The sequence below is a fragment of the Stutzerimonas sp. C6.4V genome (assembly GCF_058536345.1).
Genome location: NZ_JBZUBM010000002.1, coordinates 1248357 through 1346961, shown reverse-complemented (window position 1 = coordinate 1346961; position 98605 = coordinate 1248357). Strand labels below are relative to the sequence as shown.

The following is a 98605-nucleotide window of genomic DNA, read 5'->3' as shown; positions in this document are numbered from 1 at the left end:
GCAAAACGTGGAATTCATCGAAGATCACCAGCCCGACACCTTCAAGCGTCGGATCATCCTGCAAGCGGCGCGCAAGAATGCCTTCGGTGACCACCTCGACACGGGTGTTCGGTCCGACCCTGCTCTCCAGGCGGATGCGATAGCCAACGGTTTGACCGACCTTTTCGCCCAGCTCGCTGGCCAGGCGTTCGGCCGCCGCACGCGCCGCAAGACGCCGCGGTTCGAGCATCAGGATCGTCTGTCCGTCCAGCCACGGCTCATCTAGCAGCGCCAGCGGGACGCGGGTGGTCTTGCCGGCGCCAGGCGGCGCTTCGAGCACCGCTTCATCACGGGTTAGCAGGGCCTGGCGCAGCGCCGGCAGGGCTTCATCGATGGGCAAGGCGATCATGGGGGCTCCGTTCAGGGCCGCGATTATAACGAGACGAGGCCACAACGCAGCGGGCAGCACCCCGGGACCTTCCACCGAGGCCGAACAGACTGCGCCGCCAAGGTGTCTGATATCGGGAAAACATCACACAGCCCTTGTATAGTTGCGCCACTTTCCCCGGAGGTCCTTATGCGTACTCGTTCCCGTGTCATCGGCGGCGTGCTGGCCGTCTCCCTGTTCACCCAACTGACTGCTTGCGGCACGCTGTTCTACCCGGATCGCCGGGGCCAGATCGATGGCAGGATCGATCCCGCCATTGCCGTCGCCAATGCCGTCGGCCTGCTGTTCTACGTTATCCCCGGCCTGATCGCGTTTGGTATCGACTTTGCCACCGGCGCGATCTACCTGCCTGACAGCAATTACTCCATGGCCCCGGAAAAACTCCAGGACGCCATTGGCGCTGACGGCGAAATCGACCAGGCCAAGCTCAAGGCCATCATCGAAAGCGAAACCGGCCGCAGCCTGCCGCTGGACGATCCGCGCCTGATCAGGCACACCGGCAATGTGGAGCAGCTCGCCGCCTTCGGACTTCGCCCGGCCGCCTGATGCAGCACACCCGCGAGCGCAAAGGGGTCAGCGCCGAGCACGCACGGTTGATGCGCCGCGCCACGCGGCTTGCGTTGGCCGTGGCGCTGACGCTTGCCGCCAGCAAGGCGCTGGCCTGGTGGCTGAGTGGCTCGGTGAGCCTGCTGGCGGGGCTCACCGACTCCTTGCTGGACGGTGCCGCCTCGCTTCTTAACCTGTTGGCCGTGCACTATTCCCTGCGCCCCGCTGACGATGATCATCGCTACGGTCACGGCAAGGCCGAGGCGTTGGCAGGCCTCGGCCAGGGTGCGTTCATTTCCGTCAGCGCGATTCTTGTCTGCGTCCAGGGCGTGGATCGCATGCTCCACCCGCAACCGCTGGGCGCGCCGACGCTGGGCATCGCCGTGATGCTGCTGTCACTGGCGCTGACCGTGGCGCTGCTGATGTATCAACGTCACGTGGTGCGTGAGACCGGCTCCACGGCGATTCGCGCCGACTCGCTGCACTACCGCTCCGACCTGCTGCTCAACAGCAGCATCCTTGTCGCACTGGTGCTGGCCGGCTATGGCCTGGAGCGCCTGGACGCCGTGTTTGGCATCGCCATCGCGGTGTACATCTTCTGGAGCGCGCTGAGCATCGTGCGCGAGGCCGGTGCGGTACTGATGGATACCGAGCTGTCGCCGGAGATCAGTGAGGACATGCACAGGCTGGCTTGCGACGTACCAGGTGTGGTCGGCTGCCATGACCTTCGCACCCGGGTTTCCGGTACCCGCTGGTTCGTGCAGATGCATCTGGAGCTGCCTGGACAGCTGCCATTGATCGAAGCGCATGCCTTGTGCGATCAGGTCGAGGCGGCGATTCACGCTCAGTATCCGCGGGCCGAGGTGTTGGTGCATGCGGATCCGCTTGAGGTGGTTAGGCCGCACCCGTAAACCTCGCGTAAAGCGCGCAGTAGCGGCGCCCAGCCCAGAGCTCACACAATTAGCCCGCGCTCTGATAGCGCTGGTTTCGCCCTGCTGGGCGAGTCCCTTTTGGCAGTTGCCCGGATGGACGGCCCCCCATAAGGAACCAAAAGGTCTTGCCCCTGCATCCGGGTCTCGCTTCGCGAGACTTTCCTCATCCCATCCGCGCTACTTTCCCGCTTATTTGCACGACCCATCAAACACCACTGAATCGCCCCTTTCAGCAGGCCGAGCGCAGGTGATGTGGAAGGGGTTGAGCGGCATGGATGCCGCGAGAGCCGCGATGGGCCAGGGATGGCCCTTCGCGGCGGGCCCCTGGAATGTCACCGGAGCGAGGGAACCCCGGCGTAGCCGGGGCCGGATGCAGGGGCAAGCGTTTTTGGTTACTTTTTCCGCGTCTGGAAAAAGTGACTCGCCCAGCAGGGCGAAACCAATGCCTCAGCCAACCTGGCCAATGTGTGTAACCACGTGCCCCAAGAGCCCAACAGCTTCGCGGCCAAGGCCGCTCTCACAGCTTAATGCAGAGCGAAACTTAGCTATCAGCCGACTCGGCAATAGAGACCGGTCAGCACCTAGACCAAACAAAACACCAAAACGAAAAAGACCACGCCTGGGCATGGTCTTTTCGATTCGTTGGGCCGATGGTAACGGCTTCTTCTCTCGACACCTCGTGAGCGTCGGGGGCCCGGACCGTCGACCTTGGTAAGGCGTTTCGGAGGTCACGGCGGGGATCGCATGCCGTGTCCTTTCTGCCGGGGGCTGAAGTTGGATAAAGCTTACGCCGCCCCTGCCGACAGATGCTTGCGAAGATTGCTCATTTACAAGCCACTTGCGCAACGCAGACCTAAAAGAACATAGTTTTGCGCAACCTATCGACGCAAGCCTTCCGAAATGAGCAAACTCGACCGCTACGACTTGCGGATTCTTGGCGAACTGCAGCACGACGCACGTATCTCCAACCAGGAGCTGGCGGAGCGCATCGGCCTGTCGCCCTCGCCCTGCTCCCGACGGGTCAAGCAGCTCGAGGATGATGGCTTCATTGCCCGTCAGGTCGCACTTCTGGACCGCAAGAAACTTGGCCTGACGCTGACCGCCTACGTGCTGATCGGCATGGACAGGCACACACCGGAGCGCTTCGAGCACTTCGAAGGCGTCATCGCCAAATGTCCGGAGGTGCTGGAATGCAGCCTGGTGACCGGAATGGATGCCGACTACCAGCTCAAGGTCGTGGTGCCCGACATGGAGCATTACCAGGCCTTTCTGCTCGGCACCCTGACCCGTATCGAAGGGGTGTCGAGCGTGCGCTCCAGCTTCGTCCTGCGGCAGGTGTCGTCAAGCACGGAGCTGCCACTGGAGCATTTGCGTAGCTGAGACACAGCGCACAGCCAGAACCCTACTTTTCGCAGGGTTACTGCCTATAATCCGCGCCCTTGGTTTCCGACCCGTCAGGTGGGCGGAACTACCGAATGCGACGCCCCATCGCGGGCGTCGCTCCAGATCTTTCGTGCAAGGGATGCCCGATGAACGACACCAACCGCGTTATGCAGAGCTATGGCCGCTGCTGCGCCAGTCCCCATTTCTTCGATGACTTCTACGCCACCTTTCTCGCCAGCTCGCCAGCGATACGCGAGAAGTTCGCCCGTACCGACATGACCGCCCAGAAGCAGCTGCTGCGCGCCGGCATTCTCAATCTGGTGCTGTTCGCCCGCGGCATGCCTGATACCAAGCTCCGCGCCTTGGGCCAGAGCCATTCGCGCACCCAGCTGGACATACATCCGGAGCTCTACGACCTATGGGTCGCGGCGCTGCTGAAGACCATCGGCCAGCACGATGATGAGCTGCAGCAGGCGGACCTGCAGGCCTGGCGCGTGGTGCTGAACAAGGGCATCGACGTGATCAAGGCCGCCTACTGATTACAGGTGGGACATTTCGCCGCACCGGCGCCCGGTCGGCGTGATCCGAACGCTTCGCGGGCATGACCGTCCAACCACCGGTGGCACACGCGCCGCGTTGTGCAGGGGTATACTGCCGCGCTTTCGCGCCCGGCCTGCCGCAGGCGCCATCGTCGAAGTCAGTCAGGAGACTCGCGTGGAACCCGAAGTATTCGAAAAGTGGATGATGATCGTCCTGGTCGGCGGACTGATGGCCTTCATGGCGTTCATCATCTGGGATCTGGCGAAGAAATCCAAAGCTGGCCGCCTAGGCACAGCGATTCTGTTTCTGGGCCTCGGCCTGTGCCTGTTTGCCTTTCTCGCCAAGCCGATCATTGGCTACATCATCGAAGTGACACAGGGCATTCCGCACTGATCAGTGATCGCGGGTGGGCGGCGTTTTACAAGCGCGCCGGCACTTCCCGCCATTCGCCGGGCTGCAGTCCGTCCAGCGCCCAGGGCCCGATCCTGACCCGCACCAGCCGCAGCGTTGGCAGACCGACCGCCGCGGTCATTCGCCGTACCTGACGGTTGCGCCCCTCGCGAATCACCAATTCCAGCCAGCTCGTCGGCACGCTTTTGCGAAAGCGCACTGGCGGGGTGCGCGGCCACAGCCCGGGCTCGTCGAGCTGCCGAGCCTCGGCCGGTAGCGTCATGCCGTCGTTGAGCTCGACACCGTCGCGCAGCCGCTGCAGCTGTTCAGCGGTGACTTCTCCTTCCACCTGCACCCAGTAGGTCTTGGCCAACTTGTGCTTGGGATCGGCAATGCGCGCCTGCAGTTGTCCGTCGTTGGTGAGCAGCAGCAGCCCTTCGCTGTCGCGATCCAGCCGCCCGGCCGGATACACGCCTGGCACCGGCACGAAGTCCTTCAGGGTGGCGCGGCCGTCCGCATCGTTGAACTGCGTGAGCACGTCGAACGGTTTGTTCAACAACAGCAGCCGCGGCTCGGCAGGCGGCGCCTTGGCCACACGTCGTGGTTGCGATCGCGCTGCGGCAGGGCGCGGTGGACGGGGGCGAGAGATACGAGGCATGACGAAGCCTTTATTAGCAGGCCGGCCATGCTAGGGCGACGAGCCGAACCCCGCAAGCAGCGGCGCCTGACTGCATCGGTCGGCACCGGCGAACCCGAAATCTGTTTCGCACCACAAGCGTGCAACGCGCTGCCCCACGGAGCACCGGCCGCCCCGTTATTGCACCCCGCCGGTATTACGCCCCGTTAGGGCGCACTCGTCAGAACTACAGCAAAGCCCCATGCCAGAGCGTTTGGAATGAATTGGCACGGATGCTGCGATAGCGCTCCCAGTCCCAAAGGACCAACCCCACAGTTGCGCATGGACAGCCAAGGAGCCGCCCACCATGAAACGCCGTCCCCTACTGAAGTCCACTCTCGCCGCCAGCGCCCTGATGCTCAGCGGTCTGTTCCCCTTCACCCTGCAGGCCGCCGAAACCATCAAGGTCGGCATCCTGCATTCGCTGTCCGGCACCATGGCCATCTCCGAGACCTCGCTCAAGGACATGGCGCTGATGACCATCGACGAGATCAACGCCAAGGGCGGCGTGCTCGGCAAGCAGCTCGAGCCGGTGGTGGTCGATCCGGCGTCGAACTGGCCGCTGTTCGCCGAGAAAGGCCGTCAGCTGCTGACCCAGGACAAGGTCGCGGTGACCTTCGGTTGCTGGACTTCGGTTTCGCGCAAATCCGTGCTGCCGGTCTATGAAGAACTGGACGGCCTGCTGTTCTACCCGGTGCAGTACGAAGGCGAGGAACTGTCGCCGAACGTCTTCTACACCGGCGCCGCGCCGAACCAGCAGGCCATCCCGGCCGTCGAGTACCTGATGAGCGAAGACGGCGGCAGCGCCGAGCGCTTCTTCCTGCTCGGCACCGACTACGTCTACCCGCGCACCACCAACAAGATCCTGCGCGCCTTCCTGATCAGCAAGGGCGTGCCGGAATCCAGCATCGAAGAGGTCTACACCCCCTTCGGTCACAGCGATTACCAGACCATCGTCGCCAACATCAAGAAGTTCTCCGCCGGCGGCAAGACCGCCGTGGTGTCGACCATCAACGGCGACTCCAACGTGCCCTTCTACAAGGAGCTGGCCAACCAGGGCCTGGACGCCACCGACGTTCCGGTCGTCGCCTTCTCGGTCGGCGAAGAAGAGCTGCGCGGCATCGACACCAAGCCGCTGGTCGGTCACCTGGCCGCCTGGAACTACTTCCAGTCGGTGGAGAACCCGGTCAACGAAGCCTTCGTCAGCAAGTGGAAGGCCTACGCCAAGGCCCAGAACCTGCCGGGCGCCGACAAGGCGGTGACCAACGACCCGATGGAAGCCACCTACGTCGGCATCCACATGTGGGCGCAGGCGGTCGAGAAGGCCGGCAGCACCGAGGTGGACAAGGTGCGCGATGCCCTCGCCGGGCAGACCTTCGAGGCGCCGAGCGGCTACACCCTGACCATGGACGAGAAGAACCACCACCTGCACAAGCCGGTGATGATCGGCGAGGTCCAGGAGGACGGCCAGTTCTCGGTGGTCTGGGAAACCGAAAGCCCGGTCCGCGCCCAGCCGTGGAGCCCCTACATCCCGGGCAACGACAAGAAGCCGGATTACGCCGTTAAGAGCGATTGACGGAAAAAGCGCTGAAGGCTGGAGGCTGAACGAACGCGGCATCCTGTTCGTAACGGCCCTGCCGCTTCGGAAGGGCGGGCCGGACGGCGTTTCGCTTCAGCCCACCAGCAGATGTCGCACGGTACGTAGGGTGGGCTTCAGCCCACCAGTGGTGTCATCGGAGGGCTGAAGCCCACCCTACGAAACTATGCCGTCTGCGCCACCCTATCCGCCGTCAGCTCCGCCAAGAGAGCACGCGTCTTCCCCTGGGGAATGCCTGAATGAACACTGCCCTACACCGATTATTACTGCTGCTCCTGCTCGCCCTGCCCTGGGCGGCGCAGGCCGGAGACGCAGCCGATTACGCCAAGGCCAGCCCGGCCAAACAGGCCAAGCTGCTGGAAGGCTGGGCCATCGCGCCCGTACCCGAGCGCCTGGAGCTGATCGAAGCCCTGCGCGCCAGCCGCGTGTTGATCGATAAGAACAACACGCCCTTTATCGAGGACGGCGACACTTATCGCGCCCTCGAAGGCGACGCCGAACCCGTCGGCACGCTGAAGAAACTGCGCCTGAACAACCGCCTGCGCGGCTTGCTCAACACGGCACTGGCGAGCCATCAGCTGTTCGCCGACGACCCGGCGCAGCGTCTCACCGCGGCCAAGCGCCTGCAGCGCAGCGGCCAACCGGAACAGCTCGAGCTGCTCCAGCAGCGCCTGGACGCCGAGGACGATGCCGGCGTCAGCGAAGCGCTGACCCTGGCGCTGGCCAACCTGCAGCTGACCGCAAGCGACCCCGCAGTACGCCTCGCCGCGGTGCGCCTGCTCGGCGAAACCGGCGCGCCCATGGCCCGGGTGCGTCTGGAGAACCTGCTGGCCGACGAGGCGGAAACCGACGCCAACGTGCGCAAGGCCGCCGAGACCAGCCTGGCACAGGTCAAGCGCAAGCTCCTGATCGGCGAGCTGCTCGGCCAGGCCTTCAGCGGCCTGTCGCTGGGCTCGATCCTGCTGCTCGCCGCCCTCGGCCTGGCGATCACCTTCGGCCTGCTCGGGGTGATCAACATGGCCCACGGCGAGATGCTGATGCTCGGGGCCTACACCACCTACATGGTGCAGGTGCTGATGGCGCGGCTCGCCCCGGAAGCCCTCGCCTTCTACCCGCTGGTGGCGCTGCCGGTGGCCTTCTTCGTCACCGCCGCGATCGGCATGGCGCTGGAGCGCACGGTGATCCGCCATCTGTACGGCCGCCCGCTGGAAACCCTGCTGGCGACCTGGGGCATCAGCCTGATCCTGATCCAGCTGGTGCGAGTGCTGTTCGGCGCGCAGAACGTCGAGGTCGCCAACCCGGCCTGGCTGTCCGGCGGCCTGCAGGTGCTGCCGAACCTGGTGCTGCCGTACAACCGCATGGTGATCATCGGCTTCGCGCTGTTCGTGGTGCTCCTGACCTGGCTCTTGCTGAACAAGACGCGTCTGGGCCTGAACGTGCGCGCGGTAACGCAGAACCGCAACATGGCCGCCTGCTGCGGCGTGCCCACCGGGCGCATCGACATGATGGCCTTCGGGCTGGGTTCCGGCATCGCCGGGCTCGGCGGCGTGGCCCTGAGCCAGATCGGCAACGTCGGCCCGGACCTCGGCCAGAGCTACATCATCGATTCCTTCCTGGTGGTGGTGCTCGGCGGTGTCGGCCAGCTGGCCGGCAGCATCTTCGCCGCCTTCGGCCTCGGCATCGCCAACAAGATCCTCGAACCGCAGATCGGCGCCGTGCTGGGCAAGATCCTCATCCTCGCGCTGATCATCCTCTTCATCCAGAAGCGTCCGCAGGGGCTCTTCGCTCTCAAGGGGAGGGTCATCGATTGAACCAGCCACTTACCCTCACCGCCGCGCAGAAAGCTGGGCCGAAAGCCACGGTCATCGCCCTCGGCCTCGCGCTGGCCGTCCTCGTCGCCATGCCGCTGCTGCACCTGCTGCCGGCCGAGCATGCCCTGCACGTTTCGGCCTACACCCTGACCCTGGTGGGCAAGATCCTCTGCTACGCCATCGTCGCCCTGGCGCTGGATCTGGTCTGGGGCTATGCGGGCTTGCTGTCCCTCGGTCACGGCCTGTTCTTCGCCCTCGGCGGTTACGCCATGGGCATGTACCTGATGCGCCAGAGTGCCGGCGACGGTCTGCCCGCCTTCATGAGCTTTCTCGCCTGGACCGAGCTGCCCTGGTACTGGTACGGCACGTCGAGCTTTCTCTGGGCCATGTGCCTGGTGGTGCTGGCGCCCGGCGTGCTGGCCTTCGTCTTCGGCTTCTTCGCCTTCCGCTCGCGGATCAAGGGCGTGTACTTCTCGATCATGACCCAGGCGCTGACCTTCGCCGGCATGCTCCTGTTCTTCCGCAACGAGACGGGTTTTGGCGGCAATAACGGCTTCACCGGCTTCACCCGTATCCTCGGCTTCGACATCACCGCACCGGGCACCCGCGCCGCGCTCTTCCTGGCCACCGTGGCGTTGCTGGCCGGCAGCCTGCTGCTGGGTTGGAAGCTAGCGCGCAGCAAGTTCGGCCGGGTGCTGACCGCGCTGCGTGACGCGGAAAACCGCCTGATGTTCTGCGGCTACGATCCGCGCGGCTACAAGCTGTTCATCTGGACGCTGTCCGCAGTGCTTTGCGGCCTGGCCGGTGCGCTCTACGTGCCACAGGTGGGCATCATCAACCCCAGCGAAATGGCGCCGACGCAGTCCATCGAGGCGGCTGTCTGGGTTGCGCTCGGCGGGCGCGGAACACTGATCGGCCCGCTGCTAGGCGCCGGCATCGTCAACGGCATGAAGAGCTGGTTCACCGTCGCCTTCCCCGAGTACTGGCTGTTCGCCCTGGGTGCGCTCTTCATCGTCGTCACCCTGTACCTGCCGAAAGGCGTCATCGGATTGCTGCGCCGGAGGGGCGAAGGATGAAAACCGCACCCGTACCCGAACTGATCGACGTCGCAGACGCCAGCGGCAGCGGCCGCGATGCCATTGGGCTTGGCCGCGTGAAGAGCGCCGGCCTGGATGCCCGCCACGGGACCATCCTCAGCCTGGAGGACATCAACGTCAGTTTCGATGGCTTCAAGGCGCTGACGAATCTGAGCCTCTACATCGGCGTCGGCGAACTGCGCTGCATCATCGGCCCCAACGGCGCCGGCAAGACCACCATGATGGACGTCATCACCGGCAAGACCCGTCCCGACAGCGGCACGGCTTTCTTCGGCGACACCCTCGACCTGACGCGCATGAGCGAAGTCGAGATTGCCCAGTCCGGCATCGGCCGCAAGTTCCAGAAGCCGACGGTGTTCGAGGCATTGAGCGTGTTCGAGAACCTGGAGCTGGCGCAGAAAACCGACAAGTCGGTGTGGGCGAGCCTGAAAGCCAAGCTCAACGGCGAGCAGCGGGACCGCATCGACGAGGTGCTGAGCACCATTCGCCTGGACACCTCGCGCAATCGCCCGGCTGGGCTGCTCTCCCACGGCCAGAAGCAGTTTCTCGAAATCGGCATGCTGCTGATGCAGGACCCGCAACTGCTCTTGCTCGACGAACCGGTGGCCGGCATGACCGACGCCGAAACCGAGTTCACCGCCGAGCTGTTCAAGAGCCTGGCGCGCAAGCACTCGCTGATTGTGGTCGAGCACGACATGGGCTTCGTCGACACCATCGCCGACCACGTCACCGTGCTGCACCAGGGCCAGCTGCTGGCCGAAGGCTCGCTCGAAACCGTGCAGAACGATGAGCGGGTGATCGAGGTTTATCTCGGACGATGAGCTTGAAGCTGGAAGCTAGAAGTCGGAAGGAAGAGCCGCTCCGAGTCGCCTTGGCTTCCAGCTTCCGGCTTAAAGCTTCCAGCTCTCTAACGGAGAACAATTTATGCTGCAAGTCGACTCACTCCACCAATACTACGGCGGTAGCCATATCCTCCGCGGCCTGTCTTTTGACGCAAAAATTGGCGAAGTCACCTGCCTGCTCGGACGCAACGGCGTGGGCAAGACCACCCTGCTCAAATGCCTGATGGGCCTGATCCCGGCCAAGGAAGGCGCGGTGAACTGGGAGGGCAAGCCGATCACCGGCTTCAAGCCGCACCAGCGCGTGCACGCCGGCATCGCCTATGTGCCGCAGGGGCGCGAGATCTTCGGCCGCCTGACCGTCGAGGAAAACCTGCTGATGGGCCTGTCCCGCTTTAGCGCCAGGGAAGCCAGGGAAGTACCCCAGTTCATCTACGAGCTGTTCCCGGTCCTCAAGGAAATGAAGCACCGCCGCGGCGGTGATCTCTCCGGCGGCCAGCAACAGCAGCTGGCCATCGGCCGCGCGCTGGCGAGCAAGCCGCGCCTGTTGATCCTCGACGAACCCACCGAAGGCATCCAGCCCTCGGTGATCAAGGAGATCGGCGCGGTGATCAAGAAGCTCGCGGCCCGCGGCGACATGGCGATCCTCCTGGTGGAGCAGTTCTATGACTTTGCCGCCGAACTGGCCGACCAGTACTTGGTGATGAGCCGTGGCGAGATCATCCAGCAGGGACGTGGCGAGACGATGGAAGCCGAAGGCGTGAGGGGGCTGGTCGCGATCTAGAAACGAGCTGCGCCAGCAGTGCCTGGCTGTGCAGAGCACGATGGCCACATGGCGCAGCAGTCATATCGATTCAATCGAGGCAAGCGTCGGCCTCGTTGCTGCGTGGTCGATCGTGATTTTCGGTACAGCCATTATCTAAGCGGGCCGGATCTGGCCCCTGCAGGCGTCCAGCATTGTTATGCGGCGTGGCGCTTATCCCCGCAACAGAACCACTGCGAGCGCTTCCACTCTCAGCTGGAGGCGATGGATTTTCGACACCTGATAGGTGCCCTTCTGCTGCGCAACCTGCCGGCGCGCTTCGCCGCTGGCCATACCAGCCGGTGGTCGGCCAAACGAAGCAACCGCTTGTTCGGCTTCTACGCTAAAGGGCACGCAGGCAACCGGGCCAGACCTCTCGTGCAATCGGCTGAGCGGTGCAAGTGCGACATGCGGTGCCCCCCGTATCCGAGGACGATTTCCATGAAAACAATAAAAAACCGGCGTACCCAGCGTGCCATTCGGTACGGCCTCGTTTCGCTTTCACTCGCCATCTGCAGCGCCGCACAGGCTGCGCCTCGGCTGACGCTCGAAAGCCTTTCCAACCGGCCGGACAAACTCAGCGGTGGCGACGCACTGATCCGTATCGGGCTGCCAGACCCGGCCGCTGCCGAAGGGCTGCGGGTCAGGCTGAACGATACCGACGTCACCGGGGCATTCCGCCTGAGTGACAACGGCCGTTCGCTGGTTGGGTTGGTCGAAGGACTCAAGGAAGGCCGCAACCGGCTCATCGCCCAGGCCAAAGGCAGCGGGCCTGCCTGGCTGGTGCTGGTCTCCCACCCGCTGTCGGGGCCCGTCTTTGCCGGCCCCAAGCAGGAGCCCTTCGTTTGTGAGACCAACGAATTCCAGGTCTATCCGGGCGGCGAAACCCTGGGCGAGCCGCTTGACGAAAACTGCACCGTCGAACGCCGCGTGGATTATCTCTACCGCACCCAGTCCGGCCAGTTCCTCCCCTACGACCCACAAGTGCCGCCCGGTGATCTGACCATGACCACTACCCTCGACGGCGCCACCGTACCCTACGTAGTGCGGCTGGAGACCGGGGTCATCAACCGCGCCATCTACCAGACCGCCGTACTGGACGACCCGACACGCCCCGGCCCTTCAACCGTCCTGCGCGACGGGGCCTGGAACGGCCGGCTGGTCTACAACTTCGGCGGTGGCTGCCGGTCGGGCTGGTACCGCCAGGGCAGCAGCACGGGCGGCGTGCTGGACCATCGCGAACTGTCCCGAGGTTTCGCCACCGCATCGGCTTCGCTCAATGTGTTCGGCAACAACTGCGATGACCTGCTGGCCGCCGAGACCATGATGATGGTCAAGGAACGCTTTATCGAAACCTATGGTCGGCCGCGCTACACCATCGGCTGGGGCTGCTCGGGCGGGTCGTACCAGCAGCATCAGATCGGCGACAACTACCCCGGTCTGCTCGACGGCATCATCCCCTCGTGCAGCTTTCCGGAGGTCGGTTTCGGCACCGCCTATACGCTCGCCGACTCACGCCTGCTCTGGCACTACTACCAGAACGCGGGCGTGAAATGGACCGAGGAACAATTGCGGGCCGCATCCGGCTTTGGCGTGTTTGCCACCGTTGCCAACCTCGACAACGGGGCGGCGCGCCTGGACCCCGTTCCCGGTCGTCCTGATCGAGCCTCCGCCGAGTTCGACGCTTCGGTCGATGCCTCGCTGCGTTACCACCCGACCGACAACCCGCGCGGCGCTCGGGCAACCATCTACGACCATGCGGTCAACAGCTACGGGATCGACCCGCAAACCGGTTTTGCCCGCCGTCCGCTGGACAACGTCGGCGTGCAGTACGGGCTGGAAGCGCTGAATGCCGGGCAGATCAGCACCGCGCAATTTCTTGACCTGAACGAGAAAATCGGCGGGATGGACATCGATGCCAATTTCACAGCGCAACGCATGACCGCAGACCTGCGCGCCACACGTGCGGCCTACAGGACAGGTCGCATGCTCAATGGTGGCGGAGGCCTTGCCTCGATGCCGATTCTCGACTACGACCAGCTCTACACCGACCTGCAACCCGGCGGCGATATCCATCTCAAATTCCATCATTTCTCGACTCGAGAACGGCTGCGTGAGGCCAACGGGCACATCGACAACCACGTGATGTGGAGTGGCGGCGGCAACGCGGCGGATGACGCAGCCTATCCGGGCCGCGTCGCTTATATCCAAGACCGCGCTCTGGAGGCGATGGACCGCTGGCTGGCCCGGATCACTGCCGACACCAGCCCTGCGCCCAGGGCCGAGAAAGTGGTGCGCAACAAGCCCGCCGACCTTCAGGACGGCTGCTGGACACGGGAGGCAACGCCAGATTTCATCGCCGAGCCGCAACGTTTCGGTGGGCCCGGTACGTCAGCCTGCAACGACCTCTATCCGGCGTTCCCCTCGCCGCGAATGGTCGCCGGCGGCCCCATCGAGTCCAACATCATCAAATGTGAACTGAAGGCAGTCGATCCTCGCGATTACTCCGTTGATTTCAGCTCAGCGGACTATGCACGACTGACCCGGATCTTCCCGACAGGCGTGTGCAACTGGGAGGTGCCCGGCGTAGGCCAGACCGACCTGGCAGGCACCTGGCTCGACTATACCGGGGTCGGTCGTTACCACAGGGACCCTCTGCCGCGCCGACATTGAGAAGACGGCCCGGTTCGGGGCGCTTGAAACCGGGGCGGGCTGCAATGGCCCGACCCGCTAGCGAGCCGGTACGCCGCGCCACCAGCGCCTATGCTCACCGCCTAACGGCACGGTGAAAGCGCAGAGAGGGGAAGCAGTATCGCTGCCACTCATGCACCAGAAAAGAGCGAAATGGATCGATAGCCATGACCTTGCGCCAGTCTGGTGCAGCGTGAGCGCGAGCGGACCACCCGCAATCCAGAGAGACCATGCCGTTCTGTTCAGAAGGGCCGCACGCCGCTGCACCGCAATGGCGCAGGAGGCACGACTATTGCTGGCGTTTTCTGGATAAAAGCCATCGCGTACCGACCATGACTGCAATGCCCCCCATTTTCACGCCAAGCTGGGAAGCAGAGCTGACACTCGCCTACGCCGCATTCGGCCAGACGACGCGGCCCGTGCTGCGCCGGCATAAAGGCCCGTTGCGGGTGCAAAAGCACCTCTATCCGGAAGGCCCGGAGGTTTGTCAGCACATCATCGTCCATCCTCCTGGCGGGATTGCCGGTGGCGACCGGCTCGACATCAGCGCCACGGTTGGCGCTGATGCCTGGGCACAGCTGACCAGTCCGGGTGCGGCGAAGTGGTATCGCGCCGCCGGCCCGGCATTTCAGGATGTACGGTTGCGCGTCGAGGCCGGTGCCACGCTCGAATGGCTTCCGCAGGAGACCATCGTCTACTCGGCGGCGCAGGCCGAGCTGAGAACATCCATCGACCTGGAAGGCGATGCGCGGTTGTTCTACTGGGACATCATTGCGCTCGGGAGAAAGGCCAGTGACGAACGTTTCGAAGCCGGGCACTTCCAGGCGCAGCTGGATATCCGCCGCGACGGCGAGCTGCTCTGGCATGAACGCCAGCGTGTTAGGGGTGGAGACGGGCTGCTCGACTCGCCCATCGGGCTCGACGGCCACCCCGTGTTCGCTACCCTGGTCGTCAGTGGCGAGATCGATATTGAACTGCTGGAGCAGTGCCGTGGACTTGCGAACCAGGTCCGAGGCGATCTGACACAGTTGCCTGGCATGCTTGTCGGGCGCTGCCTGGCTGGCGAGGCGTTGCATGCCCGCGCCTGGCTGATCGATCTCTGGCGACTGCTGCGACCGGCACTGCTGGACCGCGAGGCAGTGCCGCCGAGGATCTGGAGTACATGAATATTTGGTGGGCAAGGCTGCGCCGTTGCCCACCCTACGCCGGCGCTTGCTACGTGCCGCCCCGATAATCGCTGCGTGGTCTCGACCACGAGCCGGTGGATGTAAAAGCGACATCCACTCTACGACTGGAGCTGTTATGGATCTGTCACCTAGAGAGAAGGACAAGCTGCTGATCTTTACCGCCGGCCTGGTGGCCGAGCGCCGGCTGGCCCGCGGTGTGAAGCTCAACTACCCGGAGGCCATGGCCTACATTTCCGCCGCCCTGCTCGAGGGTGCGCGCGACGGCCAGACGGTTGCCGAGCTGATGCACTACGGCACTACCCTGCTCAGCCGCGAACAGGTCATGGAAGGCGTGCCGGAAATGATTCCGGAGATACAGGTGGAGGCCACCTTTCCCGACGGCACCAAGCTGGTCACCGTGCATCAACCAATCGCCTGAAATATGGGTCAATGTCTACTGCTAATGACCTTGAACCGCTTGGAAGGAACTCAACGTGCAGATACGCGACGCCCTGGACACCGACCTGGAAGGCATCCTGCAGATCTACAACGATGCCGTGCAGAACAGCACCGCAATCTGGAACGACCGGATCGTCGACCTCGAAAACCGCCGCGCCTGGCTGGCCGAACGTCACGCGCAGGGCTATCCGGTACTGGTCGCCATTGACGACCGCGGGCAGGTCGCCGGCTACGCCTCGTTCGGCCCCTGGCGCCCTCATGATGGCTTCCGCCACACCGTCGAGAACTCGGTCTACGTCAGCCCTGACCACCGTGGCAGCGGCATCGGTCGCAGCCTCATGCAGGTCTTGATCGAGCGCGCCCGGGCGCTGGAGAAACACGTGATGATCGCCGCTATCGAAAGTGAGAACCGCGCCTCCATCCATATGCACCAGCAGCTGGGCTTCATCCATGCCGCACAGATGCGCCAGGTGGGCTGCAAGTTCGGCCGCTGGCTGGACCTGACCATGATGCAACTGCCCTTGAACAGGAACCCTCATCCATGATTCCCGGCGAATACCAGATCAAGGACGGCGAGATCGAGCTCAACGCCGGCCGCCGCACCCTCACCCTCTGCGTGGCCAACAGCGGCGACCGGCCGATCCAGGTCGGCTCGCACTACCACTTCTTCGAAACCAACGACGCGCTCGCCTTCGACCGCGCCGCCGCCCGCGGCATGCGCCTGAACATTCCGGCAGGCACCGCGGTGCGCTTCGAGCCAGGCCAGAGTCGCGAGGTGGAGCTGGTCGATTTGGCTGGGGACAGACGGGTGTTCGGCTTTGCCGGACGGGTAATGGGAAAGCTTTAAAAGCCGAAAAGAGCGCTGAAGGCTTGAAGCCGGACGAAAAAACCAAAGGGCCACTCGATTTTGCCCTTTCGTCCAGCCTCCAGCTTTCCAGCCTCCAGCGAAGGCAGAACGCCAAAGGCATCAGAAGGAACACCAGCCATGAAGATATCCCGCCAAGCCTACGCCGACATGTTCGGCCCCACCGTTGGCGACAAGGTGCGCCTGGCCGACACCGACCTGTGGATCGAAGTCGAAAAGGACTTCACCACCTATGGCGAAGAGGTGAAGTTCGGCGGCGGCAAGGTGATCCGCGACGGCATGGGCCAGGGCCAGTTGTGCGCCGCCGAGGTGGTCGACACCCTGATCACCAATGCGCTGATCATCGACCACTGGGGCATCGTCAAGGCCGACGTGGGCCTCAAGGACGGCCGCATCGCCGCCATCGGCAAGGCCGGCAACCCGGACATTCAGCCCGATGTGACCATCGCCATCGGCGCCAGCACCGAAGTGATCGCCGGCGAAGGCATGATCCTCACCGCCGGAGGCATCGACTCGCACATCCACTTCATCTGCCCGCAGCAGATCGAAGAGGCGCTGATGAGCGGCGTGACCACCATGATCGGTGGCGGCACCGGGCCTGCTACCGGCACCAACGCCACCACGGTGACGCCCGGCCCCTGGCACATGGCGATGATGCTCAAGGCCGCCGACGCCTTCCCGATGAACATAGGTTTCACCGGCAAGGGCAACGCCTCGCTGCCCGAACCGCTGATCGAGCAGGTCAGGGCCGGCGCCATCGGCCTCAAGCTGCACGAGGACTGGGGCACCACCCCGGCGGCCATCGACAATTGCCTGTCGGTCGCCGACCAGTACGACGTGCAGGTCGCGATCCACACCGACACGCTGAACGAATCGGGCTTCGTCGAGACCACCCTCGGCGCGTTCAAGGGCCGCACCATCCACACCTACCACACCGAAGGCGCTGGTGGCGGTCATGCCCCGGACATCATCAAGGCCTGCAGCCTGCCGAACGTGCTGCCCAGCTCGACCAACCCGACCCGGCCGTTCACCCGCAACACCATCGACGAACACCTGGACATGCTCATGGTCTGCCACCACCTCGATCCGAGCATCGCCGAGGACGTGGCCTTCGCCGAGAGCCGCATTCGCCGAGAAACCATCGCCGCCGAAGACATCCTCCACGACCTCGGCGCGTTCTCCATGATCAGCTCCGACAGCCAGGCCATGGGCCGCGTCGGCGAGGTGATCACCCGCACCTGGCAGACCGCCGACAAGATGAAGAAGCAGCGCGGCCCCCTGCCCGGCGACGGCGCAGGCAACGACAACTTCCGCGCCAAGCGCTACATCGCCAAATACACCATCAACCCCGCGATCACCCACGGCGTCAGCCACGAGGTGGGCTCGATCGAGGTGGGCAAATGGGCGGATCTAGTGCTCTGGCGCCCGGCCTTCTTCGGCGTGAAGCCGACGCTGATCCTCAAGGGCGGCGCCATTGCCGCGAGCCTGATGGGCGACGCCAACGCCTCGATCCCCACACCGCAACCGGTGCACTACCGGCCGATGTTCGCCAGCTACGGCGGCTCGCTGCATGCCTCCAGCTTTACCTTCATCAGCCAGGCCGCCTTCGAGGCCGGCGTGCCCGAGCAACTGGGGCTGAAAAAGAAGATCGGCGTGGTGAAGGGCTGCCGTTCGGTGCAGAAGAAAGACCTGATCCACAACGACTACACGCCGGATATTCAGGTCGACCCGCAGAACTATCAGGTGCGCGCGGATGGGCAGCTGCTCTGGTGCGAGCCGGCCGAGGTGCTGCCAATGGCGCAGCGGTATTTCCTGTTCTGATCTGGACGGTTCTATATGAAGGCGGCCATGGCCGCCTTTTTTTGTGCACCTTGGGCTTGGCTTGCACGATTCAAGTGCAGAAAGCTCTCTTAAAGGCATCCCGTGCAAACGCGCATGGCTCGCAAAACCGCGAACGCCAAGCGGTAGCCGAGCGGGTCTGCCAACGCGAACGGGGGGCGATGAACCGCTCTGGAAGAGCGGCACCGGTATGGATCGCGGGAAGTGCATAACAAAGGTTTGATTTATGTATACAAAAACCATCAATCCGGGATTTAGCTTCTAAGCTCTACTTTAGGCCCGGTCCCATTTGGCACTGGCCAACAGGCTCTAATTCGCAGACTCTGTCATACGCGGAACAAGAACTGCATACAAAAACCTACAATAGTCATGCACAGAGCGTCCTCCTATGAATCACAACGATTTCCACATCAAGCAGATCGACCCCACTCTGTACAACGATGACCTCGCCCCGCTCGCCCCCGCCAAGCGCAAGTGGGGCTGGTTCGAGATCTTCAATGTCTGGTCGAACGACATCCAAAGCCTGTTCGGCTACACCCTCGCCGCCACGCTGTTCATCAGCTACGGCCTCAACGGCTGGGCCGTGCTCGCGGGCATCGTGCTGGCAGGTTTCATCGTCATGGGGCTGGTGCAGCTGACTGGCAAACCCAGCGTCAAGTACGGCATCCCCTTTCCGGTGATGGCTCGTGCCAGCATGGGCGTACGCGGGGCGAACTTTCCGGCGGTGGTGCGTGGCATCGTGGCGATCTTCTGGTATGGGGTGCAGACCTACTTCGCCTCGACCGCCGTAGCGCTGCTGATTCGCACGCTGGCAGGGCCGGGCTCGGAGGCCACGCTGCTGGGGCTTACAACCGTCGACTGGGTCGCTTACGTAATCGTCTGCGTGTTCCAGGTTGCGCTGTTCGTGCGTGGTGTCGATTGGGTCACGCGCTTCCTTAATTGGGCCGGTCCACTGGTCTACCTGGTGATGATCGCCATGATGATCGCGATCTGTTACCAGGCCGGGCCGAGCCTGGCCGGTGCGCTGGGCAGCATCTTCAGCGGTACCGGTAGCTACGCTGGCGGGCCCATCGCTGCGTTCGCCGCGGTGGTCGGCACCATGGTCGCCTACTTTGCGGCGGTGGTAATCAACTACGGCGACTTCGCCCGCTTCGTGAAGAGCGAGCGGCAGATGCGCATCGGCAACCTGCTCGGGCTGCCGGTGAGCCTGGCGTTCTTTTCGCTGATTGCACTGGTGATCACCGCCGGCACAGTAGTGGTGTTCGGCGAAACACTGACCAACCCCACCGACATCGTCGCGCGCATCGACAATGTCGGGCTGACGCTGATCGCGGCGATCACCTTCTTTGCCGCTACCGTGGGCATCAATCTGGTCGCCAACTTCATCCCGCCGGCCTACGACATCGCCAACCTGGCGCCTTCGCGCATCAGCGCGCGCACCGGCGGATTCATCACCGCGGCCATAGCGTTTTTCATTGGCGCGCTGTGGGTGTCGTTCATCAGCGCAGTGGGCATCGCTGCTTTCGTCGATACGCTGGGAGCGGTACTGGCGCCGCTGTACGGCATCATCGTCGCCGACTATTACCTGGTGCGTCGGCAACGGCTGGACGTTCAGCAGCTGTTCTCGGCCGAGCCGGGATCAGCCTATTACTTCAATGCTGGCTGGAACCGCAAGGCGGTGATCGCCTTTGGCATCAGCTCGGTGTTTTCCGTCGCCTCGGTCTGGATGCCCGGCCTGGAAAGCCTGTCGGGCTTCGCCTGGCTGCTCGGAGCGCTGTTCGGTGCCGTGCTGCATTACCTGCTGATGCGCAAGCAGATCCTGCCGGCGCAAGCGCCGTTGCCGGTCAGGACTCAGGCGTAACCTGCTGTTGCGAGCCGAGTCGGGCCTGGCCGGTCGGCCTGGCTCGGCCTGGCGCTCCTGCTATTGACGCCGGCAGATCAGCAGGACGGCGTCCGGCGCGCATTCGCTCAGGCAGCGTGCTCGGCCTTCATCAGGGCGTAGGCACCGAGGTAAGCACCAGCAAGCTGGGTTTTCTGCTGGTCACTGAGCAGCTTGCCTGCCATCTGGAAGAACTTGTGTTCCTCCTCCTGCAGGTGATGGTGAACCTTGTCCGAGAGTTTACGGGCCTGAGCAAGCCAGCCGGGACTGCTGGGATCGGTCTCTTCCAGCGCCTCGACCATCTCGTCCATCTCGTGATGCTCCGCGATGGCATGACGGGACAGATCGACACCACTGTCGTCATGCATCAGGGGGATATAGAAGTGCCGTTCTTCAGCGACCGAGTGCACCCAGAGCTCCTGCTTGAGCTGGGCGAAAAGTGCTTTGCGTTCGGCGCTGTCGCCGCTGGTCTGGATCAGTCGCTCGGACAGCTCACGCTGGATGTCGTGGCTCTGGCGCAGCGCTTCGAAAATCATCATGACAGCAATCCTCTTCCTTGAATCGATGGGCAGTGCGGGTGTGACAGGCGTCCTCTCACCGAGTGCCACCAGAGCCGATATTTTTGTCGATGCTCAACGCAACTGGCTGTCCTTGCTGCCTCGGCGGTTGTAGCCGCTGAACTTCGCCTCTTGCCTGTCCAGCTCGGTCTGGCACTTCACGCACAGCCTCACGCCCGGCACCGCCTGACGCCGAGCCTCGGGAATCAGCGCATCGCACTCTTCGCAACGCGCGAGGCTTTCGCCTTGCCCCAGCCGGCTTCGTGCACGCTGGACCGCGACCTCAATGGTGCTGTCGATCTGATCCTGGACGGCACCCTCGTTCGCCCAACCCGTAGCCATGATGACCTCCCGGCAACTCAAGCCTTAGCTGTTCAATGATTAGAGTGTGCGCCTCCCGGGCCGTTCAGTGCCGCTCAACAAGCTTACGCGCATCAGTCGTCAACCCGGCGGCACCATCCGTCGATCCGCTGGCGTCAAAACGACGAGCGGGGATCCCGCACTGGCTGCATTGTCTATCCTTCAGGCCGATTGAGCGGCAAGGCCGGTTCGAGCGCCGACTCAGGCGCTCTGCCCCGGGGCTCTGCCTGATCGTGGTCGCACGGCGGCCTTCTGTCGAACACACCCCAAGGGAAGCGGTGATGCACAAGAAGATCCTGACGGCGCTGATCATTGGCCTGAGCGGATGCGCCAGCCAACCAGAAGTCGTCGAGCGTGAAGTGGGCCAGTTCGACCTGCGCCTCGGCACGGCTCCAACCCGCAGCATGGCGCAAGGGTTGGTCAGCCCGACAGCAGGCAGTACCTTCCGCGGCGGGCTGGACCTGACCCACAGCAGCGGCTTTTACGTCGGCCAGTGGACGCCGACCATGGGCATCATCGAAGGCAATCAGCTGGAGCTGGACACCTACGTCGGCTACGTCCAGCAGCGCCTGGACGACGCACCGGGCTTCGAGCTCGGCGTGATCCGCTACAACTTTCCCGAAATGGAAGACTGGGATCGCCATGAGTACTACGCGGGGGTCAATGTCGCGGGCAGCCGCCTGGGTGGCGCGCTGAGCCGGTCGCCGGGGCGAATCGACAGTACGATGCTGCTGGAACTTGGCTCGTTTCGGCCGTTCGATCTCGATGTGCGAGTGAAATACGCCACCCACTCGATGGACAGCCCCCAATATCACGTGGGCGGCAGCGTGCGGGTTTTTCACGACTGGTCATTGAACCTGTCCCGCCCGCTGCTCGGCATGCACCTGGACCTGTCCTACACCGACTCCAGCCTGAGCGGGCCGGAGTGCGGTGTCTATTCGGGGCAAAACGCCCATTGCGAAAGCTATTTCATGTTCAAGGCCGAACGCTCACTGTTCTAGCGCGGCGGGCAGGCCTGGTTGAAGCGCATCCGTGCGTGCCAGACCGCAAGCAGGAATGCCGTGGCGGCAAAGCCGTAAAGCAGGCCGAGATTGCCATCCCCATAGAGCCATGAGCCGAGCACCGGGCCGGTGGCCATGCCCATGAAGCGGAAAAAGTTGTAGCTGCCCACCGCCGTGGCGCGGTTGTGCGGATACAGATCCATCAGCAGGCTGGTCTGTACCGGCAACGACAGGCCGAGAAACAGTCCGAAGGCGCTGACGGCGACCACCAGAGCAGCCAGCGACCATTGGGCGACGGCTAGAAACAGCAACAGGCTGAGCGCATTGAGCGCCGCGGTCGTGACCAGCGCCGGTCGCGGCCGCCAGTGTCCAAGCAGTCGTCCGCCGGCAAAACTGCCGATCACCACGGCAATGGACAGCGGCAGGAACACCATCCCCTTCTCACTGGCGCTAAGGCCGTACGTGCTGCCGAGTACGCGCGGCATGAACACCAGGTAGTTGTAGAAGGCGTAGTACTGCACGAAGCTCAGCAGCATGATCGCCAGCCCCTGGCGGTTGCGCAGCACATCCAGGTATTCCCTGGGGTGAAAGGCGCGAGGCGTGCCGCCCGCCGGACGGGTTTCCTGCAACCAGACGGCGTTGCTCAGCAGCGCAACGCCACCGACCACGGCGAGCAGCAGAAATACGTAGTGGAAGTCGAGGTGTTCACCAATGAAGCCGCCCACCACCGGACCTACCACCGGCCCCAGCGCCACCATCATCTGGAACGAGCCCATCGCCCGGCCGCGCTCGGCGCCTTCGAAGCGATCGCCGATCACCGTCACTGCCACCACCGCACCGGCAGCGATACCCACCGCCTGCAAGGCACGAAACACCAGCAGCGTCTCGATGTTGGTCGAGAGAAAACAGCCGATGGACGCGCCGATGTAGCACGCCAGCCCCAACAACAGGGTGCGCCTGCGGCCGCTTCGATCCACCAGCGGGCCGTAGACGATCTGCATGAACGCCAGAACGAAGGTAAAGATGGAGATGCTGAGGTTGATCAGCAACGGCGTGGTGTTCAGCGATTCGCCCAGCTCCGGCAGGATCGGCGCATAGACCGTCTGGGTGAAAGGCCCGAGAAACGCCGCGAAGGCGACCATGAATGTCAGCAGGCGTGGGCTCAATCGATTCTCCGCTAGATCAGATAAGGTCACCCGGCCACGCATGCGGCCGGGCGTAATCGGTCACTCCTTGACCTGCATATAGTCCTCGGCCCAGACCATATATTCCTCGGCCGTCGAGTATTTGACCGACAACTGGGAGGCGTTGAGATCGGATGCATCGATCTGGCGCTGTTCGCGCAGGCAGTCATAGGTGGCCTTGATGGCCGCGAAGTAAGCCGCATGTCCATTGACCACGATACGCACGCCAAGGTCGGCCAGCCGGGCATTGTCACGCAGGCGCGGGTTGCCATAGGTGACCAGCTTCAGCGGCACCTTGAGCTTTTCCGCGACCTGCTCGAGCTGTTCGAAATCTTCGATACCCACCAGGCAGATGGCATCGGCGCCTGCGGCCTCATAGGCCTGCACGCGTGCGATCACCTCTTCCAGGCCGATCACGCCGGCGTTGGTCCGCGCGATGATGCACAGCTCGGGGTCGATGCGCGCCTCCAGCGCCGCACGGATCTTGCCGACCGCTTCGAACATGCCGATCAGGTCGGTGGACTTGCGCCCGAATTTGGCGGGCAGCAGCGTGTCTTCAATGGTCAGCGCCGCGATTCCTGCGCGCTCCAGCTCAACCACGGTGCGCATCACGTTCAGCGCGTTGCCATAGCCGTGGTCGGCGTCGGCGATGATCGGCAGTCGCGATACGCGGCCGATGCGCGTGGCCTGCTCGACGAATTCACTCAGGGTGATCAGCGCAAAGTCGGGCGCGGCCAGGACCTGTAGCGAGGCGACCGAGCCACCGAGAATGCCGACTTCGAATTCAAGATCGGCGGCGATACGCGCCGACATCGGGTCGAATACCGAGGCGGTGTGGTAGCAGCGATCGGAGGCCAGCAGCTGACGGAATTCGCTGCGCAGGGTGTGATGAGAGATACGTTGCATGTGGGTTCCTGATGAATCGCACGCAAGGGTCGAGTCGCCCTTGTCTGGTCAAGTGTTGGTATTGCGCGGACAGCGCAGTGGCCTGTCCGAGTGTTTCAGAGTGTCGGGCGCGGTCGCCGCCCCTGCACATACGCCATGACCAGCCCGCTGGCGATGATGATGGCCATGCCGACAATGGCGCCCAGATCCGGCGTATGTCCAAAGGCAATCAGGCCCACCACTCCGGCAAAGATGATCTGCGAATAGGTGAAGGGCGCCAGCGCGGCGGCGCTGGCAAAGCGAAACGCATTGGTCAGTAGCAGATGGCCGCTCATGGCCATGGCGCCGAGCGCAGCCATCAGCAGCGCGTCATGCAGCGTCGGAGTCTGCCAGTTGAAGATCACCAGCACGCTCAGCACCAGGCTGCCGACCACGCTGGTGATGAAATTGCTGGTCACCGGATGATCCGTGGCGCTGAGTCGACGCGTGATCAACTGATAGACCGTGAAGCTCAGCGCTGCGCCGAGCGGCAGCAAGATGGCCGGCGTGAACAGGGCACCGCCCGGCCGCACGATGATCATCACGCCGATCAGCCCACAACCGACCGCCAGCCATTGGGCACGGCTGACCTGCTCGCCAAGCAAGGCGGACGCGATAGTAACCAGCAATGGGGTCAGAAAGATGACTGCCGTCGCTTCGGCCAGCGGGATATAACTCAGGCCGCTGATGAACAGGATGCTCACGCAGACCAGACTGAGCCCACGGCAGATCTGCAGCTTCAGCCGCAATGTGTGGAACACGCGGCGCCCCATTCGCGGCGTGAAGAGGGCAAACATCAGCGTCGACTGGGCCAGGTAGCGCCCCCAAATGATCAGGAACACCGGATAGAGCTGCGTCAGGTACTTGGACAGCCCGTCATGGGTCGCGAGCGTCAGGCAGGAAGCCAGGATGAGCAGCACGCCAAGCAAGGGCCGGTGGGAATTATTCAATGGGTTAACCGCGACAATAGGTAGCAACCTAAGAATTATGCCCGTAAATCGGCTTTTCGTCAGTGTCCGGATGAATCGAACTGACCAGTCGATCTCGCTTGTGCCCCTCGTCTGGCCGCTCACTCTGTCACATCTGTTCGCGTATGATCGCCAGCCCTTCGCGGCCCCACAGCGGTCCGAACCCGTTCGAGTGTTCTTTGATGTTCAAGTTGAGAGCGATGCAGGTGCGCGATCTACCTGCGGTGATGGCGATTCAGGAAGAATGCTATGCCGTCGAAGTCCACGAGGACGAAGCGGTGATCCTCAACCGTCTCGCCGCCTGCCCGCAGCTGGCCTGGGTGGCCGAGGACGACCTGGGCGTATGCGCCTATCTCTTCGCCTACCACTCGCGGGTCGGCAAGGTGACGCCACTGGATGGCGACTTCGAGTCCCACGCCAAGGCCGACTGCTTGTATCTGCATGACCTTGCCGTCTCCCGGCGCGCCAGTGGCCGAGGAATCGGACCGGCATTGGTGCAGAAAAACCTCGAGCAGGCGCGTAGTCAGAAGTTGCGCTATTCGGCGCTGGTGTCGGTGCAGGAGTCCGAGACCTTCTGGTCTCGGCTCGGCTATGCCGCTCATACGGAGCTGGAGCCGCCCCAAGCCAGCAACCTGGCCAGCTACCAGATTCCTGCCGTCTACATGGTGCGGGCACTGCACTGAGCGCACGCAGATGGTGCATACCAAACACAGGCGCACCATAACGGAACAGCGCAGAGCCCCATTTTCACGCACGTTCGGCCCACAGGCTGCGGGACGTGTCTGTTGCGGCGGGTTGGCAAGGGCCTTGCTCTGCTTGTGCCAATAGCACAACCGGAACTGCTCGCCATGCTGGTCATTCACCACCGCACCTCCCCGCAGGTTAACGTCGACGCCGAACTGGAGCTGACCTTCGAAGCTCGTAGCAAGTCGCGTCTGCGTTGCTTCACCACCACGGGTGAGGATGTCGGCCTGTTTCTCGAGCGCGGCCAGCAACCGCTACATGACGGCGAATGCCTGCGCGCCGAGGATGGCCGTATCGTCCGCGTAAAGGCCCGCGCCGAACAGCTCCTTCATGTGACCTGCAGCAGCGCGTTCGAACTGACGCGCGCCGCCTATCACTTGGGCAACCGCCATGTGGCACTGCAGGTCGGCGACGGCTGGCTGAGGTTGCTCGACGACTACGTTCTGAAAGACATGCTGCTGCAGCTGGGCGCAAGCGTCGAGGCCATCGAAGCCCCCTTCCAGCCGGAGCACGGCGCCTACGGTGGCGGCCATCACCACTCCCATGCAGGCGAAGCCGAGTTCAGCTACGCGCCGCGTCTGCATCAGTTTGGCGTGCGCACGTGAATCCTGCAGCGTTCGCGCTGCTGCGGCTTGCCAGCCCGCAGTTGCCGATCGGTGGATACAGCTATTCGCAGGGCCTGGAAATGGCCGTCGAATGCGAGCGGGTACACGACGAAGCCAGCGCCCGTCGTTGGCTGGGCGATCAGCTGCTGCTGAATCTGGCGCGCTTCGAAGCGCCTTTGCTGCTGGCCCATTGTCAAGCCGCCGCGGCTGAAGACTGGGCAGAACTCGATCGACTTGCCGATTGCCATCGCGCCAGTCGCGAAACCCGCGAACTGCGCCTGGAAAGCCGGCAGATGGGCTACTCACTGAAGCAACTGCTGGACAATCTGCCCGAGCTCGACGCCCCGGCCCGCGCCCTGTTTCAGCGCATCGAGGAACCCGGTCTCGCCCTGGGCTGGGCTCTGGCCGCGCGTGCCTGGGGCATCAGCCCGGACGATGCGCTGACCGCCTGGCTCTGGGGCTGGCTGGAAAACCAACTGGCGGTGCTGATGAAAACCCTGCCGCTCGGGCAGCAAGCGGCCCAGCGGCTGACCTCGCAGTTGCTACCAACCCTTCAGCGGGCCCAGCACGACGCAACCCTTATCGAGCCAGAACACTGGGGCAGCGCCGCCTTTGGCCTGTCCCTGGCGAGCATGGCGCATGAACGACAATACAGCCGCCTGTTCCGCTCCTGAGACAACTTTCACACGAGGAAACAGACCATGAACACCCAACCCCTTCGCGTCGGCATCGGCGGCCCGGTCGGCTCCGGCAAGACGGCGCTGACCCTCGCCCTGTGCCTGGCCCTGCGTGAGCGCTACAACCTGGCCGTGGTCACCAATGACATCTACACCCAGGAAGACGCACAGTTCCTCGTACGCAACGAGGCCCTGGCACCGGAGCGCATCATTGGCGTCGAGACCGGGGGCTGCCCGCACACGGCAATCCGCGAGGATGCCTCGATCAATCTGGAAGCGGTCGAGCAGCTCAACCGCCGTTTTCCGGGGCTGGATCTGATCATCGTCGAATCCGGCGGCGACAACCTTTCGGCGACCTTCAGCCCTGAGCTCTCTGACCTGACCATTTATGTGATCGACGTATCGGCCGGCGACAAGCTGCCACGCAAGGGCGGGCCGGGCATCTGCAAGTCCGACCTGCTGGTGATCAACAAGGTCGATCTGGCGCCCATGGTCGGCGCCTCGCTGGAAGTCATGGATCGCGATACGCGCAAGATGCGCGGCGACAAGCCCTTCGTCTTCAGCAACCAGAAGGTCGGCCAGGGACTCGACGAAATCATCGCCTTTATCGAAAAACAGGGAATGCTCAGCGCTGCCTGATCGCCCATCCGCCCATAGAGGAATCCGAAATGAACCCCCGCAAACCGCTGCTTACCGCCGCCCTGTTGCTGAGCCCTGCCTTGGCCTTCGCCCATCCCGGCCATGATCACGCTGGCCTGATGTCCGGCATCGCTCATCCGATTTTCGGCCTAGACCATCTGCTGGCAATACTGGCTGTTGGGCTCTGGGCGGCGCAGCAGCAGGGCAGCGCGCGCTGGTTGTTGCCGCTGACCTTCGTCGCCACCATGCTCGTCGGCGGGCTGCTCGGCTTCGCCGGCATTGAAATGCCGCTGATGGAAACCGGCATCGCCGGCTCGGTACTGGCGCTTGGGCTGCTGGTCGCGTTGGCGGTGCGTCCACCGCTGGCCGTTGCGGCCGGCCTGACCGCGCTGTTTGCCCTCAGCCATGGCGTGGCCCATGGTCTGGAACTGCCAGCGCTGTCCAGCCCTTGGGGTTATGCCGCTGGCTTCGTCGCTGCCACTGCCGCACTGCATGGCATCGGTTACGTCATCGCTCGCAACCTGCCGCAACTCGCCATGCCCCTGGTACGCATTGCAGGCGGTGCCTCTGCGTTGGCTGGTGCCTGGTTGCTCATGGCCTGAGCAGGACACAAACCGAAACGTTCATGGAACCTGAGCGTCCCTTGAGACCCAAAAGTTGAGCCACGTCGCCGATCGTATTGGCGACGCCTCATCCATCGGTCCAAGGGAGAGCGCTACGTGTCCGGATCACCTCATGCCCGCGGTTTCGCCTACTGGGCGCTGAAAGTCTTCGCCCTCATTGTCGCCCTGTTTGGCCTCGCCCTCGCTGCTGGCGGTGTCTGGCTGATCAGCCTCGGCGGTTCCTGGTACTACCTCATCGCTGGCGCCGGCATGCTGGTTTCCGGCGTGCTGCTGTTCATGCAGCGCCTCAGTGGCGTCCTGCTCTACTGGCTGGTGTTCATCGGCACCCTCATCTGGGCGATCTGGGAGGTCGGCCTCGACCCCTGGGCGCTGGTGCCACGCCTGGTGGCGCTGGCCGTAATCGCCCTGCTCACGCTGGCGTTCATTCCGGTGCTGCGGCGCCACACCCGCAGGGAGGCGCACCCATGACCTGTCTGATTCGACTCGTTGGCCTGTTAAGCCTGGCCTGGCTACCGCTCAGCTACGCCCAAACGACTCCCGCGGACCCTTCGCTCGAACCCGCCACCACGGTGTCGCCGGGACCGGCGGGTACCGAACCCGAACCAGCCGACTGGACCGCCTACGGACGCAACAATGCAGCCACGCGCTACTCACCGCTGGATCTGATCAACCGCGACAACGTCGCCGATCTCAAGCCGGTTTGGGGCTATCGCACCGGCAACCTGCCCGAGCAGTCGGTGGTCGACAAGAAGTGGGCGCCGGAAACCACGCCGCTCAAGGTTGGTGACAATCTCTACCTGTGCGATGCGCTGAATGTGCTGATATCGCTGGATGCCAGCAGCGGACGTGAGCGCTGGCGCTACGACCCGGAGGTTTCGACCGACCATATTCCCTATTCGGCCACCTGCCGTGGCGTGAGCTACTACGAGGTGCCGGATGCGCCCGATGACGCGGCCTGCAAGCGCCGTATCATCGAGGGCACACTCGACGCCGAACTGGTCGCGGTGGACGCCGACACCGGCATGCCCTGCGCCGACTTCGGCCATGCCGGGCATGTCGATCTAATGGAAGGCATGGGCGACTCCGTACCCGGCTACGTCGCAGTGACCTCACCACCAACCATCGTTCGCGGAGTCGCCGTGGTCGGACATCAGGTCCTCGACGGGCAAAAGGAAGACGCGCCGTCTGGCGTGATTCGCGGATACGACGCGACCACCGGCGAGCTGGCCTGGGCGTGGGACATGGGCCGTCCTGGCGAGACCGGGCTGCCCGAAGGGGATGAGGTCTACACCCGGGGCACGCCCAACGCCTGGACCATCTTCTCCGGCGACGAGGATCTCGGGCTGGTCTATGTGCCGATGGGCAACTCGTCGGTGGACTACTGGAGCGGCAATCGCCGTGAGTTCGAAAAGCCCTACTCGACCGCGCTGGTCGCTCTGGACGTTACCGACGGATCAGTGCGCTGGGTGTTCCAGACCGTGCATAACGATGTCTGGGACTATGACCTCGGCTCCCAGGGCAGCCTGATCGACTTTCCGGTCAGCGACGGCCGCACAGTTCCAGCGCTGGTACTGCCCACCAAGATGGGCGACATCTATGTGCTCGACCGCCGCACTGGCGAGCCGCTGACACCTGTCGAGGAACGCCAGGTGCCGGCCAGCACATTGCCCGACGAAACGCTATCGCCTACGCAACCATTCTCGGTCGGCATGCCGTCGATGCCACGCGAGCCGCTGACCGAGAGCGATGCCTGGGGCGTGACGCCGCTGGACCAGCTGTGGTGCCGGATCCAGTTCAAGCGCGCCAACTATGAAGGCATGTACACACCGCCGAGCGTGGACCGGCCATTTCTGCAGTGGCCGAGCTACAACGGCGGTAACGACTGGGGCAGCGCCGCGGTGGACACCGACCGCAACATCCTGGTGCTGAACTACAACCACATCGCCATGCATGACCAGCTCATCCCGCGCGAGAAAGCCAACGAGCGCGGCATGGTCCCGCTCGGCGTACCCGGCGGCAGCACGTCATCAGGAGGCTCGGTACCGCAGTCAGGTTCGCCCTATGCCGTGTCCATCCAGGCCTGGCGCAACAGCCTGACCGGCGTGCCCTGCTCACGTCCGCCGTTCGGCGGCATCATGGCCATCGACCTCAACACCCGCGAGGTGCTGTGGAACGAACCGCTGGGCACCGCGCGCCGCAACGGGCCGTTCGGTATCTCGTCGCATCTGCCGGTGAAAGTTGGTACGCCGAACAATGGCGGCCCGGTGATTACCGCGGGCGGCCTGATCTTCATCGCGGCGGCCACCGACAACCTGATCCGCGCAATCGACATCGACACCGGTGAAGTGCTGTGGGAAGACGTGCTGCCAGCCGGGGGCCAGGCGACGCCAATGACCTACGAGGCCAACGGGCGCCAGTACCTGGTGATCGTCGCGGGCGGCCATCACTTCATGGAGACGCCGCCGGGCGACTATGTGGTCGCCTACAGCCTGCCGGGCAAAGGCGACCCCAAACTGCCGGAGTTCCTGAAAGACTGAGCGTCTCGGCGAGCCGCCATCCGTTAGCGGAACGGCGGCTCGTCGAAGCTGCGCAGCTTGCGCGAGTGCAGCGAGTTGAGCTGGGTGCGCAACAGGTCGAGCGCGGCAATGCCGATCTTCAAATGCTGGGTCACCGCGCGTTCATAGAAGGCGTTGGCCGAGCCCGGCAGCTTGATCTCGCTGTGCAGCGGCTTGTCCGAGACGCAGAGTAGCGTCCCGTAGGGCACCCGCAGGCGATAACCCTGGGCGGCAATGGTGCCGCTTTCCATGTCCACCGCCACCGCGCGGGACAGGTTGATCAATGGCCGCTCCTGGGCCCAACGCAGTTCCCAGTTGCGGTCGTCGTAGGTCAGCACGGTGCCGGTGCGCAGCCGCTTCTTCAACGCCTCGCCCTTGTCACCGGTGATTTGCGCTGCGGCTTCCTGCAGCGCCTGCTGGACTTCCGCCAGCGCCGGCAGCGGGATATGCGGCGGCAGCACGCGATCGAGAATGCCATCGCGGCGCATGTAGGCATGGGCCAGCACGTAGTCGCCGATGGATTGCGACTGCCGCAGGCCGCCGCAGTGGCCGATCATCAGCCAGCAATGCGGGCGCAGGACGGCCAGGTGATCGGTGATGTTCTTGGCGTTCGACGGGCCGACGCCAATGTTGACGAGGGTGACGCCGTCGCCATCCTCTGCCTGCAGGTGATAGGCCGGCATCTGGTAACGATGCCAGAGCACACCACCAATGATCGCCTGCGCCTCGCCCTCATCCATGCCGCGCTCGATGACGATATTGCCCGGCAGCACCATGCGCACGAAACGGGTGTCGTCGCGCAGCATGTCGAGACCGTGACGAATGAACTGATCGACATAGCGGTGGTAGTTGGTCAGCAGGATCCAGGGCTGCACGTGGCGCCAGTCGCTACCGGTGTAATGCACCAACCGGCGCAGCGAGAAATCCACCCGCGCACCATCGAAGAGCGCCAGCGGATAGGGGTCGGCATGTTCCCAGTCATACAGGCCATCAGCGATGTCATCGGTGGCAGCCGACAGATCGGTACTGGGGAACACGCGCGCCAGCTCGGCGGCAGTCACGCCGGTACCGGCCAGCTCATCGCCCTGCTCGATCACATAGGGGTAGGGAATGTTGCGGTCGCTGATACCCACCTCGACCTTCACGGCGAAGTCGCTGATCAGCGGGCGCAGCTGGTCCAGCAGGTAACTGCGGAAAGCCGTCGGGTGGGTCACGGTGACGCTGTAGACGCCCGGCGACTGCACCTTGGCATAGGCACGGGTGGAAGCCGGTACCTCGCCGTGGCACGCATAGGTCAGGCGCAGTTCGGGATAGTGGAACAGGGCCCGCTCGGTGGCATCCGGCTCCTGGCGCGTCGTGACATAGCGCTTGAGCGCCTGGTTCAGTGCGCGGGTGGCCTGCTGATGGAGCTCGGCAAGATGATCCACGGCTGCTTCAGCGCTGGTGGCAATGCGAAAGGTCTCGCCTGCTGGATTCATGGTGGGTTTCCTTGTTCATTCGTTGAAAACATCTTGCCTGCTGTTCGATGACAGCGGTAGCACCGCAGTGCTGCGATCACCGATCAGACGCGGCTATTCGCAGCGCCAGCGACTCCAGCCGCGCCTTCAGCACCGCCAGGCTGGGCGCTGCGGTGAGGCTCAGACGCAGCGCATTGGACGCGCCATGGCCAACCGCAAATACCTCCGCCGCTGCCGCTTCGATTCCTGCCTCGCGACACAGCGCTGCGGGATCGTGATCCTTCGCAAGCTCGAGCCACAGATGCGGCGAGGCGTTTGACGAGACGGACCCAAGCAGTTTCTGCGCCAGCCGCCAACGCCGGGCCATCTGCTCGCGCTGCCAGGCCAACCGACGCGCCGCGGTGCCGTCCTCCAGCCATTCGCAGCCGATCTGCAGGCATAGCGTCGACAAGGCCCAGCTGGTCGCCTGCCGTTCCGGATCAATACGCGACAGCCACTCGTTCGGCCCCGCGATGAATCCCAGGCGCAAACCGGGCGCGACCGTCTTCGACAGACTGCTGATCAGCAGGGTGCGTTCAGGCAACGTGGCGGCCAGTGGTGGTTCGTCGCCAAGTGCGCCGTAGATATCGTCTTCGATGATCAGCAAACCACGCCGTCGCGCCACGGCGGCGATAGCCTCGCGGCGCTGCGTATCCATGCTCACGGCGGTCGGGTTCTGCATGCACGGCGTCAGGACCGCCACGCGGGCCGAGGTAGCGCGGGCCAGGCGGTCGAGATCGTCCGGCAGGATGCCGAACTCGTCCATTGCCACTCCGTGCAGCGGCAGTCGTAACTGACGCCCGGCGGCCTTGATACCGGGGGACGTCAGGGCTTCGACCAGTACCGGCTCGCCTGGCTCGCACAATCCGATCAGCGCAGCGAACACGCCCTGCTGCGCCCCGGCACAGAGCATCACCTGCTGCGGCGGAATTTCAAGCGCACGACCACGCAACCAGCCGCTCACTGCCAGCTGGCCACGCTGCAGGCTGCGCGCCGAGGGATACCCCTGCAGGCTCGCCAGCTCACCCATCGCGCACAGTGCCGCCATGCTGCGCTGCATGTCGTCATCGTCGGGGTCGATTACCGGCAGGTTGGTCGACAGGTCGACCAGTTCCGGATGGGCCTCCGGCGTCTTCAGCCGGAACAGGCTGGCCTCGCGGCTGCTGGCGAGCACATAGGTACCACGCCCTACCTCGCCACCGACCAGATGCCGACGCGCCGCTTCGCGGTAGGCCTGCATTGCCGTGCTGGGATTGAGGCCGAGCGCCCAGGCCAGCCGCCGCTGCGGCGGCAGTCGATCACCCTGCCGCAGCTCGCCCCGTGCGATGGCCGATGCAATGGCATCGACCAGCGCCAGGTAACGCGGTTGGTCATCAGAGTCGAGTTTGGGTAACCACATTGTTGGCCATGCAATATAAATATTTACCCATACAATGCCCGCCACCTAGGATCGACGTCAAACTCGCCAAGGAGCCGTCGATGTTCGATCTATACCAACTGCGTCAGGCAGCCGAACTGATTCACCAGAGCGTACCGCCAACCCCGCAATACGCGTGGCCGCTGCTGGCCGAACGGCTTGGCTGCCAAGTCTGGGTCAAGCATGAGAACCACACGCCTGCCGGTGCTTTCAAGGTGCGCGGCGGTGTGCTCTATATTCATGAGCTGATCAAGCGTGAACCGCGCTTGCCGGGCCTCGTCACCGCAACCCGTGGCAATCACGGCATCAGCCTGGCGATGGCCGCACGCAACGCGGGTTTACGCCTGCAGGTTCTCGTCCCAGAAGGTAACTCGGCGGAAAAGAACGCCGCCATGCGTGCATGTGGTGCTGAGGTCATCGAATACGGTCGCGACTTCGATACCGCCCGCCAGCGCGCCGCGGAGCTGGCCGAGGCCAACGGCTGGCATTTTGTCCCGTCCCTGCACCCGGACCTGATCCGGGGCGTCGCCACCTATGCACTGGAACTCCTCGAAGCGGTGCCGGATTTGCGACGGGTGTATGTGCCCATCGGGCTTGGTTCGGGGATCTGCGGGATGATCCGAACCCGCGACCTGCTGGGCCTGGACACGGAGATCATCGGCGTGGTGTCCAGCGCGGCCGATGCCTACGCGCAAAGTGTCGAGCAGGGCCGCGTCGTCACCACCGAAACAGCCAACACCCTCGCCGACGGCATGGCCTGCCGCATCCCAGCGCCCGAGGCGCTTGAAATCATCCGCGAAGGCGCGGCGCGCATCGTGCGGGTCAGCGACGCCGAGATTCGCCAGGCCATCGTTGCGCTGCACGAAGACACCCACAACCTGGCCGAAGGCGCCGGCGCCGCCGCACTGGCCGCCGCCATGCAGGAACGCGAGCGCAACCTGGGCGAGCGGATTGCGGTGGTGCTTAGTGGGGGGAATATTGATCGAGCGGTGTTGGCGGAGATTTTGAAGGGCTGAACGGACCGCAGGCCTGCCACAAACCTCGATCTACGCGAAAAGCTTACCTATACGTTCATCCAGCGGTTTCGTTGAGCAAACCAACGGCATAGGATGCCAGCAATCAAAACGCCACTATGCAGCAGAGGCGAGGTTCGACATGGACGTTCACACTCGAGCTTTCCATGCTCATTCGACGACCAACCCCGACAAATCGGATTGGCAGCCCTTGCGTGAGCATCTGGAAGCGGTTGCGGAGATTGCTGCTCGAAACGCCTCTGCGTTTTCCGCCGACGCTCTGGCCCACCTGGCAGGCCTGCTACACGATTTGGGTAAGTACACCGATGAGTTCCAAAGGAGGATCACCGGCGACGCGATCCGGGTTGACCAGGCCGGCCCCGGCGGGCGCAAGGTGTCGCGCCCCACGCGGGGCGCGTGGGTTGAAACATCCTTCGCCGTGGCTGGCTCGGTCTGCTGGCCCGCTACGAGTTGCTCAGGTTCAAGGCCAATTTGGTTTCGCACCGATCCAGATTAGAGCCTGGTTAATAGTGATACCGACACATCACGATCTGCAGCTCGCCATCATCCACGGTATAAACCAGCCGGTGCTCGCTACTGATTCGTCTTGACCAGAAACCGCTCAGGTTGTGCTTGAGCGGTTCCGGTTTGCCGAGTCCCGTAAAAGGGTTACGCAGGGCATCGCGGATGAGCAGATTGATTCGTTTGAGGCCCGCCTTGTCGTTTTGCTGGAACCAGAGGTAGTCGTCCCAACCTTCGGGCGTGAACAGGATGTTCATGCCGCGCTTACTCTTCTTCCACCAACTGACGAGACTTCACCTTACCGGCGCGCAAATTGTTTACGGATTTGATCAGGCGCTCGGCATTAGCCGGCGAGCGAAGCAAATGTGCCGTTTCTTCCAGCGCATTGAAGTCGGCAAGGGAAATCATGACCACAGGCTCGCCTTTCTGCCGGGTGACCATGATGGGCGTGCGGTCGCCATTCACTCGATCCATGGTTTCAGCGAGATGCTGGCGCGCTGTGGTGTAGTTGATGGTTTGCATAATGGCTCCTCAGACATGCGCGAACTGTACATATATCCGTACATACTCTCAACCCGACCAGGCACGTTGGCAGTACGTGTTGACGAATCCTGCCTAGATTCACTGTTGCAGGGGAAACGGCTAATCCAGAAACGGCGCACCTCGCGCCAGCAAGGCGCTGATGTCCAGGCCACGCGGCAGGGTGCCGAATGCCCGGCCGTTGCCTTCCAGGCGGCTGGCGATGAACGCATCCGACACCGCTTCGTTACCCGCCTCCAGCAGCAGTCTGGCCTGTAGCGCAAGGGCTACATCTTCGGTGAGCTGGCGGGCGCGGTACTGAATGTCCTCCCTATCGGTGAAAGCTCTCTGCAATCGGTCGATGTGGTTCTTTAGGCGCGCATCGCCATGACCATCACCCAGTTCGGCAAACAGCACCTCAACCACGCCGGGCTCCTTCGACAACGCACGCAGCACGTCCAGACATTGGACGTTGCCCGAACCTTCCCAGATGGAGTTCACCGGCGCCTCGCGATACAGCCTCGGCATGATGGTGTCTTCGACATAGCCGGCGCCGCCCAGGCATTCGCTGGCCTCGGCGATCATTTCCGGGGCGCGCTTGCAGATCCAGTATTTACCGATCGCGGTCACCAGTCGGGCGAATTTCTGTTCCCCTTCGTCAAACGGATCGTCAAGCGCGCGGCCCATGCGCATGGTCAAGGCCAGCGCCGCCTCGCTCTCCAGCGCCAGGTCAGCCAGCACGTTCTGCATCAGCGGTTGATCAATGAGGGCACGCCCGCTCACCTGACGATGCGTGCAGTGGTGCATGGCCTGGGTCAATGCCTGGCGCATCAGCGAACTGGAGCCGATCATGCAATCGAAGCGGGTCGAGGAAACCATTTCGATGATGGTCGGCACGCCGCGCCCTTCTTCACCGATCATCCAGGCCAGCGCACCGCGATATTCGACTTCGCTGGACGCGTTCGACCAGTTGCCCAGCTTGTTCTTCAGCCGCTGGATATAGAACTGGTTACGACTGCCATCGGGGCGGTGGCGCGGCAACAGGAAACAGGACAACCCGGCGGCCGTCTGGGCAAGGGTCAGAAAGGCGTCGCACATCGGTGCCGAGCAGAACCATTTGTGCCCCACCAGCTCGTACAGCTGACCCGGACCGCTGGCGCCCATCGCATGCGCCTGGGTGGTGTTGGCACGCACATCGGTGCCGCCCTGCTTTTCGGTCATCGCCATGCCGATGGTGACGCCATTCTTCTGCTCCATCGGCAGGTTGCGCGGGTCATATTCGAGACTGAGGATTTTCGGCAACCAGAGGTCGGAGATACCCGGCTGCTGCCTGAGCGCCGGTACGCTGGCGTAGGTCATGGTCAGCGGGCAGCTGCTCCCGGCTTCGGCCTGATTGTGCAGGTACATCAACCCCGCACGCGCCACCTGAGCGCCAGGTTGCGGGTCGGTCCAGGGCAGCGACGGAATGCCGTGGGCGATGGCGGTACTCATCAGCTCGTGATAAGCGGGGTGAAACTCCACCAGATCGATGCGATGTCCATAGCGGTCATGGCTCTTGAACAGCGGTTTGTTCTCGTTGGCCAGGAAGCCTGCGGCCATCAGCGGGCCGCCGGCCAGCGCACCGTAGGCTTCCAGCCGTGCCTCCGCCCAGCCACCCCGATAACGCCGCACCCACTCCTGCAATGGCAAGTCGAGGCGATACAGATTCGCACCGTCGAGCGGCGGCACCTGGTTCAATACCTCGTGGGTTTCGGCATATTGATGCAGGCTCATGACGGCTCTCCTCGGCAGACAAAGCAACAAGGGGCCCGGCAGGTGGAAGGTGCGCAACACAGGCGGAGCACCCCCATGCAGCGCCAGCCATCAGCGGGCCGATGCGGGTACCGCTGCGGGCCCGCCCATCGAAGTGAAGCACGGCTGTCAGCTGCGACAAAGTGAGGTTTCGGCCAAAGTCTGCACACCCGGCATGGCAGGGGCAGCTGCCATCAGCATCTGTCAGCGGGTCTGGCAGGCCAGTCAGGTCAATGCGAGAGGAACCTGAACGAGAAAACGGCTGCCGCGCCCTGGCTCGGAGTGGTAGGAAAGGCTGCCACCCTGCAGTCCGACCAGCTGCCAGCACAGCGAGAGACCGATCCCCAGCCCACCATAGGGGCGGGTCATGCTGCCATCGAGCTGGCGGAAATACTGGTACAGCGAGTCATCGGCAGGGGCTTCGAAGCCGATGCCGGTGTCGCTCACCGTCACCTCCAGCAGGTACCCGGAGGGGGCGACCTCACGGCCGCTGACAGCCAGGGTGATCCCGCCGCGCAAGGTGAACTTGATGGCGTTGTCCAGCAGATAACCAAGGCTCTGTTTCAGCTTGCCGACGTCTCCGACCAATGCATCGGGAAGCTGACCATCAAGTTCCAGATCGAAGCTCAGGCCACGCTTCGCAGCCAGCGCGCCGTAATGGGCATAGAGTTCGTCGATCCACAACCGCAGGCCAAACGGCTCGTTTCGCACCCGCAATTTGCCAGCCTGCAGTTCGGTCAGCGCGAGGATGTCGTTGACCAGTTGCATCATGTCGCGCGCCGATCCGGCAGCAATGCGCTGGTATTGCTCGAGCTCGCTGCTCAATTCCAGCGTACGCATCAGCTCGAGACTGCCAAGCACACCATGCATCGGGGTGCGCAATTCATGGGTGACGTTGGCCAGGAACTGGTCCTTGAGGCGATTGCTTTCGGCCAGCTCGCGGTTCATCACTTCGAGCTTGCGCCCTGTCTCTTCGAGAACCTGGGCGCGCTCTTCCTTCATCACGTTGATTCGATCGGCCAGAGCCAGGGACAACAGCGCTACCTCCAGCGCGGAGCCGATCTGCCCGGCATACATGGTGAGGAACATATGTGGCAGGTAACCCAGCACCATCAGTGTGTTGATCTGACCGCCGATGAGAAACGCCGACCAGGCGATCAGAAAATAGCGCGCCACCCGCATCCCGCGGCGCCAGGCCACGATACCCGCGACCAAAACCACCAGGATGAAGCAGAGTGCGAGAAAGGTCGCCACGCGTAGTGCGAGCGCATAGCTGGAGGTCAGCGACACGACCATGGTTACCGCCCCCAGCCCTATCAGCAGCATCAAGGCACGGTCGATCCAGGGACTGTGCTCGCGGGTATGCAGGAAGCTGCGGGCGAACTGGCAACCAAACAGCCCCGCTGCACCGATGAGAAAGGGCGTCGACGCATTCGCCCACCATGGCGAATCGGGCCATAGGTATTGCACGCCCAGACCGTTGACCGACACCTGGTACAGGCCGAACGAAGCGATGTAGAGGATGTAATACAGGTAGCTGCGATCACGCACACTGAAGTAGATGAAAAGGTTGTAGAACAACATCACCAGCAGCACGCCGTAGATGATCGCGAGCACGTAAATGTGTCCGGACTGCTCTTCCAGATAGGCCACCGGGGCCCAGAGTGTCAGGGGTATCTGGATCGAACCCTGGCTTTCCAGCCGCAGGTAGATTCGCTGTGGCTGGTTGGCCGCCAGCTCGAGCTCGAACAGGTGATTGCGCTGCCTGATCTGGCGCTGGTTGAACGGCAGCGCATCGCCACTGCGCTGAGCCAGCCGGTAGCCGCCCTGCCCGTCAGGCAGGTAGAGGTCAAGGTGATCGAGCGGTGGATACGCCAGTTCCAGCCACCAGCGGCTGTTTTCGGCAGGCGGCTCGGCATGATAGGTCAGATCGACACGCAACCAGAAAGCCGAACGCGAATATCCAGCGTTGAGCACTGCCTCGGAGTGGTGCTCGAATCGGCCTGCTGCATCCAGCGCAATGGCGTCTTCGATGGTGGCGTTGCGGCTCGGGTCTTCCAGTACGGCCATCACCTGACCCAGTGGCAGGCGCTGGGTATGGCTGTCGAAATCGACGGCAACCGAGATCGCCGGCAGCAGACCGAACAGTATGAGGAAGAGGAAACGCATGGTTACGGAAGCCTGCCAGACAGCGTCAAGAGAAGCCCGTCCCCTCGAAGTCACGCAGCTGGATCAAAGTGGTGGCACTTTAGCATGACGCTAGCGGCGTCGGGACCAGATCATGCCCATCCTGCCGAACGGTCGGAGCCATAACAAGCCACCTGGCGGCACCCGCACGAGCCGCCCAGGAGGATTGGTGATAAGCTCGCACGCCATGAATTCCGGTCGCGCCTAGCCCAGACCGACGCCTCCACACCATGAATCGGGAACCTCAATCGAATGTCCGGCCCCTGCTCCCGCCCTGTCGTCCTCTGCCTTTCCGGCCACGACCCAAGCGGTGGCGCTGGCCTGCAGGCCGACATCGAAGCGCTGCTCGCCCAGAGCTGCCATGCCGCGCCAGCGGTCACGGCGCTGACCGTACAGGACACCGTCGACGTAGCCGACTTTCGCGTGCTCGATCGTGACTGGGTTCTGGCCCAGGCCAACGCCGTGATCGCCGACCTGCCGGTTGCCGCAGTCAAACTGGGCATGCTCGGCTCGGTGGAAATGGTCGAAACCGTGCTGCACATCATGCAAAAACTGCCCGGCGTGCCGCTGGTCTGCGACCCGGTGCTGCGCGCCGGAGGTGGCGGTGCGCTGGGCAAGGATGAAGTCGGCTACGCCATGCGCGAGCGACTGTTCCCGGTGTCCACCATCGCCACGCCGAATCTGCCCGAAGCACGGATTCTCGCCGAGCTGCCACATGGCACCGCTGACGAGTGCGCCGAGAAACTGCTGCCCTTCATCCGCAACCTGCTGATCACCGGCGGCCATGGCGACGAAACCGAGGTGCACAACCGCCTCTATTGCCGAGACGGCAGCCGGTACGACTTCAGCTGCCAGCGTCTACCAGGCAGCTATCACGGCTCCGGCTGCACCCTGGCCAGCGCCTTGTCCGGGCGCCTCGCGCTCGGTGAAGACCTGGCCAGTGCGGTGAAATCCGCACTGGATTACACCTGGCGCACCCTGCGTGATGCCGAAGCACCCGGGCGAGGCCAGTACATTCCCCGTCGACTGCCGCTGGACCTGGCCTGAGTGGAGCGCTGCACATGAAAGACACCAAGCTGCGCGGCCTGTATGCCATCACAGACAGCAAGCTGCTGGCCGATGGTCGTCTGCTGCCCTACGTCGAGGCGGCTCTCAAGGGCGGCGCCCGACTGCTGCAATACCGTGACAAGTCCGATGATGACCGACGCCGCCTGCGTGAAGCAGAGGCGTTGCGCGAGCTCTGTGACCGTTATGGCGCCCAGCTGATCATCAACGACGATGCCGAGCTTGCGGCGCGCCTGAATGTCGGGCTGCACCTCGGCCAGGACGACGGCTCGCTTTCGGTAGCCCGGGCCCTGCTCGGCCGAAAAGCCATCATCGGCGCGACTTGCCATGCCCGCCTGGACCTGGCCGAACAGGCGATCCGCGAGGGGGCCAGCTACATCGCCTTTGGCCGGTTTTTCGATTCGAACACCAAACCCGGCGCGCCAGCGGCCACGCTGGAGCTGCTGGCAGAAGCGCGCCAGCGGTTCAGCGTGCCGATCACGGCGATCGGCGGCGTGACGCTGGACAACGCCGCCCGCCTGATCACTCAGGGCGCCAGCCTGGTCGCCGTTGTGCATGCCCTGTTTTCAGCCGATTCGGCCAGCGAAGTCGAACGCCGCGCGCATGCCTTCAGCGAGCTGTTTCCCGGTCGATGACCGCGGCAAGGCCATATAGCCGTTCCAACCCGTTTCCACGTATCGAGAGGCCTCTATGTCCCGTTCCGAAACCCTCTTCGCCAGTGCTCAAAACCGAATCCCGGGCGGCGTGAACTCGCCGGTACGCGCGTTCCGCAGTGTTGGCGGAACGCCCCTGTTCTTCAAACATGCCGAAGGCGCCTACGTCACCGATGAGGACGACAAGCGCTACGTCGATTATGTCGGCTCCTGGGGTCCTATGATCCTTGGCCACAGCCATCCCGAAGTGCTCGACGCGGTGCGCAACCAGTTGCAACATGGCCTTTCCTATGGCGCTCCGACGGCCATGGAAACCGAGATGGCCGAGCTGGTCTGCAGCCTGGTGCCATCCATGGAAATGATGCGCATGGTCAGCTCCGGAACCGAGGCGACCATGAGTGCGATCCGTCTGGCCCGTGGCTACACCGGCCGCGACAGCATCATCAAGTTCGAGGGCTGCTATCACGGACACTCCGACAGCCTGCTGGTCAAGGCGGGATCCGGCGCACTGACCCAGGGCGTACCCAGCTCGGCTGGCGTGCCGGCGGCGTTTGCCCGGCACACCCTGACCCTGCCGTTCAACGATCTGGCCGCTGTCGAGCAGATGCTGAGCGAAGTCGGCAACGAAGTGGCGTGCATCATCGTCGAACCGGTCGCCGGCAACATGAATTGCGTACCGCCCGCGCCTGGCTATCTGCAGGGATTGCGCGAGCAGTGCGACAAGCATGGCGTCGTGCTGATATTCGATGAGGTGATGACCGGCTTCCGCGTCGCCCTCGGCGGCGCCCAGGCCCACTATGGCGTCACCCCGGATCTGACCACCTTCGGCAAGATCATCGGCGGCGGCATGCCGGTCGGCTGCTTTGGCGGCAAGCGCGCCATCATGGAACGCATCGCCCCGCTGGGCCCGGTCTACCAGGCGGGCACCCTTTCCGGAAACCCACTGGCCATGGCGGCGGGACTGACCACGCTGCGATTGATCAACCGCCCCGGTTTCCACGATGAACTCACCAGCTACACCACCCGCATGCTGGACGGCCTGAAAGCGCGCGCCGTGGCGGCCGGCATTCCATTCGTCACCACCCAGGTCGGCGGCATGTTTGGCCTGTACTTCAGCGAGGCGGACGACATCGTCACGTTCAACGATGTGATGGCCAGCGACGCCGAGCGCTTCAAACGGTTCTTCCATCTGATGCTAGAAGGTGGCGTCTACCTGGCGCCCAGCGCCTTTGAAGCCGGTTTCACCTCCATCGCTCATGGCGACAGGGAGCTGCAGATCACCCTTGATGCTGCCGAGCGCGCCTTCTCCCAGTTGCAATGAACATGGGCGTTGAGCTACTGCAAGCCGTGCTGCTGATGCTGACGGCGTCGGCCAGCGCCATCTGGATCGGCATGGCTCGGCAGGGCTATGGCGAACCGGACCAGCCCGCCCTGTTCTCGGCCTTGCTTGCATTCAGCCTGGCCGCCGGGACGGGTGCATGCGCAACAGCACGCCTGGCGCTGGGCGCGGATACACTCGAAGCGGAGCGCTGGCTGCAGCAAGCGACCCTGCTGCTCGGCGTGCCGCTCGTCGGTGTGGTTGCCCTGACGCTCTCGCGCCGCTGGATTTGGAGCCGCCCGACCTGGGGACGCGTCGTGATCGGGTTGTGTGCCTTCTTCGAGCTGGCCCGTCAGCTGGGCTGGAGCGCGCCGTACGCGCTTTCCCTGGGCCTGCTCAGTGCGCTGCTGGTGGTCTACGCCGGCCTGCTGCAATGGCCGGCATCGCGGCAAGCAGCCGCCGGCCTGGCCGGTGGCACGCTGTTGGCGGCGCTGCTGCCCTGGGATGGGCTACTGACAGATGCCAGTTCTCTGGCGGCATATCAGCAGTTGTGGCTGGCATGCGCGATCCCGATCATTGCCTGGCTGCTGCTCCACCTCCCAGGCAACCTGCGCGAGGAGAGCCCGTCGTCGCCATAAAAAGACCGGCACTTGCCGTTAAAGCCTTTGTAAGCAGGCAGCGGCTTATCCATAATGTGACGGTCGGCTCGTTCCTGCCGGACTTTCAGTCACCGCCCTGATCTTCGAGGCGCATTGATTCATGACCTGCACCGGCCGCAGCCTAACCCTTGGCTGCCTGCTGCTTCTTTTGCCCCTGCTGACCATGGCAGGTGGTAACTCGCTGCTGATTCCAGCAACCTCCCGCTGCGCACTCAATACGGTCCCCGAGGCGATGCGCGAAGCGCTGCGCGCTTGCGAGCAGGCGGCCAGCGAAGGCGATCTGCAGGCCGCGTACGAACTCGGCGAGTACTATTACGACGGCCGCCGCACGCCTCGCGACCTGGCCAAGGCTCTGCAATGGTTCGAGCAGGCCTCGCTTCACGGCCATGCACTGGCTCAGCATCGACTGGGCATCATGTTCTTTCGCGGCGAGGGAGTACCGGCCAACAATGTGCAGGCCTACGTCGTGTTGAAAATGTCAGCGGTAAACGGCGAAGAAGACGCGCTGGACACCGCTGATCGCGTTTCGGCACAGATGCAGCGCGACGAACTGGAGATCGCCACGCAAGTGCTTGGGCAGATCTTTCGTGATTACCTGATGGACCTGCAAACCGCCGGCGAAGGCAAGCCCTTCTCGCCGTGATCGGTGAGGGGAGGTGCGACTTTCCCAGTCCGGTCTCCCTGAGACCCGTGCCCCTGCGCAGCATGCTTTAAACGCGGTCGTCGTCCGCATATAATCGCCGGTCATTTTTTGCACAACGCCGGCCCGAGACATGACCCGCAAGCTCTATATCGAAACCCATGGCTGCCAGATGAACGAGTACGACAGCTCGCGCATGGTGGATCTGCTGGGCGAGCAGCAGCCTCTCGAGATCACCGAGAATCCGGCGGAAGCCGACGTGATCCTGCTAAATACCTGTTCGATTCGTGAAAAAGCCCAGGAAAAGGTCTTTTCGCAATTGGGCCGCTGGCGTGAGCTGAAGCTGGACAACCCACAGTTGGTCATCGGTGTCGGGGGCTGCGTGGCGAGCCAGGAAGGCGCGGCGATCCGTGACCGCGCGCCCTACGTCGACGTGGTGTTCGGCCCGCAGACCCTGCACCGTCTGCCCGAAATGATCGATGCGGCGCGCAGCACGAAAAAGCCGCAGGTGGACATTTCCTTCCCCGAGATCGAAAAGTTTGACCGCCTGCCCGAACCGCGTGTCGACGGGCCGACCGCCTTCGTCTCGGTCATGGAAGGCTGCAGCAAGTACTGCACGTTCTGCGTAGTGCCCTACACCCGCGGTGAAGAAGTCAGCCGCCCCTTTGACGACGTGCTGGCCGAGGTCATTCACCTGGCCGAGAACGGCGTTCGCGAAGTCACGCTTCTGGGGCAGAACGTAAACGGTTACCGCGGCGCGACCCACGACGGCCGCACGGCAGACCTGGCAGAGCTGATCCGCGTGGTCGCGGCAGTCGATGGCATCGACCGTATCCGCTACACCACCAGCCATCCGCTGGAGTTTTCCGACGCCTTGATCCAGGCCCATGCCGAAGTACCTGAGCTGGTGAGATACCTGCACCTGCCAGTACAGTCAGGCTCCGATCGCGTATTGGCCGGCATGAAGCGAAATCACACGGCCCTTGAATACAAGTCGCGCATCCGCAAGCTCAAGGCCGCAGTGCCCGACATCCTGATCAGCTCGGACTTCATCGTTGGGTTTCCTGGCGAAACCGACAAGGATTTCGAGCAGACCATGAAACTCATCGAGGACATCGGCTTCGATTTCTCCTACTCGTTCGTTTACAGCTCGCGGCCCGGAACACCAGCTGCGGATCTGGTCGACGAAACGCCGGACGAGGTGAAAAAACAGCGCTTGTCGGTTCTCCAGCAACGAATCAACCAGCAAGGCTTCGAGAACAGCCGACGGATGGTGGGCACCCGCCAGCGCATTCTCGTCACGGACTACTCTAAGAAAGACCCCGGCATGCTTCAGGGCCGCACCGAGCACAACCGGATCGTCAATTTCAGATGCAACAACCCGAGACTGATTGGCCAGTTTGTGGATGTGCACATTGACGATGCGCTGCCGCACTCGTTGCGTGGAACGCTGCTGGAGCAGGTCGCAAGCTGAACAAAGCATCACCACGGCTGATCGCTGGAAGCCCCAGCCGTGCTTTTGCCCGGGGTCTCAAGCACCGGCGCGCCGCTGCTTTTTTCATCTCACGGCGCTATCCTCACCACATCTTCATGCAAAGCAGGTCAACTAAAAGCCCTTGAACGCCCCTACAGAACATCACCGTTTCACCCTCGAACCCTTTGAAGCCAACCGCTTCGCCAATCTTTGCGGCCAGTTCGACGAGCACTTGCGCCTCATCGAGCAACGGCTGGATCTGGAAATCCGCAACCGCGGGAACCAGTTCGAGCTGGTCGGCCCGTCCGACGTGGCCCAGGCTGCCGAGCATCTCCTGCGACGCCTGTACCGCGAAACAAAGAGCAGCGAGCTCTCACCTGACACGGTTCATCTGTTCCTGCAGGAATCGGCCATGGAGGAGCTGAACAATTCCTCCACCACGCCGAACATTTCGCTGCGTACCCGCAAGGGCAATATCCGCCCGCGCGGCGTCAACCAGCAGCGCTACGTGCAGTCGATCCTCGACAACGACATCAACTTCGGCATCGGCCCGGCCGGTACCGGCAAAACCTACCTGGCCGTCGCCTGTGCGGTGGACGCACTGGAACGCGAGCAGATTCGCCGCATCCTGCTGGTGCGCCCGGCGGTCGAGGCCGGCGAAAAGCTCGGCTTCCTGCCCGGCGACCTGGCCCAGAAGATCGATCCCTACCTGCGCCCGCTGTATGACGCCCTGTACGAGATGCTTGGGTTTGAACAGGTCGCCCGGCTGATCGAGAAGCAGGTCATCGAGATTGCGCCGCTGGCCTACATGCGCGGCCGGACCCTGAACAACAGTTTCATCATCCTCGATGAGAGCCAGAACACCACACTCGAGCAGATGAAGATGTTCCTCACCCGCATCGGCTTTGGCTCAACGGCGGTCATCACCGGTGACATCACCCAGGTGGACCTGCCACGAGGCACCAAGAGCGGCCTCGCTCATGTGATCGAAGTGCTCAGGGAGGTCAATGGCATCAGTTTCACGCACTTCAAGCCGAAGGACGTAGTGCGTCACCCATTGGTGCAACGCATCGTCGAGGCGTACGAGGCCTTCGAAGGCAACCAGGGCCAAGGTAATCGTTCATCGCAGGACAACCGCGGTGATTGAACTCGACCTGCAAAACGCAACTGGCGGTGCCGTTCCGGATGAAGCTGATCTGCGCCGCTGGTGCGAGCTGGCGTTAAGGCAGCGCCAGGGCGATTCCGAGCTGACCATCCGCCTGGTTGACGAAGACGAAGGTCGCGAGCTGAATCGCACCTGGCGGCAGAAGGATTACGCCACCAACGTGCTGTCCTTCCCGGCTGATGTACCTGAGGAATTGCTCGACATCCCGTTGCTGGGCGACCTGGTGATTTGCGTACCGGTGGTCGAGCGCGAGGCGGTCGAGCAGGGTAAGGCGCTGCAGGCGCACTGGGCCCACCTGGTGATCCATGGCTGCCTGCACCTGCTTGGCTACGATCACATCGACGACGAGGAGGCCGAAGAAATGGAAAGCCTCGAACGTCAACTGCTGGCTGAACTGGGTCACCCCGACCCGTATGCCGGCGAATAGCCCCAAGGGCACAGCAAGGACCATTGAGTCAAAGACATGAGTGAAGACCGATCGAGCAACGGGCAGAAGTCGTGGTTAGGAAAAATCACCCAGGCTTTTGCCCATGAGCCGAAAAATCGTGAGGAGCTGCTTGATGTACTGCGCGGCGCCCACCAGAACAAACTGCTCGACAATGAAGCCCTGGCGATTGTCGAGGGCGCCATCCAGGTCGCCGACCTGCAGGTGCGCGACATCATGGTGCCGCGCTCGCAGGTGATGAGCATCCGCGCCGACCAGCCGCCAAAGGACTTCCTGCCGGCGATCATCTCCGCCGCGCATTCGCGCTATCCGGTAGTGGGCGACAGCCTCGACGAGGTGATCGGCGTGTTGCTGGCCAAGGATCTGCTGCCGCTGATCCTGCAGGACGACCAGCAGAACTTCGATATCAAGGATCTGCTGCGCCCCGCCACCTTCGTGCCCGAGTCCAAGCGTTTGAACGTGCTGTTGCGAGAATTCCGGGCCAATCACAGCCACATGGCCATCGTCATTGACGAATACGGCGGTGTTGCCGGGCTGGTGACCATCGAAGACGTACTCGAACAGATCGTCGGCGATATCGAGGACGAGCATGACATCGAGGAAGACAGCTATATCCGCCCACTGCCCAGCGGCGACTTCCTGGTAAAGGCGCTGACACCGATCGACAGTTTCAACGAATTCTTCGGCAGCGAGTTTCCCGACGAAGAATTCGACACCGTAGCCGGGCTGGTCATGAGTACCTTCGGGCACCTGCCCAAGCGGAACGAGGTCACCGAAATAGACGGTTTCCGCTTCCGTGTACTGAACGCCGACAGTCGCCGCGTCCACATGCTGCGCCTGACCCGTACCCAAACGGAAAGTCGCTAGGCTCTGCCGGCACGCCGAAACCTTCGGTAGACTCTTGCGCTCCGTATTCCCGCCGCCGGACACCGTACCGGCGGCGATTTCCAAGGAAACCCCATGCGCTGGATCACCCGCCCCGGCTGGCCGGGCAACCTGCTGGCGCTCGTTGCCGGCGCCCTGACCACCCTGTCGCTTGCCCCGTTCGATATCTGGCCGCTGGCCCTGCTGTCGATCGGCCTGATCTATCTCGGCCTGGGTGATCTGGCGCCGAAACAGGCAGCCGGACGTGGCTGGTGCTACGGTTTCGGCCTGTTCGCCTCGGGCGTCAGCTGGGTGTACGTCAGCATTCATGATTTCGGCGCGGCACCGCCGATCCTGGCCGGCGTGCTGACCCTTGGCTTCGTGGCCGGCCTGGCCCTGTTCCCTGCCTTGCTGGGCTGGGTCTGGAGCCGCTGGCTTCGGCAGGAAGCAGCGCCTCTGCTCAACGCACTGCTTTTCTCCGCGCTGTGGCTCGCCATGGATGCGCTGCGTGGCTGGGTGCTGACCGGTTTCCCCTGGCTGTATGCCGGTTATAGCCAGCTGGAGGGCCCGCTGGCCGGGCTCGCACCGCTTGGTGGCGTCTGGCTGCTTACCTTCATGCTGGCGCTGACTGCAACCCTGCTGGTCGAGTTGCCAAAACTGTTCCGTCAACGGACGGCGCTGGTCGGCGCGCTGGTGCTGATGATTGCCGTCTGGGGGGGCGCACTGGGTCTGGGCCGTCACGCCTGGACCACCGCCAAGGCCGAACCCCTCACGGTGGCTGCGATGCAGGGCAATGTCGCCCAGAGCATCAAGTGGGACCCGAAGAAGCTGGAGATGCAGCTGCTGCTCTACCGCGACATGACCTTCCGTAGCCGGCCGGCCGATCTGATCGTCTGGCCCGAAACCGCCGTGCCGATCCTCAAGGAACATGCTGAAGGCTATCTGACGATGATGAGCCGTTTCGCCCAGGACCGTCAGTCGGCGCTGATCACCGGCGTGCCCGTGCGCCAGCCCAACGCCGAGGGTGAGCTGCGTTATTACAACGGCCTGACCACCGCTGGCGATGCCAGGGGCACCTACCTGAAGCAGAAACTGGTTCCCTTCGGCGAGTACGTGCCACTGCAGGACATCTTACGTGGCCTGATCGCCTTCTTTGACCTGCCCATGTCTGACTTCGCCCGCGGCACGCCGGAACAGGCGCTGCTGCAGGCCAAGGGTTACCAGATCGCGCCATTCATCTGCTACGAGGTCGTGTACCCGGAATTTGCCGCCAGTCTCGCCGCGCAGAGCGACATCCTGCTCACCGTCAGCAACGACGCCTGGTTCGGGCACTCCATCGGCCCGTTGCAGCACCTGCAAATGGCGCAGATGCGAGCGCTGGAGGCCGGTCGCTGGATGATCCGTGCGACCAACAACGGCGTTACGGTATTGATCGACCCACACGGTCAGATCACCGAACGGATCCCGGCGTTCGAGGAAACCGTGCTCTATGGTGAGGTCACCCCCATGCAAGGGCTGACGCCCTACCTGCGTTGGCGCTCCTGGCCTTTGATCGGGCTCTGCGGGTTGCTGCTGGTGGTGGGTGTGGTCAGGCGGGGCAAGGGGAAGCCTTAAACTGGAGGCTGGAGGCTGGAGGCTGGGCGATAGCGTAGCGGGCCTTGTCGAGGGGCTTTGGCTGCGATCGGGCTACCGCGATGAGCCCTGCCCACCGCCAATCGCGATCAGACCGCTACCACAGGAGCAGAGCCGCTTGAGGTTCAAGCTTCAGGCTTCAAGCTTCCCCCCCATACACCCATGGATAGACCAGCATGCCGACCGCCTCGTTGAGCAGCATGCCGTTCTGCCAGACGGCTTTCGACTCCGGCAGCCACCCCCCGAAAGGTCGCCCATTGGGCACGCCGACGAACCCCACGGGCGCTGCGATCACCTCCAGGCCTACCTCTTCGAAGCACCATCGTGACCTGGGCATGTGCGAGGCCGAGGTCACCAGTACGATCCGTTCGATGCCGGCCTTCTTCAGGATTTCAGCGCTGTACAACGCGTTCTCCCAGGTAGTGCGGCTACGCTCCTCCAGCCATCGGGTCTCAGTGGCGAAATCGCGCTGCAGCGCCTCGGCAGCCAGCAGCGCTTCGCTCGGTGGCTCGCCGTAATGCAGCCCTCCACTGGCGAGGATTGGCAAGCCCGAGGCCTCCGCCAAGCGGGAGGCATAGCGCAGCCGTTCGAGCGCGATATGACTGGGCTGATCTGCCCCCCACGCAGGATCGGACTGTTCACGTCCAGCACCAAGCACCACGATCGCCTGCGCCCGCTGGCCGAGGTCACGCCACTGCGATCGATCCAGCGCCACTTCGCTTTCGATCATCCGCGCCGCCCGTTCCACAGTCACTGGCAGGCTCATCAGCCACAGCCCGCCAAACCCCAGTACGAAGCAGAGCGCCGCCAGCCGTGGCGCGCGTCGCCGCAGCCACCAGGCAGCCAGCAGCAGCAGGAGCAGGCCGCCTGGCGGTAGCAGCAATTGTTTGAATAAGTAGCGAATCGGCATATGCAGCTCCGGAAGTCGGTCGCTGCCACTTTACCTGCCAAGGCGTCCGCTTGTCGGCAGCGCGGATGCCGTCAATGCTTTGGGTAGGTATGCAACCGCTGTCTCGCGCGGAGCAGCTGCGAGCCGCATGCTGAGCAGGCGACCACGCCGGCACCTTCCGGCCAGTGCGCAGCTGCACCACAGAGGGCGCAGGTCATGGATTGCTGCAGCGCCGGCGGACTCTGCTTGCAGCGCTTGCCGGAATGATGCCGCAGCACGTTGCGCAATGCCGGTCGCGCTGCCTGGCGGTCCAACTGGGCCTGCTCCTCGGCCGCCGCGTGCCAGCCGGACAGCCATTGCGAATCCTGTTGCAGATAGGCACGGATCAGATCGAACTCAGCCGGCGTCAGCCCGCCCACTTCCAGCTCGGTCGCACCACCGGGCTTGCCTCCCGCGCTCCGCTCCGCCTCTTCCAGCGCCACGGTCAGCCGCTGCAGCACCCGCCCGTACAGGTTGCCCTCGTCTGCCTGCTGTTCTTTGCCCATGTTTCACCTCTTCGTTCGTCCCGCCCCCTGTACAAGCGTAGCTCAGACCAGGAGGACGACGAGGGCTGCGACCAACGGGGCCGTGCTCCACCGGCAAATCAGGTTTCCCTCGGTCGCGGGGGGTCATGTATGCTACGGCGCTTCCATGCGTTCGTTTCCGGCCCGTTGCGCCGCGGTATTGCAGGTCCCGACCAGCAACACCCTAGCCCGAGCCGCCAGGCGAGCAGCCAGCCCCCATTCCAACGCCAGTAGCCATGCACGAACAGTATCAGCCCCGCGAAATCGAAGCCGCCGCGCAGTCCCACTGGGACGCGCAGAAATCCTTTGAAGTAAGCGAACAGCCAGGCAAGGACACCTTCTATTGCCTGTCTATGTTTCCCTACCCCAGCGGCAAGCTGCACATGGGCCACGTGCGCAACTACACCATTGGCGACGTGATCGCCCGCTACCAGCGTATGCAGGGCAAGAACGTGCTGCAGCCCATGGGCTGGGACGCGTTCGGCATGCCGGCTGAAAACGCGGCGATGAAAAACAAGGTCGCGCCGGCCAAGTGGACCTACGAAAACATCGACTATATGCGCACCCAGCTGAAGAGCCTGGGCCTGGCCGTCGACTGGACGCGTGAAGTCACCACCTGCAAACCCGACTACTACCGTTGGGAACAGTGGCTGTTCACCCGCCTGTATGAAAAGGGCGTGATCTACCGCAAGAACGGCACCGTCAACTGGGACCCCGTCGACCAGACCGTACTGGCCAACGAGCAGGTCATCGACGGCCGCGGCTGGCGTTCCGGCGCGCTAATCGAAAAGCGCGAAATCCCCATGTACTACTTCAAGATCACGGCCTACGCCGATGAGCTCCTGGAGAGTCTCGACGAGCTGGATGGCTGGCCGGAACAGGTCAAGACCATGCAGCGCAACTGGATCGGCAAGTCGCGCGGGATGGAGATCAGCTTCCCGTACGACGTCGCCAGTATCGGCAGCGAAGGCGTGATGAAGGTGTTCACCACCCGCCCCGATACCCTGATGGGCGCCACTTATGTCGCCGTGGCGGCCGAACATCCGCTTGCCACCCTCGCAGCCCAGAACAACCCCGAATTGCAGGCGTTCATTGACGAGTGCAAACGCGGCGGCGTCGCAGAAGCCGATATCGCAACCCAGGAAAAGAAAGGCCTTGCCACGGCTCTGAAGGTACAGCACCCACTCACTGGCGAGCTGCTGCCGGTATGGGTCGCCAACTACGTGCTGATGAATTATGGCGAAGGCGCTGTGATGGCCGTGCCGGCCCACGACGAGCGAGACTTTGCCTTTGCAACCAAGTACAGCCTGCCGATCAAGCCGGTGGTGCGTACCAGTGCCGGTGACCAGACTCCCGCGCCCTGGAACGATGCCTATGGCGAACACGGCGAGCTGATCAACTCTGGCGATTTCGACGGGCTGGACTTCAACGGCGCCTTCGATGCCATGGAAGTCGCGTTGCAGCGCAAAGGCCTCGGCCAGGCGCGTACCCAGTTCCGCCTGCGCGACTGGGGCATCAGCCGCCAGCGCTACTGGGGCTGCCCGATCCCGATCATCCACTGTGAAAGCTGCGGTGACGTGCCGGTGCCGGAAGACCAGCTGCCGGTGGTGCTGCCCGAAGACGTAGTGCCGGATGGCGCCGGCTCGCCGCTGGCCAGGATGCCGGAATTCTACGAGTGCAGCTGCCCGAAATGCGGCGCCCCTGCCAAGCGCGAAACCGACACCATGGACACCTTTGTCGAGTCGTCCTGGTACTTCGCCCGCTACGCCTCACCCCATTACGATCAGGGGATGGTCGACCCAGCCGCGGCCAACCACTGGTTGCCGGTTGACCAGTACATCGGTGGTATCGAACACGCGATCCTGCACCTGCTTTATGCGCGTTTCTTCCACAAATTGATGCGCGATGAAGGCCTGGTCAGCTCCAACGAGCCGTTCAAGAATCTGCTCACCCAGGGCATGGTGATTGCCGACACCTACTACCGCACCCTGGAAAACGGCGGCAAGGACTGGTTCAACCCGGCCGACGTCATCGTCGAGCGCGATGCCAAGGCCAAGGTCATTGGCGCCAAGCTGGCCAGCGACGGTCTGCCGGTGGAAATCGGCGGCACCGAGAAGATGTCCAAGTCGAAGAACAACGGCGTCGACCCGCAAGCGATGATCGACACCTACGGCGCCGACACCTGCCGCCTGTTCATGATGTTCGCCTCGCCGCCGGACATGAGCCTGGAATGGTCTGACTCCGGCGTCGAAGGTGCGAGCCGCTTCCTGCGTCGCGTGTGGCGCCTGGCCCACGCCCATGTCAGCGCCGGCACTGTTGGCAAGCCTGATGTCGCCAGCCTCGACGATACGCAGAAGGCCGTGCGCCGCGCCATCCATCTGGCAATCAAGCAGGCCAGCCAGGATGTCGGGCAGCACCACAAGTTCAACACCGCCATCGCCCAGGTCATGACCCTGATGAACGTGCTGGAAAAGGCCGCCACCAGCAGCGAGCAGGATCGCGCGCTGATGCACGAAGGCCTGGAAACCGTCGCCCTGCTGCTGGCACCGATCACACCACACATCTGCCACCAGCTCTGGCAGAACCTCGGCCATGCCGACGCCATCATCGATGCATGCTGGCCGACGGTCGACGAAGCGGCTCTGGTGCAGGACAACCTGACCCTGGTGGTGCAGGTCAACGGCAAGCTGCGCGGACAGATCGAAGTACCGGCCAGCGCCTCTCGCGAAGACGTCGAAGCCAGCGCGCGGGCCAATGAAAACGTGGTGCGTTTCACCGAGGGCCTGACGATTCGCAAGGTCATCGTGGTGCCGGGCAAGCTGGTCAACATCGTCGCTAACTGATTCGTCTTGGCGCGGGCGCCAAGCTGGCAAGGGGATACAACATGATCAAACGCAATCTGGCAGTGGTCGGCCTGGCCCTGCTGCTGAGCGCCTGCGGCTTCCAGCTCCGCGGAACCGGCACCACCAGCTTTGCCCTCCAGGAGCTCAGCCTGCAGGCTCGTGACAGCTATGGCGAAACCGTGCAGGCGCTCGAAGAGCTGCTCCAGAACAGCGGCGTCAGGGTCACCCCTGATGCACGCTACACACTCGACCTGGTGCGCGAGCAGAGCCGCCAGCGCACGGCCAGCTATACCACCGCAGCGCGCACCGCCGAATACGAACTGACCCAGATACTCGACTACCAGATCCGAGGCCCTCAAAGCACTGTGCTGCTGGAGGATCAGGTCGAGGTGTCCAAGGTCTACGTTCATGACAGCAGCAACCTGATCAGCTCGGATCAGGAAGCGAGCCAGCTGCGCCGAGAAATGCGCCGCGAGCTTCTGCAGCAGCTGAGCATGCGCCTGCGCAACATCACCCCGGCACAGCTCGATCAACTGCAACAGACAGCCGACGCGAAGAAGCGCGCCGAGGCCGAAGCGATCGAGGCACAAATGCGTGAGCAGGCCTCGCAACCGCTGCAGTCGCCCATCGAACTGCCCCTCCAGTGACTGCCAGGGAGCCTGCTCACGCGGGCTCCTGTCCCTCCGATGAAATTACCTCCCGCCCAGCTCGCCAAGCACCTGCAAGGTCCACTTGCGCCCGTCTACGTGGTCAGCGGTGATGAGCACCTGCTCTGCCAGGAAGCCTGCGACGCCATTCGTGCAGCCTGTCGGCAACAGGAGTTCAGCGAGCGCCAGGTGCTCAACGCCGAAACCGGGTTCGACTGGGGTCAGCTCATCGAGGCAGGTGCCAGCCTGTCGCTATTCGCCGAGAAGCGCCTGCTGGAGCTTCGCATCCCCAACGGCAAGCCCGGCGACAAGGGCGCTGCTGCGCTTCTCGACTACCTTGCACGGCCGGCCGAAGACACCGTTCTGCTGGTCAGCCTGCCCAAGCTCGATGGCAATACGCAAAAGACCAAATGGGCCAAGGCACTGATCGATGGCAAACAGGTGCAATTCCTGCAGATCTGGCCGGTGGACGCGCAACAGCTCCCGCAGTGGATTCGCCAGCGCCTGGCGCAGGCCGGCCTGGCCGCCGACCAGGAGGCGGTTGAGCTGATTGCTGCCCGGGTCGAGGGCAATCTGCTGGCAGCAGCGCAGGAGATAGAAAAGCTCAAGCTGCTCGCCGAAGGGGGTCAGGTCACTGTAGCCACCGTGCAGGCTGCGGTGGCCGATAGTGCCCGTTATGACGTGTTCGGGCTGATCGATGCCGCGCTGCTAGGCCAGCCCGAGCACATCCTGCGCATGCTGGAGGGCCTTCGTGGCGAAGGCGTCGAAGCCCCGGTCATCCTCTGGGCCGTGGCACGCGAGGTACGCCAGCTCGCCAACATTGCCCAGCAATACAGCCAGGGTACCCCGCTCGACCGGGCCTTCAGCCAGGCGCGCCCACCCGTGTGGGACAAGCGCAAGCCGCTGGTGAGCAAAGCCCTGCAGCGCCACGATGCTGCCGGCTGGCAAAGGCTGCTGATGAGTGCTCAACATATCGACGAACAGATCAAGGGGCAGTCTCCGGGTGACCCCTGGATCGGCCTGACAGATCTCTGCCTTAGGCTGAGCGGAAAGCGCATTGGTGGCTGACGCTTCAGCCGCAGCCGACTGATGCAGCGCCGCCCTGCGCTGGACATTTTCTGTACAAGCCCTAAGCTGCGCAACTGATCGCACGCAAGAGGCTTCAAAACATGGCAAAGAGTCGCAAAAGGCCGAACAAGGCCAAATCCCTGGTTGCCCAGCCGCTGTTCCGCAGTCGTCAGGAGCAGCCCCGAAAAGGTAAAGGCAGCTACCGTCGCGAAGCCTCCCAGTCAGCCAACTGGGAGGCTTCGGTCCTTCTGGCAGCTTGAAAAGCCAAGCAATTCAAAGCGTGATAAGGTCAGCTGCCGTTGACCTGCCGAGAGTGGTACATGCTTTACACCTTCGTTCCTGTACTGCTGCTACGCAGCCTGATTGCCGGATCAGCCCTGAGCATCATGGTCGCCTGCGCCGCCGAGCCGGTCTCGCAGTCACCGGCGCCATCATCCAGCCCGCAAGGCATGCTGCCGGCCGCTGACAGCGCCGCGGACAGCGACTCACCCATCGCAGCCGGTGAACAGCAGACGTTCACCCAGTGGCGTGACGCTTTCCGTCGCGAAGCCCTCCAGGCCGGCATCTCGGCCGATCTGTTCGACCGTGCCTTCGAAGGCATCACCCCTGATCCCAGCGTCATTGCGGCTGACCGCAGCCAGCCCGAGTTCACCCGGCCGGTGTGGGAATACCTGAACGGCGCACTCTCGAAGCAGCGTGTGCAGACTGGACAACGCCTGCTCGAACAGAACGCCGACATACTGGATGACATCGAGGCTCGTTACGGGGTGGACCGCAACACCCTGGTTGCGATCTGGGGCCTGGAAAGCAGCTTCGGACAGATCATGGGGGACAAGTCAGTGATTCGCTCACTGGCCACGCTCGCCCATGAAGGGCGGCGGCCTGCTTTCGCCAAGAGCCAGCTGCTGGCGGCACTGGACATTCTTGCGCACGGTGATGTCGAGCCCGCCCAGCTTCGCGGGTCCTGGGCCGGTGCAATGGGCCAGACCCAGTTCATACCCACCACCTACAACACCCATGCGGTCGACTTCAGTGGCGATGGGCGTCGGGACATCTGGAACAGCTCGGCTGATGCATTGGCCTCAGCTGCCCACTACCTGCAGGCGTCGGGCTGGAAAGCAGGCCAGCCCTGGGGCTTCGAGGTCCGATTGCCCGACGGGTTCGACTATGCCCTGGCCGACAGCAGCCTGCGCAAGCCGCTGGCGGCATGGCGGGAGCTGGGTCTGCGCAATCTTCCGCGGGGCAATGATGACGCCTCGGCGAGCCTGTTACTGCCTGCGGGCCACCGAGGGCCAGCATTTCTGATCCTCGATAATTTCCGTTCGATCTTGCGCTATAACAATTCTTCGTCCTACGCATTGGCTATCGGGCTGCTGTCGGAGCGCTTCGAAGGAGCAGGCAAGGTGGAAGGCAGCTGGCCCCTCGGCGAGCAGCCATTGAGCCGGTCGGAACGCATGGAGCTACAGGAGCGCCTTGCCGCCCAAGGCTTCGATCCCGGCCTGCCCGACGGCATCATCGGTGCCAATACGCGCAGCGCCATACGTGGATTCCAGCAGCAGCTCGGCTGGCCCGCCGACGGCCATCCGACGCAGGAATTGCTGGGACAGCTGCGCGCAGAGCCCTGAGGAACGCGGCCGAATCAGTCGGCCACGCGCTACTTGCCGTCCAACCCCGCGCAGGTGGGCCACGCAACTTCGGCAGCCCCTTCTGAGCGACTGCACCCAGCGCTGTGCGGACTGAACGGTCAGTGCCTGTGATAAACTGCGCGGCGGCCAAAAGCCGCCTCGTCCACGGAGTCTCTAGCGGAGCCCAGAAAGCCGATGTCCGAAACCTCCCAGCCCAAGGCCGTTGCCAGCGGCGAAAAATTCCGTACCACCCAGGGCATCACCGCAATCAAGGACGGGCAGAAGCGCCGCGCCTCGAGCGAACCCCAGGTGTTCGAACCCAAGCCCAAGTGGCTGCGGGTCAAGGCGCCCAGCGGCAGCCGCTTCGAAGCGGTCAAGCGCAATGTCGGCGAACACCGCCTGAGTACCGTCTGCCAGGAATCCCACTGCCCGAACATGGGCGAGTGCTGGTCCAACGGCACTGCCACCATCATGCTGATGGGTTCGGTCTGCACGCGCGCGTGTCGCTTCTGCGCCGTGGATACCGGCAATCCCAATGGCTGGCTGGATCTGGAAGAGCCGCAGAACACCGCGAAGTCGGTGGAACTGATGGCGCTGCGCTATATCGTGCTGACCTCGGTGGACCGTGACGATCTGGACGACGGCGGTGCCGCACACTACGCCGCCTGCGTGCGCGCCATCAAGGAGCGCACCCCGCATGTGGTAGTGGAGGCCCTGACACCGGACTTTGACGGCGACCTGCAAGCCATCGAACGCGTAGCGGACTCTGGCCTGGAAGTCTTCGCGCAGAACGTCGAGACGGTCAAACGACTGACCCATGACGTGCGCGACCCCCGCGCCGGCTACGAGAAGACCCTGCGCGTGCTGGAGCACGCCAAGCGCTATCGCCCGGAGATGCTGACCAAGACCAGCCTGATGCTTGGCCTGGGCGAAACCGACGAGGAAGTGCTGCAGACCATGGATGACCTGCGCGCCATCGGCGTGGACATCCTCACCCTCGGCCAGTATCTACAGCCGACCCGCAACCACCTGCCGGTAAAACGCTGGGTCAGCCCTGAAGAATTCAACCGTTTCCGCGACATCGGCCTGGAGAAAGGCTTCATGGAAGTCGCTGCCGGCCCGCTGGTGCGCTCCAGCTACCGAGCCGACCGAGTGTTCGAAAAGAACAACCTGGGCCTGTCCGCCCCGGTTCCGGTGCCGGGCCAGCCGTTTGAAAGCAGTCTGATTCCAACCCTCAATCTGAACTGATCGGGCCGAAAGGCGCCTGCCCCTGGGCTTCGCCTCGGGGGCAGGCGTACTTGTACGCCATGCCCCGCGCTCACCCGGTATAAACCAGCGCGCGACCTAGCCGTCTATCACTGCACCCTTCAGGGTCTGCTGCTGTGCGTAGCCGAGATGCCTGACCAACTGCTCACGCAGGCGGGCACTGACATCAGGAAATGCAACTGGTCCGGCCACCAGATCGGCCAGCTGGGTCATGGTCATGCCGGCATATCCGCATGGATTGATCCGCCCGAAGGGCTCCAGATCCATATCCACATTGAGCGCCAGGCCATGGAACGAGCATCCGTTACGGATGCGCAAGCCGAGTGACGCGATTTTCGCACCATCGACGTACACACCTGGCGCGTCCGGCTTGGCCTGGGCCTGCACATCGTAACTCGCAAGCAGATCGATCAGGCTCTGTTCGATGCGACTCACGAGTTCGCGTACGCCAAACCCCAACCGCCTGATATCCAGCATCAGATAGCAGACAAGCTGTCCGGGGCCATGATAGGTCACCTGCCCGCCACGATCGGCCTGCACTACCGGAATATCTCCGGGCACCAGCAGATGTTCCGCCTTGCCAGCCTGTCCCTGGGTAAATACCGGGGCATGTTGCAGCAACCAGATTTCATCGTCCGTCGACGGTGTGCGTTCATTGGTGAAGCGTTGCATGGCCTGCCAGGCCAACGGGTACTCCACGAGGCCAAACTCGCGGACGCCCAGCACCGAAGCAGTCATTCGCAGGCCCTTCTGCCCGCAGGACCAGAAAGGGACCCGTCAGTTGCGGGCCACATCAGAGCACCATGTGTACGCGCCCGGTTGCGCGCAAATCGACATGGATCGCCTGCAACTGCTCGACACTTGTCGCCGTGATCAGCACCTGCACGGACAGGAAGCGGCCGTTGCGGCTGTCACGAGACACCAGCGTGGTTTCGTCCAGATTCGGCGCGTGTCGCCGAATCACCTCCACCACCGTCTCGCTGAACCCTTCGCCTGCATCACCGATGACTTTGATCGGGTAACGTTCGCAGGGAAATTCGATCCTGGGTGGCTGTGTTTCGCTTTTGCTTTCGGTCATGGCGACGGACTCGTGATCCGCAAGCACGCCCGGCGGTTGGCCAAGGCGCGCTCCAGAGGTCTAGTTGAAGAGGTTGAAGAAGAACAGCTGAATGCTATCCCACAAACGGCTGAACAGCCCACCCTCTTCCACCGCCTGCAAGGCAATGAGATCCGAGCTCTGCACAACCTGACCATCGAGGCTCACCTCGACCTTGCCCACCACATCGCCCTGCTGAATGGGCGCTGTCAGTTCGGGGTTGAAAGTCAGACCGGCTTGCAGCTTGTCCATTTGGCCGCGCGGCAGGGTCATGGTCAGATCGTTCGCCAGGCCGGCACTGACCTGGTCCTGTTCACCTTTCCAGACGCGGGATTTCGCCAGTTCGACGCCTTTCTGGTAGAAGGTGCGGGTTTCGAAGAAGCGGAAGCCGTAGGTCAACAGTTTCTGCGTCTCCGCCGCACGCGCCTGCTCGCTATTGGTGCCAAAGACAGCCGTGATCAGCCGCATGTCGTCGCGAACTGCAGAGGCTACCAGACAGTAGCCCGCCTCCTCGGTATGCCCTGTTTTCAGCCCATCCACCGTCTTGTCGCGCCACAGCAACAGGTTGCGGTTGGGCTGCTTGATGTTGTTCCAGAAAAATTCCTTCTGCGCGTAGATGCCGTAGTGCGCCGGATCCTCATGAATGATGGCCCGGGCCAGTTTGGCCATGTCGGCAGCGGACGAATAATGCTCCGGATGCGGCAGTCCGGTCGAGTTCATGAAATGGGTATTGGTCATGCCCAGCTGCTGCGCGGTGCTGTTCATCAGATCGGCAAAGGCATCCTCGCTACCGGCAATGTGCTCAGCCATGGCGACGCTGGCGTCATTGCCGGACTGGATGATGATGCCGTGCAGCAGGTCGTCCACCGATACCTGCGTATTGACCTGGATGAACATGCGCGAGCCACCGGTACGCCAGGCTTTTTCACTGACGGTCACCATGTCGCTTTCAGATATCTGGCCTTTGCGGATTTCGAGCGTTGCGATGTATGCCGTCATCAGCTTGGTCAGGCTGGCCGGCGGCAGGCGCTCGTCGCCATTGTTCTCCACCAGCACCTTGCCACTGGCCGCATCCATCAGCACATAGGATTTGGCCGCCAGCTCGGGAGGGGACGGGATGATCGGCTCGGCCTGTACAGCAGGCGCTACCGCCAGCAAGGTGATCAGAAACAGACGCTGCAGGAAGGTGGTGATAGTCATTGCACTCTCGGAAGATGGTGTTTGGCAAAGCGTTTGTTGTTGCGCCGGCGCCCAGCTGATGATTCCGTGGCGATCAGTCGCCTCTCACCCGTCGCGGCTGTCCCAGATTGGCCAGACGCACACTCTGCTCGAGTTGTGCCGCCTGATCCTGCGACTCGAGCGGCCCCAGGCGCACCCGATGGAGGATCTGCTCCTGGTGAACGACCGAACTGACGAATACCGGCGCCGCGGTCATGCTGCTGAGCTTGTCACGCAGCAGCTGAGCAGCATCGGGATTGGCAAAAGCGCCCACCTGAAGAAACAGTCCCGCATCGGCGCCCGCGCTGCCGCGATCGATCTCCAGGGGCACCGTCGCTCCCGCATGCTGGGCTGGCGGCGGCGTGTAATTCTCGACAGGCTGCGCCGTGGCCTTGAGCGCGGGCGCGCTCGGGACCTGTTTGGTCTGTGCAAGCACCAAGGGTACGGGCTGACCGCGATCGGCCCACCACTGCACAGGGTCGATACCCTCGACCTTTACCCGCGCTGTACCGGTTTCGGCATATCCCAGCTTCTTCGCCGCAGCGAAGGACAGGTCGATGATCCGATCCGAGTAGAACGGCCCCCGGTCGTTGACGCGCAGCACCACGGCCTTGCCGTTGTCGAGGTTGGTCACCCTGACGTAGCTCGGCAGCGGCAGGGTCTTGTGCGCAGCGCTCATCCCGTACAAGTCGTACTTCTCGCCGTTGGCGGTAGGCTGCCCATGAAATTTGGTGCCATACCAGGAAGCGGTACCGGTTTCCCTGTATTTTCGCCCGTCACCCATGGGGTAGTAGGTCTTGCCCAGTACCGTATACGGATTGGCCTTGAACGGCCCGTTATGCGGAGTGGGCGTTGCATCAGGAATGCTCGACACATCCACGTCCCACCAAGGAGCGCCATCCTTGTGTGGGCGCGAATAATCTCCCGGCCCGCTGCTTGCCGGACTGCTTGCCGCTGAAGGAGCATGTGGCGTGGGCGATGACGAGCAACCGGCAACCAGCGCGATCACAGCTGTCACCCCCAAGAGGCGTCCCATCCTGCTGGTCATTGCGCGCCTCGTGCCGCGGCGAGCTTCTCGCCCAGCTGATGCACAGCCATGGCGTACATGACGCTGCGGTTGTAGCGGGTGATGACGTAGAAATTGGGCAACCCCACCCAGAACTCGTCGCCCTCGGCGCCTTCCAGGCGAAACGCGGTGACGGCTGTATCGTCAGGCAGGGTCGCATCGGTCTGCCATCCCAACTCACGCAGCTGCGCGGCGTTCTTCAATGGCTCCAGGCCCTCCGTCAGCCCCTCGGCATGACGATCACCGCTAACCCTGGCTCTCGCCACCACCGGTTCGTTGGTTACCCAGCCATGTTGCTTGAAGTAGTTGGCAGCGCTGCCTATGGCATCGACCGGATTCTTCCAGATATCGATGTGGCCATCGCTGTCGAAATCCACCGCATAGGCGCGGAAACTGCTCGGCATGAACTGCGGAAGCCCCATCGCACCGGCATAGGAGCCGGTCAGCGTGAGGGGATCGACCTGCTCCTCACGCGCCAGCAGGAGAAACTCCTTGAGCTGCTGGCGGAAGAAGGGTTGACGGGGCGGATAATCGAAACCCAGGGTGGAAAGCGCATCGATTACCCGGTAGCTGCCGGTGTTGCGGCCGTAGAAGGTCTCGACACCAATGATGGCAACGATGATCTCCGGGGGCACGCCGAATTCAGCCTCGGCGCGCTGCAGCGCGGCCTCATTCTCGCGCCAGAAATCGACGCCCTGGGCGATGCGCGAGTCGGTAATGAAGATCGGCCTGTATTCCTTCCACGGCTTGACGCGCTCGGCCGGCCTTGAAATGGCGTCAAGGATGGCCTGCTTGCGCTCCGCCTGGGCCAAAAGGTCGACCAGCTGCTCACTGGCGAAGCCGTAGTCATGGGTCATCTCGCGGATGAACTCAGCCACTTTCTCGCCTTCGTAATCGGCCGCCTGCACCAGCGAAGCACCGCCGAAAGCACTGCACAGCCCCGCTCCGAGGAACACCCGAGCCAACCAGCCACGCCTTAATGGATTCAAGAAATTCACTCTAGTCAAACCTGCGCGATCCACTTGCGATGGGTGTGGATCGACATCAAAACCCCGAACCCTGACAGTAGGGTCACCAACGAAGTTCCACCAAAACTGATAAAGGGCAACGGCACTCCCACCACCGGCAACAACCCGCTGACCATACCGATATTGATGAAAACATACACAAAGAACGTCATGGTCAGCGCACCTGCCAGCAGCTTGCCGAACAGGGTTTGCGCCTGGGCGGTAATCATCAGGCCGCGGGTTATCAGCAGCAGGTAGATCAGTAGCAGCAGGCAGACACCTACCAGCCCGAACTCCTCGGCCAGGACCGCAATGATAAAGTCCGTATGGCTTTCCGGCAAAAAATCCAGGTGTGACTGGGTACCCATCAGCCAACCCTTGCCGAAGACTCCACCCGATCCGATTGCGGCCTTGGACTGGATGATGTTCCAGCCGGTGCCCAGCGGATCGCTTTCCGGGTCAAGAAAGGTGTGCACTCGCTGCTTCTGGTAGTCGTGCAGAACGAAGTACCACATGGCCACCGCTACCGGCACCAGGGCCGCAATCGCGCCCAGCACCCAGCGCCAGCGCAAGCCGGCGATGAACAGCACGAACGCGCCGGACACCAGCACCAGGAGCGAGGTGCCCAGATCAGGCTGTTTGAGGATCAGCACAAAGGGCACCACGATCAGGGCCAGGCTGATCGCCGTGTGCTTGAGACTGGGCGGCAATGCACGGGCAGACAGGTACCAGGCAATGGTCATCGGCATGATGATCTTCATGAATTCCGATGGCTGGAAGCGAATCACCCCAGGAATATTGATCCAGCGGGTTGCCCCCATCGCCGTGTAACCGACGAATTCGACAGCCAGCAACAGCCCCACGACCAGCAAATAGCCGAGCGCAACCCAGCGCGCCATGAATCTCGGCTCCAGCTGAGCGATAAAAAGCATGGCCGCCAGGCCGATACCGTAGGAGGTGGCCTGCTTGATCAGCAGGTCCCAGTTCTTGCCACCAGCCGAGTACAGGATGAACAGGCTGCCAGCGGCAAGCAACAGCAACAGCAACAGCAGTACGCCATCGATGTGCATGCGTTGCAGCAACGTGGCGCGGCGACGCATCACGTCCGTGGTCGAAAGGGTGCGATCGAAGGTTCCGCTCATGGCGCAGCTGCCGTAGCACTGAGGGTCGGCGCGTACTCGGCCTTGAGCTGTCCCTCTTCATTGAGCAGCCAGGCGTCCATGACCTGCTTGGCCACCGGCGCCGCTACGCCAGAACCGGATTCGCCATTCTCGACCATGACCGCTACCGCGATCTGCGGGTTGTGAACCGGTGCGAAGGCGACAAACAGGGCGTGGTCGCGGTGGCGCTCGGCGAGCTTGCCACTGTCATAGCGCTCGCCCTGCTTGATGGCCACGACCTGTGCGGTACCGCTCTTGCCGGCAATACGATAGGTCGCGGTGTCGCCGACCTTCTTTGCCGTGCCACGAGCGCCATGCAGTACCTGCACCATGCCGTTGATGGAGGCGTCCCAGTAGCGCGGATCGCGCAGCTGGATATCAGGCATCGGCTCGGGATCCACGGGCAACTCGCCTTCGATGCGCCTGGCCAGGTGCGGCCTGATCCACTTGCCATGGTTGGCCATGAGGGCAGTGGCCTGGGCCAGCTGCAGAGGGGTGGTCTGCATGTAGCCCTGACCGATACCGAGAATGACCGTTTCGCCGGGATACCACGGCTGACGGTAGCGCGCCCGTTTCCAGTCCCGCGAAGGCATCAGGCCGGCGGTTTCCTCGAACATATCCAGGGACACGCGCTGACCGATGCCGAAGCGACTCATGTAGTCGTGCATGCGGTCGATGCCCATCTTGTGTGCCAGATCGTAGAAATAGGTGTCATTGGATCGCATGATCGCCGTTTCCAGGTCCACCCAGCCATCGCCGCCGCGATTCCAGTTGCGGTACTTGTGCTTGACGTTGGGCAACTGGAAGAAGCCCGGGTCGAAAACGCGACTGTTTTCGGTGACCACGCCGGTGTCCAGGCCAGCTACCGCCATCATCGGCTTGATCGTCGAACCCGGCGGATACAAGCCACGCAAGACACGGTTGAACAGCGGTCGATCGATGGAATCGCGCAGCTCGCCGTAGGCCTTGAAGCTGATTCCGGTGACGAACAGGTTGGGATCGAAGCTCGGCTGGCTGACCATGGCCAACACCTCACCGGTTGCCGGCTGCAGCGCCACAATCGCACCGCGACGCCCCGCCAGGGCTGCTTCGGCGGCTTGCTGCAACCGCAGATCGAGAGTCAGCGTCAGATCTTTCCCCGGGATCGGGTCGGTGCGCTTGAGCACGCGCAACACCCGTCCGCGCGCATTGGTTTCAACCTCCTCGTACCCCACCTGGCCGTGCAGCGAATCTTCATAGAAACGCTCGATACCCGTCTTGCCGATATGGTGGGTGCCGCTGTAATTCACCGGATCGAGCTGTTTGAGCTCGGCCTCGTTGATCCTGCCGACGTAGCCGACCGAGTGAGCAAAATGCTCGCCCTCGGGGTAGTGTCGAACGAGCTGAGCGGCGACCTCGACGCCGGGCAGGCGGAACTGGTCCACCGCGATGCGGGCGATCTGCTCTTCGGACAGCTCGTACATGATCGGCACCGGTTCGAATGGCCGCCGCCCTTGCAGTACGCGCTTCTCGAACAATTCCCGCTCTTCCGCCGTAAGCCCCAGCACCTCGACCACGGTATCAAGCGTCTTGCGCCAGTCACCGGCCCGCTCCCGGGTCACGGTCAAGCTGAAGCTGGGCCGGTTGTCGGCGATGATGATGCCGTTGCGATCGAAGATCAGGCCACGATTGGGCGGGATCGGCTGGACGTGGACCCGGTTGTTTTCCGACAGGGTCGAGTGATGCTCGTACTGCACCACCTGCAGGTAGTAAAGCCGTGCAATCAGCACACCGATCAGCAACAGAACCAGTGCCCCGCCCACGAGCACACGCTGACGCACCAGACGGGCATCTTTTTCGTGGTCCTTGAGGGGGATCGGCTGGGACATCGTGGGTTCGGCTGTACTACTTGTGATATGGATGGCCGGACAACAAGGTCCAGGCGCGATAGATCTGCTCGCCGATGAGAATACGCACGAGGGGATGCGGCAAAGTCAGCGGCGACAGCGACCAGCGCTGCTCGCTGCGCGCGCAGACCTCGGGGGCCAGACCTTCCGGCCCGCCCACCATCAGATTGACGTTACGCGCATCGAGCCGCCAACGCTCCAGTTCGGCGGCCAGCTGCTCAGTGCTCCAGGGGCGCCCCGTCACTTCCAGGGTGACGATACGCTCCCCGGGCTGCACCTTCGCCAGCATGGCCTCGCCCTCCTGGCGAATCAACCGCGCCACGTCGGCATTCTTGCCCCGAGTGTTTAGGGATATTTCGTGAAGCTCCAGAGGCAGCTCGGACGGCAGGCGCTTGGCATATTCATGCCAGCCGTCTTCTACCCAGCGGGGCATCTTCGAGCCCACCGCGATCAGCTTGATCCGCACGGATCGACTATTCCTGCTCGCCTGCGTGCTGCGCGCGGCTCTGCTCGGCACCCTGCCAGAGACGCTCGAGGTCGTAGAACTGGCGGGTCGGCACCTGCATGACGTGAACCACGACATCACCAAGATCCAGCAGCGCCCATTCACCGCCGTCCAGCCCTTCACTGCCAAGCGGGCGGACGCCCTGCTCCTTGACCTTTTCCAGCACGTTGTCGGCCAGGGACTTGACGTGACGGCTCGAGGTACCGCTGGCAATGACCATGAAATCGGTGACGCTGGTCTTGCCGCGCACATCGATGGTGGTGATGTCGGCGCCTTTCAGGTCTTCCAGGGCGCTGACGGCCAGCTGGACCAAAGAATCGTTTTGCATAACTTGAAACAACCTCAGTTCGACGCCCGGTAGAGTCCGTGCGCGTTGATATAAGCCAGTACGGAGTCGGGGACCAGAAAACGGACCGACCGGCCGCTGGCCAGAAATTGACGAATCCGCGTCGCCGACACCCCGAGAGGTGCCTGCCAGACGAATGAAATCTGCCCGCCACTGCCGGTCAGTGCCTGCGGATCGCTCACGCTGCGCGCCGCAAGCAGATCGCGGAGGGCTTCGGGCGCTTCGCTATCGGCATCGGGACGCTGCATGACAAGCACGTGACAATGCTCGAGCAGCTCATCCCAGCGGTGCCAACCGGGCAATCCACAAAAGGCATCCCAGCCCAGGATCAGAAACAGCTGGTCATCGGCAGCCAGCTCGCTGCGCAACGACTCCAGCGTGTCGATGGTGTACGACGGTTCGTCCCGTTCCAGCTCGCGGGCATCGACGGCCAGCAGCGGCAGATCGTCTACCGCCAGACGCACCATGGCCAGGCGATGCTGCGCAGAGCTGTTGGGCGTCTCACGGTGCGGCGGACGGAAATTCGGCACCAGCCGCACCTCATCGAGCCCGAACATTTCGGCGACTTCCAGCGCACCCCGCAGATGGCCGATGTGCACCGGATCGAAGGTGCCGCCCAGTATGCCGATACGCTGTGGCGCTGGAGTCGAGATCATCAGGTACGTACGTGGCCGTCGCCGAACACCACGTACTTCTCGCTGGTGAGGCCTTCGAGGCCAACCGGGCCGCGGGCATGCAGCTTGTCGGTGGAAATGCCGATCTCCGCACCCAGGCCGTACTCGAAGCCGTCGGCGAAACGGGTGGAGGCATTGACCATCACCGACGCCGAATCCACTTCAGTGATGAAGCGCCGCGCATCGGTGAAGTTTTCCGTAACGATCGCGTCGGTGTGCTGCGATCCGTAGCGATTGATGTGCTCGATCGCCTCATCGAGCGAGTCGACCACACGGATGGACAGGATCGGTGCGTTGTATTCGGTAGCCCAGTCCTGCTCGGAGGCTTCGAGAACTGCGCCTCCAAGCAAGGCACGGGTGCGCGGACAGCCGCGGAGCTCCACCCCCTTGTCGCGATAGATGGCCGCCAGCGGTGGCAGTACACGGTCGGCGATCGATTCGTGTACCAGAAGCGTCTCCATGGTGTTGCACGGTGCATAACGCTGGGTCTTGGCGTTATCGGCAACGCGAATCGCCTTGTCGAGATCAGCGGCGCGGTCGATATAGACATGGCAGATCCCGTCCAGATGCTTGATCACCGGCACCCGGGCATCGCGACTGATGCGCTCGATCAGCCCTTTTCCGCCGCGCGGCACGATGACGTCGACATACTCCGGCATGGTGATCAATGCGCCAACGGCAGCCCGATCGGTCGTCTCGACCACCTGCACCGCCGCCGCCGGCAACCCGGCCTCGGCCAGCCCCAGCTGAATGCAGCGGGCAATGGCCTGATTCGAATGGATGGCTTCCGAACCGCCGCGCAGGATGGTGGCGTTGCCAGACTTGAGGCACAGGCTGGCCGCATCGATGGTCACGTTCGGCCGGGATTCATAGATGATGCCGACCACGCCCAGCGGCACGCGCATCTTGCCGACCTGGATGCCCGACGGCAGATAACGCATGTCGCGGATTTCACCGATGGGGTCAGGCAGCGTCGCTACCTGACGCAGACCTTCGATCATGTCGTCAATGCGGGCCGGCGTCAGCGCCAGACGATCGAGCATCGCCTCGTCCAGGCCGTTGGCGCGCCCGGCGGCCAGGTCCTGCTGGTTGGCCTCAGCCAGCTCGCCGCGGGCGGCGTCGAGCGCAGCCGCCGCAGCTTGCAGCGCGCGGTTCTTCTGCGCCGTGGCGGCGCGGGCGAGCACCCGCGAGGCCTCGCGCGCAGCGCGACCAAGGCGGGTCATGTAATCCTGTACGGACTCGGTCATGGTCTGGACTGGCCTGACGGAAGGGAAAGCCGCGGATTATAGCCAGCCATGAGGCTCACGCACAGCGGCGCCCGGCGAATGGCTGCAAAGAGCAGCTGTCAGGCGCGCATTCAGGCTGGGCTAGTCGACATCCTGTCGCAATTGCGCCGGCCGCTTTCATGGCCGGGGGTGAAACCCAGCCACCGGCAAACAGGTCGAAACCGTCTCGATTCAAGGAAAAACGCATGCCCGAATGGCTCACCATACTTACCGGCTGGCTCGCCGCCCATCCTCAATGGCTCGGGCTCAGCCTTTTCCTGGTGGCCTGCCTGGAGTGCCTGGCCGTGGTCGGGCTGGTGATGCCAGGCACCGTCATGGTGTTCGCCATCGCCGTACTCGCCGGTAGCGGCGTGCTGACGCTGGGCGAGACGCTTCTGCTCGGCTATGCCGGCGGGCTCCTCGGCGATTTGCTCTCCTATGGCCTGGGAAGGCGGTACCACCAGAACATCCGCAATCTGCGCGCATTGCGACGACACCCGGAATGGCTGTCACGTGCCGAGGTCTATTTCGATCGCTACGGAATCGCCAGTCTCCTCGTTGGCCGCTTCATCGGCCCGCTACGTCCGATGCTGCCGCTGACGGCGGGCATGCTGGACATGCCGTTCGGGCGCTTTCTGCTGGTGAGCCTGGTTGCGGCAGCCGGGTGGTCGATGGCCTATCTGCTGCCGGGCTGGGCCACCGGTGCGGCTGTTCGACTGCCGCTGCCGGAGGGGTTCTGGGGCGAAGCCGCTATCGTCATCGGCGCACTTGTGCTGATGATCGGCGGCGTCATCCACAGCAGCCTGCATCAGCTGCGCTGGGTCACACCGGTAGCAGCCGGCCTTTGCGCCGCCGCACTGGTCGGACTGTTCTTTGGCTGGCCCCATCTGGTTGAGTTCGACGAAGGCCTGATGACCGTCGTGCAAGGCGAGCGCAGCCCGGTTTTCGATCGTTTCATGGTCATCGTCACGCGAGCGGGTGATTTTCAAACCCAGCTATGGGCCGCCGTATTGCTGGGCATCCTGCTGCTGCTAACCAGGCAGCGGCGGGCTGCCACCTTCGCAATCATCACACTGCTCGGCACCGCACTGGCCAACGGAGCGCTCAAGGCCCTGTTTGGCCGGATCAGGCCAGAAATCCTGCTCGAACCCCTGAGCAGCTACAGCTTCCCCAGCGGTCACAGCTCGGCAGCGTTCGCCTTCTTCCTGACGCTCGGTGTACTCGCCGGGCGCGGCCAGCCGCCTCGCCTGCGCCTGGCATGGGTGCTGCTTGCCGGGCTGCCGGCGACTGCGATTGCCCTGTCACGGGTCTATCTGGGTGTTCACTGGCCGACCGACGTCATCGCTGGTGCAGTACTCGCAGCCACGATCTGCGCGACCAGCCTGGCACTGGTGCAGTGGCGCAGCCCCATGCATGCGATGTCACCCAAGATCTGGTGGCTGATCCTGCCGGCGACCCTTGGCCTGATCGGCGCGTTCATGATCTGGGCGCTTCCCGGCGCGATGCTGCTCTATCGCTACCAGTAACGGTGAGACCGCCCCGGCTACTCCGGCGAGTCGCCCTGCAACCTTTCGAGCCACAGCTGGATGCATTCAAGCTGCCGCCGGGGATCGTCCATTTGCAGCAACTCGACCTTCTGCTCGGGCTGGAACGGCAACAGGTAGGCCAGTTGGTTGGCCAATGAGCGCTGGCCGTGCACGACACCCGTCATCCCCAGCGTCTGCACCATCGGATGCTGACCCAACGCTTCCAGCAGGATGGCCAGTTCGGCGTGCTCGTCGCCCAGCGGCAATTCTTCCCCCTCACTGCGCCAGGCGACCTCGGCAACCGTGAGCTGATCACGCTGCACCTCGGCCGACTCCACATCGAAACGCCGGCCACCCTCCACGCGTATCCCCAAGAGCCCGTTGGGCCGCTGCTGCCAGTCACGGATCAGCGCCTCGCAACCGGTCGTTGCGTATTCGCCAGGCGCCACGCCGACTTCGCTGCCCTCGACGATGCGCACCACGCCGAAGCCATGCCCCGCCTTGAGGCAGCGACTGACCATGTCCAGATAGCGCGCCTCGAATATCTGCAGGTCCAGCTGGCAGCCGGGAAACAGGACGGTATCGAGGGGAAACAATGGCAGCTTCATAGCAATTCCTTACAACAGGAGCGTCACGACAAGCGGCAGGAGTACGGCCGTCATGACGCCCATCAAGCTCATGGCCAGCGCGGCGAACGCGCCACATTCGTCGCCTTCCTGCAAGGCCTGTGCGGTGCCTACCGCGTGCGACGTAAGCCCCAGCGCCATGCCACGGGCAGCAGGATGCTGAACACCGAACCGGCGCAACAGTTCCGGGCCGAAAATCGCACCCAGGATACCGGTGATCATCACGAACACCGCCGCGAGCGCCACGATGCCCCCGATCTGCTCGGCCACGAGCATGGCGATGGGCGAGGTCACCGACTTCGGCGCCAGGGTCATCAGGATCATGCGGTCGGCGCCGAACGCCCAGGCCAGCACCATGCCGAGTGCCGTCGCACCGATGCCGGCAATCAGCAATGTGAGCATGATCGGGCCGAACAGCTCGCGGATGCGTCGCAGGTTGAGGTAAAGCGGCACGGCCAGGGCGACCGTCGCCGGACCGAGCAACACCGTCAGCATTTGCGCGCTGACACGGTATTCGTCGTAGCTGAGGCCGCAGGCCAAGAGGATGCCGATGACCAGCAGCATCGACACCAGCACTGGCTGCAAGAACACCCAGCGGGTCTTTTCATACGCCGCAAAGGCCAACTGGAACGCCGCAAGGGTGATCGCCACACCAAACAACGGATGATGAATCACCGCTTCCCAGGCGGCTTGCCATTGCACGGTCATCATGCCCGTCCTGCCTTGCGCTGCTGACGCCGGATCAGGGCCTGCATCAGCCACCCGGTAAACACCAGCGAAAGCACCAGGGACAGCGCCAGCACTCCGACAATGGCCCAGAAGTCATCGAGGATCGCGCCGGTATAAGCCATCACACCGACCGCTGGCGGAACCAGCAGCAACGGCAGATAACGCAGCAGACTGCTGGCAGCAACCTGCAGGGACTCGCTCGCCTGACCACGCGCCAGCAATGCCACGAACAACAACAGCAGGCCTATGATCGGGCCCGGCAGGACGGGCAGAAACATCACATTCAGCGCCGTGCCAAGCAGTTGAAACAGCACCAGCCAGGTTAACCCGCGTAGCAGCATGGAAGCCTCCGAGACATGGAAGCGGCGATTATAAGCATCCCGCCGGAGCGAAGCCCGCGCACCGGCTTCAGCCAAACATATGGCTCGCCATTCGCGGCGGCCATGCTTGGTTGCGTCATGGTCACCTCCGTGCTGATCTAGCGGCCTGAACCCGCACTCGAACAACAACAATTCCGGAGGACGTATGCCGCAGGTGCCCGTAGCGGAACTCAAGAGTTACATTGGCAAGGAGCTTGGCCGCTCGGAATGGTTCACCGTCGACCAGCAGCGGGTCGATCAGTTTGCCGACTGTACCGGCGATCACCAGTTCATCCATATCGATCCCGAGAAAGCCGCCCAGACACCCTTCGGCGGCACCATTGCCCATGGCTTTCTCTCGCTGTCGTTGATACCGATGCTGATGCGCGACCTGCAGGTCACGCCAGAAGGCACCAGAATGGGCGTCAACTACGGGCTCGACAGCCTGCGCTTCATCCAGCCGGTACGCGTCGGCTCGCGGGTGCGCCTGGCAGCGACACTCGTGGACGCCTACGAGAAGAACCCCGGCCAATGGCTGCTCAAGGCTCGCGTCGTTATGGAGATCGAGGGTATCGAGAAGCCCGCCTACGTCGCCGAAACCCTGGCGCTCTGCATTCTCTGACGGCCATAGGGCGGGTTGTGGCCCGCCCGCGCGTTTGCGGCATACTGCAGGCATCCTGTTGTCTGGAACGCCGCATGCGCCAGTTTGCTCTCCTTTCATTTGCCTGCCTGCTCGCCGCCTGCGGTGAGGGCGAGCCGTTCACACCCGCCGATGCCACGCTGCCGGACGGCGGCCGTTATCGCGGCGAGATCGTCAACGGCCGGCTGCAGGGCGAAGGTCGCATCGACTACCCCAACGGCAGCCACTACGTCGGCGAATTCAAGGACGGTCAGTGGCACGGTCAGGGTATCTGGCGAGGCGCCAACGGTGATCGCTACGAAGGCGAATTCAAACAGGGACTGTTCGACGGACGGGGGCGTTTCAGCTATGCAGCGGGCGGCGTCTACGAGGGACGCTTCCAGCGCGGCGCGCTCAACGGCAAGGGTCGCTATCTCGAGCCTGGCCTGAGTTATGAGGGCGAGTTCAAAAACGACCTGTATGAAGGCGCCGGCAGGCTCGAAAGCGCTGACGGGGTCATCCATGAAGGCGCATTCCTTGCCGGCCAGCCTCACGGCCAGGGCATGCGCACCGATGAGAGCGGCGAACTCAGCGGAACCTTTGTCGAGGGTCGGCTAACTGGCCAGGGCCTGTTTCGCGGCCACAACGGCGAACACTATCTTGGCGGCTTCGAAAATGATCTGTTTCATGGACAGGGCCGCTATGAAGATGCCGCTGGCCAGATGTGGAAGGGTCATTTCAAGCAGGGCGAACTCAGCGGCCAGGGAGAGTATGCCGGTACCGATGGCAGCCGCTATAGCGGCGACTTCGAGGGTTGGCGATATCACGGCGAGGGCGTCCTGCAACAGGCCGACGGCAGCCGCTACACGGGTCGGTTTCGTGATGGCCGCTTCGATGGCGCCGGCACACTGCAACTGGCCGACGGCACCGAGCAAGCGGGAACCTGGCGCGCGGGCCGCCTGATCCGGGACAGCGCAGGCAGGGCGATAACCGATCCTCTGGAGCTGGGGCTGCTGAACCAGGGCCGGTTGCTCGACCAGGCACTCGAGGCAGTCCCCGCCTCCACCCCGGCCGTTGAGCTCTATAGCCTGACCTTCGCGGGCGATGGCCAGCAAAGCGTGTTCCTGCGCGAGGTCGATTACGTCGATGCACTCCTGGCCGAGCGCTTCGCCGCCCATGGCCAGATCAACCTGGCCAACCACCGAGACCTTATCGCTGACCGACCTCTGGCCACTCGAGAGAATCTGTCTCGCGCCATCCAGACCCTTGCAGAGCGAAGCGGTCCGGAAGATTTGATATTCATCTACCTCACCAGTCACGGCTCGGCGGACCATCAACTTGCCGTGGCACAGCCGAGACTGGAACTGGAAGACCTACCGGCCAGCGAACTCGCCCGAATCATGGCGCCGCTCGCCGAACGCAACAAGGTGGTCGTGATTTCCGCATGTTATTCAGGCGGTTTCATAGAGCCGTTAAAGAGCCCGAACACGCTCGTCATGACCGCCGCTCGAGCCGATCGCGTCTCGTTCGGCTGTTCCGAGGAAAATGACTTCACCTACTTTGGCCGCGCCTTGTTCGCCGAGGCGCTGCAGCAGAGCAGAGATATCGTGCAAGCCTTCACCCTGGCGCAGACGAGGGTTGCCGAACGGGAGCTGGCCGACCACTATCAGCCATCAGAGCCGCAGATCTGGGCCCCGGACCAGGTCGTCGAACACTGGCGAATGCTGAACGAACAGCAGCACACCTCGACCGACTGATCGCACAGGAAGCCAAACCATGTATCTGACGCCCCAGCGTATTCTGCTTGCCGGCGCCACCGGACTCACCGGCGAGCGCCTGCTCGACCGGCTGCTCAACGAACCCACCGTGGAATGCGTACTGGCGCCCAGCCGCAAGCCACTCGCCACGCACCCACGACTGGAAAACCCGGTGGGATCGCTTCTCGACCTGCTGCCGCAACTGCAGGGCCAGCCCGATACGGCGTTCTGCTGCCTGGGCAGTACACTCAAGGAAGCCGGCAGCCCCGATGCCTTTCGTGCCATCGATCATGACCTGGTGGTGGCATTTGCCGAGCGTGCCCGAGCACTCGGCGCACGGCATCTGCTGGTGATCAGCTCGCTGGGCGCCAACCCCGATAGCGCGATCTTCTACTGCAAGGTCAAAGGCCAGATGGAAGATGCGCTGCGTGCGCAAGACTGGCCACAACTGACCATTGCCCGCCCTGCCCAGCTTCTCGGCCCACGCATGCAGGTACGGCCCATGGAGCGCCTGACCGCACCGATCTCCCATCTCCTGCCTGGCAAATACCGCGGAATATCTGCGTGCATCCTTGCCCGCGCCCTCTGGCGCCTGGCGCTGGAGGAAGGCCAGGGAACGCGGGTGGTCGAGTCGGATGAACTGAGGCGGCTGGGGAGGTAGATCGGAAGCTGGAAGCTGGAAGCTGGAAGCCGATAGTTTGGAACTGAAGGTTGGAGGTTGGAGGTTGGAGGTTGGAGGCTGGAGGGTACGACACTGAACCATTGAGTGGAGGATGCTCCGCTCTTGCGCCACCGGAACGCGCGCGACATGCGGGATCGCGCTTCACTCAAAAGCCATCAACACGCCCGCAAACTCATCCCTTCCTGCTCAGCTTCTAGCTTCTAGCTTCTAGCTTCTAGCTTCTAGCTTCTAGCTTCTAGCTTCTAGCTTCCGGCTTATAACTTCTAGCTTCCGGCTTCAGGTCAGCCTCCACCTTCACCCCTTTATGAAATGCTCACGATAATGACGCAGCTCGGCGATGGATTCACGGATATCGTCCAGCGCCAGGTGTGTTCCGCCTTTCTTGAAGCCGGCCAGTACCTCCGGCGCCCAGCGCGCGGCCAGTTCCTTCAGGGTCGAAACGTCAAGGTTGCGGTAGTGGAAATAACGTTCCAGCTCCGGCATGCGCCGGTAGAGGAACCGGCGGTCCTGGCAGATGCTGTTGCCGCAGATCGGCGACTTGCCTTTTGGCACCCACTGCTCGAGAAAAGCCAGCGTCTGCGCCTCGGCCTCTTCGGTGGAAATCCGGCTCTCGCGCACCCGCTGGGTCAGTCCTGAACCGCCATGCTGGCGGGTGTTCCACTCGTCCATCCCGGCGAGAATCTCGTCACTCTGATGAATGGCGATCACAGGCCCTTCGGCGAGAATGTTGAGCTGGCTGTCAGTGACAATCGTGGCCATTTCGATGATGACATCGTTGTCCGGATCAAGACCGGTCATCTCGAGGTCGATCCAGATCAGGTTCTGCGGGCTCTGCATGATGAACTCCTTGGCGGTGGCGCGCAGTTTAGCCGCTCGCACCCCTGCCGTCAGGTGCCGATGCCGAACCGGGCCGCCAGATCAGGAGCTGCGAACGGCGCCAGTCCTCTACCGGCAGGATTTCCCCCGCCTCGACGCCAGGCACCTCGAAGCTGTTGCTGATAAGTAACGCATCAGGCTTCATCTCGGCTGCTGCCTTGTCCCAGATCCGCGGCATGGGCGCGGGTGACAGGAAGCAGTAGACCACGTCATAACCGCCGAGCGGCTCACGCCAGAGGCTGCGCAAACGCACATGACAATTGCCTCGTGGCAGACAGCGCAGCCAGCACAGCACGAACGTTAAAGGCGCAGTTTCGACACCCACGAATTGCGCTTGCGGATAGGCCCGCGACAGCCGCAGCAGGGTCCCGCCGAGCCCACAGCCCAGATCGACGAAGCGGAACTGGCCGGGCAACGTCGCCAGTCGCTCCACCAGGCGCAGCTCAGCCGCCGAGCCGGTGAGGTAAAGCGGAACCCGCTCGGTCAGTGCATTCCAGTTCAGCATCAACAGCACCAGGAAGCCGACCAGTAGCAGCCACGGCGGCACGGCGTGATTCTGCAGCAACACCAGACCGGGTACGAAACCGAGGTTGATCGGAAGCCACCAGCGGGACAGCCCCAGGAGCTGCCCGATCAACGCCGCGAGTGCGCCCTGCAGACAGGCTGCCCCCAGCAGGCCGAGATGCCAGCCCAGCAACCGCGCCAGCCCGAGCAGTAGCAGCCAGCTGAGCAGGAGCGCCAACACCTGACAGAACAGCGCCAGCAAGGCAGGAAAGCGAGCAAGAGACAGAGCAGGCATGGACACTCATCGCCGCAGGTTCGGACTGCCGAGTCTACCCGCCCGCCGGGGCCGTAAACAGGCCCACGGCGGGCGACTGACGGCGTGCTAGACTCGCCCTCTTTCACACCTGGGCACCGCATAAATGGCCAAACGCCAACTCAACCGCCGGCAAAGCTGGCGCATCGAGAAAATCCAGGAAGAGCGCGCCACCCGCGCGGCGCGGCGAGAGTCCCGGGCCGTCGAAGAACTCGAAGGCGGCGATCTCGGCCCCGAGCAGACCGGCCTGGTCATTGCCCACTTCGGCGTGCAGGTCGAGGTCGAGGCGCAGGAAGGCGAGCATAGCGGTCAGGTCTTTCGTTGCCACCTGCGCGCCAACCTGCCGGCACTGGTTACCGGCGACCGTGTGGTCTGGCGCCCAGGCAACCAGGGGATCGGCGTCATCGTGGCGCAACTGCCGCGCCAGTCCGAACTCTGTCGCCCCGACACCCGCGGCCAGCTCAAACCCGTTGCGGCCAATGTCGATCTGATCGTGATCGTCTTCGCGCCGCTCCCCGAGCCTCACGCCAACCTCATCGACCGCTATCTGATCGCAGCCGAACATGCCGGGATCACGCCGCTTCTGCTGCTGAACAAGGCGGATCTGATCGATGCGCAGAACGAGCCTGCGCTCAACGCGCTGCTCTCCGTCTATCGCCAGCTGGGGTACCCGCTGATGGAAGTCTCGGCGCACGGCGGCGCCGGCATGGATGACCTGAAGGCCCGCCTCGACGGTCACGTCAGCGTATTCGTCGGCCAGTCCGGCGTAGGCAAGTCATCGCTGGTAAACAGCCTGTTGCCCGGCGTCGATACCCGCGTCGGTGCGCTGTCAGAAATGACCGGCAAGGGCACCCACACCACCACCACGGCGCGCCTGTTTCACTTCCCCGGCGGCGGCGAACTGATCGATTCGCCCGGTATCCGCGAGTTCGGCCTCGGCCACGTCAGCCGCGCCGACGTCGAAGCCGGGTTCATCGAGTTTCAGGAACTGCTGGGCCACTGTCGCTTCCGCGACTGCAAGCACGACCGCGAGCCAGGCTGTGCGCTGCTCAAAGCCCTGGAGCAGGGAGAAATCCAGCCACAGCGCATGAACAGCTATCGCCACATCATCAGCAGCCTGCCAGAGGCCGACTACTAGCAGGCCGGCCGTCAGGACCCGCGCGGCTCAGTTGCCACCAGGCTGGTCGAATTCGAGCACACCGTCTTCAAAGATGTTCAGCCGCTCGCGCAATTGCGCAGGCTGGAGCGGATCGCCCGAACCAGGAGCAGCGGCGGCCCCGGCAGGTGGCGCCACGCCGGAACCTCCCGCCTCGGCGGGCTCATTGGCGGCACCTGACTGCTCGCCTTCGATATCGCGTTGCGCCCGCTTGGTCAGGACGAGGATGTCGATACGGCGGTTGACCGGGTTCAGCGGATCTTCCCGGTCAAACAACGCTGACGAGGCATAGCCGACGACGCGGGCAAGCTGCTCCTCAGGATAGCCGCCGGCGACCAGCGCGCGACGAGCGGCGTTGGCACGCCCGGCCGACAGCTCCCAGTTGCCGAACTCGCCCCGTCCCGAATAGGGTTTGGCATCGGTGTGGCCGCTGATGCTGATCTTGTTGGGCACCGCGCGGATGGTATCGGCCATGGCCAGCAGGATGTCCTCGAAATAGGGCTGCAACTGTGCGCTACCCAGGGCGAACATCGGCCGGTTGGCCGCGTCCATGATCTGGATACGCAGGCCGTCCTGGGTGATCTCGAACAGGATCTGATCCTTGAAGCGCGTCAGCTCCGGGTTTTCATCAACCTTGTTCTGCAGTTCCTGCAGCAACAGATCGAGCCGCTCTCGGTCCAGCTGCTCGGCGAAGGTTTCCGCCTGCTCGGAGAACGTCTCGACCTGTTCGGCTTCAGGCTTCGCCTGGGTCTGCTGCTGCGCTGGATCGACCACGTCGTTGAGCGTGCGATCCGGTGCCGGGGTCGGTGTACCGCCCAGGTCGATCACGTAGGGGCTGGCACTTTCAGTAAAGCCGATGGGGTCCTGAAAGTAGCCGGAGATGGCCCGCTTCTGTTCGGGGGTGGCCGACGACATCAGCCACATCACCAGGAAGAACGCCATCATGGCCGTTGCGAAGTCGGCAAAGGCGATTTTCCAGGCGCCACCATGATGACCGGCAGCGACTTTCTTGACGCGCTTGACGATGATTGGTTGGGTATTATCCATGGTCGCGCTTAGCTGCCACGCATGGCTTGTTCAAGCTCGGCAAAGCTCGGGCGGTGCGCCGGGAAGAGCACCTTCCGACCGAACTCCACGGCCAGCGTCGGCGGCATGCCGGACGCAGACGCGACCAGGGTCGCCTTGATGCTTTCATAGAGGTTCAGCTCTTCCTTGGCGTCATGCTCGAGCGCCCCGGACAGGGGCCCGAAGAAACCATAGGAAGCGAGAATGCCGAGAAAGGTACCCACCAGTGCCGTGGCAACCTTTTCCCCGATCTCGGCGTTAGTAGCCGATGCCAGGATCGACATGGTGATCACGATGCCCAGCACCGCCGCCACGATACCCATCGCGGGCAGGCCATCGGCAATCTTGGCCACGGCATGGGAGGGGTGGTCGAGTTCCTCCTTCAGCCCGTTCAACTCCATGTCGAACAGTCCCTCCAGCTCGTGCGGAGCCATGTTGCCGGACGACATGATGCGCAGGTAGTCACAGACAAAAGCGGTCATCCGCTCGTCCTTGAGCACGGCCGGATACTTGCTGAAGATCGGGCTGGCCTTGGGGTCCTCGAGGTCGGCCTCGATCGCCATCATGCCTTCGCGACGGCTCTTGTTGAGGATCTCGTAGAGCATCCCCAGCACTTCCAGGTAGTACTTGTGGGTGAACCGCGAGCTGAACATCTGCAGCGACTTCTTGAACACGATCTTGGTCGTGCTGCCGGGGTTCGCCTGCAGGAACCCGCCCAGGGCAGCACCACCGATGATCATGACTTCGAAGGGGTGGATGAGCGCGCCGACCTTGCCACCGGAAAGGATGAACCCGCCGAGCACGCTGGCGATTACCACGATGATGCCGATTATCTTTGCCATAGGTAGGTACGTCTAAAACCTGATTTCGAGGCACCTGAAACGGGCCGTACAAGGGTGCACGGGCTCGAGCGGGGTCAGGTGAAAAGGCCAGATGAAAAGAATTGTTCTGGTTATCGGAACTTTTGCGCCAGACTAAAGGCCATCCCGATGAAATGCTAGTTCGGCGACATCATGACCACGACCCCGCTCCCCCGTACGCTTCCTGCCTGGATCAAGGTTCTGGACGCCGTAGCGCTGCCCGCTTTCGCCGAGCCCTACGGCCGCGTGCAGCGCGCCTTGCGCGACAGCAGCAAGTCGATGCGGCAGATTGCCGAGCTGATCCAGGAAAGCCCGGTACTGGCACTCAACGTCATTCGCGAAGCCAACCGGGACGCAGCCGCCGCCAACAAGCCGGCAGAAAGCCTGGAAGTGGCTCTCAGCCGCATCGGCCTCAAGCGTGCCGAAGCCCTGTTTCAGCGCATTCCCGCAGCGCAGACGGGGGACATACCCGCACCGCTCAGGCAGATGGTGCTGATCAGCCGACACGCCAGCCAGCAGGCCAACGGCCTGTTCGCCGCTCGCCTCGCCCGGCTCTGGCAGGAGATCCACTGGAGCAGCCTGCTGTTTCTCTCCCCGGTCTGGACACTGATTGCAGCCTATCCAGAGCTGCTCGAGGCCTGGGAACAGCGCGTACTGGTCAACGGGGAACCGGCCCGTCAGGTCGAGCAATCGCTGCTGGGCGTATCGCTGCTGGAACTCTGCGTGGCCCTGACCGAGCATTGGGCACTGCCCGGCTGGATTCCCCAGGGCTATCGCCTGCTCAGCGAAAACCGGCGCATGCTGATCAAGGCGCTGCATATCGCCCGCGACAATGAACATCCGCTGCACCAGCAGCAGATGCTGGACGCCAATCCGGACCTGCGCCGCTGGCTGACCCTGCCAAGCAATACCATCGTTCTTGCCAACGGCCTGGCGCTGTCCTCCCATCACAGCTGGAGCGGCATTCACAGCCTGCGCTGGCAGCGCCTCGCCGGGCTCTATCTGCAGGTGCCCCTGGCCGAGTTGCAGCAGATGGTGCATCAGCAAGCCGTCACCAGCGCCCAGTCGATTGGGCGAACCGATCTCTGGCATCCTGCACAGGGCCTGTTGTGGCCCTGGAACAGCCGATTCCAGACCGCCAGGCTGGCCAAGCCTCCCACGGCTGAAGCCTTGAGCGAATGGCGGGATCTCTGCCGAGAGCTGCTCAGCGAACGCACACCCTACGGCAACGTCATGCAGCTCACCGCCGCTGCCTGCAAGGCGGTGGCCAGCACCGGCATGCATCGCGTTCTGCTGATGCTGGTGGACCGCCGGCAGAATCGCCTGGTCGGTCAGCAGGCCCAAGGCTTGAGCGGGGAAGCAGCGAGGCTCACCCTCGTGCCGGACCAGAGCCAGGTCTTGCGTCGACTGCTGGACAGGCCCGGCTTGTTGAGGCTGACCCCGGACAATGCGGCGCAGTTCTCCGCGCAGCTGCCGGGCGGACTCAAGGCCCTGTTTCCAGGCGATCATGTGCTGCTGCGCTCCATCGCACATGAAGGCCGGGTGGTGATGCTGGTGGTGGCTGACCAGCAGAACATGCCATTCAGCGATGTCGGCCTGCAGGCCTTCAACAAGACCGCTCAGTGCATCGAGCGGGCGCTGGCTGCGTTCAGCAAGCGCGGGCGTTGAGCTTTTTCGCTAGACTCCGCTCTTTCACCACCGACAGAGGCTTGCCGTGTCCGCCTTCTCCAATCTGCCCCTGGTGATCGAGCCGGCCGACCTGGCCACACGCCTCGATGCACCCGAACTGATCCTTGTCGACCTGACCAGCGCTGCCCGCTACGCCGAGGGCCATCTGCCCGGCGCCCGCTTCGTGGACCCCAAACAGACCCAGTGCGGCCTGCCGCCGGCACCGGGACAGCTACCCGGCAAAGCGCAGCTGGAGGCGCTGTTCAGTGCCCTGGGGCATCGTCCCGATGCGGTCTACGTGGTCTATGACGATGAGGGCGGTGGCTGGGCAGGCCGTTTCATCTGGTTGCTGGATGTGATCGGTCACACGCATTACCACTATCTCAATGGCGGGCTGCACGCCTGGCTGGATGAGCAGCGCCCGCTGTCGACCGATGTACCCTCCCCCTCCGAGCGGCCACTGACGCTGCACCTGCATGATTCGCCGAGTGCTACCCGCGAGTACCTGCAGAGCCGTCTGGGTGCGGCCGATCTGGCTGTCTGGGATGCCCGCTCGCCGGAGGAATACCGTGGCCAGAAGGTCCTGGCGGCACGCGGCGGGCATATCCCCGGGGCAATCAATTTCGAATGGACGTCAGGCATGGACCCGGCGCGAGCACTGCGCATCCGCGAAGACATCGCCGAGCGTCTGCTTGGACTGGGGATCAGCCCCGACAAGGAAATCATCACCCACTGCCAGACGCATCACCGCTCCGGCTTTACCTACCTGCTGGCCAAGGCTCTGGGCTATCCCCGCGTGAAGGCTTATCCCGGTTCCTGGGGTGAATGGGGCAACCTGCCCGACACGCCGATCCAGCAATGAAAAGGTCAACCATGAAAGATCAGTTGTTCGTACTCAGCCAGTATCTGCTGCCACACCACCTCATTTCCCGTCTGGCTGGCTGCCTCGCCGAGTGCCGCCTGCCGTGGGTGAAGAACACCTTCATCAAGGCGTTCATTCGGCATTTCGGTGTACCGATGCATGAAGCTCAGATCGAAGAGCCGACCGCGTTCGAGCACTTCAACGCCTTCTTTACCCGTGCCTTGAAGGATGGAGCTCGTCCGCTCGACCAGACCCCGGGCGCAATCCTGAACCCCTGTGACGGCGCCATCAGTCAGCTCGGCAGGATCGAGCAAGGGCGGATCTTCCAGGCCAAGGGCCACAGCTACAGCGTTATGGAACTGCTGGGAGGCGACCATGAACGCGCCGCGCCGTTCATGGGGGGAGACTTCGCGACGGTGTACCTGTCTCCAAAGGATTACCACCGGGTGCACATGCCGCTCTCCGGAACGCTGCGCGAGATGGTCTACGTACCTGGCCGCATCTTTTCGGTGAATACGGTTACCGCCGAAGGCGTCCCCGAACTCTTTGCGCGCAACGAGCGGGTGGTTTGCCTGTTCGATACCGAGCGCGGGCCGATGGCGATGGTGCTGGTGGGCGCGATGATCGTCGCCAGTATCGAAACCGTCTGGGCCGGGCTGGTGACGCCACCCAAACGCACCCTCAGGACACAACGCTATGACGAGGCGGCCCGCGCGCCGATCCATCTCGAAAAAGGTGCCGAGATGGGCCGTTTCAAGCTGGGCTCGACGGTCATCCTCCTGTTTGGCCCTGACCAGGTCAGCTGGGCCGAACACCTCGCCGCGCTGACGCCGGTGCGCATGGGTGAGGGCCTGGGTCAGGCCAGGCTGGCCACGCCAGCGGCAGGAACCGACATCGATCCGCCACTTGCAGGTCCGGCGCCAACGGTCGGCTAGCACTGGCCAACGCCATCATGTTCGTTATGATGGCCACACCCAATCGCAAAACGCCATTATCCGGACAGCAGTCGACCATAAACACTGCTAGATTTTTGGAAGGCAAAGCGCCAGGGAACATGTAGCGGAGTGCGTAGTTTGGAAAATCAAGGTCAACCACTGCTGTTGCGCGTCCCGACGCCGGATTGCCAGGGGTTGTCCTTTTGCGAGCCCAGCGTCCGCGACCTCAAGCGCTGGGTATCGGGCCTGCCCAAGGCGAACCTCGGTGAAACCGCGCGCCGGCTGTACCAGGCGATGCAGGAACTCAACCAGCTGCGCACCCCGGCGCAGAACCGCCTGCAGTTGCTCGAGGTGTTGCGGCCTGAGATCCACTTCGTCTGCCGCCAGCTCGAACGCTATTTCATCAACCAGCCCATCGTACTCAGCGAAAAGCCACGCAAGGTCGCCAGCCTGTGCCAGGCGCTGCAGAATCACCTGGCCATCGGCTACAAGCTGATCATCATCGAGCTTGCGCCGCAAAGCGGTCGGGACAGGCTGCAGCTGCTGACCATATCGCTGCAGCGCGCCATTCACAGTCTCTGCGCCATCCTCACCCGCTCGACACAGCTGTACAGCCCGACGCCCGACGGTTTGTGGCTGGAGCTGCACCAGCTGTATCTCATCGCCATCGAACACGATGTTCAGCGTACTCAGGTACGTGACGAGCTGGCCTACCACGTCAAAGCGGTGAGTGCCGAACAGAGCTATGTCGTCGCACTGATGCTGGGCTGCGCCCGCTGCAACCAGATGCGCCAGCAGAACATTGCTCAGCTGGCGCACGTCCTGGAGCCCTGGAGCACGCTGGTACGCCTGCAGTCGGCGCAGCACGCGTCCAGCCTGTTCGGGATCTCCACGCGAGTCGACGGTCCGCCCCGCTATCGTTCCATGTTCAAGACCGAGGAGCTGCCAAGCCTGCTGGGCATCGATCCGCGCGGCCTGGTGCAGGCCATTCAGAAGCACCTGAACGCCAGCCCTGAAGCCCCGCGCGACCCTGCACTGGCCCTGCCGGATGGCTTGAGCACCGACCTGCTGCAGCACGTTGCGACGGCCTGGGGCGATGTGTCCGAGCGCAGCTTCCAGCGCACGGCGGCGCAGGGTCAGGTCAGCCTGTGCATCGGCATGAGCGCGCTGCACTATTACCTGTCCGGACAACGCCTGTTCAGCGATTTGCTGAAGCGCCCTGAGCCTACCCGCTCAGCGGTTTTCAAGCTGAACAACGCCACGCCGGACGTCTGGGCGACGGCGTTCGACGCGCTATCGGTGACCGACGATGACGGCCTGTTACCCAGTGAAAAGATAGAGTTCGTGAGTGCCAAGGACACCGGGAAAGCAGACGAGCCGGCGGAGGAAAGAAACCCTTTTCCCACCTTCGATGTGCAATTGGTGAACCACAGCCCTGGGGGCTTCTGCCTGTCATGGCCGGACGAGGTACCCAACCAGCTCCAGGCCGGCGAACTGCTCGGCCTTCAGGACGGCACCAGCCATAACTGGAGCGTCGCGGTCGTGCGCTGGGTGCGCCAGGTACGCGGCGGCGGTACGCAGATGGGCGTGGAGCTTATCGCTCCATACGCACAGCCATGCGGCCTGCGCCTGTTGCGCAAGGTGGATCAGGGCAGCGAATACCTGCGTGCCCTGCTGCTGCCGGAAATAAGCGTGATCTCGCGGCCGGCGACACTGATCGTGCCGCGCCTGCCGTTCCAGGAAGGGCAAAAGGTGCAGATCAACCAGAACGGTGACGAACACCGCGCCCTCCTCTGCCGCCGCAAGACTGGCACCAGCAGCTTCAACCAGTTCGAATACCAGCTGGTGGGGCTGGCACCCACCGCACAGGAGACACCGATCACAGGCAGGGCGAGCCAGACGGCTCCCGGGAGTGAAGACTTTGACTCACTCTGGAAGTCGCTGTAGATTGCGGCTCACCGTTATCTAGCCCTCCGCGCCCCTCTCCGGCGCCCCAAAGCTGCTGCCATGGCCCCGCAAAAAAAGACCATCCGCCTGCTGATCCTCGAAGACTCGCAGAATGAAGCCGAGCGCCTGGTCAGCCTGTTTCGCAATGCCGGCCAGGCGACACGCGTCCACCGGCTCACCTCCAGCGAAGACCTGGCCGATGCCCTTCAGCAGACCTGGGACCTGTTGATCAGCGCACCGGCCAGCGAAAATCTCGACCCGAGCGAAGCGATCGGCGCCATCCGTAAGCAAGCCAAGGACATTCCGGTCATTCAGCTGATCGACGGCAACGATGCCGACGCCATCACCGAAGCGCTCGCGCTGGGTGCACAGGGTGCGCTCCCCCAGGGCGAGGACGAATGGCTGATCCTGGTGGCCAATCGCGAGCTGGCCAACCTGGAAGAGCGCCGCGCCCGCCGTTCCGCCGAAGTGGCATTGCGCGAAGCCGAAAAGCGCTGCCAGCTGCTGCTGGAAAGCTCGGTCGACGCCATCGCCTATGTCCACGACGGCATGCACATCTACGCCAACCGCTCCTACCTGGAGCTGTTTGGCTATGAGGATGTCGACGAGCTGGAAGGGATGCCCATGATCGACCTGATCGCCTCCTGTGATCAGGGTGACTTCAAGGGCTTCCTGAGGAACTACCAGAGCCTGCAGGGCAGCGCCGAGCTGGTTTGCGGCGGCGTACGCGCCGATGGCGGCACCTTCAGGGCGAGCATGCATTTTTCACCGGCCAGCTACGATGGCGAGCCCTGCATACAGGTGGTGATTCGCGCCGAGAATGACAACGCCGAACTGGAAAAACTGCGGGAGATCAGCAGCCAGGATCTGGTGACCGGCCTGCACAACCGCAACCACTTTCTCGAACTGCTCGACGCTGCGGTCGAGCGCGCCGTCAACGCCGGCCAGGAAGCGAGCCTCGCCTACATCCGCGTGGACCGCTTTGCCAGTGTGCAAGCGGAAATCGGCCTCGGCGACTCGGACCGCCTGCTGGCGGAACTGGCGCAGCTGCTCCGTGGGCAGTTTCCTGAAACGGCACAGCTGGCTCGTTTCGGTGACGACGCCTTCGCCGTACTGTTGCCTGGCGCGGCGCCCGGCCAATGCGAGCGGCCGTTGACCGAACTGCTGCGAAAGGTTGAAGGCCACCTGTTCGACATTGGCGGTCGCACCGTACAAACCAGCCTGAGCATCGGCGTCGCTGCACTCGATGAAAAGACGGCCAAGGCCCGCGACGTCATTGACCGCGCACACCGCTGCGCTGAGGAACTCCCCGATGGCAATGCCCTGAGCATTCACAGCCCGGCCGGCGAACTTGCCGCTGCCGCCAACCGCGGCAGCATTGTCGCCATGCTCCAGCAGGCGCTCGAGAAGAACAGTTTCCGCCTGCTGTTCCAGCCCATCATCAGTCTTCGCGGCGACAGCCATGAGCACTACGAGGCGCTGCTGCGCCTGCTCGACCCACAAGGCCTCGAAGTGCCTCCCGGGGAATTTCTCGGCGCGGCGAAAGAAGCCGGGCTGGCCACCAAGATCGACCGCTGGGTCCTGCTCAACTCGATCAAGCTTCTGGCCGAACACCGCAGCAAGGGACATAGCACACGGCTTTTTGTCCACCTCTCGAGCGCCAGCATCCAGGACCCATCGCTGCTGGCCTGGCTCGGCGTCGCACTCAAGGCGTCGCGGCTGCCGCCCGACTCGCTGGTCTTCCAGCTCGACGAGAGCGACGCCGTCGCCTACCTGAAGCAGGCCAAGGCCCTGACCCAGGGGCTCGCCGGGCTGGGTTGCCGCTGCGCGCTGAGCCAGTTCGGCTGCATCCTCAATCCGTTCAATACGCTCAAGCATCTGAGCGCAGACTTCGTCAAGATCGACGGTTCCTATACCCAGGACCTGAGCCGACAGGAGAATCAGGACACCCTGAAACAGCTGCTGGCCGACCTGCATGAACAGGCCAAACAGACAGTCGTGCCCTTTGTCGACAGCGCGACGGTCCTCGCCACGCTATGGCAGGCCGGCGTCGGTTATATCCAGGGACAGTATCTGCAGGGCCCAAGCCAGTCGATGGATTACAACTTTTCGTCGGATGAAGAGTAGCTGGAAGCTGGAAGCTGGAAGCTGGAAGCTGGAAGCTGGAAAAGCCTGCGGGCTGTTAGCCTGGAGTCAAGCCGGCCTCTGAAAAAGCCGGCGTTCGGTAAACATGCCTACAGCTCAACAGCTCAACAGCTCAACAGCTCAACAGCTCAACAGCTCAACAGCTCAACAGCTCAACAGCTCAACAGCTTCAAGCTTCAAGCTTCAAGCTTCAAGCTTCAAGCTGCATTTAGTCCGATCCTTCGCGATCACGGAACCCGAGCAGGTAGAGGATCCCGTCCAGCCCCAGCGTGGAAATCGCCTGTTTGGCCGACTGTTTGACCAGGGGCTTGGCGCGAAACGCGACACCCAACCCGGCCAGGCCGAGCATGGGCAGATCATTGGCGCCGTCGCCGACAGCAATGGTCTGCTCCAGGCGCAGGCCCTCCCTGTCGGCCAGCTCCCGCAGCAGATCCGCCTTGCGCTGCGCATCGACGATGGGCTCCTGCGCGACTCCGGTCAGCTTGCCATCGACGATCTCCAGCTCGTTGGCATAGACATAATCGATACCCAGCCGCGCCTGCAGCTGCCGGGCAAAATAGGTAAATCCACCCGACAGGATCGCCGTCTTGTAGCCCAGGCGCTTCAGCTCGGCGAACAGCACCTCGGCGCCTTCGGTCAGTCGCAGGCGGGCCCCGACCTCGGCAAGCACGCTTTCCTGCAAGCCTTCGAGCAACGCCAGGCGCTCCTTGAAGCTGGCCCTAAAATCCAGCTCGCCACGCATGGCACGTTCGGTGATTTCCGAAACCTGGTCGCCCACACCCGCCGCCTTGGCCAGTTCGTCGATGACTTCCGCTTCGATCAGCGTCGAGTCCATGTCGAACACGGCGAGTCTTCGATTGCGGCGAAACACCGAGTCGCGCTGGAAGGCGATGTCGACGTTCAGCTCCTGCGCCACACTAAGAAACTCGGCGCGCAGCGCGGCAGTATCGGCCGGCTCGCCGCGTACCGAGAATTCGATGCACCCCTTGCCCAACTCCTCGGGCATGTCCAGCGGCTGGCGCCCGGAGAGCCTGTCGATGTGGTCGATGTTGAGCCCGTACTTGGCCGTGATCGAACTGACGCGCTGCAGCTGCTCGGCGGTGACCTTGCGGGTCAGGAGCGTGACGATGTGCCGGGGCTTGCCCTGACCGCTGACCCATTGCTGATAGTCTTCTTCGGCAACGGGGGTGAAGCGCACCTGCTGATCATGCTTGTAGCCCATGAACAGCACATCCTTGAGCACCGACGAGGCCCCTGTGGTATTCGGTATTTCCACCAGGATGCCAAACGACAGGGTGTCGTGGATTACCGCCTGACCTATGTCTAGGATGTTCACGCCCCCTTGGGCAAGCACGCCGGTGATGGCCGCAGTCAACCCGGGGCGATCTTCCCCGGTGATATTGATCAGGACGATTTCGCGCAAGGCGCAGCTCCCATGGCAATGAAGGCGAGCATTCTACAACAGCCGCCCCATCGCCTGGCTGCTGCTCGCCACGCTTTGGCCTCTGTCGCGCCGCCGTGCCATTTCAGGCCAGTAATTCATCAGCTTTGAACGGCAGACCTTCAGCCCCTACCACGCTTTCCGTATACTGCGCGGCACTTCCCTCAAGAGAGCCGATCGCTGTGAACCGGCCCGCATCCGTCAAACCCGACAATTTCTTCCTGCTGATCTACCGGGCCCTTCGCCAGCGACGCGTGCCCCTGGTGCTGCGCGTGGCAAGCCATACCTTGCTGCTGGTCGCCCTTGCGCTGATCATCTATGCCTGGGTCATGGGCATGCAGTTCAAGCACGCCATGGAGCAACAGGCCGACGCGCTGGGTCAGAGCCTGATCACCCAGACAGCAGCTTCGGCCACCGATCTGCTGGTGGCCAATGACAATCTCAGCCTCAACGTGCTGTTGAGCAATCTGGTGAAGAACCCGCTGGTGGCTCACGCGGCGATCTACAGCGTCGACAACCGGGTGCTGGCAGAGTCTGGTTCGCGTCCACAGCGAAATCTGCTGGGCGACGAGGAAGGCCTCTATTCCACCCCCATCAGCTTCCAGGAAGTTATCGCCGGCCACCTGCGTATCAGCCTCGACATGCAACAGTTCCAGCAGCCGATGACCATCAGCCTGCAGAGCATGGGCCTGCTCAGTCTGATTCTTCTGGCGCTGACCCTGATCCTCAGCATGCGCCTTGGGCGTCAACTCTCGCTGCCGCTGATGCAGCTGCGCCTGTGGCTGCGCGACCCGGACGATCCGGCCCCCGGCTCCGGACGGCAGGATGAGATCGGTGATCTCGCACGCCAGCTTCAGGCGCGCCTGGTACCGGAAGAACCCGAGCCGGAGATCGAGCTGGATGAAAGCCTGCAGGATCTTTATTCGGCACACCTCGATGTACCCGTTGCGACCCGCGAAAGCTACGAGCACCCAGAAGTCGACTTCACGGACCAGCTCGACGACGACCGGGACGCGTACGAGGGCAGCCAAACCGACGCTCAACAGTCCAGCTCGTCTCGCGTCCGAGACGGCATCGAAGCAGACCCGCTGGCCGAGACGGAACCCCGCCATCGCTCAACGCCTGTGATACCGCTCGGGCAACCAGCGGCAGCGGCCGGTAAGACCGGGGTGCTGGCGATTCAGCTTGGCGCCCAGGAACAGCTGCGACGGTTGCCCCGACCACGGCTGACCGAGCTCCTGCAACGCTACCGCGACTGCCTGCAGCAAGCCGCAACCCTGTATCAGGCTGAGCTCCACACACTTGCCGATGGCAGCAGCCTGATGCTTTTCCATAGCCAGGATGACGAGCAGAACTACCTGACTCACGCCGTCTGCTGCGGCGAACTGATGCGCGCCCTGGGCCATGCCCTGCAGATCGACGTGGCCGATAGCGGCATCACCCTGCACCTGCAGCTCGGACTCACCCAGGGCGAAGGCCTGTACGACCTGAGCCAGGGCGATCTGCTGCTTAGCGAACCGGCACAGGCGGCCCTGGCGATGTCTCAGCACAGCCGCAACCTGCTGCTGATCGATCGCGCCATTGGCGAGGACCAGCTGATCAGCCAACGCGCACGCGTGCGTCCAATAGCCAGCCCAGAAGGCGCCTGCTGCGTCGAACGGCTACTTGATCCCTATCCTTCACTGCTCGAACGCCAGCTGGCGCGCATGCACGAGCTGCGCAACCGCAATTAAAGGCACCCGAATAAAAAACGCCGACCACCTCAGGGGTGATCGGCGTTTCTGTGTTGCTCAGCGGCGATGAGGGTCAGAAGCGAAACACTTCCATTTCTGTCCTGATCGGCTCAGTTGCAGGCACTGCGGGCGTGGCAGGTTCCGGCTCCACCGGAGGCGCCTTGACGATGTTGCGCCTGGCCGTCGCCCTTGCCAGCAACACCGGTTCGATGGACGAAGCCATCAGTTCGCTCAAACGCTGCAGCAACAGACTTTGCGCGCGGACCTGGTCGCTGGCGGAGCCTTGGTGTTCTTCCTGCAGGCTCACCAGACGACTGGCCCGCCGCTTGCCTTGTTTGTCGAGCAGACGCCATTGAGCCTCCAGCACGGCAGGGTGTTGCGGCCCGGAATCCAGTCGGGTGATCTCGACTTCTACCTGCACGTCAGGAACAAACCCCTTGCTGCCCGGGCTCAGCTCAAGGCTCTGGGTTTTCAGGCGCCAGGCGAGTTGCCGCAGCAGCAGCTGATCGATATCGCCCTGCAGGCTACCGGCCCAACGAGCCCGCTGACCATCTGCAGCCAGGCTGCCATCCGGCAGACGCTGGAGCAAGGCGTCTCGCTGAAGGTAATCGGCGAGCACTACAGGCCCCAGGAGCACTGCAGCGCCATTGGCCTGCGCAGGCACCTGCGCGGCCCCATTATCAAGGCGATACATGGGTGTTGGTTGCAGGCTGATACAGCCTGTAAGGCTGGCGCATGCCAGCAACAGAACAGTCGTGAAGCGCAGCACGTTTCTCTCTACCTTTGCAGCGGACCCTGGCGATGGCTTCATGAAGGAGCGCTTGGCCGACCTCCTACCCGTCATCGCCCGTTCGCCGTGCAGATTATATGTCCAGCTCCGACGCACAGAAGCAAGAAGCAGCTGCGCCGGAATCAATTAAATGGAGGGCCGCTATCTTCCGTGAAACCAGCCACAGAAGCCAGCCTCCCAACGCCAGGTATCAGCCCACGGCCTCGACCAGCAGCGCGTCGACCCGCTGAAAGCCACGGGGCAGCTTGTTGCCACGGCGTCCACGTTCGCCCTTGTAATGTTCCAGGTCGTCGGCCTTCAACGACAGCGTACGCTTGCCCGCCTGCAAGACCAGTGTTGCGCCTGGAGGCAGTACGGCCAGGTCCGTCAGGTATTCTTCGCGGCTCGCTACCCGATCACCAGGGATGCTGATGATCTTGTTGCCCTTGCCTTTGCCCAGTTGTGGCAAATCCCGGACCGGAAAGACCAACAGGCGCCCTTCGGTGGTGACCGCTGCCAGCCAGTCCTGGTCGCGGTTCTTCAGCGGCCTTGGCGCCACGACCTGGGCACCTGCCGGCAGCGACAGCAACGACTTGCCTGCCTTGTTCTTGGCCTGCAGGTCCTCGCCTTTGACGACGAACCCATAACCGGCATCCGACGCGATGACGTACAGCGCCTCGTCTTCCGGCAGCAGCACACACTCGAAGCTGGCTCCCGGCGGCGGGGTCAGGCGTCCGGTCAGCGGCTCGCCCTGCCCGCGCGCCGAGGGCAGCGAATGAGCAGGCAGTGAATAGCTGCGCCCGGTGGAATCGACGAACACCGCGTACTGGTTCGACCGGCCAGCTGCGGCGGCGCGAAAACCATCGCCGGCCTTGTAGGAAAGACCGGTGGCATCGATGTCATGGCCCTTGGCACAGCGCGCCCAGCCCTTCTCGGAAATGACCACGGTGACGGGTTCGGACGGCAGCAGTTCGTTTTCCGACAATGCCCTGGCTTCGGCCCGCGCAACGATGGGCGAGCGCCGGTCATCGCCATAGGTTTCGGCGTCGGCAATCAGCTCCTTGCGTACCAGCTTCTTCAGCTTGGCTTCGCTGCCGAGCAGCGCCAGCAGCCTCTCGCGCTCCTTGGCCAGTTCGTCCTGCTCGCCGCGAATCTTCATCTCTTCCAGCCGAGCCAATTGGCGCAGCCGGGTGTCGAGAATGTAGTCGGCCTGCAGCTCGGACAGCTCAAAGCGCGCCATCAGCACCGGCTTGGGCTGATCCTCGGTGCGGATGATATGGATCACCTCGTCGAGGTTGAGGAAGGCCACGAGCAGACCCTCCAACAGGTGCAGGCGCTTTTCGACCTTGTCCAGACGGAACTGCAAGCGGCGGCGCACGGTGCCTATGCGATAGGTCAGCCACTCGCTGAGCAGGACCCGGAGGTTCTTCACCTGCGGACGGCCATCGAGGCCGATCACGTTGGTGTTCACCCGGTAGCTGGACTCCAGGTCGGTGGTGGCGAACAGGTGCTGCATCAGCTCATCGGCATCGACGCGGTTGGATCGCGGAATGATGACGATGCGGCAGGGGTTCTCATGGTCCGACTCGTCACGCAGGTCGGCCACCATGGGAAGCTTCTTGGCCTGCATCTGTGCGGCGATCTGCTCGAGCACCTTGGAGCCGGACACCTGATGCGGCAGCGAGGTCACGACGATATCTCCATCTTCAACGCGATATACCGCCCGCATGCGCACCGAACCACGGCCGGTTTCGTAGATCTTCAGCAGGTCGGCCCGCGGCGTGACGATCTCCGCTTCGGTCGGATAATCCGGTCCTTGCACGTGTTCACAGAGCTGTTCAACGGTGGTTTTCGGATCGTCCAGCAGGCGTACACAGGCGGCGGCAACTTCACGCAGGTTGTGCGGCGGCACGTCGGTGGCCATGCCCACGGCAATGCCGGTGGTGCCGTTCAACAGCAGGTTTGGCAGGCGCGCCGGCAGCGTCGCCGGCTCGTCCAGGGTGCCGTCGAAGTTCGGCACCCAGTCCACGGTTCCCTGCCCCAGTTCGGACAGCAGGACCTCGGAGTAACGCGACAGTCGCGCCTCGGTGTAGCGCATGGCAGCAAAGGACTTGGGATCGTCCGGCGCACCCCAGTTACCCTGACCGTCGACCAGCGTATAGCGATAGCTGAACGGCTGGGCCATCAGCACCATGGCCTCGTAGCAGGCTGAATCACCGTGGGGGTGGAACTTGCCGAGCACGTCGCCGACGGTACGTGCCGACTTCTTGTGCTTGGAATCCGCGTTCAGGCCCAGCTCGCTCATGGCGTAGATGATGCGCCGCTGCACCGGCTTCAAGCCGTCCCCGATATGCGGCAGCGCGCGATCCATGATCACGTACATCGAGTAATTGAGGTAAGCCTGCTCGGTGAAGTCAGCGAGGGAGCGGCGCTCCACGCCGTCCAGGCTCAGGTCGATTGTTTCGCTCATGGTCGATCCGTGGCGTGTTGGCGCAGCACCAGGGTGCCGGCGCGCTGGGTGAATTCAAGTTGTTTCAGGGCGCTCATGCCAAGCAGCACCTGAGCTCCTTCGAAGCCGGGCGCCACAATGGCGCGCACATCATGCAGAAGGATGTCACCGAGCCCGAGGCTCTCCAGTACAGTCCGGTAACCGGTGGTTTGCCCATTGGCGGTTCGCAGCATCACCGGGGCGCCACGAGGCAGCCCAAGGCGATCGCCCAGCTCGGCGGGAATAGCGACGTCGGTGGCACCGGTGTCCAGCAGAAAGGTCACCGTCTCGCCGTTGATGCGTCCATCGGCAACGAAATGCCCCTGTATGTTGCTTTCGAGGTGCACCTCGATCTGCTCGCCCTGGATCACAGAAACCGGCTCCGGATTGGGGTTGAAACGACTCTGCTCCCAATCGCCGAAAAACCGCGTGGCCAGCAGCAACCCGGCCGCCCATGCCAGCACCAGCATGACGCGCCCGGCGCGGCGCCCGGCAGGCTGTGTCACGGCTTCGCACCCCAGCCGCCCTTGGGTGCGGAGAAGCGCCAGACGACGGGTCTGCCTTCACCATCGGCGCGAGAGAGCCCATTGTTATCGACACCTATCCAGGCACCCTCGGCGTCAACCCACAAGGCCTCGGCGTTACCGAACGGCGTGTCGTAGCGACGCGATTGCTCCAGAGCGACGGATGCATAGGACCAGCACACCTCGCTATCACCGGTTGATGCACTGCGTCGGCAGACCTGGTGGGGGACGGGCTCCAGAGTGAACAGCTTGTTCTTGTGGAAAGCCAGGCCGGAAAATCTCCGCGGCTGTTCGCCCCTGCCCATGGCGGCCGGCTGGAGCTCGCGCCCCCCTTCGGCCAGCAATACGCAGCCACCTGTGCACTGCCAGGCGCTCTGCTTGCGATGCATGACCATCAAGCCGCGGCGGCTGTGCTCGGCCGCCAGCCACAGGCGACCAGCGTCGGGATCGATGGCAATTCCCTCGAACATCGCATTGAATTCCAGCAGCATCCCACTCGCACGGGCCTGACGAACCAGGCCACCAGGCAGATTGAGCCATTGGGCGGCACCCGCCGGGCTGACCCTGAGCACAGCCGCATGCGCCTCACTGACCAGATAGCGATTGCCCAGGCTGTCGCAGCTCAGCCCCTCGAAATCCATCTCGCCGCCACGCGCCATGCCAACCAGAACGCTGCGCATGCGCACGCCCCATGACAAACCGGTATTCGGCACGGGCGGAAGCTCGAAGTGCTCGGCTTCGGCTCTCCAGACGCCTTCCGTGATATCAATCCGGTACAGGGCATTGTCTTCACGATCCGACACGGCATAGAGCGCGTCACCACACCAGGCAAGACCGGAAAGATTGCCCTGGGCAATCCCTTCCACCGGATGCTCGCTGACGAGCGCCAACTCAGGCACTTCAGCCGCCCAAACCGGAGCCGCCAGCGCCGCCAGCAGCGCGGCCCAACGGAGCCTCAAAGCAACACCTCAGCCAGGTTGCCCTTGGACTCGAGCCATGTCTTGCGGTCACCGGCGCGTTTCTTGGCCAGCAACATATCCATGATCTCCCGCGTGCCATCGAAGTCTTCGAGGGTCAACTGCACCAGCCGGCGCGTGTTGGGGTCCATGGTGGTTTCTCGCAGCTGGGGCGGATTCATCTCGCCCAGGCCCTTGAAGCGGGTGACCTGAGGTTTGCCACGGCGCTTTTCTGCGCTCAGGCGATCGAGAACGCCGTCGCGCTCGGCCTCGTCCAGCGCATAGAAGATGTCCTTGCCCAGGTCGATCCGATAGAGCGGCGGCATTGCCACATAGACGTGACCGGCGTCTACCAGCGGACGGAAGTGCCGTACGAACAGCGCACAGAGCAGCGTGGCGATGTGCAGGCCATCGGAGTCGGCGTCCGCGAGGATGCAGATCTTGCCATAGCGCAGCCCGGTGATGTCCGCCGCGCCCGGATCGACACCGATCGCCACGGCGATATCGTGCACCTCCTGGCTGGCAAGGACCTCGCCCCCGTCGACTTCCCAGGTGTTCAGAATCTTGCCACGCAGCGGCATGATCGCCTGGAATTCCTTGTCTCGCGCCTGCTTGGCTGAGCCTCCAGCGGAGTCGCCCTCCACCAGGAAAAGCTCCGAGCGCGCCGGGTCCTGGCCAGCACAGTCGGCCAGCTTGCCGGGCAGCGCCGGACCCTGGGTGATTCGCTTGCGCTCGACCTTCTTGCTCGCCTTGAGCCGACGCCCGGCATTGCTGATAGCCAGTTCGGCAAGCTGCATCCCTAGCTCGGGGTGCGCATTGAGCCAGAGGCTGAAAGCGTCTTTAACAACGCCAGAGACGAATGCGGCTGCCTCGCGGGAGGACAATCGCTCCTTTGTCTGGCCAGAAAACTGGGGTTCCTGCATCTTTGTCGAGAGCACAAAGGCAATCCGCTCCCAGACATCTTCTGGTGCCAACTTGACACCGCGAGGCAGCAGATTGCGAAACTCGCAGAACTCACGCATGGCATCCAGCAGCCCCTGGCGCAACCCGTTGACATGGGTTCCGCCCTGGGCAGTGGGGATCAGGTTGACGTAGCTTTCCTGAACACTGTCGCCGCCATCGGGCAGCCACAACAGGGCCCAGTCGACGGCTTCCTTGTTGCCGGCCAGGCTGCCACAGAAGGGCTCGTCGGGCAGCCGGGCGAACTCGCTGACGGCGTCGACCAGATACGAGCGCAGGCCATCCTCGTAATGCCATTCGACTTTCTCGCCGGTGCTCTTGTCCTCGAAGCTGACGTTCAGTCCGGGACAGAGCACCGCCTTTGCCTTCAGAACATGCTTGAGGCGGCTGATGGAAAACCTGGGCGAGTCGAAATATTTCGGGTCTGCCCAGAAGTGCACGCTGGTGCCCGTGTTGCGCTTGCCAACCGTGCCGATTACGTCCAGCTCGCTGGCCTTGAACCCATCGGTAAACGCCATGCGATATTCGCTGCCGTCTCGCTTGACGGTCACCTCGACACGGGTCGACAGCGCGTTGACGACGGAGATGCCGACCCCATGGAGACCGCCGGAGAACTGGTAGTTTTTGTTTGAAAACTTACCGCCGGCATGCAGCTTGGTCAGAATCAGTTCGACGCCCGAAACGCCTTCTTCCGGGTGGATATCCACGGGCATGCCCCGGCCATCGTCGATCACCTGCAGCGAGTTGTCCTGATGCAGGATTACCTGAACGGAACTGGCATGGCCCGCCAGGGCTTCGTCGACACTGTTATCGATGACTTCCTGTGCCAGATGATTGGGCCGCGAGGTATCGGTGTACATGCCCGGACGCTTGCGCACCGGATCCAGGCCGGAGAGGACTTCAATGGCTTCTGCGGTGTAAGACATGTGCGTCTCGTGATGTCCTTATGAATCGGAGAAATCGACGTCTGCAAAAAGCGCCGGGTCGAAGCCGGCAAACGCCAGCAGGGCGGGAATCCGTTCGGAAAAGCCCTGGAAGCCGTGATCGCCTCCAGCCTGGATGCGCACTGCGCAGCCCTTGTAGTAGCCAGCGGCATCGCGGTAGTCGAGGGTTTCGTCACCGGTCTGCAGCCAGACCTGATAACGCTCGGCATCACCGGGCGGCGGCACTTCCAGCTCCGCCAACGCGGCGACATGATCTGCGGTCAACTGCCAGACTTCGCCAGTGTAGAGGTTGGTCTGCGGCCCCAGATAACCGTCGAAACGACGGTGCGGGCAGACAGCCGGATTGATCAGCAATGCCTTGAGCCCATGGCGCTCGGCGAGATGCGTTGCATAGTATCCGCCGAGTGAGCTCCCGACCAGCAAAGGCCGCCCCAGGTCAGCGATATCATCCTCAAGCTGAGCGATAGCCTGACGTGGATGATGGTGCAACGCCGGCACTCTAAGCGATACGCTCATGCCGATGCGGGCTAACGCAGCGATCAACTGACTGGCCTTTTGTGACAACGGGGAGCTGTTAAGGCCGTGCATGTAGAGGATCGAAGGCGGGTAGCTGGACATGGATACAGTTCGTCGAAAAGAGCAAAGGCTACAAGGCACCCGCCTTTCCCTGCAACCATGGGAGCGCCAGACCTCCCGAAGAAATGGCTTCGCCGCACCGCCCGTAGGAGCGGGCCATGCCCGCGAAAAGAGCTACCCCCCAGACGTAGGCCCCATTCGCGGGCGTGGCCCGCTCCTACACGTAGCAGGCGATCAATACCCTTGGCGCCGTAGTCGACCTCGAACCCAATGCCGAACACCTGAAAAAGCGCTTCGCCGCACCGCCTGTAGGAGCGGGCCATGCCCGCGAAAAAAGCTATACCCAGGCGTAGGCCCCATTCGCGGGCGTGGCCCGCTCCTACACGTAGCAGGCGATCAATATCCTTGGCGCCGTAGTCAACCTCAAACCACTGCCGAACACCTGAGAAAGCGCTTTCGTCGCACCGCCGTAGGAGCGGGCCATGCCCGCGAACAAAGCTATACCCAGGCGTAGGCCCCATTCGCGGGCGTGGCCCGCTCCTACACCTAGCGGGCGATCAATACCCCTTGACGCTGTAGTCGACCTCGAAATCGATGCCGACTACCCGCGAGACGCCCGTCTCGACCCGTCCGTCCGCATGCAGGCGCAGCCAGCGGTAGCCAGGCGCCAGCTTGTCCACATCGAAATCTTCGCTGCCGGGGGTGAACTGCACGCCGGTCGAAGGCGTTGCGAGCAACCTTACACCGTCGCGGCTGGCGTCGAATTCCTGATGGATGTGCCCCCACAGCAGCGCCTTGACCCCTGTGTGGCGATCAATGACATCG

Annotated in this window: 95 protein-coding genes and 1 pseudogene (1 of these 96 running past the window's edge); 54 read left to right on the top strand and 42 right to left on the bottom strand. The window is 63.2% G+C overall.

The annotated features are described in order from the left end of the window. A partial coding sequence (locus tag AC4LFW_RS21930) for a DEAD/DEAH box helicase (protein ID WP_491822138.1) occupies positions 1-388 on the bottom strand: 388 nt, incomplete at its 3' end. A gap of 168 nt (positions 389-556) precedes the next feature. Between AC4LFW_RS21930 and AC4LFW_RS21925 the strand changes: the two genes are divergently transcribed. From AC4LFW_RS21925 to AC4LFW_RS21905, 5 genes are all read left to right on the top strand, one after another. After that, positions 557-973: a polyribonucleotide nucleotidyltransferase gene (locus AC4LFW_RS21925; RefSeq protein WP_491822136.1), complete on the top strand. Its 417-nt coding sequence runs from the start codon at positions 557-559 to the stop codon at positions 971-973. After that, positions 973-1884 (top strand): cation diffusion facilitator family transporter, encoded by a 912-nt coding sequence (locus AC4LFW_RS21920; RefSeq protein ID WP_491822134.1) that lies wholly within the window; start codon positions 973-975, stop codon positions 1882-1884. Before AC4LFW_RS21925 ends, AC4LFW_RS21920 begins: the two co-directional genes overlap by 1 nt. A 921-nt stretch (positions 1885-2805) precedes the next feature. Next, positions 2806-3285, top strand: a complete 480-nt coding sequence (locus tag AC4LFW_RS21915; protein WP_491822132.1) for an Lrp/AsnC family transcriptional regulator — start codon at positions 2806-2808, stop codon at positions 3283-3285. 149 nt (positions 3286-3434) lie between these two features. Further along, a complete protein-coding gene (locus AC4LFW_RS21910; protein ID WP_491822130.1) occupies positions 3435-3827 on the top strand; it encodes a globin in 393 nt (130 codons plus the stop codon). Positions 3828-4002: 175 nt separating this feature from the next. Continuing rightward, the gene (locus AC4LFW_RS21905) at positions 4003-4221 is read left to right on the top strand and encodes a DUF2788 domain-containing protein (RefSeq protein ID WP_491822128.1); all 219 of its coding nucleotides are present in this window, start codon (positions 4003-4005) and stop codon (positions 4219-4221) included. Between the two features lie 25 nt (positions 4222-4246). On the opposite strand, the gene AC4LFW_RS21900 is transcribed toward AC4LFW_RS21905, so the two are convergent. Continuing rightward, complete coding sequence (locus tag AC4LFW_RS21900) at positions 4247-4876, bottom strand: pseudouridine synthase (RefSeq protein WP_491822126.1); 630 nt, start codon at positions 4874-4876, stop codon at positions 4247-4249. Between the two features lie 325 nt (positions 4877-5201). Here AC4LFW_RS21900 and urtA point away from each other — a divergent pair, with 325 nt between their 5' ends. The 10 genes from urtA to AC4LFW_RS21850 all read left to right on the top strand — a co-directional run bounded on the left by urtA (position 5202) and on the right by AC4LFW_RS21850 (position 16203). Next, positions 5202-6470 carry an urea ABC transporter substrate-binding protein gene (gene urtA, locus AC4LFW_RS21895; protein ID WP_491822124.1) on the top strand — a complete coding sequence of 423 codons (1269 nt, stop codon included), beginning with the start codon at positions 5202-5204 and terminating at the stop codon, positions 6468-6470. Between the two features lie 260 nt (positions 6471-6730). Continuing rightward, positions 6731-8302, top strand: coding sequence for an urea ABC transporter permease subunit UrtB (gene urtB, locus AC4LFW_RS21890; protein WP_491822122.1), 1572 nt, complete (start codon positions 6731-6733; stop codon positions 8300-8302). Continuing rightward, entirely contained in the window at positions 8299-9378 is a 1080-nt protein-coding gene (gene urtC / locus AC4LFW_RS21885) for an urea ABC transporter permease subunit UrtC (RefSeq protein WP_491822120.1), read from the top strand. The genes urtB and urtC overlap by 4 nt, the downstream gene beginning before the upstream one ends. After that, the gene (gene urtD / locus AC4LFW_RS21880; RefSeq protein ID WP_491822118.1) at positions 9375-10220 is read left to right on the top strand and encodes an urea ABC transporter ATP-binding protein UrtD; all 846 of its coding nucleotides are present in this window, start codon (positions 9375-9377) and stop codon (positions 10218-10220) included. Before urtC ends, urtD begins: the two co-directional genes overlap by 4 nt. A gap of 103 nt (positions 10221-10323) precedes the next feature. Next, positions 10324-11022, top strand: a complete 699-nt coding sequence (gene urtE, locus AC4LFW_RS21875) for an urea ABC transporter ATP-binding subunit UrtE (RefSeq protein ID WP_491822116.1) — start codon at positions 10324-10326, stop codon at positions 11020-11022. A gap of 459 nt (positions 11023-11481) precedes the next feature. Next, positions 11482-13713: a DUF6351 family protein gene (locus AC4LFW_RS21870; protein WP_491822114.1), complete on the top strand. Its 2232-nt coding sequence runs from the start codon at positions 11482-11484 to the stop codon at positions 13711-13713. 350 nt (positions 13714-14063) lie between these two features. Then, positions 14064-14897, top strand: coding sequence for an urease accessory protein UreD (locus AC4LFW_RS21865; RefSeq protein ID WP_491822112.1), 834 nt, complete (start codon positions 14064-14066; stop codon positions 14895-14897). A gap of 136 nt (positions 14898-15033) precedes the next feature. Further along, positions 15034-15336: an urease subunit gamma gene (gene ureA / locus AC4LFW_RS21860; RefSeq protein WP_003283033.1), complete on the top strand. Its 303-nt coding sequence runs from the start codon at positions 15034-15036 to the stop codon at positions 15334-15336. A 55-nt stretch (positions 15337-15391) separates the two neighbouring features. Next, positions 15392-15901 (top strand): GNAT family N-acetyltransferase, encoded by a 510-nt coding sequence (locus AC4LFW_RS21855; protein WP_491822110.1) that lies wholly within the window; start codon positions 15392-15394, stop codon positions 15899-15901. Further along, positions 15898-16203 carry an urease subunit beta gene (locus AC4LFW_RS21850; protein ID WP_491822108.1) on the top strand — a complete coding sequence of 102 codons (306 nt, stop codon included), beginning with the start codon at positions 15898-15900 and terminating at the stop codon, positions 16201-16203. The genes AC4LFW_RS21855 and AC4LFW_RS21850 overlap by 4 nt, the downstream gene beginning before the upstream one ends. Here the strand turns inward: AC4LFW_RS21850 and AC4LFW_RS21845 are convergent. Next, a complete protein-coding gene (locus AC4LFW_RS21845; RefSeq protein WP_491822106.1) occupies positions 16200-16343 on the bottom strand; it encodes a hypothetical protein in 144 nt (47 codons plus the stop codon). The two genes, AC4LFW_RS21850 and AC4LFW_RS21845, sit on opposite strands and share 4 nt — an antisense overlap. On the opposite strand from AC4LFW_RS21845, the gene ureC reads away from it, so the two are divergent. Together ureC and AC4LFW_RS21835 are read left to right on the top strand one after the other, a co-directional pair. After that, positions 16342-18042 (top strand): urease subunit alpha, encoded by a 1701-nt coding sequence (gene ureC, locus AC4LFW_RS21840; protein WP_491822104.1) that lies wholly within the window; start codon positions 16342-16344, stop codon positions 18040-18042. The genes AC4LFW_RS21845 and ureC overlap by 2 nt on opposite strands. A gap of 406 nt (positions 18043-18448) precedes the next feature. Further along, the gene (locus AC4LFW_RS21835) at positions 18449-19921 is read left to right on the top strand and encodes an NCS1 family nucleobase:cation symporter-1 (RefSeq protein WP_491822102.1); all 1473 of its coding nucleotides are present in this window, start codon (positions 18449-18451) and stop codon (positions 19919-19921) included. 107 nt (positions 19922-20028) lie between these two features. On the opposite strand, the gene AC4LFW_RS21830 is transcribed toward AC4LFW_RS21835, so the two are convergent. Both AC4LFW_RS21830 and AC4LFW_RS21825 read right to left on the bottom strand, forming a co-directional pair. After that, positions 20029-20478 carry a hemerythrin domain-containing protein gene (locus AC4LFW_RS21830; RefSeq protein ID WP_491822100.1) on the bottom strand — a complete coding sequence of 150 codons (450 nt, stop codon included), beginning with the start codon at positions 20476-20478 and terminating at the stop codon, positions 20029-20031. Positions 20479-20571: 93 nt separating this feature from the next. Continuing rightward, positions 20572-20838 carry a DksA/TraR family C4-type zinc finger protein gene (locus AC4LFW_RS21825; RefSeq protein ID WP_491822098.1) on the bottom strand — a complete coding sequence of 89 codons (267 nt, stop codon included), beginning with the start codon at positions 20836-20838 and terminating at the stop codon, positions 20572-20574. Between the two features lie 299 nt (positions 20839-21137). Between AC4LFW_RS21825 and AC4LFW_RS21820 the strand changes: the two genes are divergently transcribed. Continuing rightward, complete coding sequence (locus tag AC4LFW_RS21820; RefSeq protein WP_491822096.1) at positions 21138-21857, top strand: TorF family putative porin; 720 nt, start codon at positions 21138-21140, stop codon at positions 21855-21857. On the opposite strand, the gene AC4LFW_RS21815 is transcribed toward AC4LFW_RS21820, so the two are convergent. From AC4LFW_RS21815 to AC4LFW_RS21805, 3 genes are all read right to left on the bottom strand, one after another. Further along, a complete protein-coding gene (locus AC4LFW_RS21815; protein ID WP_491822094.1) occupies positions 21854-23023 on the bottom strand; it encodes an MFS transporter in 1170 nt (389 codons plus the stop codon). The two genes, AC4LFW_RS21820 and AC4LFW_RS21815, sit on opposite strands and share 4 nt — an antisense overlap. A gap of 60 nt (positions 23024-23083) precedes the next feature. After that, positions 23084-23947 (bottom strand): isocitrate lyase/PEP mutase family protein, encoded by an 864-nt coding sequence (locus AC4LFW_RS21810; protein ID WP_491822092.1) that lies wholly within the window; start codon positions 23945-23947, stop codon positions 23084-23086. A 95-nt stretch (positions 23948-24042) separates the two neighbouring features. After that, positions 24043-24915: a DMT family transporter gene (locus tag AC4LFW_RS21805; RefSeq protein ID WP_491822090.1), complete on the bottom strand. Its 873-nt coding sequence runs from the start codon at positions 24913-24915 to the stop codon at positions 24043-24045. A gap of 218 nt (positions 24916-25133) precedes the next feature. Between AC4LFW_RS21805 and AC4LFW_RS21800 the strand changes: the two genes are divergently transcribed. The 7 genes from AC4LFW_RS21800 (at position 25134) to AC4LFW_RS21770 (ending at position 30758) form a co-directional block, all read left to right on the top strand. Next, positions 25134-25616, top strand: coding sequence for a GNAT family N-acetyltransferase (locus AC4LFW_RS21800; RefSeq protein WP_491822229.1), 483 nt, complete (start codon positions 25134-25136; stop codon positions 25614-25616). 165 nt (positions 25617-25781) lie between these two features. Then, positions 25782-26282: an urease accessory protein UreE gene (gene ureE / locus AC4LFW_RS21795; protein WP_491822088.1), complete on the top strand. Its 501-nt coding sequence runs from the start codon at positions 25782-25784 to the stop codon at positions 26280-26282. Next, the gene (locus AC4LFW_RS21790; RefSeq protein WP_491822086.1) at positions 26279-26956 is read left to right on the top strand and encodes an urease accessory protein UreF; all 678 of its coding nucleotides are present in this window, start codon (positions 26279-26281) and stop codon (positions 26954-26956) included. The genes ureE and AC4LFW_RS21790 overlap by 4 nt, the downstream gene beginning before the upstream one ends. Before the next feature lie 27 nt (positions 26957-26983). Continuing rightward, positions 26984-27598, top strand: a complete 615-nt coding sequence (ureG, locus tag AC4LFW_RS21785; RefSeq protein ID WP_491822084.1) for an urease accessory protein UreG — start codon at positions 26984-26986, stop codon at positions 27596-27598. A gap of 29 nt (positions 27599-27627) precedes the next feature. Continuing rightward, positions 27628-28200, top strand: a complete 573-nt coding sequence (locus AC4LFW_RS21780; RefSeq protein WP_491822082.1) for a HupE/UreJ family protein — start codon at positions 27628-27630, stop codon at positions 28198-28200. A gap of 117 nt (positions 28201-28317) precedes the next feature. Beyond that, complete coding sequence (locus tag AC4LFW_RS21775; RefSeq protein ID WP_491822080.1) at positions 28318-28689, top strand: glucose dehydrogenase; 372 nt, start codon at positions 28318-28320, stop codon at positions 28687-28689. Further along, on the top strand, positions 28686-30758 hold the full coding sequence (locus tag AC4LFW_RS21770) for a pyrroloquinoline quinone-dependent dehydrogenase (RefSeq protein ID WP_491822078.1): 2073 nt from the start codon (positions 28686-28688) through the stop codon (positions 30756-30758). The genes AC4LFW_RS21775 and AC4LFW_RS21770 overlap by 4 nt, the downstream gene beginning before the upstream one ends. A 23-nt stretch (positions 30759-30781) precedes the next feature. On the opposite strand, the gene amn is transcribed toward AC4LFW_RS21770, so the two are convergent. Together amn and AC4LFW_RS21760 are read right to left on the bottom strand one after the other, a co-directional pair. Continuing rightward, positions 30782-32254, bottom strand: a complete 1473-nt coding sequence (gene amn, locus AC4LFW_RS21765) for an AMP nucleosidase (RefSeq protein ID WP_491822076.1) — start codon at positions 32252-32254, stop codon at positions 30782-30784. Between the two features lie 76 nt (positions 32255-32330). After that, entirely contained in the window at positions 32331-33671 is a 1341-nt protein-coding gene (locus tag AC4LFW_RS21760) for an aminotransferase-like domain-containing protein (protein WP_491822074.1), read from the bottom strand. 80 nt (positions 33672-33751) lie between these two features. Between AC4LFW_RS21760 and AC4LFW_RS21755 the strand changes: the two genes are divergently transcribed. After that, on the top strand, positions 33752-34705 hold the full coding sequence (locus AC4LFW_RS21755; RefSeq protein WP_491822072.1) for a threonine dehydratase: 954 nt from the start codon (positions 33752-33754) through the stop codon (positions 34703-34705). A gap of 139 nt (positions 34706-34844) precedes the next feature. Beyond that, positions 34845-35219, top strand: coding sequence for a CRISPR-associated endonuclease Cas3'' (locus AC4LFW_RS21750; protein ID WP_491822070.1), 375 nt, complete (start codon positions 34845-34847; stop codon positions 35217-35219). Positions 35220-35226: 7 nt separating this feature from the next. Here AC4LFW_RS21750 and AC4LFW_RS21745 read toward each other — a convergent pair whose 3' ends face one another. The 4 genes and pseudogenes from AC4LFW_RS21745 to AC4LFW_RS21730 form a co-directional block, all read right to left on the bottom strand. After that, positions 35227-35481 carry a Txe/YoeB family addiction module toxin gene (locus AC4LFW_RS21745; RefSeq protein ID WP_491822068.1) on the bottom strand — a complete coding sequence of 85 codons (255 nt, stop codon included), beginning with the start codon at positions 35479-35481 and terminating at the stop codon, positions 35227-35229. Between the two features lie 7 nt (positions 35482-35488). Then, entirely contained in the window at positions 35489-35746 is a 258-nt protein-coding gene (locus tag AC4LFW_RS21740; protein ID WP_491822066.1) for a type II toxin-antitoxin system Phd/YefM family antitoxin, read from the bottom strand. A 120-nt stretch (positions 35747-35866) separates the two neighbouring features. Further along, the gene (locus tag AC4LFW_RS21735; protein ID WP_491822064.1) at positions 35867-37516 is read right to left on the bottom strand and encodes an acyl-CoA dehydrogenase family protein; all 1650 of its coding nucleotides are present in this window, start codon (positions 37514-37516) and stop codon (positions 35867-35869) included. 255 nt (positions 37517-37771) lie between these two features. Beyond that, a pseudogene (locus AC4LFW_RS21730) lies at positions 37772-39703 on the bottom strand (sensor histidine kinase); the annotation flags it as partial. A 270-nt stretch (positions 39704-39973) separates the two neighbouring features. Between AC4LFW_RS21730 and AC4LFW_RS21725 the strand changes: the two are divergent. The 10 genes from AC4LFW_RS21725 (at position 39974) to lnt (ending at position 49618) form a co-directional block, all read left to right on the top strand. After that, the gene (locus tag AC4LFW_RS21725; RefSeq protein ID WP_491822062.1) at positions 39974-40768 is read left to right on the top strand and encodes a hydroxymethylpyrimidine/phosphomethylpyrimidine kinase; all 795 of its coding nucleotides are present in this window, start codon (positions 39974-39976) and stop codon (positions 40766-40768) included. 14 nt (positions 40769-40782) lie between these two features. Then, the gene (gene thiE, locus AC4LFW_RS21720) at positions 40783-41421 is read left to right on the top strand and encodes a thiamine phosphate synthase (RefSeq protein ID WP_491822060.1); all 639 of its coding nucleotides are present in this window, start codon (positions 40783-40785) and stop codon (positions 41419-41421) included. Positions 41422-41476: 55 nt separating this feature from the next. After that, positions 41477-42760 (top strand): glutamate-1-semialdehyde 2,1-aminomutase, encoded by a 1284-nt coding sequence (gene hemL / locus AC4LFW_RS21715; RefSeq protein ID WP_491822058.1) that lies wholly within the window; start codon positions 41477-41479, stop codon positions 42758-42760. Next, the gene (locus AC4LFW_RS21710) at positions 42757-43395 is read left to right on the top strand and encodes a hypothetical protein (RefSeq protein ID WP_491822056.1); all 639 of its coding nucleotides are present in this window, start codon (positions 42757-42759) and stop codon (positions 43393-43395) included. Before hemL ends, AC4LFW_RS21710 begins: the two co-directional genes overlap by 4 nt. A gap of 121 nt (positions 43396-43516) precedes the next feature. After that, a complete protein-coding gene (locus AC4LFW_RS21705) occupies positions 43517-44059 on the top strand; it encodes a tetratricopeptide repeat protein (RefSeq protein ID WP_491822054.1) in 543 nt (180 codons plus the stop codon). A gap of 130 nt (positions 44060-44189) precedes the next feature. Beyond that, complete coding sequence (miaB, locus tag AC4LFW_RS21700) at positions 44190-45530, top strand: tRNA (N6-isopentenyl adenosine(37)-C2)-methylthiotransferase MiaB (RefSeq protein ID WP_491822052.1); 1341 nt, start codon at positions 44190-44192, stop codon at positions 45528-45530. A 142-nt stretch (positions 45531-45672) separates the two neighbouring features. Then, positions 45673-46677 carry a PhoH family protein gene (locus AC4LFW_RS21695; RefSeq protein WP_491822050.1) on the top strand — a complete coding sequence of 335 codons (1005 nt, stop codon included), beginning with the start codon at positions 45673-45675 and terminating at the stop codon, positions 46675-46677. Continuing rightward, entirely contained in the window at positions 46670-47122 is a 453-nt protein-coding gene (gene ybeY, locus AC4LFW_RS21690) for an rRNA maturation RNase YbeY (RefSeq protein ID WP_491822048.1), read from the top strand. The genes AC4LFW_RS21695 and ybeY overlap by 8 nt, the downstream gene beginning before the upstream one ends. Before the next feature lie 36 nt (positions 47123-47158). Continuing rightward, positions 47159-48007, top strand: coding sequence for a CorC family transporter (locus tag AC4LFW_RS21685; protein WP_491822046.1), 849 nt, complete (start codon positions 47159-47161; stop codon positions 48005-48007). A gap of 93 nt (positions 48008-48100) precedes the next feature. Next, positions 48101-49618: an apolipoprotein N-acyltransferase gene (gene lnt, locus AC4LFW_RS21680; RefSeq protein ID WP_491822044.1), complete on the top strand. Its 1518-nt coding sequence runs from the start codon at positions 48101-48103 to the stop codon at positions 49616-49618. A 157-nt stretch (positions 49619-49775) separates the two neighbouring features. Here the strand turns inward: lnt and AC4LFW_RS21675 are convergent, their stop codons facing one another. Next, positions 49776-50546 carry a YdcF family protein gene (locus AC4LFW_RS21675; RefSeq protein ID WP_491822042.1) on the bottom strand — a complete coding sequence of 257 codons (771 nt, stop codon included), beginning with the start codon at positions 50544-50546 and terminating at the stop codon, positions 49776-49778. A 71-nt stretch (positions 50547-50617) separates the two neighbouring features. Beyond that, the gene (locus AC4LFW_RS21670; RefSeq protein WP_491822040.1) at positions 50618-51070 is read right to left on the bottom strand and encodes a hypothetical protein; all 453 of its coding nucleotides are present in this window, start codon (positions 51068-51070) and stop codon (positions 50618-50620) included. Positions 51071-51324: 254 nt separating this feature from the next. On the opposite strand from AC4LFW_RS21670, the gene leuS reads away from it, so the two are divergent. The 6 genes from leuS (at position 51325) to lipA (ending at position 58519) form a co-directional block, all read left to right on the top strand. After that, entirely contained in the window at positions 51325-53931 is a 2607-nt protein-coding gene (gene leuS / locus AC4LFW_RS21665; RefSeq protein ID WP_491822038.1) for a leucine--tRNA ligase, read from the top strand. A gap of 41 nt (positions 53932-53972) precedes the next feature. Further along, a complete protein-coding gene (locus tag AC4LFW_RS21660) occupies positions 53973-54578 on the top strand; it encodes an LPS-assembly lipoprotein LptE (RefSeq protein ID WP_491822036.1) in 606 nt (201 codons plus the stop codon). Between the two features lie 39 nt (positions 54579-54617). Further along, complete coding sequence (gene holA / locus AC4LFW_RS21655; protein WP_491822034.1) at positions 54618-55646, top strand: DNA polymerase III subunit delta; 1029 nt, start codon at positions 54618-54620, stop codon at positions 55644-55646. 101 nt (positions 55647-55747) lie between these two features. Next, positions 55748-55906 carry an alternative ribosome rescue factor ArfA gene (arfA, locus tag AC4LFW_RS21650; RefSeq protein WP_491822032.1) on the top strand — a complete coding sequence of 53 codons (159 nt, stop codon included), beginning with the start codon at positions 55748-55750 and terminating at the stop codon, positions 55904-55906. A gap of 60 nt (positions 55907-55966) precedes the next feature. Further along, on the top strand, positions 55967-57271 hold the full coding sequence (locus AC4LFW_RS21645; RefSeq protein WP_491822030.1) for a lytic murein transglycosylase: 1305 nt from the start codon (positions 55967-55969) through the stop codon (positions 57269-57271). Between the two features lie 195 nt (positions 57272-57466). Next, positions 57467-58519, top strand: coding sequence for a lipoyl synthase (lipA, locus tag AC4LFW_RS21640; RefSeq protein ID WP_491822028.1), 1053 nt, complete (start codon positions 57467-57469; stop codon positions 58517-58519). A gap of 96 nt (positions 58520-58615) precedes the next feature. Here the strand turns inward: lipA and lipB are convergent, their stop codons facing one another. The 11 genes from lipB to AC4LFW_RS21585 all read right to left on the bottom strand — a co-directional run bounded on the left by lipB (position 58616) and on the right by AC4LFW_RS21585 (position 68742). Further along, positions 58616-59275, bottom strand: a complete 660-nt coding sequence (gene lipB / locus AC4LFW_RS21635) for a lipoyl(octanoyl) transferase LipB (RefSeq protein ID WP_491822026.1) — start codon at positions 59273-59275, stop codon at positions 58616-58618. A 55-nt stretch (positions 59276-59330) separates the two neighbouring features. Further along, positions 59331-59615, bottom strand: a complete 285-nt coding sequence (locus AC4LFW_RS21630; RefSeq protein ID WP_491822024.1) for a DUF493 domain-containing protein — start codon at positions 59613-59615, stop codon at positions 59331-59333. A gap of 60 nt (positions 59616-59675) precedes the next feature. After that, positions 59676-60833: a D-alanyl-D-alanine carboxypeptidase family protein gene (locus AC4LFW_RS21625; protein ID WP_491822022.1), complete on the bottom strand. Its 1158-nt coding sequence runs from the start codon at positions 60831-60833 to the stop codon at positions 59676-59678. Between the two features lie 73 nt (positions 60834-60906). Next, positions 60907-61899 carry a septal ring lytic transglycosylase RlpA family protein gene (locus tag AC4LFW_RS21620; RefSeq protein WP_491822020.1) on the bottom strand — a complete coding sequence of 331 codons (993 nt, stop codon included), beginning with the start codon at positions 61897-61899 and terminating at the stop codon, positions 60907-60909. After that, positions 61896-62873: a lytic murein transglycosylase B gene (mltB, locus tag AC4LFW_RS21615; protein ID WP_491822227.1), complete on the bottom strand. Its 978-nt coding sequence runs from the start codon at positions 62871-62873 to the stop codon at positions 61896-61898. The genes AC4LFW_RS21620 and mltB overlap by 4 nt, the downstream gene beginning before the upstream one ends. A gap of 47 nt (positions 62874-62920) precedes the next feature. Next, positions 62921-64066, bottom strand: a complete 1146-nt coding sequence (rodA, locus tag AC4LFW_RS21610; RefSeq protein ID WP_491822018.1) for a rod shape-determining protein RodA — start codon at positions 64064-64066, stop codon at positions 62921-62923. After that, a complete protein-coding gene (gene mrdA / locus AC4LFW_RS21605) occupies positions 64063-65952 on the bottom strand; it encodes a penicillin-binding protein 2 (protein ID WP_491822016.1) in 1890 nt (629 codons plus the stop codon). Before mrdA ends, rodA begins: the two co-directional genes overlap by 4 nt. A gap of 16 nt (positions 65953-65968) precedes the next feature. After that, positions 65969-66436 carry a 23S rRNA (pseudouridine(1915)-N(3))-methyltransferase RlmH gene (rlmH, locus tag AC4LFW_RS21600; protein WP_025243223.1) on the bottom strand — a complete coding sequence of 156 codons (468 nt, stop codon included), beginning with the start codon at positions 66434-66436 and terminating at the stop codon, positions 65969-65971. Between the two features lie 7 nt (positions 66437-66443). Then, positions 66444-66803: a ribosome silencing factor gene (gene rsfS / locus AC4LFW_RS21595; protein WP_021209688.1), complete on the bottom strand. Its 360-nt coding sequence runs from the start codon at positions 66801-66803 to the stop codon at positions 66444-66446. A 14-nt stretch (positions 66804-66817) separates the two neighbouring features. Beyond that, positions 66818-67477, bottom strand: a complete 660-nt coding sequence (gene nadD / locus AC4LFW_RS21590; RefSeq protein WP_491822013.1) for a nicotinate-nucleotide adenylyltransferase — start codon at positions 67475-67477, stop codon at positions 66818-66820. Then, complete coding sequence (locus AC4LFW_RS21585) at positions 67477-68742, bottom strand: glutamate-5-semialdehyde dehydrogenase (protein WP_491822011.1); 1266 nt, start codon at positions 68740-68742, stop codon at positions 67477-67479. The genes nadD and AC4LFW_RS21585 overlap by 1 nt, the downstream gene beginning before the upstream one ends. A gap of 224 nt (positions 68743-68966) precedes the next feature. On the opposite strand from AC4LFW_RS21585, the gene AC4LFW_RS21580 reads away from it, so the two are divergent. Then, positions 68967-70286: a bifunctional DedA family/phosphatase PAP2 family protein gene (locus AC4LFW_RS21580; protein WP_491822009.1), complete on the top strand. Its 1320-nt coding sequence runs from the start codon at positions 68967-68969 to the stop codon at positions 70284-70286. A 17-nt stretch (positions 70287-70303) separates the two neighbouring features. Here AC4LFW_RS21580 and AC4LFW_RS21575 read toward each other — a convergent pair whose 3' ends face one another. The 3 genes from AC4LFW_RS21575 to AC4LFW_RS21565 are packed head-to-tail and all read right to left on the bottom strand — an operon-like array spanning position 70304 to position 71982. Next, on the bottom strand, positions 70304-70894 hold the full coding sequence (locus AC4LFW_RS21575; RefSeq protein ID WP_491822007.1) for an LON peptidase substrate-binding domain-containing protein: 591 nt from the start codon (positions 70892-70894) through the stop codon (positions 70304-70306). A 9-nt stretch (positions 70895-70903) separates the two neighbouring features. Then, positions 70904-71620 (bottom strand): LrgB family protein, encoded by a 717-nt coding sequence (locus tag AC4LFW_RS21570; protein WP_491822005.1) that lies wholly within the window; start codon positions 71618-71620, stop codon positions 70904-70906. Next, positions 71620-71982: a CidA/LrgA family protein gene (locus AC4LFW_RS21565; RefSeq protein WP_491822003.1), complete on the bottom strand. Its 363-nt coding sequence runs from the start codon at positions 71980-71982 to the stop codon at positions 71620-71622. Before AC4LFW_RS21565 ends, AC4LFW_RS21570 begins: the two co-directional genes overlap by 1 nt. 184 nt (positions 71983-72166) lie before the next feature. On the opposite strand from AC4LFW_RS21565, the gene AC4LFW_RS21560 reads away from it, so the two are divergent. From AC4LFW_RS21560 to AC4LFW_RS21550, 3 genes are all read left to right on the top strand, one after another. Next, positions 72167-72622: a MaoC family dehydratase gene (locus AC4LFW_RS21560; protein WP_491822001.1), complete on the top strand. Its 456-nt coding sequence runs from the start codon at positions 72167-72169 to the stop codon at positions 72620-72622. 74 nt (positions 72623-72696) lie between these two features. After that, a complete protein-coding gene (locus AC4LFW_RS21555; protein ID WP_491821999.1) occupies positions 72697-74376 on the top strand; it encodes a C13 family peptidase in 1680 nt (559 codons plus the stop codon). 19 nt (positions 74377-74395) lie between these two features. Beyond that, on the top strand, positions 74396-75037 hold the full coding sequence (locus AC4LFW_RS21550; protein ID WP_491821997.1) for an NAD(P)H-binding protein: 642 nt from the start codon (positions 74396-74398) through the stop codon (positions 75035-75037). Positions 75038-75352: 315 nt separating this feature from the next. Here the strand turns inward: AC4LFW_RS21550 and orn are convergent, their stop codons facing one another. Together orn and AC4LFW_RS21540 are read right to left on the bottom strand one after the other, a co-directional pair. Then, positions 75353-75895, bottom strand: a complete 543-nt coding sequence (orn, locus tag AC4LFW_RS21545) for an oligoribonuclease (RefSeq protein WP_491821995.1) — start codon at positions 75893-75895, stop codon at positions 75353-75355. Between the two features lie 28 nt (positions 75896-75923). Further along, a complete protein-coding gene (locus tag AC4LFW_RS21540) occupies positions 75924-76733 on the bottom strand; it encodes a class I SAM-dependent methyltransferase (protein WP_491821993.1) in 810 nt (269 codons plus the stop codon). 124 nt (positions 76734-76857) lie between these two features. Between AC4LFW_RS21540 and rsgA the strand changes: the two genes are divergently transcribed. After that, complete coding sequence (rsgA, locus tag AC4LFW_RS21535; protein WP_491821991.1) at positions 76858-77889, top strand: small ribosomal subunit biogenesis GTPase RsgA; 1032 nt, start codon at positions 76858-76860, stop codon at positions 77887-77889. A 27-nt stretch (positions 77890-77916) separates the two neighbouring features. Here the strand turns inward: rsgA and motB are convergent, their stop codons facing one another. Together motB and motA are read right to left on the bottom strand one after the other, a co-directional pair. Beyond that, the gene (gene motB, locus AC4LFW_RS21530) at positions 77917-78954 is read right to left on the bottom strand and encodes a flagellar motor protein MotB (protein WP_491821989.1); all 1038 of its coding nucleotides are present in this window, start codon (positions 78952-78954) and stop codon (positions 77917-77919) included. A gap of 8 nt (positions 78955-78962) precedes the next feature. Then, positions 78963-79814, bottom strand: a complete 852-nt coding sequence (motA, locus tag AC4LFW_RS21525) for a flagellar motor stator protein MotA (protein WP_491821987.1) — start codon at positions 79812-79814, stop codon at positions 78963-78965. Between the two features lie 171 nt (positions 79815-79985). Here motA and AC4LFW_RS21520 point away from each other — a divergent pair, with 171 nt between their 5' ends. From AC4LFW_RS21520 to AC4LFW_RS21500, 5 genes are all read left to right on the top strand, one after another. Further along, on the top strand, positions 79986-81500 hold the full coding sequence (locus AC4LFW_RS21520; RefSeq protein ID WP_491821985.1) for an HDOD domain-containing protein: 1515 nt from the start codon (positions 79986-79988) through the stop codon (positions 81498-81500). A gap of 46 nt (positions 81501-81546) precedes the next feature. Continuing rightward, positions 81547-82362, top strand: a complete 816-nt coding sequence (locus AC4LFW_RS21515; RefSeq protein WP_491821983.1) for a rhodanese-like domain-containing protein — start codon at positions 81547-81549, stop codon at positions 82360-82362. Positions 82363-82373: 11 nt separating this feature from the next. Continuing rightward, positions 82374-83297 (top strand): archaetidylserine decarboxylase, encoded by a 924-nt coding sequence (asd, locus tag AC4LFW_RS21510; protein WP_491821981.1) that lies wholly within the window; start codon positions 82374-82376, stop codon positions 83295-83297. 138 nt (positions 83298-83435) lie between these two features. Then, positions 83436-85244: a cyclic-di-GMP receptor FimW-related protein gene (locus tag AC4LFW_RS21505; protein WP_491821979.1), complete on the top strand. Its 1809-nt coding sequence runs from the start codon at positions 83436-83438 to the stop codon at positions 85242-85244. Between the two features lie 60 nt (positions 85245-85304). Further along, positions 85305-87371, top strand: coding sequence for an EAL domain-containing protein (locus tag AC4LFW_RS21500; protein WP_491821977.1), 2067 nt, complete (start codon positions 85305-85307; stop codon positions 87369-87371). A 226-nt stretch (positions 87372-87597) separates the two neighbouring features. On the opposite strand, the gene serB is transcribed toward AC4LFW_RS21500, so the two are convergent. Then, positions 87598-88812, bottom strand: coding sequence for a phosphoserine phosphatase SerB (serB, locus tag AC4LFW_RS21495; RefSeq protein ID WP_491821975.1), 1215 nt, complete (start codon positions 88810-88812; stop codon positions 87598-87600). A gap of 200 nt (positions 88813-89012) precedes the next feature. On the opposite strand from serB, the gene AC4LFW_RS21490 reads away from it, so the two are divergent. Next, positions 89013-90563, top strand: coding sequence for an AhpA/YtjB family protein (locus AC4LFW_RS21490; protein ID WP_491821973.1), 1551 nt, complete (start codon positions 89013-89015; stop codon positions 90561-90563). 73 nt (positions 90564-90636) lie between these two features. Here the strand turns inward: AC4LFW_RS21490 and AC4LFW_RS21485 are convergent, their stop codons facing one another. The 7 genes from AC4LFW_RS21485 to cpdA all read right to left on the bottom strand — a co-directional run. After that, positions 90637-91374, bottom strand: coding sequence for a PqiC family protein (locus AC4LFW_RS21485; RefSeq protein ID WP_491821971.1), 738 nt, complete (start codon positions 91372-91374; stop codon positions 90637-90639). Between the two features lie 169 nt (positions 91375-91543). Further along, the gene (parC, locus tag AC4LFW_RS21480; protein ID WP_491821969.1) at positions 91544-93802 is read right to left on the bottom strand and encodes a DNA topoisomerase IV subunit A; all 2259 of its coding nucleotides are present in this window, start codon (positions 93800-93802) and stop codon (positions 91544-91546) included. Then, positions 93799-94326, bottom strand: coding sequence for a retropepsin-like aspartic protease family protein (locus AC4LFW_RS21475; RefSeq protein ID WP_491821967.1), 528 nt, complete (start codon positions 94324-94326; stop codon positions 93799-93801). Before AC4LFW_RS21475 ends, parC begins: the two co-directional genes overlap by 4 nt. Continuing rightward, entirely contained in the window at positions 94323-95303 is a 981-nt protein-coding gene (locus AC4LFW_RS21470) for an esterase-like activity of phytase family protein (RefSeq protein ID WP_491821965.1), read from the bottom strand. The genes AC4LFW_RS21475 and AC4LFW_RS21470 overlap by 4 nt, the downstream gene beginning before the upstream one ends. Further along, complete coding sequence (parE, locus tag AC4LFW_RS21465; protein ID WP_491821963.1) at positions 95300-97186, bottom strand: DNA topoisomerase IV subunit B; 1887 nt, start codon at positions 97184-97186, stop codon at positions 95300-95302. The genes AC4LFW_RS21470 and parE overlap by 4 nt, the downstream gene beginning before the upstream one ends. An 18-nt stretch (positions 97187-97204) precedes the next feature. After that, positions 97205-97822: a YqiA/YcfP family alpha/beta fold hydrolase gene (locus AC4LFW_RS21460; protein ID WP_491821961.1), complete on the bottom strand. Its 618-nt coding sequence runs from the start codon at positions 97820-97822 to the stop codon at positions 97205-97207. Positions 97823-98337: 515 nt separating this feature from the next. Further along, positions 98338-98605, bottom strand: partial view of a 3',5'-cyclic-AMP phosphodiesterase gene (gene cpdA, locus AC4LFW_RS21455; protein ID WP_491821959.1) — the 3' end only. The gene runs 548 nt beyond the window's last position; 268 of the gene's 816 nt are visible here — the last part of the coding sequence; its start codon lies beyond the right edge, outside the window; its stop codon occupies positions 98338-98340.

Bases quoted from the DNA above. Each gene is read 5' to 3' on its own strand.
- AC4LFW_RS21780 (WP_491822082.1), top strand. From the start codon at position 27,628: ATGAACCCCCGCAAACCGCTGCTTACCGCCGCCCTGTTGCTGAGCCCT.
- urtE (WP_491822116.1), top strand. From the start codon at position 10,324: ATGCTGCAAGTCGACTCACTCCACCAATACTACGGCGGTAGCCATATC.
- AC4LFW_RS21710 (WP_491822056.1), top strand. From the start codon at position 42,757: ATGAACATGGGCGTTGAGCTACTGCAAGCCGTGCTGCTGATGCTGACG.
- AC4LFW_RS21485 (WP_491821971.1), bottom strand. From the start codon at position 91,374: ATGAAGCCATCGCCAGGGTCCGCTGCAAAGGTAGAGAGAAACGTGCTG.
- AC4LFW_RS21915 (WP_491822132.1), top strand. From the start codon at position 2,806: ATGAGCAAACTCGACCGCTACGACTTGCGGATTCTTGGCGAACTGCAG.
- urtA (WP_491822124.1), top strand. From the start codon at position 5,202: ATGAAACGCCGTCCCCTACTGAAGTCCACTCTCGCCGCCAGCGCCCTG.
- parE (WP_491821963.1), bottom strand. From the start codon at position 97,186: ATGTCTTACACCGCAGAAGCCATTGAAGTCCTCTCCGGCCTGGATCCG.
- AC4LFW_RS21630 (WP_491822024.1), bottom strand. From the start codon at position 59,615: ATGACCGAAAGCAAAAGCGAAACACAGCCACCCAGGATCGAATTTCCC.
- urtB (WP_491822122.1), top strand. From the start codon at position 6,731: ATGAACACTGCCCTACACCGATTATTACTGCTGCTCCTGCTCGCCCTG.
- AC4LFW_RS21670 (WP_491822040.1), bottom strand. From the start codon at position 51,070: ATGGGCAAAGAACAGCAGGCAGACGAGGGCAACCTGTACGGGCGGGTG.
- AC4LFW_RS21920 (WP_491822134.1), top strand. From the start codon at position 973: ATGCAGCACACCCGCGAGCGCAAAGGGGTCAGCGCCGAGCACGCACGG.
- AC4LFW_RS21740 (WP_491822066.1), bottom strand. From the start codon at position 35,746: ATGCAAACCATCAACTACACCACAGCGCGCCAGCATCTCGCTGAAACC.
- leuS (WP_491822038.1), top strand. From the start codon at position 51,325: ATGCACGAACAGTATCAGCCCCGCGAAATCGAAGCCGCCGCGCAGTCC.
- ureG (WP_491822084.1), top strand. From the start codon at position 26,984: ATGAACACCCAACCCCTTCGCGTCGGCATCGGCGGCCCGGTCGGCTCC.
- AC4LFW_RS21750 (WP_491822070.1), top strand. From the start codon at position 34,845: ATGGACGTTCACACTCGAGCTTTCCATGCTCATTCGACGACCAACCCC.
- AC4LFW_RS21755 (WP_491822072.1), top strand. From the start codon at position 33,752: ATGTTCGATCTATACCAACTGCGTCAGGCAGCCGAACTGATTCACCAG.
- AC4LFW_RS21835 (WP_491822102.1), top strand. From the start codon at position 18,449: ATGAATCACAACGATTTCCACATCAAGCAGATCGACCCCACTCTGTAC.
- AC4LFW_RS21570 (WP_491822005.1), bottom strand. From the start codon at position 71,620: ATGACCGTGCAATGGCAAGCCGCCTGGGAAGCGGTGATTCATCATCCG.
- AC4LFW_RS21845 (WP_491822106.1), bottom strand. From the start codon at position 16,343: ATGGCTGGTGTTCCTTCTGATGCCTTTGGCGTTCTGCCTTCGCTGGAG.
- urtD (WP_491822118.1), top strand. From the start codon at position 9,375: ATGAAAACCGCACCCGTACCCGAACTGATCGACGTCGCAGACGCCAGC.
- AC4LFW_RS21620 (WP_491822020.1), bottom strand. From the start codon at position 61,899: ATGACCAGCAGGATGGGACGCCTCTTGGGGGTGACAGCTGTGATCGCG.
- AC4LFW_RS21685 (WP_491822046.1), top strand. From the start codon at position 47,159: ATGAGTGAAGACCGATCGAGCAACGGGCAGAAGTCGTGGTTAGGAAAA.
- AC4LFW_RS21760 (WP_491822074.1), bottom strand. From the start codon at position 33,671: ATGTGGTTACCCAAACTCGACTCTGATGACCAACCGCGTTACCTGGCG.
- AC4LFW_RS21555 (WP_491821999.1), top strand. From the start codon at position 72,697: ATGCGCCAGTTTGCTCTCCTTTCATTTGCCTGCCTGCTCGCCGCCTGC.
- ureE (WP_491822088.1), top strand. From the start codon at position 25,782: ATGCTGGTCATTCACCACCGCACCTCCCCGCAGGTTAACGTCGACGCC.
- amn (WP_491822076.1), bottom strand. From the start codon at position 32,254: ATGAATCCAGCAGGCGAGACCTTTCGCATTGCCACCAGCGCTGAAGCA.
- AC4LFW_RS21500 (WP_491821977.1), top strand. From the start codon at position 85,305: ATGGCCCCGCAAAAAAAGACCATCCGCCTGCTGATCCTCGAAGACTCG.
- AC4LFW_RS21705 (WP_491822054.1), top strand. From the start codon at position 43,517: ATGACCTGCACCGGCCGCAGCCTAACCCTTGGCTGCCTGCTGCTTCTT.
- AC4LFW_RS21660 (WP_491822036.1), top strand. From the start codon at position 53,973: ATGATCAAACGCAATCTGGCAGTGGTCGGCCTGGCCCTGCTGCTGAGC.
- AC4LFW_RS21900 (WP_491822126.1), bottom strand. From the start codon at position 4,876: ATGCCTCGTATCTCTCGCCCCCGTCCACCGCGCCCTGCCGCAGCGCGA.
- motB (WP_491821989.1), bottom strand. From the start codon at position 78,954: ATGGATAATACCCAACCAATCATCGTCAAGCGCGTCAAGAAAGTCGCT.
- AC4LFW_RS21850 (WP_491822108.1), top strand. From the start codon at position 15,898: ATGATTCCCGGCGAATACCAGATCAAGGACGGCGAGATCGAGCTCAAC.
- AC4LFW_RS21585 (WP_491822011.1), bottom strand. From the start codon at position 68,742: ATGACCGAGTCCGTACAGGATTACATGACCCGCCTTGGTCGCGCTGCG.
- AC4LFW_RS21675 (WP_491822042.1), bottom strand. From the start codon at position 50,546: ATGCCGATTCGCTACTTATTCAAACAATTGCTGCTACCGCCAGGCGGC.
- rsgA (WP_491821991.1), top strand. From the start codon at position 76,858: ATGGCCAAACGCCAACTCAACCGCCGGCAAAGCTGGCGCATCGAGAAA.
- AC4LFW_RS21725 (WP_491822062.1), top strand. From the start codon at position 39,974: ATGTCCGGCCCCTGCTCCCGCCCTGTCGTCCTCTGCCTTTCCGGCCAC.
- AC4LFW_RS21810 (WP_491822092.1), bottom strand. From the start codon at position 23,947: ATGCAACGTATCTCTCATCACACCCTGCGCAGCGAATTCCGTCAGCTG.
- rodA (WP_491822018.1), bottom strand. From the start codon at position 64,066: ATGAGCGGAACCTTCGATCGCACCCTTTCGACCACGGACGTGATGCGT.
- rsfS (WP_021209688.1), bottom strand. From the start codon at position 66,803: ATGCAAAACGATTCTTTGGTCCAGCTGGCCGTCAGCGCCCTGGAAGAC.
- motA (WP_491821987.1), bottom strand. From the start codon at position 79,814: ATGGCAAAGATAATCGGCATCATCGTGGTAATCGCCAGCGTGCTCGGC.
- AC4LFW_RS21870 (WP_491822114.1), top strand. From the start codon at position 11,482: ATGAAAACAATAAAAAACCGGCGTACCCAGCGTGCCATTCGGTACGGC.
- parC (WP_491821969.1), bottom strand. From the start codon at position 93,802: ATGAGCGAAACAATCGACCTGAGCCTGGACGGCGTGGAGCGCCGCTCC.
- AC4LFW_RS21550 (WP_491821997.1), top strand. From the start codon at position 74,396: ATGTATCTGACGCCCCAGCGTATTCTGCTTGCCGGCGCCACCGGACTC.
- AC4LFW_RS21520 (WP_491821985.1), top strand. From the start codon at position 79,986: ATGACCACGACCCCGCTCCCCCGTACGCTTCCTGCCTGGATCAAGGTT.
- thiE (WP_491822060.1), top strand. From the start codon at position 40,783: ATGAAAGACACCAAGCTGCGCGGCCTGTATGCCATCACAGACAGCAAG.
- lnt (WP_491822044.1), top strand. From the start codon at position 48,101: ATGCGCTGGATCACCCGCCCCGGCTGGCCGGGCAACCTGCTGGCGCTC.
- holA (WP_491822034.1), top strand. From the start codon at position 54,618: ATGAAATTACCTCCCGCCCAGCTCGCCAAGCACCTGCAAGGTCCACTT.
- hemL (WP_491822058.1), top strand. From the start codon at position 41,477: ATGTCCCGTTCCGAAACCCTCTTCGCCAGTGCTCAAAACCGAATCCCG.
- AC4LFW_RS21820 (WP_491822096.1), top strand. From the start codon at position 21,138: ATGCACAAGAAGATCCTGACGGCGCTGATCATTGGCCTGAGCGGATGC.
- AC4LFW_RS21735 (WP_491822064.1), bottom strand. From the start codon at position 37,516: ATGAGCCTGCATCAATATGCCGAAACCCACGAGGTATTGAACCAGGTG.
- AC4LFW_RS21825 (WP_491822098.1), bottom strand. From the start codon at position 20,838: ATGGCTACGGGTTGGGCGAACGAGGGTGCCGTCCAGGATCAGATCGAC.
- AC4LFW_RS21910 (WP_491822130.1), top strand. From the start codon at position 3,435: ATGAACGACACCAACCGCGTTATGCAGAGCTATGGCCGCTGCTGCGCC.
- ureA (WP_003283033.1), top strand. From the start codon at position 15,034: ATGGATCTGTCACCTAGAGAGAAGGACAAGCTGCTGATCTTTACCGCC.
- AC4LFW_RS21560 (WP_491822001.1), top strand. From the start codon at position 72,167: ATGCCGCAGGTGCCCGTAGCGGAACTCAAGAGTTACATTGGCAAGGAG.
- AC4LFW_RS21865 (WP_491822112.1), top strand. From the start codon at position 14,064: ATGACTGCAATGCCCCCCATTTTCACGCCAAGCTGGGAAGCAGAGCTG.
- AC4LFW_RS21565 (WP_491822003.1), bottom strand. From the start codon at position 71,982: ATGCTGCTACGCGGGTTAACCTGGCTGGTGCTGTTTCAACTGCTTGGC.
- lipA (WP_491822028.1), top strand. From the start codon at position 57,467: ATGTCCGAAACCTCCCAGCCCAAGGCCGTTGCCAGCGGCGAAAAATTC.
- AC4LFW_RS21460 (WP_491821961.1), bottom strand. From the start codon at position 97,822: ATGTCCAGCTACCCGCCTTCGATCCTCTACATGCACGGCCTTAACAGC.
- nadD (WP_491822013.1), bottom strand. From the start codon at position 67,477: ATGATCTCGACTCCAGCGCCACAGCGTATCGGCATACTGGGCGGCACC.
- AC4LFW_RS21580 (WP_491822009.1), top strand. From the start codon at position 68,967: ATGCCCGAATGGCTCACCATACTTACCGGCTGGCTCGCCGCCCATCCT.
- AC4LFW_RS21745 (WP_491822068.1), bottom strand. From the start codon at position 35,481: ATGAACATCCTGTTCACGCCCGAAGGTTGGGACGACTACCTCTGGTTC.
- miaB (WP_491822052.1), top strand. From the start codon at position 44,190: ATGACCCGCAAGCTCTATATCGAAACCCATGGCTGCCAGATGAACGAG.
- AC4LFW_RS21575 (WP_491822007.1), bottom strand. From the start codon at position 70,894: ATGAAGCTGCCATTGTTTCCCCTCGATACCGTCCTGTTTCCCGGCTGC.
- AC4LFW_RS21925 (WP_491822136.1), top strand. From the start codon at position 557: ATGCGTACTCGTTCCCGTGTCATCGGCGGCGTGCTGGCCGTCTCCCTG.
- AC4LFW_RS21800 (WP_491822229.1), top strand. From the start codon at position 25,134: ATGCAGGTGCGCGATCTACCTGCGGTGATGGCGATTCAGGAAGAATGC.
- AC4LFW_RS21625 (WP_491822022.1), bottom strand. From the start codon at position 60,833: ATGACTATCACCACCTTCCTGCAGCGTCTGTTTCTGATCACCTTGCTG.
- AC4LFW_RS21540 (WP_491821993.1), bottom strand. From the start codon at position 76,733: ATGCCTGCTCTGTCTCTTGCTCGCTTTCCTGCCTTGCTGGCGCTGTTC.
- mrdA (WP_491822016.1), bottom strand. From the start codon at position 65,952: ATGTCCCAGCCGATCCCCCTCAAGGACCACGAAAAAGATGCCCGTCTG.
- arfA (WP_491822032.1), top strand. From the start codon at position 55,748: ATGGCAAAGAGTCGCAAAAGGCCGAACAAGGCCAAATCCCTGGTTGCC.
- asd (WP_491821981.1), top strand. From the start codon at position 82,374: ATGAAAGATCAGTTGTTCGTACTCAGCCAGTATCTGCTGCCACACCAC.
- lipB (WP_491822026.1), bottom strand. From the start codon at position 59,275: ATGACTGCTTCGGTGCTGGGCGTCCGCGAGTTTGGCCTCGTGGAGTAC.
- AC4LFW_RS21770 (WP_491822078.1), top strand. From the start codon at position 28,686: ATGACCTGTCTGATTCGACTCGTTGGCCTGTTAAGCCTGGCCTGGCTA.
- orn (WP_491821995.1), bottom strand. From the start codon at position 75,895: ATGCAGAGCCCGCAGAACCTGATCTGGATCGACCTCGAGATGACCGGT.
- AC4LFW_RS21830 (WP_491822100.1), bottom strand. From the start codon at position 20,478: ATGATGATTTTCGAAGCGCTGCGCCAGAGCCACGACATCCAGCGTGAG.
- AC4LFW_RS21645 (WP_491822030.1), top strand. From the start codon at position 55,967: ATGCTTTACACCTTCGTTCCTGTACTGCTGCTACGCAGCCTGATTGCC.
- ureC (WP_491822104.1), top strand. From the start codon at position 16,342: ATGAAGATATCCCGCCAAGCCTACGCCGACATGTTCGGCCCCACCGTT.